Annotated in this window: 113 protein-coding genes and 2 pseudogenes (2 of these 115 only partly in view); 59 read left to right on the top strand and 56 right to left on the bottom strand. The window is 62.0% G+C overall.

Annotated elements, in window-relative coordinates:
- The 8 genes from A6U98_RS27385 to A6U98_RS27350 all read left to right on the top strand — a co-directional run.
- Positions 1 to 231: the final stretch of a putative monovalent cation/H+ antiporter subunit A gene (locus A6U98_RS27385; protein ID WP_064654095.1), read on the top strand. The gene continues 2,127 nt to the left of window position 1, outside the view; the window shows 231 of its 2,358 coding nt (coding positions 2,128-2,358); the start codon falls outside the window, past its left edge; its stop codon occupies positions 229 to 231.
- 4 nt (positions 232 to 235) lie between these two features.
- Positions 236 to 655, top strand: a complete 420-nt coding sequence (locus A6U98_RS27380; RefSeq protein ID WP_018446250.1) for a Na(+)/H(+) antiporter subunit B — start codon at positions 236 to 238, stop codon at positions 653 to 655.
- Positions 655 to 1,032 (top strand): Na+/H+ antiporter subunit C, encoded by a 378-nt coding sequence (locus A6U98_RS27375; RefSeq protein WP_032994420.1) that lies wholly within the window; start codon positions 655 to 657, stop codon positions 1,030 to 1,032. The genes A6U98_RS27380 and A6U98_RS27375 overlap by 1 nt, the downstream gene beginning before the upstream one ends.
- A gap of 67 nt (positions 1,033 to 1,099) precedes the next feature.
- The gene (locus A6U98_RS27370; RefSeq protein WP_064654094.1) at positions 1,100 to 2,668 is read left to right on the top strand and encodes a Na+/H+ antiporter subunit D; all 1,569 of its coding nucleotides are present in this window, start codon (positions 1,100 to 1,102) and stop codon (positions 2,666 to 2,668) included.
- Positions 2,665 to 3,138 carry a Na+/H+ antiporter subunit E gene (locus A6U98_RS27365; RefSeq protein WP_064654093.1) on the top strand — a complete coding sequence of 158 codons (474 nt, stop codon included), beginning with the start codon at positions 2,665 to 2,667 and terminating at the stop codon, positions 3,136 to 3,138. The genes A6U98_RS27370 and A6U98_RS27365 overlap by 4 nt, the downstream gene beginning before the upstream one ends.
- Positions 3,135 to 3,488: a cation:proton antiporter gene (locus A6U98_RS27360; protein WP_028741539.1), complete on the top strand. Its 354-nt coding sequence runs from the start codon at positions 3,135 to 3,137 to the stop codon at positions 3,486 to 3,488. The genes A6U98_RS27365 and A6U98_RS27360 overlap by 4 nt, the downstream gene beginning before the upstream one ends.
- Entirely contained in the window at positions 3,485 to 3,817 is a 333-nt protein-coding gene (mnhG, locus tag A6U98_RS27355) for a monovalent cation/H(+) antiporter subunit G (RefSeq protein ID WP_064654092.1), read from the top strand. The genes A6U98_RS27360 and mnhG overlap by 4 nt, the downstream gene beginning before the upstream one ends.
- Positions 3,818 to 4,257: 440 nt before the next feature.
- Positions 4,258 to 4,689: a MucR family transcriptional regulator gene (locus A6U98_RS27350; protein ID WP_003557810.1), complete on the top strand. Its 432-nt coding sequence runs from the start codon at positions 4,258 to 4,260 to the stop codon at positions 4,687 to 4,689.
- 403 nt (positions 4,690 to 5,092) lie between these two features.
- Here the strand turns inward: A6U98_RS27350 and A6U98_RS27345 are convergent, their stop codons facing one another.
- Both A6U98_RS27345 and A6U98_RS27340 read right to left on the bottom strand, forming a co-directional pair.
- Positions 5,093 to 5,515 carry a SufE family protein gene (locus A6U98_RS27345; protein WP_064654091.1) on the bottom strand — a complete coding sequence of 141 codons (423 nt, stop codon included), beginning with the start codon at positions 5,513 to 5,515 and terminating at the stop codon, positions 5,093 to 5,095.
- A gap of 425 nt (positions 5,516 to 5,940) precedes the next feature.
- Positions 5,941 to 6,435 carry a DUF5330 domain-containing protein gene (locus A6U98_RS27340; protein ID WP_064654090.1) on the bottom strand — a complete coding sequence of 165 codons (495 nt, stop codon included), beginning with the start codon at positions 6,433 to 6,435 and terminating at the stop codon, positions 5,941 to 5,943.
- 413 nt (positions 6,436 to 6,848) lie between these two features.
- Between A6U98_RS27340 and A6U98_RS27335 the strand changes: the two genes are divergently transcribed.
- The 5 genes from A6U98_RS27335 to A6U98_RS27315 all read left to right on the top strand — a co-directional run bounded on the left by A6U98_RS27335 (position 6,849) and on the right by A6U98_RS27315 (position 11,289).
- The gene (locus tag A6U98_RS27335; RefSeq protein ID WP_210320646.1) at positions 6,849 to 8,429 is read left to right on the top strand and encodes a HAMP domain-containing sensor histidine kinase; all 1,581 of its coding nucleotides are present in this window, start codon (positions 6,849 to 6,851) and stop codon (positions 8,427 to 8,429) included.
- A complete protein-coding gene (locus tag A6U98_RS27330) occupies positions 8,401 to 9,354 on the top strand; it encodes a peptidoglycan-binding domain-containing protein (RefSeq protein ID WP_064654088.1) in 954 nt (317 codons plus the stop codon). The genes A6U98_RS27335 and A6U98_RS27330 overlap by 29 nt, the downstream gene beginning before the upstream one ends.
- A gap of 392 nt (positions 9,355 to 9,746) precedes the next feature.
- Positions 9,747 to 10,097: a hypothetical protein gene (locus A6U98_RS27325; protein ID WP_064654087.1), complete on the top strand. Its 351-nt coding sequence runs from the start codon at positions 9,747 to 9,749 to the stop codon at positions 10,095 to 10,097.
- 171 nt (positions 10,098 to 10,268) lie between these two features.
- The gene (locus tag A6U98_RS27320) at positions 10,269 to 11,036 is read left to right on the top strand and encodes a Crp/Fnr family transcriptional regulator (protein WP_064654086.1); all 768 of its coding nucleotides are present in this window, start codon (positions 10,269 to 10,271) and stop codon (positions 11,034 to 11,036) included.
- Positions 11,037 to 11,082: 46 nt separating this feature from the next.
- Positions 11,083 to 11,289 (top strand): hypothetical protein, encoded by a 207-nt coding sequence (locus A6U98_RS27315; protein ID WP_029875294.1) that lies wholly within the window; start codon positions 11,083 to 11,085, stop codon positions 11,287 to 11,289.
- Between the two features lie 37 nt (positions 11,290 to 11,326).
- Here the strand turns inward: A6U98_RS27315 and A6U98_RS27310 are convergent, their stop codons facing one another.
- Positions 11,327 to 11,506, bottom strand: coding sequence for a hypothetical protein (locus tag A6U98_RS27310; RefSeq protein ID WP_033180556.1), 180 nt, complete (start codon positions 11,504 to 11,506; stop codon positions 11,327 to 11,329).
- Positions 11,507 to 11,817: 311 nt separating this feature from the next.
- Positions 11,818 to 12,855 carry an AraC family transcriptional regulator gene (locus A6U98_RS27305; protein ID WP_064654085.1) on the bottom strand — a complete coding sequence of 346 codons (1,038 nt, stop codon included), beginning with the start codon at positions 12,853 to 12,855 and terminating at the stop codon, positions 11,818 to 11,820.
- A gap of 57 nt (positions 12,856 to 12,912) precedes the next feature.
- On the opposite strand from A6U98_RS27305, the gene A6U98_RS27300 reads away from it, so the two are divergent.
- From A6U98_RS27300 to A6U98_RS27290, 3 genes are all read left to right on the top strand, one after another.
- On the top strand, positions 12,913 to 13,887 hold the full coding sequence (locus tag A6U98_RS27300; protein ID WP_064654084.1) for an oxidoreductase: 975 nt from the start codon (positions 12,913 to 12,915) through the stop codon (positions 13,885 to 13,887).
- A 134-nt stretch (positions 13,888 to 14,021) separates the two neighbouring features.
- Positions 14,022 to 15,470 carry a methyl-accepting chemotaxis protein gene (locus A6U98_RS27295; RefSeq protein WP_064654083.1) on the top strand — a complete coding sequence of 483 codons (1,449 nt, stop codon included), beginning with the start codon at positions 14,022 to 14,024 and terminating at the stop codon, positions 15,468 to 15,470.
- Positions 15,471 to 15,531: 61 nt separating this feature from the next.
- Positions 15,532 to 15,873: a DUF1491 family protein gene (locus A6U98_RS27290; protein WP_064654082.1), complete on the top strand. Its 342-nt coding sequence runs from the start codon at positions 15,532 to 15,534 to the stop codon at positions 15,871 to 15,873.
- 88 nt (positions 15,874 to 15,961) lie between these two features.
- On the opposite strand, the gene A6U98_RS27285 is transcribed toward A6U98_RS27290, so the two are convergent.
- Together A6U98_RS27285 and A6U98_RS27280 are read right to left on the bottom strand one after the other, a co-directional pair.
- The gene (locus A6U98_RS27285; protein WP_064654081.1) at positions 15,962 to 17,011 is read right to left on the bottom strand and encodes a DUF2336 domain-containing protein; all 1,050 of its coding nucleotides are present in this window, start codon (positions 17,009 to 17,011) and stop codon (positions 15,962 to 15,964) included.
- Positions 17,012 to 17,259: 248 nt separating this feature from the next.
- Complete coding sequence (locus tag A6U98_RS27280) at positions 17,260 to 17,466, bottom strand: hypothetical protein (RefSeq protein WP_020049194.1); 207 nt, start codon at positions 17,464 to 17,466, stop codon at positions 17,260 to 17,262.
- 541 nt (positions 17,467 to 18,007) lie between these two features.
- Here A6U98_RS27280 and A6U98_RS37335 point away from each other — a divergent pair.
- On the top strand, positions 18,008 to 18,175 hold the full coding sequence (locus A6U98_RS37335) for a hypothetical protein (RefSeq protein WP_003546657.1): 168 nt from the start codon (positions 18,008 to 18,010) through the stop codon (positions 18,173 to 18,175).
- Between the two features lie 13 nt (positions 18,176 to 18,188).
- Here A6U98_RS37335 and A6U98_RS27275 read toward each other — a convergent pair whose 3' ends face one another.
- The 3 genes from A6U98_RS27275 to A6U98_RS27265 all read right to left on the bottom strand — a co-directional run bounded on the left by A6U98_RS27275 (position 18,189) and on the right by A6U98_RS27265 (position 21,706).
- Positions 18,189 to 18,737 carry a hypothetical protein gene (locus A6U98_RS27275; protein WP_064654080.1) on the bottom strand — a complete coding sequence of 183 codons (549 nt, stop codon included), beginning with the start codon at positions 18,735 to 18,737 and terminating at the stop codon, positions 18,189 to 18,191.
- A complete protein-coding gene (locus A6U98_RS27270) occupies positions 18,730 to 19,317 on the bottom strand; it encodes a DUF1214 domain-containing protein (RefSeq protein WP_064654079.1) in 588 nt (195 codons plus the stop codon). The genes A6U98_RS27275 and A6U98_RS27270 overlap by 8 nt, the downstream gene beginning before the upstream one ends.
- Positions 19,318 to 19,519: 202 nt before the next feature.
- Positions 19,520 to 21,706, bottom strand: coding sequence for a PBP1A family penicillin-binding protein (locus tag A6U98_RS27265; protein ID WP_064654078.1), 2,187 nt, complete (start codon positions 21,704 to 21,706; stop codon positions 19,520 to 19,522).
- A gap of 204 nt (positions 21,707 to 21,910) precedes the next feature.
- Here A6U98_RS27265 and A6U98_RS27260 point away from each other — a divergent pair, with 204 nt between their 5' ends.
- Complete coding sequence (locus A6U98_RS27260) at positions 21,911 to 22,387, top strand: YcgN family cysteine cluster protein (RefSeq protein WP_064654077.1); 477 nt, start codon at positions 21,911 to 21,913, stop codon at positions 22,385 to 22,387.
- 45 nt (positions 22,388 to 22,432) lie between these two features.
- Positions 22,433 to 23,132, top strand: a pseudogene (locus A6U98_RS36355) (transposase); the annotation flags it as partial.
- 64 nt (positions 23,133 to 23,196) lie between these two features.
- Here the strand turns inward: A6U98_RS36355 and A6U98_RS27245 are convergent.
- The 3 genes and pseudogenes from A6U98_RS27245 to A6U98_RS27235 form a co-directional block, all read right to left on the bottom strand.
- The gene (locus A6U98_RS27245; RefSeq protein ID WP_064654074.1) at positions 23,197 to 25,158 is read right to left on the bottom strand and encodes an elongation factor G; all 1,962 of its coding nucleotides are present in this window, start codon (positions 25,156 to 25,158) and stop codon (positions 23,197 to 23,199) included.
- Between the two features lie 90 nt (positions 25,159 to 25,248).
- A pseudogene (locus A6U98_RS27240) lies at positions 25,249 to 25,404 on the bottom strand (IS701 family transposase); the annotation flags it as partial.
- Positions 25,405 to 25,465: 61 nt separating this feature from the next.
- Entirely contained in the window at positions 25,466 to 26,026 is a 561-nt protein-coding gene (locus A6U98_RS27235) for a TetR family transcriptional regulator (protein ID WP_064654073.1), read from the bottom strand.
- A gap of 121 nt (positions 26,027 to 26,147) precedes the next feature.
- Here A6U98_RS27235 and A6U98_RS27230 point away from each other — a divergent pair, with 121 nt between their 5' ends.
- Positions 26,148 to 27,062: an SDR family oxidoreductase gene (locus A6U98_RS27230; protein WP_064654072.1), complete on the top strand. Its 915-nt coding sequence runs from the start codon at positions 26,148 to 26,150 to the stop codon at positions 27,060 to 27,062.
- A 178-nt stretch (positions 27,063 to 27,240) separates the two neighbouring features.
- Here the strand turns inward: A6U98_RS27230 and A6U98_RS27225 are convergent, their stop codons facing one another.
- From A6U98_RS27225 to A6U98_RS27210, 5 genes are all read right to left on the bottom strand, one after another.
- A complete protein-coding gene (locus A6U98_RS27225) occupies positions 27,241 to 28,293 on the bottom strand; it encodes a fatty acid desaturase (RefSeq protein WP_082933996.1) in 1,053 nt (350 codons plus the stop codon).
- 287 nt (positions 28,294 to 28,580) lie between these two features.
- Positions 28,581 to 28,724: a hypothetical protein gene (locus A6U98_RS37330; protein ID WP_003557866.1), complete on the bottom strand. Its 144-nt coding sequence runs from the start codon at positions 28,722 to 28,724 to the stop codon at positions 28,581 to 28,583.
- Between the two features lie 476 nt (positions 28,725 to 29,200).
- Positions 29,201 to 29,536 carry a hypothetical protein gene (locus A6U98_RS38155; protein WP_064654070.1) on the bottom strand — a complete coding sequence of 112 codons (336 nt, stop codon included), beginning with the start codon at positions 29,534 to 29,536 and terminating at the stop codon, positions 29,201 to 29,203.
- A gap of 55 nt (positions 29,537 to 29,591) precedes the next feature.
- Positions 29,592 to 29,969, bottom strand: a complete 378-nt coding sequence (locus A6U98_RS27215; protein WP_184501169.1) for a hypothetical protein — start codon at positions 29,967 to 29,969, stop codon at positions 29,592 to 29,594.
- A gap of 94 nt (positions 29,970 to 30,063) precedes the next feature.
- The gene (locus A6U98_RS27210) at positions 30,064 to 31,464 is read right to left on the bottom strand and encodes an MFS transporter (RefSeq protein ID WP_064654068.1); all 1,401 of its coding nucleotides are present in this window, start codon (positions 31,462 to 31,464) and stop codon (positions 30,064 to 30,066) included.
- Positions 31,465 to 31,587: 123 nt separating this feature from the next.
- Between A6U98_RS27210 and A6U98_RS27205 the strand changes: the two genes are divergently transcribed.
- Positions 31,588 to 32,550, top strand: a complete 963-nt coding sequence (locus A6U98_RS27205; RefSeq protein ID WP_064654170.1) for a LysR family transcriptional regulator — start codon at positions 31,588 to 31,590, stop codon at positions 32,548 to 32,550.
- A gap of 7 nt (positions 32,551 to 32,557) precedes the next feature.
- On the opposite strand, the gene A6U98_RS27200 is transcribed toward A6U98_RS27205, so the two are convergent.
- From A6U98_RS27200 to A6U98_RS27175, 6 genes are all read right to left on the bottom strand, one after another.
- Positions 32,558 to 32,938: a VOC family protein gene (locus A6U98_RS27200; protein ID WP_064654067.1), complete on the bottom strand. Its 381-nt coding sequence runs from the start codon at positions 32,936 to 32,938 to the stop codon at positions 32,558 to 32,560.
- 184 nt (positions 32,939 to 33,122) lie between these two features.
- A complete protein-coding gene (locus tag A6U98_RS27195; protein ID WP_064654066.1) occupies positions 33,123 to 33,965 on the bottom strand; it encodes a transglutaminase family protein in 843 nt (280 codons plus the stop codon).
- A gap of 27 nt (positions 33,966 to 33,992) precedes the next feature.
- Positions 33,993 to 34,268, bottom strand: a complete 276-nt coding sequence (locus tag A6U98_RS27190) for a DUF1488 domain-containing protein (RefSeq protein ID WP_064654065.1) — start codon at positions 34,266 to 34,268, stop codon at positions 33,993 to 33,995.
- Positions 34,259 to 34,555 carry a hypothetical protein gene (locus A6U98_RS37845; RefSeq protein WP_064654064.1) on the bottom strand — a complete coding sequence of 99 codons (297 nt, stop codon included), beginning with the start codon at positions 34,553 to 34,555 and terminating at the stop codon, positions 34,259 to 34,261. The genes A6U98_RS27190 and A6U98_RS37845 overlap by 10 nt, the downstream gene beginning before the upstream one ends.
- Positions 34,552 to 34,887 carry a hypothetical protein gene (locus A6U98_RS27180; protein ID WP_064654063.1) on the bottom strand — a complete coding sequence of 112 codons (336 nt, stop codon included), beginning with the start codon at positions 34,885 to 34,887 and terminating at the stop codon, positions 34,552 to 34,554. Before A6U98_RS27180 ends, A6U98_RS37845 begins: the two co-directional genes overlap by 4 nt.
- Entirely contained in the window at positions 34,884 to 35,147 is a 264-nt protein-coding gene (locus tag A6U98_RS27175; protein ID WP_064654062.1) for a hypothetical protein, read from the bottom strand. The genes A6U98_RS27180 and A6U98_RS27175 overlap by 4 nt, the downstream gene beginning before the upstream one ends.
- A 512-nt stretch (positions 35,148 to 35,659) precedes the next feature.
- On the opposite strand from A6U98_RS27175, the gene A6U98_RS27170 reads away from it, so the two are divergent.
- The 4 genes from A6U98_RS27170 (at position 35,660) to A6U98_RS37325 (ending at position 38,357) form a co-directional block, all read left to right on the top strand.
- Positions 35,660 to 35,977 (top strand): co-chaperone GroES, encoded by a 318-nt coding sequence (locus A6U98_RS27170; protein WP_064654061.1) that lies wholly within the window; start codon positions 35,660 to 35,662, stop codon positions 35,975 to 35,977.
- Between the two features lie 49 nt (positions 35,978 to 36,026).
- Positions 36,027 to 37,661 carry a chaperonin GroEL gene (gene groL / locus A6U98_RS27165; protein ID WP_064654060.1) on the top strand — a complete coding sequence of 545 codons (1,635 nt, stop codon included), beginning with the start codon at positions 36,027 to 36,029 and terminating at the stop codon, positions 37,659 to 37,661.
- 66 nt (positions 37,662 to 37,727) lie between these two features.
- A complete protein-coding gene (locus A6U98_RS27160) occupies positions 37,728 to 38,120 on the top strand; it encodes a hypothetical protein (RefSeq protein WP_027685388.1) in 393 nt (130 codons plus the stop codon).
- 66 nt (positions 38,121 to 38,186) lie between these two features.
- The gene (locus tag A6U98_RS37325) at positions 38,187 to 38,357 is read left to right on the top strand and encodes a hypothetical protein (RefSeq protein ID WP_164986467.1); all 171 of its coding nucleotides are present in this window, start codon (positions 38,187 to 38,189) and stop codon (positions 38,355 to 38,357) included.
- Between the two features lie 98 nt (positions 38,358 to 38,455).
- Here the strand turns inward: A6U98_RS37325 and A6U98_RS27155 are convergent, their stop codons facing one another.
- The 3 genes from A6U98_RS27155 to A6U98_RS27145 are packed head-to-tail and all read right to left on the bottom strand — an operon-like array spanning position 38,456 to position 41,510.
- Positions 38,456 to 39,622: a Gfo/Idh/MocA family oxidoreductase gene (locus tag A6U98_RS27155; protein ID WP_064654059.1), complete on the bottom strand. Its 1,167-nt coding sequence runs from the start codon at positions 39,620 to 39,622 to the stop codon at positions 38,456 to 38,458.
- Between the two features lie 7 nt (positions 39,623 to 39,629).
- Positions 39,630 to 40,553: a TIM barrel protein gene (locus A6U98_RS27150; protein ID WP_064654058.1), complete on the bottom strand. Its 924-nt coding sequence runs from the start codon at positions 40,551 to 40,553 to the stop codon at positions 39,630 to 39,632.
- A gap of 42 nt (positions 40,554 to 40,595) precedes the next feature.
- Positions 40,596 to 41,510, bottom strand: coding sequence for a sugar phosphate isomerase/epimerase (locus A6U98_RS27145; protein WP_047619719.1), 915 nt, complete (start codon positions 41,508 to 41,510; stop codon positions 40,596 to 40,598).
- 208 nt (positions 41,511 to 41,718) lie between these two features.
- Between A6U98_RS27145 and A6U98_RS27140 the strand changes: the two genes are divergently transcribed.
- On the top strand, positions 41,719 to 42,720 hold the full coding sequence (locus tag A6U98_RS27140; protein ID WP_064654057.1) for a LacI family DNA-binding transcriptional regulator: 1,002 nt from the start codon (positions 41,719 to 41,721) through the stop codon (positions 42,718 to 42,720).
- Positions 42,721 to 42,790: 70 nt separating this feature from the next.
- On the opposite strand, the gene A6U98_RS27135 is transcribed toward A6U98_RS27140, so the two are convergent.
- Positions 42,791 to 43,696, bottom strand: a complete 906-nt coding sequence (locus tag A6U98_RS27135) for a S1C family serine protease (protein ID WP_027685383.1) — start codon at positions 43,694 to 43,696, stop codon at positions 42,791 to 42,793.
- A gap of 156 nt (positions 43,697 to 43,852) precedes the next feature.
- On the bottom strand, positions 43,853 to 44,797 hold the full coding sequence (locus A6U98_RS27130; RefSeq protein WP_064654056.1) for an AraC family transcriptional regulator: 945 nt from the start codon (positions 44,795 to 44,797) through the stop codon (positions 43,853 to 43,855).
- Between the two features lie 124 nt (positions 44,798 to 44,921).
- On the opposite strand from A6U98_RS27130, the gene A6U98_RS27125 reads away from it, so the two are divergent.
- The 3 genes from A6U98_RS27125 (at position 44,922) to A6U98_RS27115 (ending at position 48,360) form a co-directional block, all read left to right on the top strand.
- Positions 44,922 to 45,881 (top strand): SDR family NAD(P)-dependent oxidoreductase, encoded by a 960-nt coding sequence (locus tag A6U98_RS27125; protein ID WP_064654055.1) that lies wholly within the window; start codon positions 44,922 to 44,924, stop codon positions 45,879 to 45,881.
- A 377-nt stretch (positions 45,882 to 46,258) separates the two neighbouring features.
- Positions 46,259 to 47,662, top strand: coding sequence for a PLP-dependent aminotransferase family protein (locus tag A6U98_RS27120; RefSeq protein WP_064654169.1), 1,404 nt, complete (start codon positions 46,259 to 46,261; stop codon positions 47,660 to 47,662).
- Positions 47,663 to 47,991: 329 nt separating this feature from the next.
- Positions 47,992 to 48,360, top strand: a complete 369-nt coding sequence (locus A6U98_RS27115) for a DUF983 domain-containing protein (RefSeq protein ID WP_027665144.1) — start codon at positions 47,992 to 47,994, stop codon at positions 48,358 to 48,360.
- 3 nt (positions 48,361 to 48,363) lie between these two features.
- Here the strand turns inward: A6U98_RS27115 and A6U98_RS27110 are convergent, their stop codons facing one another.
- Entirely contained in the window at positions 48,364 to 49,257 is an 894-nt protein-coding gene (locus A6U98_RS27110) for a LysR family transcriptional regulator (protein WP_064654054.1), read from the bottom strand.
- Between the two features lie 136 nt (positions 49,258 to 49,393).
- Between A6U98_RS27110 and A6U98_RS27105 the strand changes: the two genes are divergently transcribed.
- The 4 genes from A6U98_RS27105 (at position 49,394) to A6U98_RS27090 (ending at position 52,172) form a co-directional block, all read left to right on the top strand.
- Positions 49,394 to 50,005 carry a glutathione S-transferase family protein gene (locus A6U98_RS27105; RefSeq protein WP_064654053.1) on the top strand — a complete coding sequence of 204 codons (612 nt, stop codon included), beginning with the start codon at positions 49,394 to 49,396 and terminating at the stop codon, positions 50,003 to 50,005.
- Positions 50,006 to 50,065: 60 nt separating this feature from the next.
- Complete coding sequence (locus tag A6U98_RS27100; protein WP_064654052.1) at positions 50,066 to 51,019, top strand: pyridoxamine 5'-phosphate oxidase family protein; 954 nt, start codon at positions 50,066 to 50,068, stop codon at positions 51,017 to 51,019.
- Positions 51,020 to 51,127: 108 nt separating this feature from the next.
- Positions 51,128 to 51,589, top strand: a complete 462-nt coding sequence (locus A6U98_RS27095; protein WP_064654051.1) for a nuclear transport factor 2 family protein — start codon at positions 51,128 to 51,130, stop codon at positions 51,587 to 51,589.
- A 22-nt stretch (positions 51,590 to 51,611) separates the two neighbouring features.
- A complete protein-coding gene (locus A6U98_RS27090; protein WP_064654050.1) occupies positions 51,612 to 52,172 on the top strand; it encodes a TetR/AcrR family transcriptional regulator in 561 nt (186 codons plus the stop codon).
- A 143-nt stretch (positions 52,173 to 52,315) separates the two neighbouring features.
- Here the strand turns inward: A6U98_RS27090 and A6U98_RS38070 are convergent, their stop codons facing one another.
- Positions 52,316 to 52,447, bottom strand: coding sequence for a hypothetical protein (locus A6U98_RS38070; protein ID WP_280818219.1), 132 nt, complete (start codon positions 52,445 to 52,447; stop codon positions 52,316 to 52,318).
- A 156-nt stretch (positions 52,448 to 52,603) separates the two neighbouring features.
- On the opposite strand from A6U98_RS38070, the gene A6U98_RS27085 reads away from it, so the two are divergent.
- Both A6U98_RS27085 and A6U98_RS27080 read left to right on the top strand, forming a co-directional pair.
- Complete coding sequence (locus A6U98_RS27085) at positions 52,604 to 53,308, top strand: chitinase (protein WP_027685374.1); 705 nt, start codon at positions 52,604 to 52,606, stop codon at positions 53,306 to 53,308.
- A gap of 50 nt (positions 53,309 to 53,358) precedes the next feature.
- A complete protein-coding gene (locus tag A6U98_RS27080; protein ID WP_027685373.1) occupies positions 53,359 to 53,664 on the top strand; it encodes a Dabb family protein in 306 nt (101 codons plus the stop codon).
- Between the two features lie 240 nt (positions 53,665 to 53,904).
- Here the strand turns inward: A6U98_RS27080 and A6U98_RS27070 are convergent, their stop codons facing one another.
- Positions 53,905 to 55,131 carry an MFS transporter gene (locus A6U98_RS27070; protein WP_156667900.1) on the bottom strand — a complete coding sequence of 409 codons (1,227 nt, stop codon included), beginning with the start codon at positions 55,129 to 55,131 and terminating at the stop codon, positions 53,905 to 53,907.
- Positions 55,132 to 55,503: 372 nt separating this feature from the next.
- Between A6U98_RS27070 and A6U98_RS27065 the strand changes: the two genes are divergently transcribed.
- From A6U98_RS27065 to A6U98_RS27005, 13 genes are all read left to right on the top strand, one after another.
- Positions 55,504 to 55,752 (top strand): hypothetical protein, encoded by a 249-nt coding sequence (locus A6U98_RS27065; protein WP_003557930.1) that lies wholly within the window; start codon positions 55,504 to 55,506, stop codon positions 55,750 to 55,752.
- A 56-nt stretch (positions 55,753 to 55,808) separates the two neighbouring features.
- Positions 55,809 to 56,480: a response regulator transcription factor gene (locus A6U98_RS27060; protein WP_003546765.1), complete on the top strand. Its 672-nt coding sequence runs from the start codon at positions 55,809 to 55,811 to the stop codon at positions 56,478 to 56,480.
- On the top strand, positions 56,470 to 57,873 hold the full coding sequence (locus A6U98_RS27055; protein WP_064654047.1) for a HAMP domain-containing sensor histidine kinase: 1,404 nt from the start codon (positions 56,470 to 56,472) through the stop codon (positions 57,871 to 57,873). The genes A6U98_RS27060 and A6U98_RS27055 overlap by 11 nt, the downstream gene beginning before the upstream one ends.
- A gap of 118 nt (positions 57,874 to 57,991) precedes the next feature.
- Entirely contained in the window at positions 57,992 to 58,420 is a 429-nt protein-coding gene (locus A6U98_RS27050; protein WP_064654046.1) for a hypothetical protein, read from the top strand.
- A 152-nt stretch (positions 58,421 to 58,572) separates the two neighbouring features.
- A complete protein-coding gene (ccmI, locus tag A6U98_RS27045) occupies positions 58,573 to 59,760 on the top strand; it encodes a c-type cytochrome biogenesis protein CcmI (RefSeq protein ID WP_064654045.1) in 1,188 nt (395 codons plus the stop codon).
- The gene (gene ccmE, locus A6U98_RS27040) at positions 59,757 to 60,254 is read left to right on the top strand and encodes a cytochrome c maturation protein CcmE (RefSeq protein WP_064654044.1); all 498 of its coding nucleotides are present in this window, start codon (positions 59,757 to 59,759) and stop codon (positions 60,252 to 60,254) included. Before ccmI ends, ccmE begins: the two co-directional genes overlap by 4 nt.
- The gene (locus A6U98_RS27035; RefSeq protein WP_064654043.1) at positions 60,251 to 62,239 is read left to right on the top strand and encodes a heme lyase CcmF/NrfE family subunit; all 1,989 of its coding nucleotides are present in this window, start codon (positions 60,251 to 60,253) and stop codon (positions 62,237 to 62,239) included. The genes ccmE and A6U98_RS27035 overlap by 4 nt, the downstream gene beginning before the upstream one ends.
- The gene (locus tag A6U98_RS27030) at positions 62,236 to 62,691 is read left to right on the top strand and encodes a cytochrome c-type biogenesis protein (protein WP_064654042.1); all 456 of its coding nucleotides are present in this window, start codon (positions 62,236 to 62,238) and stop codon (positions 62,689 to 62,691) included. The genes A6U98_RS27035 and A6U98_RS27030 overlap by 4 nt, the downstream gene beginning before the upstream one ends.
- A gap of 201 nt (positions 62,692 to 62,892) precedes the next feature.
- Entirely contained in the window at positions 62,893 to 64,488 is a 1,596-nt protein-coding gene (locus tag A6U98_RS27025) for a Do family serine endopeptidase (RefSeq protein ID WP_064654041.1), read from the top strand.
- A gap of 75 nt (positions 64,489 to 64,563) precedes the next feature.
- Positions 64,564 to 65,310: a response regulator transcription factor gene (locus A6U98_RS27020; protein ID WP_003546781.1), complete on the top strand. Its 747-nt coding sequence runs from the start codon at positions 64,564 to 64,566 to the stop codon at positions 65,308 to 65,310.
- On the top strand, positions 65,307 to 66,719 hold the full coding sequence (locus tag A6U98_RS27015; RefSeq protein WP_064654040.1) for a HAMP domain-containing sensor histidine kinase: 1,413 nt from the start codon (positions 65,307 to 65,309) through the stop codon (positions 66,717 to 66,719). Before A6U98_RS27020 ends, A6U98_RS27015 begins: the two co-directional genes overlap by 4 nt.
- Before the next feature lie 189 nt (positions 66,720 to 66,908).
- Positions 66,909 to 69,866, top strand: coding sequence for a bifunctional [glutamine synthetase] adenylyltransferase/[glutamine synthetase]-adenylyl-L-tyrosine phosphorylase (locus tag A6U98_RS27010; RefSeq protein WP_064654039.1), 2,958 nt, complete (start codon positions 66,909 to 66,911; stop codon positions 69,864 to 69,866).
- 100 nt (positions 69,867 to 69,966) lie between these two features.
- Complete coding sequence (locus A6U98_RS27005; RefSeq protein WP_064654038.1) at positions 69,967 to 70,617, top strand: glutathione S-transferase family protein; 651 nt, start codon at positions 69,967 to 69,969, stop codon at positions 70,615 to 70,617.
- Between the two features lie 23 nt (positions 70,618 to 70,640).
- Here the strand turns inward: A6U98_RS27005 and A6U98_RS27000 are convergent, their stop codons facing one another.
- The 3 genes from A6U98_RS27000 to A6U98_RS38065 form a co-directional block, all read right to left on the bottom strand.
- Positions 70,641 to 72,950, bottom strand: a complete 2,310-nt coding sequence (locus A6U98_RS27000) for an ATP-binding protein (RefSeq protein ID WP_064654037.1) — start codon at positions 72,948 to 72,950, stop codon at positions 70,641 to 70,643.
- Positions 72,951 to 73,142: 192 nt separating this feature from the next.
- A complete protein-coding gene (gene pepN, locus A6U98_RS26995) occupies positions 73,143 to 75,791 on the bottom strand; it encodes an aminopeptidase N (RefSeq protein WP_064654036.1) in 2,649 nt (882 codons plus the stop codon).
- A gap of 188 nt (positions 75,792 to 75,979) precedes the next feature.
- The gene (locus A6U98_RS38065) at positions 75,980 to 77,086 is read right to left on the bottom strand and encodes a methyl-accepting chemotaxis protein (RefSeq protein WP_064654035.1); all 1,107 of its coding nucleotides are present in this window, start codon (positions 77,084 to 77,086) and stop codon (positions 75,980 to 75,982) included.
- A gap of 345 nt (positions 77,087 to 77,431) precedes the next feature.
- Here A6U98_RS38065 and A6U98_RS26985 point away from each other — a divergent pair, with 345 nt between their 5' ends.
- Together A6U98_RS26985 and A6U98_RS26980 are read left to right on the top strand one after the other, a co-directional pair.
- Positions 77,432 to 78,370 carry a DMT family transporter gene (locus tag A6U98_RS26985; protein ID WP_064654034.1) on the top strand — a complete coding sequence of 313 codons (939 nt, stop codon included), beginning with the start codon at positions 77,432 to 77,434 and terminating at the stop codon, positions 78,368 to 78,370.
- 245 nt (positions 78,371 to 78,615) lie between these two features.
- Positions 78,616 to 79,503, top strand: coding sequence for a hypothetical protein (locus A6U98_RS26980; protein WP_064654033.1), 888 nt, complete (start codon positions 78,616 to 78,618; stop codon positions 79,501 to 79,503).
- Here A6U98_RS26980 and A6U98_RS37320 read toward each other — a convergent pair whose 3' ends face one another.
- From A6U98_RS37320 to A6U98_RS26955, 6 genes are all read right to left on the bottom strand, one after another.
- The gene (locus A6U98_RS37320) at positions 79,504 to 79,662 is read right to left on the bottom strand and encodes a hypothetical protein (RefSeq protein ID WP_184501200.1); all 159 of its coding nucleotides are present in this window, start codon (positions 79,660 to 79,662) and stop codon (positions 79,504 to 79,506) included. It lies immediately after the preceding gene.
- A gap of 43 nt (positions 79,663 to 79,705) precedes the next feature.
- Positions 79,706 to 79,897 (bottom strand): hypothetical protein, encoded by a 192-nt coding sequence (locus A6U98_RS26975; RefSeq protein ID WP_003546802.1) that lies wholly within the window; start codon positions 79,895 to 79,897, stop codon positions 79,706 to 79,708.
- A gap of 131 nt (positions 79,898 to 80,028) precedes the next feature.
- A complete protein-coding gene (locus tag A6U98_RS26970) occupies positions 80,029 to 80,931 on the bottom strand; it encodes a uracil-DNA glycosylase (protein ID WP_064654032.1) in 903 nt (300 codons plus the stop codon).
- A gap of 68 nt (positions 80,932 to 80,999) precedes the next feature.
- The gene (locus A6U98_RS26965) at positions 81,000 to 82,292 is read right to left on the bottom strand and encodes an Hsp70 family protein (RefSeq protein ID WP_064654031.1); all 1,293 of its coding nucleotides are present in this window, start codon (positions 82,290 to 82,292) and stop codon (positions 81,000 to 81,002) included.
- A gap of 220 nt (positions 82,293 to 82,512) precedes the next feature.
- Positions 82,513 to 85,629, bottom strand: a complete 3,117-nt coding sequence (locus A6U98_RS26960; protein ID WP_064654030.1) for an efflux RND transporter permease subunit — start codon at positions 85,627 to 85,629, stop codon at positions 82,513 to 82,515.
- Positions 85,626 to 86,948: an efflux RND transporter periplasmic adaptor subunit gene (locus tag A6U98_RS26955; protein WP_064654029.1), complete on the bottom strand. Its 1,323-nt coding sequence runs from the start codon at positions 86,946 to 86,948 to the stop codon at positions 85,626 to 85,628. The genes A6U98_RS26960 and A6U98_RS26955 overlap by 4 nt, the downstream gene beginning before the upstream one ends.
- Before the next feature lie 289 nt (positions 86,949 to 87,237).
- Between A6U98_RS26955 and A6U98_RS26950 the strand changes: the two genes are divergently transcribed.
- The gene (locus tag A6U98_RS26950) at positions 87,238 to 88,116 is read left to right on the top strand and encodes an aminoglycoside phosphotransferase family protein (protein ID WP_064654168.1); all 879 of its coding nucleotides are present in this window, start codon (positions 87,238 to 87,240) and stop codon (positions 88,114 to 88,116) included.
- 9 nt (positions 88,117 to 88,125) lie between these two features.
- Here A6U98_RS26950 and A6U98_RS26945 read toward each other — a convergent pair whose 3' ends face one another.
- Positions 88,126 to 88,914: an SDR family oxidoreductase gene (locus A6U98_RS26945; protein WP_064654028.1), complete on the bottom strand. Its 789-nt coding sequence runs from the start codon at positions 88,912 to 88,914 to the stop codon at positions 88,126 to 88,128.
- A 252-nt stretch (positions 88,915 to 89,166) separates the two neighbouring features.
- On the opposite strand from A6U98_RS26945, the gene A6U98_RS26940 reads away from it, so the two are divergent.
- Together A6U98_RS26940 and A6U98_RS26935 are read left to right on the top strand one after the other, a co-directional pair.
- Positions 89,167 to 90,831 (top strand): electron transfer flavoprotein-ubiquinone oxidoreductase, encoded by a 1,665-nt coding sequence (locus tag A6U98_RS26940; RefSeq protein ID WP_064654027.1) that lies wholly within the window; start codon positions 89,167 to 89,169, stop codon positions 90,829 to 90,831.
- A gap of 135 nt (positions 90,832 to 90,966) precedes the next feature.
- Positions 90,967 to 91,581, top strand: a complete 615-nt coding sequence (locus tag A6U98_RS26935; RefSeq protein WP_064654026.1) for a L,D-transpeptidase — start codon at positions 90,967 to 90,969, stop codon at positions 91,579 to 91,581.
- 82 nt (positions 91,582 to 91,663) lie between these two features.
- On the opposite strand, the gene A6U98_RS26930 is transcribed toward A6U98_RS26935, so the two are convergent.
- Complete coding sequence (locus A6U98_RS26930) at positions 91,664 to 92,569, bottom strand: DMT family transporter (RefSeq protein ID WP_064654025.1); 906 nt, start codon at positions 92,567 to 92,569, stop codon at positions 91,664 to 91,666.
- A 97-nt stretch (positions 92,570 to 92,666) separates the two neighbouring features.
- Between A6U98_RS26930 and A6U98_RS26925 the strand changes: the two genes are divergently transcribed.
- On the top strand, positions 92,667 to 93,188 hold the full coding sequence (locus A6U98_RS26925; protein WP_197496446.1) for an Lrp/AsnC family transcriptional regulator: 522 nt from the start codon (positions 92,667 to 92,669) through the stop codon (positions 93,186 to 93,188).
- A gap of 24 nt (positions 93,189 to 93,212) precedes the next feature.
- Here A6U98_RS26925 and mgtE read toward each other — a convergent pair whose 3' ends face one another.
- Positions 93,213 to 94,586 carry a magnesium transporter gene (mgtE, locus tag A6U98_RS26920; RefSeq protein ID WP_064654024.1) on the bottom strand — a complete coding sequence of 458 codons (1,374 nt, stop codon included), beginning with the start codon at positions 94,584 to 94,586 and terminating at the stop codon, positions 93,213 to 93,215.
- Between the two features lie 309 nt (positions 94,587 to 94,895).
- Entirely contained in the window at positions 94,896 to 95,909 is a 1,014-nt protein-coding gene (locus tag A6U98_RS26915) for a zinc-binding alcohol dehydrogenase family protein (RefSeq protein WP_064654023.1), read from the bottom strand.
- A 103-nt stretch (positions 95,910 to 96,012) separates the two neighbouring features.
- On the opposite strand from A6U98_RS26915, the gene A6U98_RS26910 reads away from it, so the two are divergent.
- Positions 96,013 to 96,417: a helix-turn-helix domain-containing protein gene (locus tag A6U98_RS26910; RefSeq protein ID WP_064654022.1), complete on the top strand. Its 405-nt coding sequence runs from the start codon at positions 96,013 to 96,015 to the stop codon at positions 96,415 to 96,417.
- On the opposite strand, the gene A6U98_RS26905 is transcribed toward A6U98_RS26910, so the two are convergent.
- A complete protein-coding gene (locus A6U98_RS26905) occupies positions 96,376 to 97,602 on the bottom strand; it encodes an MFS transporter (protein ID WP_064654021.1) in 1,227 nt (408 codons plus the stop codon). The two genes, A6U98_RS26910 and A6U98_RS26905, sit on opposite strands and share 42 nt — an antisense overlap.
- Positions 97,603 to 97,901: 299 nt before the next feature.
- Here A6U98_RS26905 and A6U98_RS26900 point away from each other — a divergent pair, with 299 nt between their 5' ends.
- The gene (locus tag A6U98_RS26900) at positions 97,902 to 98,846 is read left to right on the top strand and encodes a diacylglycerol kinase family protein (RefSeq protein ID WP_064654020.1); all 945 of its coding nucleotides are present in this window, start codon (positions 97,902 to 97,904) and stop codon (positions 98,844 to 98,846) included.
- Positions 98,847 to 98,879: 33 nt separating this feature from the next.
- Here A6U98_RS26900 and A6U98_RS26895 read toward each other — a convergent pair whose 3' ends face one another.
- Entirely contained in the window at positions 98,880 to 100,232 is a 1,353-nt protein-coding gene (locus A6U98_RS26895) for a glutamine synthetase family protein (protein ID WP_064654019.1), read from the bottom strand.
- 82 nt (positions 100,233 to 100,314) lie between these two features.
- Here A6U98_RS26895 and A6U98_RS26890 point away from each other — a divergent pair, with 82 nt between their 5' ends.
- Complete coding sequence (locus A6U98_RS26890; RefSeq protein WP_064654018.1) at positions 100,315 to 101,682, top strand: aspartate aminotransferase family protein; 1,368 nt, start codon at positions 100,315 to 100,317, stop codon at positions 101,680 to 101,682.
- Between the two features lie 70 nt (positions 101,683 to 101,752).
- Here A6U98_RS26890 and A6U98_RS36340 read toward each other — a convergent pair whose 3' ends face one another.
- The 6 genes from A6U98_RS36340 to A6U98_RS26865 form a co-directional block, all read right to left on the bottom strand.
- Positions 101,753 to 102,034, bottom strand: coding sequence for a type II toxin-antitoxin system RelE/ParE family toxin (locus A6U98_RS36340; RefSeq protein WP_280950271.1), 282 nt, complete (start codon positions 102,032 to 102,034; stop codon positions 101,753 to 101,755).
- A gap of 25 nt (positions 102,035 to 102,059) precedes the next feature.
- Positions 102,060 to 102,311, bottom strand: coding sequence for a type II toxin-antitoxin system ParD family antitoxin (locus A6U98_RS26885; protein WP_003546845.1), 252 nt, complete (start codon positions 102,309 to 102,311; stop codon positions 102,060 to 102,062).
- A 178-nt stretch (positions 102,312 to 102,489) separates the two neighbouring features.
- A complete protein-coding gene (locus A6U98_RS26880) occupies positions 102,490 to 103,974 on the bottom strand; it encodes a glycosyltransferase family 39 protein (RefSeq protein WP_064654017.1) in 1,485 nt (494 codons plus the stop codon).
- 1 nt (position 103,975) lies between these two features.
- Positions 103,976 to 105,475 carry a glycosyltransferase family 39 protein gene (locus tag A6U98_RS26875; RefSeq protein ID WP_064654016.1) on the bottom strand — a complete coding sequence of 500 codons (1,500 nt, stop codon included), beginning with the start codon at positions 105,473 to 105,475 and terminating at the stop codon, positions 103,976 to 103,978.
- A 12-nt stretch (positions 105,476 to 105,487) separates the two neighbouring features.
- The gene (locus tag A6U98_RS26870) at positions 105,488 to 106,504 is read right to left on the bottom strand and encodes a glycosyltransferase family 2 protein (protein WP_064654015.1); all 1,017 of its coding nucleotides are present in this window, start codon (positions 106,502 to 106,504) and stop codon (positions 105,488 to 105,490) included.
- A 137-nt stretch (positions 106,505 to 106,641) separates the two neighbouring features.
- Entirely contained in the window at positions 106,642 to 108,135 is a 1,494-nt protein-coding gene (locus A6U98_RS26865; protein WP_064654014.1) for a glycosyltransferase family 39 protein, read from the bottom strand.
- 175 nt (positions 108,136 to 108,310) lie between these two features.
- Here A6U98_RS26865 and A6U98_RS26860 point away from each other — a divergent pair, with 175 nt between their 5' ends.
- A complete protein-coding gene (locus tag A6U98_RS26860) occupies positions 108,311 to 109,273 on the top strand; it encodes a lysylphosphatidylglycerol synthase domain-containing protein (protein ID WP_064654013.1) in 963 nt (320 codons plus the stop codon).
- Here A6U98_RS26860 and A6U98_RS26855 read toward each other — a convergent pair.
- The 4 genes from A6U98_RS26855 to A6U98_RS26840 are packed head-to-tail and all read right to left on the bottom strand — an operon-like array spanning position 109,241 to position 111,580.
- On the bottom strand, positions 109,241 to 110,482 hold the full coding sequence (locus A6U98_RS26855) for an RNA polymerase sigma factor (protein ID WP_064654012.1): 1,242 nt from the start codon (positions 110,480 to 110,482) through the stop codon (positions 109,241 to 109,243). The two genes, A6U98_RS26860 and A6U98_RS26855, sit on opposite strands and share 33 nt — an antisense overlap.
- Before the next feature lie 9 nt (positions 110,483 to 110,491).
- Complete coding sequence (locus A6U98_RS26850) at positions 110,492 to 110,851, bottom strand: YciI family protein (RefSeq protein ID WP_064654011.1); 360 nt, start codon at positions 110,849 to 110,851, stop codon at positions 110,492 to 110,494.
- A 2-nt stretch (positions 110,852 to 110,853) separates the two neighbouring features.
- Positions 110,854 to 111,213 carry a YciI family protein gene (locus tag A6U98_RS26845; protein ID WP_064654010.1) on the bottom strand — a complete coding sequence of 120 codons (360 nt, stop codon included), beginning with the start codon at positions 111,211 to 111,213 and terminating at the stop codon, positions 110,854 to 110,856.
- Positions 111,214 to 111,223: 10 nt separating this feature from the next.
- A complete protein-coding gene (locus A6U98_RS26840; protein ID WP_064654009.1) occupies positions 111,224 to 111,580 on the bottom strand; it encodes a YciI family protein in 357 nt (118 codons plus the stop codon).
- 155 nt (positions 111,581 to 111,735) lie between these two features.
- Here A6U98_RS26840 and A6U98_RS26835 point away from each other — a divergent pair, with 155 nt between their 5' ends.
- Positions 111,736 to 111,803, top strand: partial view of a hypothetical protein gene (locus A6U98_RS26835; RefSeq protein ID WP_171376500.1) — the beginning only. It continues 148 nt past the right edge of the window; 68 of the gene's 216 nt are visible here — the first part of the coding sequence; it begins with the start codon at positions 111,736 to 111,738; its stop codon lies beyond the right edge, outside the window.

Below are 111,803 nucleotides of genomic sequence, written 5' to 3'. Positions count from 1 at the left end.
ACGCAGGCGCCGTTCAACGACGCGCTGACGGCCTTCTTCAACACCTATTCCAAATCGATCGCCCACGGCGCCAATGTCGTCAACGTCATCATCGTCGATTTCCGCGGCACCGACACGCTTGGCGAAATCGCCGTCGTCGCGGTCACTGGCCTTGCCATCCTGGCGCTGATCCGCATCCGCGCCGGCAGCGAGCGCAAGCTTGCCGCCAATGATCCCGCGGCGGAGGGCTGATCGCGTGAACACCCTCATCTTCCGCACCGTCGCCCCGTTCCTCACCGCACTGATGCTGCTCTTTTCCGTCTTCGTGCTGCTGCGTGGCCATAACGAGCCGGGCGGCGGCTTCATCGGCGGGCTGATCGCTGCCTCGGGATTGGCGATCTACGGTATTGCCCGCGGCGTTGGCGCCGTTCGCCGGGCGCTGTTTTTCCATCCGCTGTCGATCGCCGGCTTCGGCCTGCTCCTATCCACCGCAGCCGGTCTTCTCTCCATCCTGTTTGCCGTTCCCTTCATGACCGGCCTCTGGATCTATCCGACGCTTTTCGGCGCCGAGGTGCCGCTGTCGAGCGTCATGCTCTTCGATGTCGGCGTCTATCTCGTCGTGCTCGGCGCCATCACCTCGATCGCACTGGCGCTTGAGGAAAAGGAGGTGGAATGATGGAGCCGCTTCTGGCGATCCTCGTCGGCCTGTTCTTCGCCGCCGCCATCTATCTGATGCTGTCGAAATTCTCGATCCGCATCATGCTCGGCATCGCCATCCTCGGTAACGCCGTCAATCTCCTGCTCTTTACCGGCGGCCGGCTGACGCGCGAGGTGCCGCCGATCATCCCGGCGGGTCTCGACAGCCTGCCCGCGGGCACGGCCAACCCGCTGCCGCAGGCGCTCATCCTGACGGCGATCGTCATCTCCTTCTCCTTCCTCGCCTTCCTGCTGGTGTTGACCTACCGCGCCTATCAGGACCTCGGCACCGACAACACCAGCGACATGCGCGCCGCCGAGCCCGACGACCGGCCGCTGCCGCCATTGGGGTATTGAGGCGGATGTTGGTGCGGATGCTCAACCCACGGCAGGCCCTCTCTCGCGGTAGAAGAGGCGCCATCTGATGGCCGCCCCCACCTCCACAATCGATCTCTCTGCCGCCCTGATCGCCGCCCCGGTGCCCATCGGTCATTGGCTTGCCATCCTGCCGGTCGCCCATTGCATTACACTGGGTGCCGTCCTGCTGATGCTGCGCGGCTATCCCCGCCTGCAGGCCTGGCTTGCCATCCCTGGCCTTGCGGCACTGGCGCTGATCGATGCGGCGCTGCTCGCCAAGGTCGCGGCCGAGGGGCCGCTGACCATGGTCATGGGCCGCTGGCTGCCGCCTTTCGGCATCGCCTTCACCGTCGATCTCTTCGGTGCGTTGATGGCCTTCACCGCAGCCCTCGCCGCGCTCGCCGGTGGCATCTATGCGCTGGCCGATATTGGCGAAAGCGGCCGACGTTACGGTTTCTTCCCACTGCTGATGCTGCTGATGGCCGGCGTCACCGGCGCCTTTCTCACCGGTGATATCTTCAATCTCTATGTCTGGTTCGAGGTGCTGCTGATCTCCTCATTCGGGCTGATCATCCTCGGTTCCGAACGTGAGCAGATCGACGGCGCGCTGAAATATGCGGTGCTCAATCTGATCGCCACGACCCTCTTCCTGGTCGGCGTCGGCATTCTCTATGCCGCCTTCGGCACGCTTAACATGGCCGATATCGCGGCCCGGGCGAGGGATTTGCGCGGCACGGCGCCGCTGATGACGCTGGCAAGCCTCCTCCTGCTCGCCTTCGGCATGAAGGCGGCGGCCTTCCCGGTCAATTTCTGGCTGCCCGCCGCCTACCACACGCCGCGCATCGTGGTCTCGGCGCTGTTTGCCGGCCTGCTGACCAAGGTCGGCATTTACGCGTTGATCCGGGTGATGGTCATGCTGCTGCCGCTGGAGCGCCAGGAGTTGAGCCTGGTGATCGCGCTTGCCGCCGCCGCGACCATTGTCGTCGGCGCTCTCGGCGCGCTTGCCGAAAACGATATTCGCAGGCTGTTCGGCTATGTCGTCATATCGGGCATCGGCAACATGCTGGCGGGCGTCGCACTCGGCGACCTTGGCGGCATCAGCGGCGCGGTCTTCTATGCGCTCCATTCCATGGTGCTGATGACGGCGCTTTATCTTGCCGCCGGCGAGATCGCCCGGCGCGGCGGTGGCTTTTCGCTATCGGCCCTCGGCGGGCTCTACAGGCAAAGCGCCGGCTTCACCGCGCTCTCCCTCGTGCTCTTCCTTGCCGCCTGCGGCCTGCCGCCCTTTTCCGGCTTCTGGCCGAAAGTCATTCTCGTCAAGGCATCGCTCGATCTCGGCGCCTGGTGGCTGGCGGCCTCGATCCTCCTCGGCGGTTTTCTGACGACGATCGCCTTCGGTCGTCTCTTCCTGCTCGCCTATTGGCGCCCAGCGCCGATGACCCTGACGCTGCTAGCCCCGAGGCCGCCCGGTGCCAGGTGGCGCACGGGCCTGCCGCTCGCGGCACTGACAGCGCTGGTCGTCGGCTTCGGGATCTTGCCGGAACAACTGCTGGCGCTGTCGCAATCGGCCGCGGCCGGCCTGGCCGATCCAGAGGCCTATCTTCATTCGGTCTTCCCGGAAGGGGGCGCGCCGTGATCTTCTTCCTCTTCAACCTGTTGCTTGCCATTGCCTGGGTCGCCGTTACCGGCAGCGCCTCGCTGCACAATCTCGTCCTCGGATTGCTGCTCGGGACCCTGGCGCTGGTCATCATCCGCGAATCCTTCGGCGGCAAGGGACATATCCCCCGCGTCCTCCCGGTGCTCTCGCTCGCCGCTCTGTTCCTGAAGGAGTTGTCGCTGTCGGCCTGGAAGGTCACGGTCACCGTCCTCTCGCCCGACATGAAGCTGAAGCCCGGCATCTTCGCCTTCCCGCTAACGGTGACGAGCGACTTCGAAATCACTTTGCTCGCAAACCTCATCACGCTGACTCCAGGCACGCTTTCGGTCGACGTCTCCACAGATCGCCGCACGCTCTATGTCCACGCGCTCGATTGTTCCGATCCCGAGACGACCAAGGGTGATATCGCCAACGGTTTCGAACGCAAGATCATGGAGGCCTTCCGGTGATCACACCTGCCGCCATCGTCGCGGTCGCATCCTCGGCCGCACTCGTCATCCTCGGCCTGGCGCTGATTCTGACCGTCTGGCGCGTCGTCGCCGGCCCGACATTGCCGGACCGGATCCTTGCCCTCGACATGCTGACCGGCATCGCCATCGGCTTCATCGCCGTCATCGCGGTCAAGACCGGCTTCTCGCTCTATATCGATATCGCAATCTCGCTCGGCCTCGTCGGTTTCCTGGCGACTGTCGCCTTCGCCCGATTCGTGCTGTCGCGCGGCAACATCAAATCGAAGCCGCCCGCCGCTGCGGCAAATGGCAACACGCAAAAGCGCCGAGCAGGGGGGAAGAAGCGATGATCGATTATATCGTGGCTGCCATCACCGCCCTGCTGCTGATCGTCGGTGCGCTTTTTGCTCTTGCAGCGGCGATTGGCCTGGTCAGGCTGCCCGATCTCTACACCCGTATGCACTCCGCCTCGAAGGCGGGGACTGTCGGCTCCGGCCTATTGCTCCTTGCCGCCGGGCTCTATTCGCAAGATCCGGCGATTCTCGCCCGTGCCATCGCCGGCTTTATCTTTTTCCTGCTGACGGCGCCGGTGTCTGCCCACCTGCTTGCCAGAGCTGCCCATCGTTCGGGATATGATCTCGGTGCACTCTCTGTCCGTGACGATATCAGGGATCGTTGAGCCTATGCTGTTCAGCGACTTTACCAGATTTATGCAAAACTTATGCACAGGAAGCTGTGAGTAAAGCTTGCCGAACAGGCCCTCAATTCTTCATCTGTCATTTTTTCTCAAGAAAAACGACAAATAATAATTGGCCTTTCGACCAAACGATGGTATTTGAAAATGCAAGTAGAGTTCTGATTGTGAATTGCAATCGTACTGCTTCCAAGTCCCTCAGTTTTGATTTTTAATGTCTAAACTGAGGCCATCGCCTGGGGCATGACGTAGTGGTTTCCAGTCAGGCAGTATAAGAACAGGTCACGCTCTTCGGAATCTAGGGGTGGATTTCGCGTTTTTCGAAACAGAAGGTCGCTTCCTGTGCTTTTGCTGTTCGCTTCTACGAGGCGGGTCTTTGGCGTGTCAGTCAAAGACCGTTTGAGCATGCTAACAGGAGAAAGAATATGACGGATATAGCGACCGGCAATGCGCCGGAGCTGCTTGTGGAACTGACAGCCGACATCGTCGCGGCCTATGTCAGCAACCATGTTGTACCGGTCAGCGACCTGGCCAATCTGATTTCCGATGTGCATTCGGCACTGAGCAACACGTCCGTACCGCAGCCCGCTGCGGCGATCGTCGAAAAGCAGAAGCCTGCAGTTTCTGTCCGCAAGTCCGTACAGGACGAGCAGATCACGTGTTTGGAATGCGGCGGCAACTTCAAGTCCCTCAAGCGTCACCTGATGACGCATCACAGCCTCTCGCCGGAAGAATACCGCGAGAAGTGGGATCTGCCGACCGATTACCCGATGGTAGCGCCCGCTTATGCCGAAGCGCGTTCGCGCCTGGCAAAGGAAATGGGCCTGGGTCAGCGCCGCAAGCGCGGCCGCGGCTGAGCTTTTTCGAAAGCATCGACGACAAAAAGCCGGGTCTTGTGCCCGGCTTTTTTGTGTGCCTTTTCAAGGCGAGGAAAATAATCTCGCTGGAGCCATTCCAGGCAAAGCGCGAAACGGTTTTCTCAGGCAAAGCGCGAGGCGGTTTTGCCGGGAATCGGGTAAAACGAAAGGTTGGAGCTGTTCTGCGCTTCAATCAAAAGCTGAATCGCGCTAGTATACAAGCCTTCGCAGCTGATTCGGTCGGTCGCTAAGATAGTGTCGGCGACCCTGTCTTATGCTTTGCTGACAGGCTTAGAATGTATTCCTATACTATCAGCAAGTGTTAATGTATTCGATGTGCGAAGGCAGGCGCTGGCCGAATGGATCGGCTGTGGCTCTGAAAGCCAATCGCCCATCGTCACGCTCAAGCCGCGGCGCGAACTCTTGCCTCTTCGCGGATCCTGTTCACCATCGAGCGCAGTCCGTTCGAGCGCTGCGAGGACAGGTTCTCCACCAGGCCGATCTTCGAGAATATCTCGAAGGCATCGAGTCTGGCGATCTCCGATGCCGTCTTGCCGGAATAGGTGGCAAGCACGATGGCGACGAGGCCGCGCACGATATGGGCGTCGGAATCACCCTCGAAGCTCATGACCGGATTGTCGGGATCGCCTGTCGTATGGGTCACCAGCCACACCTGGCTGGCGCAGCCCATCACCTTGTTCTCGGAGGTGCGCTTCTCCTCGGCGAGGTCCGGCAACGCCTTGCCGAGTTCGATGACATAGCGGTAGCGGTCTTCCCAATCGTCCAGGAAAGCAAAGTCGTCGATGATCTGGTCGAGGGATGCCATGGAGAAGCCTTTCACTATCGAAGCAGTTCCAGCAAAAGTGCGCAGCGGTTTTGCGTCCGGAATGCGTCAGGAAATGCTCTAAGACTGCATATAGGTGAAAGATCGGCAGATTTGAACCGCTAAAGCAATTCCAGGAAAAGTGTGAAGCGGTTTTCCGTCCGGAATTGCGAAAACAAAAGACCGGAGCAGTTCCAGGAAAAGTGTGAAGCGGTTTTCCCAGGCAAAGCGCGAAGCGGTTTTGCCGGGATTTGCGTAAACTGAGATAGAAAAAACGCCGTGAGGGATGGGCTTCCTCACGGCGCAGCAACATGCTGAATTAAACAGGGCAGGCACGTCAGGCATGGGGCATCTCCGCGTCATGCGGACCACCGATGCAAGCTATAAAACCGAAAGGTACTGCGGACGAATGCCCGCGAAAAATTTCGTCAGATCGCCGGCTTCGGCGTCGGCAGCGGAATTGCGCCTGTTACCACCGTCTCGGCTGCGGCATCATCTTCGACCGGCGGACGGTAAGGCATCGGCTGGTTGAGCGCAGCCTTGGCCTCGCGCACCTTTTCCTGGATAGCAGGCGGGGTGAGGGAAGGCATGTTGAGCGCCACCGGCATCTGCGGTTCGGCCAGCCTTGCGGTCGCCGGCGCCTCATCCGTGAACTGGCTGTCGAGAAGTTCGTAGGCAACGCGGGCGCCTTCACGGGCCCGGTAGCCGAGTGCGGTGAGGGTCTCGCTGCCCTTGGCGCAGACTTCGGGCTTCTCCGAGCACATGCCGGTCAAATAGTCATAGGCGCCGCTTGCCGCCGTGAACGCGTCGGACAGTTGCAAGTGCGGGCCGTTGGCGAGCTTGTCGGAACTCTCCGTGCTGAAGACGGAAAGAAGCACGAGCACGAGGCCAAACCAGAAGGATCCTTTGATCAGAAACCACATTGTCGTTGCCCATCCTGTTTTCCCCGTCCGGTTCTTGTCGCCGAATCAGGCCGGTTGTCCGGTGTGTTTTCACCCTACCGCCAAGTTGCGAATGCCGCTTTTCGAAACTCACGCGCATTTGCGGCAAATTTAGTTCAAATTTTATCGAACGGCATTTGAACCGCATTTTAGTCGAATGCGAGCGATCGCCGTTAAGCATCAGGGCAGCACCTGCTTGCAATTGCAGGACTTTTGCCGGCTCGCCTTGCCACAGGAGTTAACGCAATGCTGAAATATGAGGAAAATCCGTCGCTTACCCCCTATTAACCACAAAAGGCAAAGAGCCTCCCAGATGCTTCAAAACGGGAATTTCGGCCGTTTCAGGCTGTGAACAGCGCTTTTGCCTTATCCTTTCTTTAAGTCGCCAAGGCCTATTGTCCGGATCGATCGACAGCCTTTCGGGCGGGTATTGCGTGCGTGTATTGAGTAACATTGGCGGCTGGATGACGGCCCTCGTAGACCGGGCAGCGACAAGCTGGCTCTCCCGGACGGGCGGTGGTGAAGCCGTGCGCCAACGCGAGCTCGCGATCTTGCGCCGCCTCGTGCTGCTCTCGTCGGCTGCTCTCGTTGCCGCTCCGATCGGCCTTTCGGCGGTCACCAGTCCTGCCGTGGCGCTGCCGGCAGGTGTCGCCATGGTCTGCGCCGCCTTTCTCTTTTCCGCCGTCGGCAGCATCGCGCTCGCCCGTCAGGGCTCGGCAGCCGGTATCGCCACGCAGTCGGCCGAGGATTTCTTCCTTGCCGCCACCCCGGGCCTCGTCTTCTTCCTCGACCCGCACGGCAGTGTGGCGACCGTCGGCGGCCGCGACCGGCGCGATTTCCTCGCCTGGATGCGCGATCCCAAGGGCAGGGGCTTCCTTGAGCAGGTGCATGTCTCCGACCGCATCCTTTTCCTGCAGGCGCTTGATGACCTGCGCCGGGGCGAGGACGCTCAGAGCGTCGATCTGCGCATCGACCGGCCCTCGGTCTCGCGCGATCAGCGCCAGTTCGCCTATCTGAGAATGGACATGACGGCCCGACGCGATGCCGACGGCGAACTTGCCGCCATCATTGCCCAGCTGCGCGATGTCTCCGTCGAGCAGCAGTTGCGTGACGAAGCCCAGAACCGCGCGGCGGATGCCGAATCGGCAAATGACGCCAAATCGCGTTTCCTCGCCGCCGTCAGCCATGAGCTGCGCACGCCGTTGAACGCCATTCTCGGCTTTTCCGATATCCTGATCGGCGAATATTTCGGCAAGTTCGAAAACGACCGCCAGCGCGAATATGTCGGCCTGGTTCGCGAATCCGGTGCGCATCTGCTGTCCGTCGTCAACACCATGCTCGACATGAGCAAGATCGAAGCCGGCCGCTACGAGCTGATCCTCGAAGCCTTCGATATATCAAGCTCCGTTAAATCCTGCGAATCGATGCTGGCCTTGCAGGCCAAGACCAAGGGTCTCACCCTGACGAGCCGTATTCAGCGCGATCTCGGCGAGGTCGTCGCCGATCAGCGCGCCATCCAGCAGATCCTCATCAACCTCGTCGGCAATGCCATAAAATTCACCGAGGCCGGCGGCGTCGTCTCGGTCGATGCGGCAGCGCGCGACGGCATCCTCAAGCTGACGGTCAGCGATACCGGCATCGGCATCCCGGCCGACAAGCTGGCATTGCTCGGCCAGCCTTTCGTCCAGATCCAGAATGACTATACCCGCCAGTTCGAAGGCTCCGGCCTCGGTCTGTCCCTGGTCAAGGGGCTGGTGGCGCTGCATGGCGGGTATTTCGCCATCGCCAGCCAGCCGGGCGAAGGCACGATCATCACCATCGAGATCGCGGTGGACGGCTCGGGTGCTCAGCACGCCGAAGACGCCGGCCATGGCGCGACTGTCGAGTTTCCGCCGCGGCTGAAGGGCGCGGTCAACACAGGCGCAGAATTGGAAGAGGGGCGTTTCGATGGCCGCGCGCAAGCGAAAATCGCCTAAGGGAAAAAGGGGACGGCAGCAGCCGGGCCTTCTGATGTCAGGTGCTGCCGCCCTCGGCGGGCTCGGCCTGCAGGGCGCCTCCGTGCTCGGCGGGGTCGGCCTGCAGGGCGCCTCGGTGCTCGGCGGCGTCATCGGCCGCAATCCGTCGGTCGCCGGCGGCACGATTACCTTCGCCGTCATCTTCTCCTTCGTCGCCGCCAATGCGCTCTGGTATCAGCCGGGCCTGCATCCGCATCCGATCTTCCGCACCCGCGATCTGCAATCTCCGACCGTACTCGGCGCCCGCCGGCCGGCCGAGGAGCAACAGGGTGACGTCACCACCTTCCGGATCGAGCGGCCGCAGGATACCGCCACCACCAACGCGACACCGGCGCCTGCCGCACCCGGCCAGCAACCGAGCCAGCTCGTCATGGACATCCAGCAGCAGCTGGTCCGCCGCGGCCTCTACAACGGCATACCCGACGGCATCATTGGCCCCCGCACCAGTGCGGCCATCCTCTTCTTCGAAGAGACCGTCGGCATGACCCAGACCGGCGATCCGACGCCGGAGGTCCTGGCGGCGCTGAAGACCGATGCATCAGGCCCCTCGACCGTGCCCGCCGAAAAGCCGCCCGAGGACGTCAGCTCGAAGGCGGCGGCGGAAGACCCGGTGGCAGCGGCGATCCGCAGCGCCGAGAAGACCGTCAAAACGGTTCCATCGGCGGCAAAGCAGGTTCCATCAAGCCAAATCACCAATGTCGACCTGGTGTTGAAGATCCAGAAGGGTCTTTCCAACTTGGCCTATGCCAATGTCGGCGTCGACGGCGTCGCCGGCGAGCAAACCCGCGCGGCCATCCGCCATTTTCAGAAGCACTACAACCTGCCAGAAGACGGCGAGCCGAACCAGGCGGTGCTGAAGAAACTCAAGGAAATCGGCGCGATCTAGTGCATGTCGCCCAAAAGTGCGCGGCGGTTTTGGGCCAACGACATGCATAAAACAAAGATCTAACGCGCGTCGCATGAATCCGGTCGAACGCGCCCCGCACAACGGTGCCAGGTCAGTCATGGCAAGGCTTTCCTGCGCCGGGATCCCCGTCGCGACTGCCGCGCCGGCTGCCCAAGCGCGCAAAGAGTCAATACACGCGGAACTATCATTGCAACGGCCCGTTGTGCCCCTCAGAATGTGCAAGCTGTGCCAATCTGGCGCGATGGCGTGAAGAATAGAGGGATTTTCCCGGCTTCTTCCTATGGCCAACGAAAAATCAGACGAGCTTCTTCCCATCCGGTTTGCAACTCACCGACTTCCCGACCATATCAAAAATGCGAGAGGAAATAGTGATGAAACGTCGACCGGTCTCGTCAAGCCGAGTGCAACGTGAGCGCAGGGAGGAATTTGACGACGGGCCGCGGCTTGGCCTCGGCAACAGACAAAACAAGGCCATCAGATTTCTCGACCAATATTATCCTGAACCGCAGCCGACTTCCGTGATCCCGGGGGTATCGGATATCACCATGGAGGAGCTGATAGCGCGAGACGTTGTCGCCGAGGTTCAAGCTCCCGATGGGAAAGAACGTGTTTTCATTCTCGCTGCGCGCGGGGAAGATGAAGTTCGCCGACTCAAACTTCAGGAGACATCGCTCCGAAACGGCATCGGCAAACGACGACCAGTCGCCGCATCACAAGCGTAACCAGTGTGGGCCAAATCCTCTTACCAAAACAACGTCTAGGTGCGACTCTGTACGATTTCGTACAAAAGTTGTTGCGCAATGCAGCTTTTAAGCGCAACCTTATATATGACGTCAGCCACGTAAGGGCGCTGACGTTTGGAAGATCGTCGTGCTTTCGCCCCAGAGAGCACGATGACCAACCAAAATATAAGCACGTTCAAGAACCATTTGTTGTGTGCCCTTACCCCTGAAGATCGGCGCCTGCTTGCCCCCAGTCTGGAGAGAATGCAGCTCAACCTTCGTCAGTCGCTCGAAAAGGCGCATCAGCCGATCAACTTCGTCTATTTTTTCGAGGCGGGTCTTGGATCGGTGGTGGCAAGCAAAGAGGGCGGTTCAACCGTCGAGGTCGGCCTGTTCGGCCGGGATGGCATGACCGGCACGTCGCTGGTCCAGGGCGATACAGAAAGCCCGTTCGACTGCTTCGTCCAGATGGGCGGCTCGGCGCTTCGTATTTCTGCCGACAATCTTCACGAAGCGATGTCTCAGAGCGCCGCGTTAACAGAACTTTTGATGCACTATGCCCGTACGCTCGGTATCCAGACCACCTACACCGCCCTTGCAAACGGTCAGATCAAACTGGAAGAGCGGCTGGCGCGATGGATTCTCATGGTTCACGACCGCGTCAATGGCGACAGCTTCTATGTGACCCATGAATTTCTTGCGATGATGCTTGGCGTGCGTAGGCCCGGTGTAACAGTGGCCCTGCAAATTCTCGAAGCGAAGCACTTCATCAAATCGCAACGCGGGGAAATTCTCGTGCAGGATCGCACTGGGCTGATGCACCTCTGCCAAGGCACCTATGGCCCGGCTGAGATAGAATACGAACGGCTGATCGGCATTCCTCTTGGTAAATCGAAACCGGTTCCGAATGATGCCACGCCGTTGATACGGCCTGCCTGATCGACAACTGAACGCATTTGACGTCGGCAACCCTTAAGGATGATGCGTGACCTCATTTTACAATCACCATGTCGACGAGACCGCTTCGACAGTGCTCCTGATTGCCTTCCAGGAGGCCTGCGCCCGGCATGACATCTCGCCCGATAGCGAAGACGGTTCGGATCTCTTAACCGTTCTTTTGTATGCCTTTCAAAAGGGGACGACGACCAAAGATGCGCTGGTCGGCCTCGCGTTAAATCTCATTGGCAAATGAAAGGGAAAATCCCGCCCGTCTCGTTCCGGTCGGTAGATCACCTTTTGAGACGATGCGCGGCGCGGTCGGAGGCATCTCGATCAGATCGGTGCAGATTGAGAATCCGGATCGCGTCCATTCTGGCGATGGCGTGTTTCTGCACAAAATAGTCAAGTTCATAGGCATCGGACACTTTTTTCCGATCTTGTGCGGGTTTGATCACCGTGACAGTCATCATTTCTTCCTCCTATACCAAATCAGTTGATTCAACTTATCAGGGTCGTGACTCGACGGGTGGAATGGTACGGAATGAGACAATGTTATTGGGGGGCTACGGTTCAACTTCCGCCGTCAGGCGTTGACCCTGAGCGCATCTTCGCTGGTCAACATTCCAGCCAATGCGCCGCATGTCTTCAAAAATACGTCCGGAAAAGCGCTACACAGGCGACGGCCATCTTTAATCCACTTCATCACGGAATGCGGGCGACCGCATTGAGAGCATGATGCTGCTGACCCGATCGGGCCTAAAATCATGCGCATCTCGCGCCGCTACGATGCCGCCTTCAACAGCCTGTAATGCGTCGTCATCGCCTGCCCCTCGACATCCACCACCTCTTCGATCGGACCGGCCTCGCGGGCCATCGCCACGCGATAGCGCCTGGGCGCCATACCCGTCATCCGCTTGAAGGCGTTGCTGAAGGCGCTTTCGGATGTGTAACCGAGCGAAAGCGCCAGTGCTGAAACCGGCATGCTGCCCTCCCGCAGCTCGCGTTCGGCAAGGCGCATGCGCCAGCCGATCAGATAGGTGAGCGGCGCCACCCCCGCCACGGTCTTGAACCGCAGCGCAAAGCTCGTGCGCGACATGCCGGCCGCCTTTGCCAGTTCGCCAAGCTGCCAGGACCGGCCGGGATCGCCATGCATCAGCCGCAGCGCCGGCGCAATGCGATCGTCGCCGAAGGCGCGGAGCCAACCGACCGTCAATGGCGCCGAGCTCATGATGTGCGCCCTCAGCACCTGCACGAACATCAACTGCGCAAGCTGGGTCGAGGCGAGCAGGGCGCCTGGCCGCTTTGCCGCCATCTCCCGCACCAGCTGGTCGAGCAGCCAGCGCAGCACGCCGGCTTCGGCAAGGGCGGCGCGCACATGAATGATCGGCGGCAATACGTCGGACAGCAGCTCCATGCCCTGCGGCCCGAGCGCGATGTGGCCGCCGAGATAATGGAAATCCTCGCCAACGCCGTGGCGTGCCATGCCGTCGACCTTCTCCTTGAAGGCGCCGACCGCGTCAGTGGGCGTAACGGCAAGGTCGCTCGCCAAGACGAACGAATGCCGGCCGTTCAGAAGCGCAACGTCGCCTGCCTCGAGCAGAATGGGTTCACTGCCATTGTCGAGGCAAAGCCAGCAGCGCCCTTTGGCGACCGCGCTGATCTTGATCCGGTTCGGCCGGGGAAAGCGCAGCGCCCAGGCGCCTCCGGCGATCAGCCCGCCCGACACAAGGCAGCGCGCATCGAGCAGATTGAGCATTTCGGAGAGCGGGTCACTGATCATTTTTGAACGATGCAGCAGGAAATCGGGATTTGCAAGCATTCAGAATCCCGTTTTCCGGGCGTACATAAGGCCGTGACGCAACAACGGAGGCATGCCATGTCCACCCCACAAGCTCCCATCGGTTCCGGCTTCGGTGCGGCCTCAACCGCCGCCGACGTCATTGCCGGGCACAATCTTTCAGGCAAGCTCGCGATCGTCACTGGCGGTTATTCCGGTCTTGGCCTGGAGACGGCTCGTGTGCTCGCCGAAGCCGGCGCCAGGGTTGTCGTCCCCGCCCGCAATCTCGGAAAAGCCGAGGCGGCCGTGGAAGGCATTCCCGGCCTTGCGGTGGAAAAGCTCGACCTGATGGACCCCGGCTCGATCGACGACTTCGCCGACCGCTTCCTCGAAAGCGGCGAGCCCCTGCATCTGCTCATCAACAATGCCGCGGTGATGGCGAACCCTTTGACGCGTGATGCCCGCGGTTACGAATCGCAGTTTTCCACCAATCATCTCGGCCATTTCCAGCTCACTGCCCGTCTCTGGCCGGCGCTGGTAAAGGCCGAGGGCGCGCGCGTTGTCGCCGTCTCCTCGCGCGGTCACGTCTTCTCCGGCGTCGATTTCGACGATCCGAATTTCGAGAACCGCGAATACGCCCCCTATCTCGCCTATGGCCAGTCGAAGACGGCAAATGCTCTCTTTGCGATCTCGCTGGACGCTTTGGGTGCGAAGCATGGTGTCCGAGCCTTCTCACTGCATCCCGGCGGTATCGTCACCACCAATCTGGTCCGCCATCAGTCGAGCGACTTCCTCAAGGCGAGCGGTTATGTCGACGAGGATGGCAAGCCGGTCATCGATCCGGAAAACAACAAGAAGACGATTGAGCAGGGGGCTTCGACCATCGTCTGGTGCGCCGTCAGCGAGAAGCTCGAGGGTCTCGGTGGCGTCTATTGCGAGAACTGCGATATCGCCACCGCCGTCCCCGGCGATTCGACCGAGATGCTCGGTATCCGTCCTTGGGCAACCGATCCGGAATTTGCCGAACGCCTCTGGCAGTTGAGTGAGCGACTGACGGGCTTCATCGCCAGCTGATGGTCGCCACACGGCCGGCCCACAGTCACGGAGTCCGCTTTCCCTACAACCTAAGTCTAAGGTGCTGTCGCTGTTTGCAACTTATTAACCATGTTGCCTGAAGCTTTTCTGATTGGGGCGGGGGAGCGTCGGTCATGCATGCGCTGAAGGCGATAGACGATCTGGCCGGAGAACCGGCGGTCAAAGCGGGGGGGCCAGATCCCGAGGCGCTGCGCCACATCCTGCTACGTCTTGCCGAAGAAGCCTCCACGCTCGGCATCGACCTCGTCGATATCGCCGGCGCCATCCAGGACATGGCGGGAATGTCGGCCCGGCATGCCTCCGCCTTCGATCAGGTCACCCGCACCGCGCTGTCGATTGCCGAGACCAACCGCTCGGTCGCCGTGTCGTTGCGCGAGACCGACCGCACGGCGGCCGAGGCCCGTCACATGCTGAAGGAATCGGCCGATCGCCTGACCGGCTCCGTCGCCGAGATCGGCCACATGGTCCAGTCCTCCAACGAGATCGGCGCTGAGATCGCCGGCTTCTCCAAGTCGCTTGCCGATGTCGACAATATCGCCGAGGAGATCAGCACCATCGCCCGCCAGACCAACCTGCTGGCGCTGAACGCCGCGATCGAGGCGGCGCGCGCCGGCGATGCCGGCAAGGGTTTTGCGGTCGTCGCCGCCGAGGTCCGGGCGCTTTCGCTGCAGACCTCGAAGGCGACCGGCTCCATCCAGCAGACGCTGGACGAACTGCGCGTGAAGATCGACCGGCTGTCGGCCGTCGGCAGTGATGCGCGAGACAGTGCCGCCGGCGTGCGCGACAAGTCGGAGGCGATGCGCGGCGCCTTCGAAAGCATGGAACATGTCATCACCCGCATCCTCGACAGTTCGACCGTCATGGCCAACACCACCGAGGCGGTCGACCAGCAATGCGCCGGCTTCGTCGAGAAACTCGGCGAGATGTCGGCCGAGGTCGCCGGCTCGAATGTCAGGCTTCAGCAGGCGGCAAAACGCGTCGACAGCGTCGTCGGCCTCTCGGAAACCCTGATCCAGCTGACGGCGAGCGCCGGCGTCAAGACCGCCGACAGCCGTTGGATCGAGGAAGCGCAGTCGGTGGCAAGACAGATTTCCGGCGCCTTCGAGCGCGCCGTCGCGGAAGGGCAGATCGGGCTCGATGCTCTTTTCGACCGACGGTATCGGCCAATACCAGGCTCCGATCCGGCACAGATGATGGCAGCCTTCACCGAACTCACCGACCGCCTGCTGCCGCCGATCCAGGAACCCGTCACAACCTTGGACGAGCGCATCGCCTTCTGCGCGGCGATCGACGAGAACGGTTATCTGCCGACTCACAACCGGAAATTCTCGCAAGCCCAGCGGCCTGGCGACACCGTCTGGAACACCGCCAACTGCCGCAACCGCCGCATCTTTGCTGATCGCGTCGGTCTTGCCGCCGGCCGCAGCACCGCACCCTTCCTCGTCCAGACCTACAGGCGCGACATGGGCGGCGGCAATTTCGTGATGATGAAGGATATCTCCGCTCCGATCACAGTCCGTGGACGGCATTGGGGCGGATTGCGGCTGGCAATCAAGGTCTGACCCCGGGGTCAAACTCTGACCCCGCATTGCCGCCGCCCACAGGCCGGTCTATACCGCCCCAATGAGATTACGCGCCGACATCTTCGTTTCAGCCCTCCTGCGCCGCGTCTTTGCCAGCGGCGATTTCGCCGCCGTCGAGAAGAAGGGTGCGGAGGAAGCGGGTGCGGTCTTCATCCGCCAGCACTTCCGCGACGGCCTGGAAACGCTCTATGCGCCGGCGCCGCAGTCCGCCTTCGACGAAGGCCAGGCCGGCGACCGCCTGTTCGAGATCCGCCTGTCGCGCAGCGATCCTGAAGCAGTGCGCGCGATGCTGGAGCGCGAACGCAAATTCGACCCCGATCTCTGGATCGTCGAGCTGGAGGCGGAGGAACTGGGGGACATGATCCCGCTTGCGAAGGGCTGAGAGCCAAGGCGCTCATCAGCCCAGCGTCATTTCGAAGCGATGAGGGAATCTGAGGATCGCGACGCGCTTTCGTCAGTCAACCCACAGCTCAGCGAGACCGCCGCCCCATGACGCGCATGTCGCGCTGCGGCGGCGCCTGACGGATGAAGCGATAGTCGGGTGTTGCCGCCGGCGCGGGCCTATCGGTCGCTTCCGGCTTATAGGTGTAGCGATCGGCACGCCGCCAGGCTTCGACGCGTTCGTGGCATTCTTCCGGATCGAGCGCATCGAGCACCATCCAGCCGCGCGTGACGTTGTGCTGCTGTTCGGCAAGGTGCGGATAGAGCCTTTCGAGCACGAAGACGGCATCGAGAAAACCCATGCCGAGGCTGGTCAGCGTCGTGGCGAGCTGCTGGCCGGAAAGATCGAGCATGATGCGCTCGGCAAGCCAGCGGCTGGCGGAAAGCGCATCGGCAAGTGCGGTTGCGAAATGCGTTGCCTCGCGTGAGCGGGCGAAGCGCACCAGCAGCGCCTCCTGAATGTCGGTGAGCGTGTGCAGACCGAGCCTGTCCCCGTCGGCACGGCCGAGATGACCGGCAAGCCCGAGGATGCGCTCGCGCAATACCTCTTCATTGGCAACCCGCTGTTCCTCCAGCGCATCTGCCTCGTTGGTCTCGGCCGGCGCCGGTGAAAGCGGGACCGCCGGCGATTCCATGATCGGCGCTGATGCGGCTCCCGGCCGCGGCTGGCTCTGGCGCAGCGCCACCAGCGCATCGATGACCTTCGGCGAGAGTGAATCGCGGCTGACGATCGCCTTGACATGCGCTGCACCCTGCATGCGCGCGATGGTGATCAGCGTATCGTCGGCGACTGCTTTTGAGGCGGCAAGAAAAGGCGCCGCGATCTCGATCGGCTGGTTGCCGATGAACAGCGCCACTGCTGCCGGCATGTTGTCGCATTGGGACAGCGCCGCGACCGCTTGGCGCTTGGCCTCGTCGGAGGACGCCTGGAACAGCGGCATGAAAAGTTCGGCAAATTGGCGCAGTTCGGACCGTGTCGGATGAGACAGGTTCTCGAAACTGCTGACAGTCGCCATTAACACCACGTCCTTTTTCCTGACGGCCAAGGGGCCTTCTAGGTCTCGAAACCGGTCACGCACACAAACACCCCGAAAACGCAGAACAAGGGGACCAAGGCCGATATGCGCTGGCGGAACGCATGTCAGGCTATACGGTTATGAACAAATCCTACACCGGTACGGTTAATGCATGCTGAAGATTTTATTAAAATGCAACAGAAATATACACGCAATACGTGTTGCGGCATGGTTGGCCGGCAACATAAAAATGCGCGGTTTGGAAGGCGTGCTGCGAAGATTGCGTATCGCTGCCGCGATGGTGGGAAAACTCAGGCGATCCTGTGATCGCGCAGCGCGTGCAGGAGCTTTTCGCGGCTGTCGTAACCGGCCTGATAAAGGTCGAGGGCTGCGGATGCCGCGAATTGCGCGTCGACGCTCTTGATGTCGATGCGCCGTTCTGAGCACCAGGCATCAAGCGCACTGCGCAACACATCGAGATCTTCAGGCGAGAAAGATGAATTCACCAGCAAAGACATCGCTTGCCCTCCGCATTCCGGCCAGGACGTGGAAAATCCCCGATCGATCGGAGCCCGGAAACGTGTGACCGACATGATTGAACATACGCGCATCTGAGCACCTCGCAATTAAATATTTTCATGATGTATTTTTACAACATGGCCCCTTTCGCAGCCGGCGGATTCCAGCGCCGACGCCAACTACATGAATTGTCTCTAATTTTATCGATTGATCTCCAGCCGGCCGTTTGCGCGGGCGGCGTGAAACCAAATCAACTCTTCGAGCGTTAAAGGGGAAGTGACATGAACTGTGTTTGGCATCGGCCGAATATTAGTAAACTGTTAACTGTCATCTGTCTCAATTCGGATAGGAACGACGCGATTTGAGTATTTGGATCGTTGAAACTCCGCATCACGGTATTTCAATCAGGTGCCGTGGGAAAGGCGCGAATGCCCTCGGTCCGGTCATTCCGGTACTGCAGGACGCGCCGGCCCGCACATTGGCGGGCAGGGTGAAATCCATCGCAAGTTCATCCGTCTCGGGCAGTGCATGGAGACGAGAATGGCAATAGTAGTCGCATTGGCGGATCGGCGCCCGCGGGCGCCGCGTCGCCCGGACAAAGAGCCCCGCGAAGCCAAGATTCTTTGGTTCACCGGCGTCCGCTACGAGCGGTTGGCCGAGAGCCCGAAACATCGTCCGGCGCCCGCGCCGCGCGTCAACAAGAAGTAACCGCTCTTCAACCTCAGCGAGCGGCGAATTGCTCGCAGCCGGCTTCCGTCAGGAAGTTGCGCGCAGCCTCATCGAAGCTCGCCTGCGGCGCCAGCGTCCGCAGCACGGCATAGCCGTCCGGCCGTGCCATTTCCACCAGGATCGCCTGCTGCAGCTCCGGCGGCAAGTTCTTGCGCAGGTCGGTCAGCTGGATCGGACTGCCGGCCAGCACATCGAGCGCGCCGCCGACCGATGTCCTGTCGTTCATGCTGAAGACCTCGTTGGAGGCGCTGTCATAGATCGCGATCGACCAGAAGGGCACATTGCCCTTGGCGGTGAAATGTACCGGCGCATCCTCGACGTCGAAGGAGCAGACGGCGGTGCGTAGGAAGGGGTCGCCATTGGCAAGGCCAGCCTCGTCATACTGGTCGCCGAGCAGGTAGAAATTGTTGAGGTCGCCCTCTGCCTCCACGCGGGTCGCCGCATCCTTGCCGGTGAAATGCGGCAGCGACAGGATGATGACGAGATGCAGCAGCGCTGCGCCGAAAAGACCGGTCAGGACGGCGAAGAATATCCTAAGCATTGCCGCATCCGGTCTTGGTGAGCTTCGGCATGGCGAGGTCGATCACGCCGGAACTGCCGGCTGTCGGTGTGTCGAACAGCGTCAGCACCAGCCGGAAGGTGCCGGCCTCTGGCAAGGCCAGCCAGTTGCCCGGCTGTGCGACGGCTGAGATCTCGACCGAGAAACTGCTGTCTTGCTGGCGCAGCACCGTCCAGGAATTGATCGCTGAGGGATGGCCGGTCTTCACCGCCGCCGGATTGCCGCCATTGTCGGCGGTAAAAAGGGTCCACAGCCGGGCAGGCGGCGTCTGCCCGCTGATGCGGTAGCGGCAGCCGGCATTCAGCCGCGCGCCTTCGTCGTCGACGCTCGCCGTGAAGGTCAAGCCCTCGGCGCTGCCATAGAGCAGCTTGCCGGCGCGCGCCCGGTGCGACTTCGCATAAGGATCGGCCTCGACCGTCTGTAGCGCTGGAAAGGCCTCCCAGGCGCCGAGCTTGATCGCTCCAAAACCCTGTGTCGCGTCCAGCGCATAAAGCGAAATCATGATCCCGCCGCCAAAGGCGACGATCAGCGTGATCGCGATAAAGAGGGGGAATCGAAACACGTCATGACCTTGGAAACCATATCGGATGAAAGGGTTACCACTGATTCTGGCAGGGTGGAATGCCGGGCAGTGACATGGGCGCCGATTGATCCCCGGTTATGTCTATGCGGCAAAGCCGCCTGCCAACTGCGGCAATACGACCTTTCACCCAGAGGTGCCGGCAGGCGGAGGAGGGGCAGCTGCCGGCAATCTCCTGGGCCGGCTACTCCGCGCTCGCCACCTTCGCCGGCGCGAGCGGGGCGGCATCCTTCAGCTTTTCGCCGAGCTTCTTGAGGATGTCAGTCGATTGAACCGAGAGCATGCGCGGCCGGATGAGCTGCGGCAATCCGTCTTGCGGCTTGGCGGCGGCGGTCTTGGCGAGGTCCTTTTCCGAGGGCAGGGGATTTTCGACGCCGGGGATGGCGCGCAGCGTCACGCCCTGATGGGCGTAGTCCATGGCGCGCTTGAAGGTCATCGCCGGCAGCGAACCGCCGGTCATCTCGTTGGTCGAGGTGTAGTCGTCATTGCCGAACCAGACGGCGCAGGTGTAGTTGCCGGTGAAGCCGACGAACCAGGCGTCGCGATAGGCCTGGGTTGTGCCGGTCTTGCCGGCCGTCAGGATGCCATTGTCGAGTGCCGCCTTGCGCGCCGTGCCGACATAGGGAACGCGCGACAGCATCTGGTTCATATAGGCGTCGGCCTGTTCGGAGAGCACACGCTTCGCCGCCGGCTCGTCGCGGTCGAAATCGTAGAGCACGTCGCCGTCGTAATCGAGGATCTGGGTGATGCCGTGGCGGCGCGACTGGTAGCCGCCGGCCGGGAAGGTGGCATAGGCGGTCGCCTGGTCGAGCACCGTCACCTCGGAGGTGCCGATCGGGATGGTGACGTCGTCGCGAATCGGGGTTTCGACGCCGAGGTTTTTCGCCATCGCCCGGATCGGCTGAATACCGAGTTTTTCCTTGGCGAGCCGCACCGGCACGGTGTTGATCGACTGGGCGATCGCGGTCTCGAGCGTGATGCGGCCGGCATAGCGGTTTGCGTAATTGTGCGGGCTCCAGTTGCCCCAGTAGATCGGCGCATCGACGATCGTCGTCTGCGGCGTCATCCCGCTCTCCATCGCCACCGCATAAGTGTAGACCTTGAAGGACGAGCCTGGCTGGCGCAGCGCCCTGCTGGCGCGGTTGAACTGGCTCTCGCCGTAATCCCGGCCGCCGACCATGGCGCGCACGGCGCCGCCGTTTTCGATCATCACCATCGCGCCCTGCTTGGCGTGATAGGCTTCGCCATATTCGCGCAGCGACGTCTCGACCGAATCCTCTGCCGCCTGCTGGATCCCCATGTCGATCGTCGTGCGCACGATCAGCGAATGCTGGTGGAAGCGCGCCGAAAGCCGCTGCACCTCGTCGAAAGCCCAGTCGAGGAAGAAATCGGGCGATTCCACCTCGTTGCGGTCGACGACGGTGGCCGGGTTACGCCGGGCTGCGATCACCTGGCCCTCCGTCATCAACCCGCTTTGGACGAGATTGGTCAGCACTTCGTTGGCGCGGGCACGCGCCGCCGGCAGGTTGACGTGTGGCGCATATTTCGCCGGCGCCTTGAACAGGCCGGCAAGCATGGCGGATTCGGCAAGGTTCACATCGGTGATGTTCTTGCCGAAATAGAATTGCGCCGCTGCGGCTGCGCCAAAAGTGCCACCGCCCATATAGGCGCGGTCGAGATAGGTGGAGAGGATTTCCTTCTTGGAAAGGTTCGCCTCGAGCCAAAGCGCCAGGAACGCCTCGGTGACCTTGCGGTCGATCGAGCGTTCGTTCGACAGGAACAGGTTCTTGGCGAGCTGCTGCGTCAGCGTCGAGCCGCCCTGGACGACTTCGCCGGCGCGCGCATTCTCACTCATGGCGCGGAAGAGGCCGATGAAATCGATGCCGAAATGGTCGAAGAAGCGCCGGTCCTCGGTGGCGATCACCGATTTGATCAGCGAATCCGGCAACTCGTCGATCGGCACGGAATTCTGGTGGATGACGCCGCGATGGCCGATGACGTTGCCGTAGCGGTCAGTGAAGGTGACGGCGAAATCGCCGCGGTTGCGCCAGTCCTCCTTGGTCGCCTCGAAGGCGGGCTGGGCCAGCAGCAGCATCAGCACGGAGCCGGCCGCTCCGAGCGTCAGTCCTTCGCCGGCAAGTTCGAAGACCATGCGCTTCCAGCCGCGCACCCGGAAGCGGCGGAAGAAAATGGTGATGTCTTCCCAGATCTCGGCGGCGCGGAAGCCGGCGTTCCAGACGGTCGAATCGATCCAGGAATCGATGCGCAGCAGAATGTGACGGCTCTTCGCCGGCCGCTTTTCCGCCGCCTCGTTCGCCGCTTTTCCGGGCCTTTTTTCTGGCCCATTTCCTGGGTTGTCCGGATCCTGCACGTCCTGTATTCCCGCCTGATCGCGCTTCGGTCATATCCGACGAAAGCGCGAGGCCCGCATATGGCCGCAAAGCTCCCCGATACCGGGAGAGAATTCTCCGAGTATCAGGAGTATACTGAAGGATTGATTGATTTTGCGGCTGATAACAAGAGAGATGCATCGGGGTCACGCGAATTTGCGGGTCGCTGTTGCAAGAAACGAACGATGAACGATCTGCCCTTCTGGAAGAGCAAGACGCTTGCCGAAATGACCGTCACCGAGTGGGAAAGCCTTTGCGACGGCTGCGGCCTCTGTTGTCTCAACAAGATCGAGGAATGGGATAGCGGCGATATCTATTTCACCTCGGTCAGCTGCAAGCTGCTCGACGGCGAAAGCTGTCGCTGCTCCAGCTATGAGAACCGCTGGGATTTCGTGCCGGACTGTGTGCAACTGACCAAGGAGAACGTGCCCGATATCGCCTGGCTGCCGCCCACCTGCGGCTACCGGCTGGTCAATGAAGGCCGCGACCTCTACTGGTGGCACCCGCTCGTCTCCGGCGACCCGGAGACCGTCCACGCCGCAGGCATTTCCGCGCGAGGCCGCGCAATCAACGAAAATGAGATCGATCTCGACGATCTCGAGGATTACGTCGTCGACTGGCCGCTGACCGTGGGCGAGGAGAAGGACGACGAGGACGCCTAACATTACAGCTGCATATGGGTGGAATGTCTGACTCCATGGGTTTCCATGATCCGGAGGTCATGGATGACAGGCGTATCGATTGAGGCGACGCTGGAGCTTTGGGCGTCTTCGTTGCGTGATGCGAAAGCGCGAATGCGGCCGCTGTTCACACTGGAGCGGGTAGCGAATTCAGCAAGCCAATTCCTGGACGATTCGCTGGGAGAAGAGTGGCGCAAGACGGGTTGGATGCGGGGCAAGGCATCCTGTGGTGTCGGCCCGCAATATACAGGTTCGGCGGGCAAGATCACCACTTGCCAGATCGGCGTGTTCGCATCGTATGTCTCCCCCATGGTCATGCCTTCATCGATCGGGCACTCTATCTGCCGAAGGCCTGGACGGAGGACCGGAACCGGGTGCCAGAGCTCATGTGCCGGACACTGTCAGCTTTTTGACCAAGCCGGCACTGGCGCTTGCCATGATCGAGCGGGCAATCGCTTCGGATGTGCTATTTTCCTGGGTGGCTGCCGACAGTGTCTGTGGCGTGGGCGATATCGAAATGGCGCTCAAACGAGCCGCAAGGGCTATTGTGCTGGGCGTGAACGCCAATCATCTCTTTCGCTCATGGGACAAACCGCTGGCCGTTGCCCGGACCGCGAAGGACATCGCCGAAGAGCCTGACGATGCCTGGCGACGCCTGTCGGCAGGCGAGGGGACCAAGGGCGCGCGACGGCATGATTGGGTCTATCTCGAATTGGCCGACTTCGATCACGGTTAACTGCCAAACGACATGAGCCCCATTCTGCTAACGAGTATGACGTGGCGCGAACGTTTCAGTGTGCGAGGCCTGGTTCCTCGTGTGCTCTCACGATGGCGTCCGCTTCCTTGCCGTATAGCTCCTCGAAGTGATCGAAGGTCTTGGAAAAGTAACCAATGCCCTGCGTCGCCGAGCGCAGCGCCCGCGCCAGATCGTCAAGTGCGCCGCCCGGAATGAGTGCCCGGAAGATGTCCCATCCCTTAGCGGTTTCATCCCGGTCGAAGCCGAGAACCTGACCCTTGAGAGCGGAGACGATCTGGACGAGGCTGCCGGAGTAGATCGACGGAATGTGAATTTCGCTGCGGAAGACCGGTTGCATTAAAACGGCCGACCCTTCGGAAAGCGCCTGTCGCACTCCCATTTTCGACGCAGTCCGGAAGGCGTGTTCCGAACTGTCGACGGCATGGTGCTGACCATCGTACAGCGTTACGCCGACATCGATGACCTTAAAGCCAAGCGGCCCTTTCTCCATCGCTTCGCGCGCGCCTGCTTCGATAGCAGGGATGTAGTTGCGCGGAACGACGCCACCCTTGACGGTTTCGCTAAAGGTGAAACCCCGGCCGCGCTCATTGGGGCGAATGCTCAGCTTCACATCCGCGAACTGTCCGGCACCGCCGGTCTGTTTGCGGTGACGGTAATGAACCTCAGATGGTTTCGCAATTGTCTCGCGGTAGATCGGGCTGGGTGTCCGATCGGTTACGTCGATGTGAAACACGTCGGACAGGGTTCTGCAGAGATCGCGCAGATGCACCGGCCCCTGGGCGCAGACGAGCTGGGCGCCGGTGCTTTCCTCCTTCAAGACCGTTAGGCCGCGATCCGTCTCGGAAAGCTTTGCCAGCGTTTCGGAGAGCTTGTTTTCATCGCGCTCGCTGCCTGGGATTAGGATCCTTTCAAGCATCGGCGTGGGTGGCTCCGTCCATTCAGGCGGGGCGACCACCGCGTCTGATGTCAACAGCGAAGGGACGGGCAAGTGGTCGGACTTGACCGTCGCAAACACATCCCCCGACGCAGGCACAACCGCCGAATTGGACCGCCCGTTTGTGAGATGCTGTACGGCGCCGAGGCTGGAGCCGCCCAGTGATGCGCCCTGCCGCAGTCCCTCGCCAAGCGCGCGCACGAGCACTGTCTTACCGACATTCTGGCGATGATAGGCATGGAAGCTCACGGCGGTCAGCTTGTTTTCATCGACATTGCCCGCACGCGCCAGGCGCTGTCGAAGAACCCCCACCGGCGGCGCCTCGTGGCGCAGTGCCTTCATCAGCCTCATCATGCCGTTGCCGTGACTTGCGGCACCGATCAGGACGGGAATAATCCTGTTTTCCCTGAGAACCCGCGATGAAATGGCATAGAGCGCGTCGCTGGGCGGCTCGCGATCTTCGATCAATTCCTCGAGAAGCCAGTCATCGAATTCAGACAGGTGTTCCAGGAGCTCGCTGCGCGCTTCGTGCTCGCGCTCGGCGGCGCTTTCGGGGATTGCGATCAGCGCCGAAGTCTGGCCTTCCCGGTAGCGCCACGCCCGTTCCGAAATCAGATCGCAACTGCCTATGATCCTGTCCCCCTCGCGGATCGGGATCTGGCGAAGCAAAAACGTGTGGTTGGCGTAGTCTTGAAGCGCGGCGATCACGTCCCTCAGCCGCCCTCTCGGTTCGTCCATTCGGTTGACGAAGAGGATGCACGGCGTCCCCGAGGCTTCGACTATCCGCAGATAGGGCGCGGCGAGCACAGCCTCCTCGGGTGCCGATGAAACGCACAGGATGCAGGCGTCGCTGGCAAGAAGCGCGTGCTGTGCATGCGCTAACGCTTCGTTGGGTCCTGGCGCATCCAGCGCACACCACGCCTCGTTTCCAAAGGTGAATTCTGCAAGCTTCAATCCATATGGGGAGCTGGATTTTCTCGGCGCCCCCTCCAGGGAGCCGAGCTTTTCCACGACTGTTGATTTTCCGGTCTGCGAGGGTCCAAGCACGGTAAAGCAGCGCATCGGCATTCCTCCAACTGCCATAAACACAATTTTCAGCCATCATTAGGATGCCCTGAACCGCGGCAAGGCGCCAGAGGTGTTCGCGCTCTTTCCCAGCAAACCGTCCAGGAGTTGGCTCGCTGAATTCGCTACCCGCTCCTGCGTGAACAGCGGCCGCATTCGCGCTTTCACGTCACGCAACGAAGAAGCCCAAAGCTCCAGCGTCGCCTCAATCGATACGCCTGTCATCCATGACCTCCGGATCATGGAAACCCATGGAGTCAGATATTCCAACCATATGCAGCTGTAATTCTAGTCTAAGCGGGGATCAGGGCTTCACTGCTGTCAGGAAGCGCTTCAGTTCCGCCTCCACATAGGCGGCCACCGGCCCCTCGGCGCCAAAACCCCACCAGATGAGCGAACCCTGCCATAGCGACAGCATCAGCCCGGCGATCGTCTCCGGCGCCTTCGCCGAGCCGAAACATCGAGCGATCGCCGCCGTCAGCGCCGTTCCCCAGGCCGCTCCTCGGGCGCGCAACACCGGATCGCGGAAGTCTTCGCGAAGCACCAGCAGTCCCTCGCCATAGGCGGCGGCATTGTCGCCGTAATCCTGCGACAGGCCGACGAGCAGCGTGATGGCGCCTTCCGGGGTTTTCGGCACGGTCTCGGCAAGCCGCGCCGTTTCCGCATCCAGCCTGTCCCAGGCATAAAGCAGCGCGGCGCGCAGCATCGCCGCTTTCGTGGCAAAACGCTGCACCAGCGTCGAGCCGGAAAGTCCGCTGGCTTTCGCCACCGCCGCAAAGGTCGCCGCATCCGGCCCCTCGGCGTGGACCAGCGCCAGCACCATGGCGAGAAGCTGTTCATCGGACAGTGTGCGGCGGCGCGGCATGAAATTCCTCTTGCATCTATCTCGTATATAAACGATCATTCGTTTATATACAAGGAGAGTCGGCTGAGCCGAGCGCTTTTCATTACGGCATGAAGGCCGTTCTAGCGTGGAGGATGGAGAAGTGACAGCGAACTTGCGGGAGAAAGTGGCCTTGGTGGCGGGTGCTACGCGCGGCGCCGGCCGAGGCATCGCGGTGGAACTCGGCGCCGCCGGCGCCACCGTCTACGTGACCGGGCGCACGACGCGCGCCCAGCAATCCGAGTATGCCCGACCGGAGACGATCGAGGAGACGGCCGAGCTGGTGACATCAGCCGGCGGCAAGGGCATTGCCGTGCAGGTGGATCATCTCGTCGAGGAACAGGTCGAGGCGCTGGTCGCCCGCATCCGCGGCGAGGCCGGCAGGCTGGATATTCTCGTCAACGACATATGGGGCTGCGAGAAACTGTTCGAATGGGACAAGGCCGTCTGGGAGCATTCGCTGGACAAGGGCCTGCGTATGCTGCGGCTCGGCATCGAGACCCATCTGATTACCGCCCATTACGCCCTGCCGTTGATGATCGAGCGGCCCGGCGGGCTGCTGGTGGAGATGACCGACGGCACGGCCGAATACAATGCCACCCATTACCGGCTGTCACCCTTTTACGACCTCGTCAAAACAGGTGTCACCCGCATGGCCTGGGCGCATGCGCAAGATTTGGCGAAACACGGTGCCACCGCCGTTTCGATCACGCCCGGTTGGCTGCGCTCCGAAATGATGCTGGAGGCTTACGGTGTTCGCGAGGAGAACTGGCGCGAGGCGACGAAGGTGCAGCCGCATTTCGCCATTTCCGAAACGCCGCATTTCGTCGGCCGCGCCGTTGCGGCCATCGCCGCCGATCCCGACCGCGCCCGCTGGAACGGACAATCGCTGTCGAGCGGCGCGATCGCCAAGACCTATGGCTTCGACGATATCGACGGTTCGCGGCCGGATTGCTGGCGCTACATGGTGGAAGTGCAGGAGCCCGGCAGACCGGCGGATGTGACGGGTTATCGCTAAAACATGTCGCGCAAAAGTGTGAAGCGGTTTTGTGACAATGACATGCGTAAAAACAAAGGCCTAAAGCACGACAAGCGAATCTGAAAGATCGCGACGCGCTTTAGAACAGCATGATTTTAGGCCGGATCGGCCTAAAATCTAAATTTGAGCATGATGTCGTCTGAACCGCTCAAGCCCGTTACCGGGCGGCGGCGAGGCGCGCAGCGTCGCGAAACGAGACCAGCCGCTTCGTCTGTTCGTCCCACAGTACCAGCTTGACGCAACGCAGGCTTTCCATGAGCGTGATGCGGCCCATATCGGCAAGCTCAGGATGGTCTCGCAGCACCTCCGGCAGCCGGTAGTAGGGCACCCGGCTCGACAGATGATGCACGTGGTGGATGCCGATATTGCCGGTGATCCAGCGCAGCACCGGCGGCAGGTCGTAATGCGAGGCGCCGTGAAGGGCCGCATGCTGGAACTGCCAGTCCGGCTTCTTCGACCAATGTGTTTCCTCGAATTGATGCTGCACGTAGAACAACCAGACGCCGGCAGCACCTGCCAGAAGCACGGTCGGCAGATGCACCAGTAAGAAGGGGACGATCCCGACCGCCCAGATCAGCAACGCGGCGACCAGTGCGATGGCAAGATTGGTCGCCATGGTCGAGACCCAGGGCAGGGCGCCGGAGCGCATCATGCCGAAAGGCAGGCGCTGTTTGAAGAGGAACAGCCACGCCGGGCCGATCCCGAACATCACGATCGGGTGCCGGTAGAGACGGTAGCCAAGGCGGCCCCAGCGCGACAATGCGTTGTATTCGGCGATTGTCAGCGTTTCGATGTCGCCAACGCCGCGTTCGTCCAGGTTTCCAGCCGAGGCGTGGTGTTCCGCATGCGCCCGGCGCCAATAGTCGTAGGGCGTCAGCGTCAGGATGCCGATCGTGCGTCCAACCCAATCGTCGACGCGGCGATGGGCGAAAAACGAGCCGTGGCCGCAATCATGCTGGATCATGAACAGTCGGAGCAGGAAGGCGGCGGCGGGAAGGACGAGGATCAGGCCGGGCCAGAAGCTGTAATGAACGGCTGCCCAGGCGGCAGCCCAGAACAGCGCGAAAGGGACGACGGTGACGGCAAGCTCGAAAGCGCTGCGTCCGGTTCGTGGCTGGCGATATCCGGCAAGGATTTTCAACCAGCGCTTTTCAGCGAAAAGCTCGGCATTCTCCCGGGATCGCTCCGGGTTTTCGTCAGGCTCGCCCAAAGGGGCCACTTGGATTTCCTCGCACTCGCTGCGGCGCGCAGATTCGATCACAGAGTGACGCCGTGAAAAGCCACGATAGCCGAAAGGCCGAGTGCGATCACTACGGCCGAACGAATGAGGAAGAGCGGATAGTCGTAGTGGTACATTGTAAGAAGAGTGGTCATGGTTGCAGCGTTTCCTGTTTTTCTAAAGACATGTCAATGGGACGCCGGCGCGTCCGTGAGGACGCGCTATCACTTGCGCTGTTACGGGCAGCGAGGGCGAGAGCGGCGGCTCGATAAGAGGTTCTATTTCTTTGGAGCACTGCCCTGCGGGGCGGTTTTGGTCGCCGTCTTCATCTGGTTGGCGAATGTGCTTTCCACCTTCGCTTCCTGCTTGTCCTTCTTCGGCTTCCGGACCTCGCGATTGCTTCTTACTTGTCCTTTTGCCATCGATAAAATCTCCCTTTAGATCGAAATTGAAAGCCGCAGCCTGCGTGGTATTCGCCCCGTTTGTCGGTCGCGATCGGAGGTCGCGGGATCGGCATGAGGGCAGCCCGACAACACCGGGCCGCAGGGATGGAATGAAAATGATGCCTGCTGAAACCGCATCGCAGTCTGGAGGCGGATGACCGGAGAGGTCACCGAAAGCCAAACCCGACGTTGAGACGGGACGTCACCATGCTTTCGCGATCGGGAAAATGGCGGGGCCGGAAATCCGGTCACCGCAGATGCCGCATCGGCCAAATCAGCGAGCCCTCCTTATAGAGTAAAATTGAGGTGCCATTAAGGCCGCCGCCGCAGGAAAGCCATATTTCCACAGGGCATAACGCATGCCGTGTAAAACTATGCAGCGGTTTTGCGATGACGATATGCTTAAAAACAAAGACCGAAAGCGCGAGAAGCTAATCTGAAAAATTGCGACCGCCTTAGTCATTCACGGGAAACAGGCGGATCAGCTTCGTTCTTTGCAGCTCTGCCAGGCCTGACGTCGACATGATGCCGCGGGCCAGACAGAGTTCTATGTCCCGTGCGATATCGAGCGGCACCAGCATGCCGCCGGCCTTGAGCAGGCGGTCTGTCATCGACAGAAGCAAGTCCACTTTCGCCTGACAGCCATCGATTTCCAGGAGCGCCACCCGGCGCTCCCTGTCGATGTCTGCAAGATCTCTAGCTTGCTGTCGTTGGTGGTAAGCCCCGAATTGCACCCATCCGAAATAACCGGCCGCTGCGACGCAGATACAAAGCAAAAGGGTTTTTCGCACAATATTCCTTCGGAGCCGGCGGCTCGATTGCCGCTAGCCGGCGGCTCGATTGCCGCTAGCCGGCGGCGCGTCTCTCGCGGGGCAATCCCTGTATCGCATATCGGTTAAAGACGGGGGTTACCGGCTTCGGGGGCGTCTTCAGCTTGCCGAAATGGTGTTCGAGCGCTTGTGAGAGCATGGCCGGCGAGGTGACGCCCTCTTCGAACAGCCTGATCAACAGTATGGCCGCGACGTTGAAGACACGTTCGTTGCCGATCAGGATTTTGGCGTCGTAGCCGGCGTCGTCGAGCACACCCTGCAGCATGTCGAGATCCGACGAAGTCAGATGCGGCTTTTCGAAAGTGGAAGACATCGGTCCTCCTTTCATCGGGGCAAGGGTATAAAAACCCTCAGTCGGCAGCGCCCTTACACTGGCTGCCGAAGTTGCGACCATGCGCCTTTCACCCAGGCAACGCAACGGGATTCTTTGCGGCTATCGCTTCGGTTCACGAGCAGCCCGCACCGGTCAGGGTGCGGGCCGATGATGGTCATTCCGCCGCCTGATAGCTGGGTCTCCGGGCGGCCGATGTCCGCGGACCGGCGGCTGCAAGCAAGGTAATCGCCACCGCAAGCAGCGCCACGAAGGCGATGCCGGCGACATAGGGATCCCAGCCGAAATGCGGTGCGGCGCCGAAGACTGCCGAGGCCGCCGCAAGCACGATGCCGCCGCCGATCTGGAAGGAGGCGAAGAGCAGCCCGGAGGCGAGCCCCGCCTTGTCATCCTCCACATCGGAAAGGGCCGCAACCTGCACCGAGGGGTAGGTCAGGGCGTAGCCGAGGCCGAGCGGGATCTGCGAGAACAGCACGAGCAGGATCGGATCGACATGTCCGAGTGCTGTCACCCAGAAGATATAGCTGAACGCCTGCAGGCCGACACCCGCCGCCATCAGCCCGGTGGCGCCGCGATTTTGCGCGAGCGTCGCGAAACGTGGCGCCAGGAACATCACGAATACGCCGCCAAGCGCAAAGCAGAAGCCGGTGGTGAAGGCCGACCAGCCGAGGACGTTTTGATAATAGAGCGTCGCCAGGAACTGGAAGCCGACATAGGCGCCCTGGAAGAGGGCGGCAATGGCATTGGCATGCCGGAGCTTGGCCCGGCGGAACATGCCGAGCGGCACCATTGGATCGGCATGCCGTGCCTCGACCACGAGGAAGAGCAGGATCAGCGCCAGCGATGCGACGAGCGAACCCCAGGTCGCAAAAGCCTGCCAGCCGGCGGCCGCAGCATTGGTGATGCCGAAGACGAAGAGCAGCAGCCCAGGGGTGATCGTCAGCGCGCCGGCCCAGTCGAAGGCCGGCCGCGGTCCCGTCCTTTTCGGGTCGGCGGGCAGCACCAGTGGCGCAACGAAAAGCGTCAGGATGGCGACGGGCGCGCCCATGACCAGTGTCGCCCGCCAGCTGATAATCGTCGCAGCACCACCGAGCACCATGCCGAGCACGAAGCCGGCGGCGCCGGTGGAGGAGAAGACGCCGAGCGCCCTTGCCCGTGCCGTTCCCTCGCCGAAGACGGAGAGCAGCAGCGCAAGGGCGGCAGGCGCGGTGAAGGCGGCGGCAATGCCCTTGACCAATCGGGCGGCAATCAGCGTCGGCCCGCTGTCGACGAAGCCGCCGGCGATGCTGGCGGCGGCAAAGATCGCCAGCGACCAGAGGAAGACGCGGCGATGGCCGAAGACATCGGCGACCCGGCCGCCGAGCAGCAGGAAGCCGCCATAACCGAGCACATAGGCGCTGACGGCCCATTGCAGCGATGTCGCCTCCATGCCGAGTTCGGCCTGGATGGCAGGCAAGGCAACGCCAATGGTGGAGACGTCCATGGCGTCGAGGAAATTGGCGGCGCAGAGCAGCAGCAATGCCAGCCCCGCTCCGCTTCGCGATTTGGAAAGAGTCATCGAAATCGTTCCTTCTTTGCTGCCGCCTCATCGGGGGAGGTTGCCGGGCGGCAGGGAACGAGAAAATGTACAGCTTTCATTCCTATTGCAAATTGATAGTAGCCATGCCAGGTATTACTGATGATGATGAATGATGCCACGCTTCGGAAGATCGACCTCAATCTCTTGCTGGCCTTTTCGGTGCTGATGCAGGAGCGCAATGTCAGTCGCGCCGCCGAGCGCCTGCTGCTCGGCCAGCCGGGCCTTTCGGCCGCTTTGCGACGCCTGCGCGAGGCGCTGGACGACGAATTGTTCGTGCGTGTCGGGCGCGGCCTGCAGCCGACGCCGCGCGCCCTTTCCATCGCTCCGGCGATCGAGGATGCGCTGTCGGGCATCGAGCGCGCCATCCGCCCGCAGGCCGAATTCGATCCGGCAAGCTGGCAGGGCGAGTTCCGCATCGGCATGTGCGACAATCTCGAATCGGCCTTCTTCGGCCCGCTTGCCGCCCGTCTTCTCCAGCTTTCACCCGGCGCCAGGCTGATCGGTATCGCCTCTGACAAGCGCGATGCCGCACGCCGGCTGGATGAAGGCGTCTTCGATTTCAGCGTCGCGATGCATGACGAACCCGCCTCCTGGCACATTCGCGCGCCGCTGTTCGACCAAGTTTCGATCTGCATCTACGATGAAGCTCAGCTCGGGCTGAAGGCGCCGTTGAGCCTCAAGGATTTCGCCAATGTCGCGCATGTCACCGTCTCGTTCGAAGGCAACACCTCGACCGGTATCGACATGGCGCTGAACCGCACCGGCGATGTGAGACAGGTGGTGGCGACCGTCCCGCGCTTTTCCGCTCTGCCGATGGTGCTGAAGGCGATGCCCGCCATTGCCACCGTGCCGGAATCGATCGGTCGCTGCATGGCGCAGTTACATGGGCTGATGCTTTGCGAGCCGCCGCTTTCGCTGCCGTCCGATCCCGTGACGATGCTTTATCGCCGAGTCGACCAGACGGACGGCCGGGCGCGCTGGTTCCGTCGCCTGTTCATCGATGTAGCCAATAAGGCGCTCGATGCTTCCGGCTGCTGCGTATCCATTCCGAGAGCCGCTGCCTGACGGTCCGTTATAGCTCGCCTTTGTGGAAATAAGCTTCGAGGCGATAGCCGTCCGGGTCGATGATGAAGGCAGTATAATAGAAGCGCCCGTAATCCGGTCGGATACCCGGTTCACCATTATCCGTGCCGCCGGATGCGACGGCCGCCGCGTGAAAGGCATCGACCGCGGCCTCGTTCGGCGCGACGAAGCAGAAATGCAGCCCGGATCGCATGTCGGCAACAACAGGCTGTTCAACCTGCATCACCCAGAGCCCGACCGTTTCCGGGCCGTAGCCGATCGTGGTGCCGGAATTGGAGAGGCGCTCATATCCGAGCGGCGCCAGCGCCGCATCGTAGAAACGGCGGGCTCTTTCGAGGTCTTTCACGCCGATGGAAATATGATCGAACATGGACTGCGAAACTCCCTATCTTCCGCTAATGACTGCCCACACCCAAGATGGCTCGGCGCCGACATCTTTCAACCGCGTTCTAAAGCATGTTGTGCAAAACTATGTGGGACAGGCCGTTCTACGACAGATGCCGCCTGCGGCAAAGCCTGAGGCTGGACATTGCCGCATCCGCCCAGGTCTCGTTCTAAACAGCGCCCTCGGCGACGCTTTGCATCTGCTGCAGCTCCGTCACCTCATAGGTCCAGACTCGAAATGCCTTCAGCACATGCGGTCCAAAGGAATTGATGAGCGGTATGTCGGCGGCGTCGCGCCCGCGTGCGACGATGATACGACCGATCCGCGGCGTGTTGTTGCGCGGATCGAATGCATGCCATGCGCCGTCAAGGAAGACCTCGATCCAGGCGCTGAAGTCCATCGGATCGACGACGGGAATACCGATGTCGCCGAGATGGCCATTGATATATCGGGCAGGAATGTTGAGGCAACGGCATAGCGCCACCGCGAGATGCGCAAAGTCGCGACAGACACCGACGCGTTCGTGAAACGCCTCGAAGGCTGTCCGCGTCGATCGCGCCTGCATGTAGTCGAATTGGATATGGCCGTGAACGAAGTCGCAGATCGCCTGAACGCGGCCCCAGCCGGGTGAGACGGTGCCGAACATATCCCAGGCAATTTGACTGAGGCGATCCGTCTCGCAATAGCGGCTGCCCATCAGGTAGACGAGGCAATCATCCGGCAACTCCGAAACGGGGAGTTCTCTGGCGCTTGGCAGCGACCTCTCCGGTTTGCCGTCGTCTTCGATCGTCGCATCGCCCCATATGGTCAGGTCGCCCGCCGGGGCAACCAGCCGAAGACAGCGGTTGCCGAAGAGGTCGCGATAAGTCGAAGTGGGAACATCGGGCGTGGTGAATACCGTTTCCGGAACTCTGATGTCGGCCGCACGATCCTCATGCACCGACAACAGACATACCAATGCGGTCGGCTGTGGGCAGGTCAGCGTGATTTCATAGCCGTAACGGATCAACATGGAGCGTTCTCGCGCGTCCGGATCCGTCTAGCGGAAATCCGCCGCAGTTAGAGTGTAAAAGGCGCGGCGGCGGTAGGAATAGGCTTTGTGTGCCACGTCCTGAATGGAGTTGCGCAGGGCGTCGAAAGACAAAAGCCACCGCGTTTCCGAAGGCTCGGTTCTCTGCAATGCGGCGTCGGATTTCGCCAGCGCGCCAACCTCGATGAAGAACAGCACCTGGAACATGCCGTCATGACCAACGAAGCGCACAGCATTTCTCGCCGCATCGAAACTACGGCTTTGGTTCAGGAAGGCTAGCGCCATGGTTGGACCGGCGGGCTCTTGCGAGCACTCCGAGCGGTGGCCGACAGCCTGAGCCATTCCTTCCGATATCCTATGTTGAGGAGATTGAAGGACATCATGTCTTCCCCGGCTTCCGCATGGTCCGCGTGCACGGGAACGCTTGCAGAAACACGATAGACGGTCCACGAACGGGCGGGTTCGATCCGGCGGTCGTGTTCGATCTCCATCGAGTAGCGGCCGGGCGCTTCCCATGTGTGGACGGCAAAGGCATTCCGTCTTCGTTCGGCTTCGTCTTCATGGCTGTTCACGATGTCAACCTTTCGTCATTCGGGCCGTGGCCTTGGCCAAACGTCCTCTCGATCAGTGTTGCGCCGCTGCCGGCGGGCGATAGGTTTACCAGTTCCAGGCTATCCTCCGTCGCGACCCGTTCATGACGTTCATCGTCACTGCGGATGCGGTATTGCAGCACATTTCCTCTGAGAGGCAGCGTGGCGGTAATGCGGTATGTGTCGGGGAGCTTTGAAGGAACGACTAGGAATCCGTCCTTCACCCGGACGGTCTGCCCCACCTTGAAGATATGTGTTGCTGCCTCGCGCCGGGCTGAGCGTCCATTGCGTTGCGGGATGCGCGTAGCGGTCATGACGGTTTTTGGTCCTTTTCGAGCACGGTTTCGAGATCTGACAGGTGGATAGGCATCATCTGCTGCGTCGAACTCTGCGCGGCTATCGCCGGCAGGTGGATGAAGGCGCCGACCCGTCGCCAGGCAAGCCTGGAAACGCCATCGATCAATTCCTCGTCATAATCGACGCGGTATTCTCCGGCTGGCTGCGCCCCGTCGAAACCGGGCAGGCGGAATGGGGATGAAAAGCGAACGACGGTTTGTGTGGTGCGACTTGTCACGGCTGAGGCCTCCGCAGGAATACACCGATGTGTTTCCTGTATCGTTGAGATCCGAACCGGACGAACTCGAGGCTGCCGGTACATCCGCGGTCAGCGCCAAGATCATTCCGGATCGGAACAGTCGAACTCAACGCCGGAACGACGTCATGGATCGCTGTCGAAAATTCAGTGGTGATGGCGGGTCGTAGGTCTCTGACACCGCGAAGCCAAGTCGGCCAAATCGACGAGGCCTATCATTGCGCCTCGATTGAGTTTAAATCAAGATAAATTCTGATTTATCTATGAAAAACGCCAAATTAACTCTTCGTTCATGTAAATAAAATTGGACGCGACGGCGCAAAAAATTCTATTCAGTTCCTGATTATTACAAAATATTCGGTCGGATTGATTTCCTGAATATCTCAAAAAAATTCCTGCGTGAATAATATTTCTTGGCACTCCTATCAATCGAGTGCCACGAGTGCTATTTATGAGTTGCAGCCGCCCTATGCGCCGGCAGCAGAAAGACCTCTATGAAATTCCGTTCACTTCACGACCGCGTCGTCATTCGACGTGCGGAAGGCGATGTCAAATCCAAGGGCGGGATCATCATTCCAGACACCGCCAAGGAGAAGCCGCAGCAAGGCGAAGTGGTCGCAGTCGGCCCGGGCCTGCGCGACAAAAGCGGCAATCTGGTCCCGCTTGATGTCAAGGTCGGTGATCTCATTCTGTTTGGAAAATGGTCGGGGACAGAGGTCACGATCGATGGCGAAACCCTTCTGATCATGAAGGAGACCGACATCATGGGCATCGTCGAAAAGACCCAAGCGGCTGCCGACAAAGCCGCCTGAGCGTCGAATTTGTGACCAGCATCTCAAGACCGAACTGGGAAGAAATATCATGTCTGCCAAGGAAATCAGGTTCTCCACCGACGCGCGCGACCGCCTGCTGCGCGGCGTCGAATTGCTCAACAACGCCGTCAAGGTGACGCTTGGTCCGAAGGGTCGCAACGTCGTCATCGACAAGGCCTATGGCGCACCGCGCATTACCAAGGACGGCGTTAGCGTCGCCAAGGAGATCGAGCTCGCCGACAAGTTCGAGAACATGGGCGCGCAAATGGTGCGCGAGGTGGCTTCGAAGACCAATGATCTTGCCGGCGACGGCACGACGACGGCAACTGTTCTCGCCGCCTCCATTTTCCGCGAAGGCGCAAAGCTCGTCGCTGCCGGGATGAACCCGATGGATCTGAGGCGCGGCATCGATCTCGGCGTTATCGCCGTCGTCAAGGAAATCAAGGCGCGGGCGATGAAGGTCAAATCGTCAGGCGAAATCGCCCAGGTCGGCACCATTGCCGCCAATGGCGACGCCGCCATTGGCGAGATGATCGCCAAGGCGATGGACAAGGTCGGCAATGAGGGCGTCATAACGGTCGAAGAGGCGCGAACCGCCGAGACCGAACTCGACGTCGTCGAGGGCATGCAGTTCGACCGCGGCTATCTCTCGCCTTATTTCGTCACCAATGCCGAGAAGATGCGCGTGGAACTGGAGGATCCCTATATCCTCGTTCACGAGAAGAAACTCGGCAGCCTGCAGGCGTTGCTGCCGATCCTGGAAGCCGTCGTACAGACCGGCAAGCCGCTGCTCCTCATCTCGGAGGACGTCGAAGGCGAGGCGCTGGCGACGCTTGTCGTCAACAAGCTGCGCGGCGGCCTGAAGGTCGCAGCCGTCAAGGCGCCGGGTTTCGGTGATCGCCGTAAGGCCATGCTGGAAGACATTGCCGTACTCACGGCCGGCCAGATGATTTCCGAGGATCTCGGCATCAAGCTCGACAACGTCACGCTCGATATGCTCGGCCACGCCAAGCGCGTGCTGATCGAGAAGGACAGCACCACGATCATCGACGGCTCCGGCGACAAAGCGGCCATCCAGGCGCGCATCCAGCAGATCAAGGCGCAGATCGAGGAGACCACCTCCGACTACGACAAGGAAAAGCTGCAGGAACGCCTGGCGAAACTTGCCGGCGGCGTCGCGGTCATCCGCGTCGGCGGCGCGACTGAGACGGAAGTCAAGGAAAAGAAGGACCGCATCGACGACGCGCTGAACGCCACCCGTGCGGCGGTCGAAGAGGGCATCGTCCCCGGCGGCGGCGTGGCACTGTTGCGCGCCAAGTCGGCGCTCATGGGCCTGACCGGGGAGAACGCCGACGTGACGGCGGGCATCTCGATCGTGCTCAGGGCGCTCGAAGCCCCGATCCGCCAGATCGCCGACAATGCCGGGTTCGAAGGCTCCATCGTCGTCGGAAAACTTGCCGACAGCAATGATCACAACCAAGGTTTCGACGCCCAGACGGAGACCTATGTCGATATGATCGACGCCGGCATCGTCGATCCCGCCAAGGTCGTGCGTACTGCTCTGCAGGACGCCGGTTCGATTGCGGCGCTGCTGATCACCGCCGAGGTGATGATCGCCGACATTCCCGCAAGAGACTCCGCCCCTGCAGCCGGAAATGGCGGCATGGGCGATATGGGATACTGAGAACAGCCTGAACCGTTCCGGCGTCGCCGGACGGCGCAACCCGATCAATAGACAGGGAGAATTCCAATGTCCGTGCAGAGCAGCAGTAAGACATCGATCACCCAGCGTTTCGACAGTTACCAGCCATCCAAGACGCTTCTCGTCTGGGCCTGCGTCGTCACGGCGATCGCCACGATGATTATCGGCTTCAGCTGGGGAGGTTGGGTAACAGGCGGCACGTCAACCAAAGCGGCAGTCGCCGCCGGCGACGTTGCCCGCGGAGAGCTGGCGTCTGCCATTTGCGTCGAGCGGTTCAATGCGGCGCCGGATGCGAGCGCTAAACTGATCGAGTTCAAGGCGATTACCGAAGGCTACAAGCAGCGGCAGTTCGTCGAGGCCGGCGGTTGGGCGACCATGCCTGGGCAGACCTCACCCGACAGCCGGAGTGTTCAAGCCTGTGCCACCGCGCTTGCCGTCTGACACCGCTTTTCTAGGGCGCTCCGATATGGTGCGGAGCGCATCCACTCTCAAAGCAGGAAATGACCTATGATCCGTTTCGTGAAAAAGAGCGACCCGCAGCCCCCCGCAGAAGACGCCGGCGACAACCGCTTCCAGAAAATCCGCGAGGCAGCTGCCGACGAGCATAAGAAAGCCGCCAACGACAGCACGCGTCGCCGCCCGCCGCAAGCAACGGAAGATGACGACCCGCTTATCTGAGTGTGGACTGATGTCCTTGAACATGCCTCCAGCGCGGCGGTGTAACGCCGGCATAGGGCGCGATTTGAGGACAGGGCCACACCGCGGCTCTTGAAGACCTAGCGATAATCCAGCCAGACCCCGCCGGCATCGGCGGACCGCACGCAGTTTTCCACCCAGCGGACCCCTTCCAGTCCGGCATCGACATCGGGAAAGACCAGCTCTTCGATCCCCGCAGGAGCGAGGCCGCGCTCTCTGTTGATGGCAAAGCCGAAGCGGCGATAGAGGTTCGCCCAGGCTTCGAAGAGACCTTCCGGATGGCCGCCGCCGATCCTGTCGTCGATCCTGGCCTCGGGATAGAGATAGTCCATGCCGCGCTCGAGAATGCGGGCCGGTTCGCCCTGTATCTCGTAAGATAGCTGGTTCGGCCGCTCGTCCCACCATTCGATGCTGGCCTTCGAGCCGACGATGCGGATCTTCTGGCCGTGCATGGAGCCGGCATTGACGGCGCTCGACCAGATGGTGGCGATTGCGCCATTATCATATTCCATCAGGGTCACCGCATTGTCTTCGAGCGGCGCCCGGCTTTTCACGAAGCTCTGACGCGTGCAGAGGAGACGCCTGATCTTCAGGTGCGGCAGGATGACCTTGGCGATATAAAGCGGGTGGGTCCCGACGTCGCCGAGGACATAGCTGGGACCTGCGAATTTCGGATCGACGCGCCACCGCGTCGAGGGGTTCTGCTCCTCCACCGCAGCACTATGGAAGCCATGGGCGAATTGCAGGTTGACGATGCGGATCTCGCCGAGATCGCCATTCCCGACCATGGCGCGCGCTTGCTCGATCATCTGGTGGCCGGCATAGCCATAAGTCACGCCGACGATACGGCCGCGCGCCTCGGAAAGCGCTTTCAGCTCTTCGGCTTCGGCGATCGTGAAGCAGAGTGGCTTTTCGCAGATCACATGCAAATCATGTTCGAGTGCTGCCTTGCAGATCGCGAAATGCGTATTGTTGGGTGTTGCGATCGACACGGCCTCGATGCCGTCGGCTCGCCCGGCCTCAGTGGCAAACATCGTCGCATAGTCCCGGTAGCTCCTGGCTTCGTCGAGCCCGAGATCGACGCCGAAGGCGCGGCCGCGTTCCGGATCGATATCGAAGGCACCCGCGGCAAGGGCAAAGACGTCGTCGCGATGCGCTGCCGAGCGATGAATATAACCGATCTGGCTGCCTCTGCCGCCACCGACCATGCCCCAGCGGATCGGCTTTCTCCTGTCATTCGTCATCATCTTTTCCCTAAAATCCGACCGACCGCAGGTAATCGCGGCTTTGCTTCACATCTTCGAGGCTGCCGGCGACATTCCTCGGATCACGCTCCTGTTCGACGGTGATGAAGCCGTGGTAGCCGATCTCCTCGAGCGTTCGCTTGACGGCGGGATAATCGATGACGCCGCGGCCGATCGGGCACATGACACCCTGTCCGCAGGCCTCGAAGAAGCGGATCTTCTCGCCAAGCACACGGTCGAAGACGCTCTGGTCGATGTCCTTGAAGTGGACGTAGTCGAGCCTGTCGGCATAGCGGTGAAGCATTTCCACGGGATCCATGCCGGCATAATAGCTATGGCCGGTGTCGAGGCAGAAGCCGGCGATCTCCTGCGGAATGTCACCTGCCACCCGCTCGATTTCATCGGCAAATTCGATATAGCCGCCCGCATGCGGGTGGATGACGGCGCGCACGCCATATTTCTGCCGAGCGAGTTCGGCGATCGCCGTGATATTGGCGACCATCCCGGCCCAGGCCTTGTCATCGAGACGCGGCGCACGATCGGAATGGCCGGCAGCATAGTCCCGTTCGTCGTGCCCCCAGTCCATAACCGTGAGATAGGGGGTCCTGAACCGCTGACCTGCCACCTGTTCCGGCTGCGGCAGCCTGGTGATGACGGCGCAGATTTCGTCCGTCTGCCGCAGCAATGTCTCCCGGTTTTCAGGAGAGACGAGATCGTCGAAGATCGTGCCGGCGACGATGAAGAGATTGCGCTCGGTGAGCGCCTTTGCAACAAGCGCATCATCGAGCGGCACGTAGCCGTACGGCCCGAGTTCGAGGCCGCCATAGCCGGCCGCCGCCGCCTCGTCGAAGACGCGTTCCCAGGAGGGAAGGTTTGGATTGTTGACGTCGTCCACGCCCCAGCAGCAGGGGGCTGTCGTAATCGTGATGGTCACGGTTTTATTCCTGATAGTGGGTGCCGGGACGGATGTTGGCGATCAGCCAAGTTTCCCGGGCCAGTATTTGTCGACATATTTTTGAATTTCGGAGCGCATGAAGCGCCCGGAATCGTCGGCACGTTCTTCCCAGCCGAAGACGCAGGCGGTGATGATGCCGTCGAACCCGACCGCGGCGAGCGAGGAGAAGAAGACATCCCAATTGATCTCGCCTTGGTACATATCCATGTGCTGATGGATGGTGACCTTCGCGCCCGGCGGATTGATGATGTAGCGCAGCCCTGACGACGCCTTGTGATTATAGGTATCGGCCACATGCACATGGGCGATCAGCGGGCCGGCATCGCGGATCATCCGCGCCATGTCGTCACCGAAATAGAAGGTATGCGGCGCGCAATAGAGGAATTTGACGTTCTTCGAGCCGATGGTCTTCAGCATGTCGATCGCCGGATGCAGCGTTTCGCACCAATCTTCCGGATGCGGTTCCATGTTGAGCGTGACGCCCTCGCGCTCGAACACCGGAACGAGCTCTTCTATCGAGCGCCACCAGGCAGCCTCGCTGTGTTCGTGGGTATGCATGCCGCCGCAGCAGCTGGCGCGGTGGCTGCGATCCGGCGACGGCCCGCGGCCGAATTCCGAGTTCATCGTATCGCAGCCCATTTCGGCGGCGATCGCGATTGCTTCCTTCCAGTAGCGCACCGCGGCCTGCCGCTCGTCCTCATGCGGGCTCGCCCAGCGATACATCGGCAGGATCGAGGCGAGCTGGACGCCGTGATCCTTCAGGGCCGCCTTGAATTCCGCGATGCGTTCCTTGTGCGCCCGCGGGCGCACCCACCAGGGCAGAAAATCGTCGCGCGGTGAAAGCTCGATATGCTCATAGCCGAGTTCCGCTGCCTTGCGGCAGAGGTCGCGCAGGTTGAGGTGACGGTGCATATGCGGGTCGAGTGCGATCTTCATCTGGCTCCTCCGTCATCCCCCGGCCGCTTCGCGCCGGCGGATGATCCTTGATCTCGGTTGTTTTGGACGTCCGGTGCTCCTCCCGGATTGCGGGCACGATACTGCCGCGGCGCCCCTATGCTCCAATGCTTCCTTGATCAAATTTGATCATTGACGACACAGCGCGCCGATGCTCTGCTCTGTCAGCTTTGGGAGTGAGTGAGCCCTGATGAAGGTGACTTTGAAGGATGTCGCAAGCCAAGCCGGCGTTGGCACAGCGACCGTCGAGCGCGTCCTTAACGGCCGCGGCGGCGTGCGGCCGGAGACGGTGGAGAAAGTCTTCCTGGCGGCAAGACGGCTTGAATACCGGCAAAGCCTGCCGGTCGCCCATCGCGGCCTGATCCGGATAGAGGTCATCCTCGTTCGCCCGGAGACCAGCTTCTATTCGCGTCTGAACCGGGCGTTCGAGCGCATCGCCGCCTCGCTTGACGACAGCATCACCGTTCACCGCACCTTCGTCCGCGAGAACGAGCCGGCGCAATTTGCCCACTACATCGCCAATCCGACGGCGCGCCGGTCGGCGCTGATCGTCGTTGCGCCCGACCATGCCGATGTCGTCACCAGCGTGCGCAAGGCCGCCGGTCTCGGCATTCCCGTCGTTCAGATCATGACCCGTCCAGCCTCGGAACTGCCCTATGTCGGCATCGACAACTATGCCGCCGGACGCACGGCGGCTCACTACATGTCAGGCATGCTGGCGCAGCGCACTGGTTCGTTCGTCGCTCTCTGCCATAGCGGCGCCTATGAGAACCACAAGGAGCGGATTCGCGGCTTCTCCAGCTATCTCTCGGAGAAGGGTTCAAACGACCATCGTTTCATCGAGGTCATGTTCGACCTCGATGACGAGCACAATGCCATGGAGTTGCTGCAAGCGGCACTCCGGCGGGAGCCTGGCATCATCGGCGTCTATAGTGCGGGCGGCGATAACAAGGGTGTTGCGAGCGTGCTCGAGACAAACAAGGCCAGGCGGGCGTTCTGGGTCGGCCACGAATTGACGGGAGAGACGCAGGACTATCTCCGTCGTGGCATCATGTCGATCGTGCTCGACCAGGCGCCGGAGGTGCAGGCGAGGCGATCGATAGACCTTGCCCTGAACAGGCTCGGCCTTATCGAGGTGGAGGTCAGCGCCGAGCCGGTGCGCTTCCTGACGATCACGTCGGAAAATCTCTGAGGCGGGATAAGGATGCCCGGACAATCCGCTCGAATGAGCACCAGCGGCTTTCACGGACGCTGGCGCGACCTTACTGCAGCTGCGGCTTTCTGAGAAAGCTGTTGCGGTCGGCGGACTTGATGCGCAGCCAGGCTTCCCGGCCGTTCCTGAGGACGCGCATCGGGATTTCGGCGCCGGCCGGGCCGCTGCTCCAGAGCTTGCGGTAGAAGTCGGCCAGGCCATCGACCTCTTCGTCGCGGATCTCCGAAATGATATCGCCCTGACGCAGTCCCGCCTGGGCGGCCGGACCGCCTTCGGCCACGCTCATGACCACCACGCCGCCATTGCTCTCGGCGGAGAAGGCGCCGAGCCAGGGCCGCGGCGGCTTGTTGACCTGGCCGCGGTTCAGGAGATCGTCGAGGATCGGCGGCAAAAGGTCGATCGGCACGACCATGTTGATATCCGCAACCTCGTCGCCATGGCTCATCTGCAGGCGAAGCGAACCGATACCGAGAAGCTTGCCGTCCGAACCGATCAGCGCCGCGCCACCCCAGGAGGGATGGGCCGGTGCTGTGAAAATCGCCTCGTCCAGCAGATATTCCCAATAGCCGGCAAATTCCTGCCGGGCGACGATGTTTGCCTCGACGAACTCACCGATCCCATCCGCCAGCACGACAGGGTCGCCGGCCTTGGCCGTCGCCGCGTTGCCGAGATCCACCGCCGGCGCGTTCAAGGGGCCAAGCGCCTGGACCAGGCCGAAACCGCTTTCCTGATCATAGGCAAGCGCATGCGCGGGAACCACCCGCCCGTCATGGGTCGTCAGCCAGACCTCTTCGGCCTCGGTGATGAGATAACCGATGGTCAGCACCAGTCCGTTGTCGCGAATGACCACGCCGCTGCCCTCCCGGACAGTGCCCAGCGTCTCCGCCGTGAAGGCATCTTCCGGAATGGAGGAGCGGACAGCTACGACTGACCGCAAAATCGGATCGATATTCATGCTTTCATCCCGATGGGCGCCGACGCGAAGGGCCGAAAGCCGGCGCATTCTTCCTTGAATAGGTAAGAGAATGGATGGCGGGTGCAAGACCGTATCGGAGGGAATTTCGGCAGGCCAACGCGCGACCTCCCTCCGATGCCCGCACCAGTCAAGGTTTCACTGAGCGCCGAGCCTATCTCGCATGGCACCGGCGGGCGGCTGAGCGCGACCATATTGCCGCGGCGAGCATCCCATCACTCTCTTGAAAGCGGTGCTGAATGCGCTTTCGGATTCATAACCGAGCGACAGGGCGACACCGGCAATTGCTTCGGCCGAGTTTGTCAATCGGTCACCTGCGAGGAGCATGCGCCAGCGCGTCAGATAATCCATCGGCGCAAGCCCGACCTTTTCCTTGAAGTGGAGAGCAAAACTGGACCGTGACATCGAGGCCCTTTCAGCCAGCGACTGCAGCGTCCACCTGCGGCCTGGATCGGCATGCACGGCACCGATAGCCGCACCGATCCGCCGGTCGGTAAGCGCAAAAAGCCAGCCGACGCCGCGCGCATTCGGCGATGCGATATGGAGGCGCAACACCTGCATGAGCATGACATGAGCAAAATGCTCCGCCATCAGAAAGCCACCTGGCTGCTGGTCGCGCAATTCGCGCGTCATCCGATCGAGACACCAGCGCAGCACGGCGGCGTGATCGGAATCCCTCTTCACATGGACGATCGGCGGCAGGATTCCGAGAAGGATGTCCGAATTTCCTCCCGAAAAGGAAAAACGGCTGCCGATCAGGAAGAAATCGCCGCCGCCATTGCAAGTCGCAATGCCGTCGCGGGCGATCGAATAGATCGCTTCGGACGGGATCGCTTCGAGAGCCGGATCGCTGGCGAGACGAAAGGCTCGGCGGCTCGTCAGCAGAAAGCAGTCGCTTTCCTCCAGGCGGACAGCTTCGGGGACGCCATCGACACTCAGCCAGCACGCGCCTGAAATCACCGCGTTGAACTTGATGCCATCCGGGGGCGGAAAATCGATCGCCCAAGCGCCGCCAGCGTCGAGCCCCGCGGAAACATAGCTGCGCGGTTTGAGCAATGCGAGAACATCGGATAACGGGTCCATGTAAAAATCCGGACGATGGCGAAGAGATGTCGGATTTTAGCGCATGGATCGTCTGGAGACCACGCCCTATTCTCGCGACCGTCATCCCGAGCGACGGCAAGGTCGCAGAACAAAGGTAATTATCATGAATGACAAACAAGTCCCCATCGGCTCCGGATTTGGAGCCCACACGACGGCCGACGAGGTTCTGGCCGGTCTCGATCTTTCCGGCAAGTGCGCCATCGTCACCGGCGGCCATTCCGGCCTCGGGCTCGAGACCACGCGCGCTCTGGCGGGCGCCGGCGCCAAGGTGACCATCGGCGCAAGGAACATCGAGGCGGCGCGCATCGCGGTCGCCGGTATCGATGGCGTAGAGATTGATCGGCTCGACCTTTCCGACCTCGAAAGCGTTCGCGTCTTTGCCGAGCGGTTCGTCGCGTCTGGCCGCGGCATCGACACTCTGATCAACAGCGCCGGCATCATGGCCTGCCCGGAAACGCGGATCGGCGACGGATGGGAGGCACAGTTCGCGACCAACCATCTCGGCCATTTCGCCTTGGTCAACCGCCTTTGGCCGGCGATCTCGCCCGGCGCTCGCATCGTTTCGGTTTCCTCCGGTGGCCATCACAACTCGGCCATACGATGGGAGGATGTGCAATTCGAGACCGGTTACGACAAATGGCGGGCCTACGGTCAGTCGAAGACCGCCAACGCACTGTTCGCCGTGCATCTGGACAGGCTCGGGCGCGACACCGGCATCCGCGCCTTCTCGCTGCACCCGGGCAAGATCTTTACCCCCTTGCAGCGCCATCTCGCAAAGGAGGAAATGGTCAGTGCCGGCTGGATCGATGCAGACGGCAAGCCGATTGATCCGACATTCAAGACGCCAGCCCAGGGGGCAGCGACGCAGGTTTGGGCGGCGACCTCGCCGCAACTTGACGGTATGGGAGGCCTCTATTGCGAGGACTGCGATATCGCCATCCGTGCTAAGGATGGAGAACCCGGCGGCATCAGCGATCATGCAGCCAATCCCGAGGAGGCGGCACGCCTGTGGATCTTGTCGGCAAGGCTGACCGGCATCGACGCTTTCGCGGCGTACGCCTGAAGCCATAGTTCGCGGCAACCCTCGTCAAGGCGCGCTGAAGACGCTGCCGATTGTCTTGCCGTCCTCGCGCATCACCCGGACCTTCTCGGGTGAAAGCCCGATCGGCAAGCCGAGCAGATCGTCAGCACGTCATTGGCGCACACGCTGCCGAAATCGGCCTGCGACGGCGCGGTCGCCGTGCCAGATTGTATTTGCGCAGATAGCAGTCAAGTCCGGCGACAATCCGTCATGAAAACGTTTCAAGGCACGCGCAAAAGCTGCGCCATTCCGTCCTGCGTCGTTCGCCGGACTTGGCGCGTGACATTTTTCGTGACAGCGGCATTGTGCAACAATATACGGTCAATCTCATCAGGAATCAGACCGACACGGATCACGACATGAAAGACTGGCATCCCGATCTCAGCCGCAGCAGCAGCCCCCGTTATATGGCGATCGCCGATGTGATCGAAATGGATCTGCGCAGCGGGCATCTGGTGATTGGGGACCGGCTGCCGCCGCAACGCGAACTCGCCAAGCGGCTGAATGTCGATTTCACCACGGTGGCAAGAGGTTATGTCGAGGCGCAGAAGCGCGGGCTTGTCGATTCGCATGTCGGCCGCGGCACCTTCGTCACCGGTGGTGCGGACAAGGAACGCCAGGGCTTCGCGCCCGACGCCGCGCCCGATCCCCGCCGCGCCTCCATCGTCGATTTCTCGATGAACATGCCGCCGGAACCGGATGATCCCGAGCTGATCGCCCGCATGCGCGAGGGCATGTCGGCGGTGACGGCGAACCTCATTCCACTTCTGCGCTACCAGGGTTTCGGCGGCTCCAGCATGGACAAGGAGGCTGCTGCCTCCTGGCTCAGCCGTCGCGGGCTGGTGCCCTCGCAGGAGCGCATCTTCGTCACACCTGGCGCCCATCCGGCCCTGCTGGCGATCTTCGGTCTACTGGCAAAACCGGGCGAGACCGTGCTTTCGGAAATCATCACCTATCCCGGCATGCGCTCGATCGCCGCCCAGCTGCGGCTCAATCTGACCGGCCTGCCGATGGACGAGGACGGTATCCTGCCGGACGCCTTTGCCGAGGCCTGTGAGAGATTGAAGCCGAAGGCGCTCTATCTCAATCCGACGCTGCAGAACCCGACGACGCTGACCATTCCGGCCAGGCGCCGCGAGGAAATCTGCGCCGTTGCCCGCAAATATCACGTGCCGATCGTCGAAGACGATGCCTATGGCTTCATTCCGCAGCACGGCCCGGCGCCGCTCGCGGCGACGGCGCCCGATCTGACCTGGCATATCGGCGGGCTGGCGAAATGCATCGGCGCGGGTCTGCGCCTTGCCTATGTCGTGGCGCCGGACAGCAAGGCCGTGTGGCCCTTCGTCAGCGCCATGCGCGCCAACAATGTCATGGCCTCGCCGCTGACCGTGGCGCTCGCCACCCGCTGGGTCGAGGACGGCACTGCCGATACGATCCTGCGTTTCATCCGTGCCGAGGCCGCCGCCCGCCAGCAAATGGTCGCCGCCATCCTGCCGGACGGCAGCTACCGCGCCGATCCGATCAGCTTCAACATCTGGCTGCCGCTCTCCAATGGCTGGACCCGCTCCACCTTCGGCAGCCATACCCGTTCTTCCGGCATCGGCGTCGTCGCAAGCGATGCCTTCACGGTCGAGGGCACGGCGCCCGAGGCCGTGCGTGTCTGCCTTGGCGGACCGATCACCCGGGAGAAACTGCAGGGCGCACTGGAATTCATGGCCCATGCGCTGGAAGGCCCGCCGGAAATGGCGGCGTCGTTCTTCTGAGGCGGAACCCCGGGCTGAACAGGCAGGGACGAAAGCCGGAGGCGGTTGAGATCAGATCGGTCGCGCCCAGATCTATCCGGGCATGGGCGAAGCGTAACCGTCACGTTGACCACCGCGTTCACGTCTGATTCGCCCTGGCTGCCAGGCCTGGCTGCGCCCCAAATGCCGCTTGATCAATCTGCAGTCAGCTTGCTGCCGGCATGCGCTGAGGAGCTCTGCGGCATTCTGGCGAATTGACTGGTAAGTTCCCTATAATGTAATTATATTGCATGCAGTCATTGTGAATATTGATGGCATCGATGTTTGCGAAGCAAGAAAGCGAGATCGTCATGGACACGGAATATCCCCCACTTCCTCCGATGCAGACCGGCATCAAGGGACGCTGCCCGCGCTGCGGCCAGGGCCATATGTTCAAGGGCTTCCTGACGTTGCAGCCGGAATGCGAGGTCTGCGGTCTCGATTATTCCTTCGCCGATCCGGCTGACGGTCCGGCCTTCTTCGTCATCTGCTTCGCCTGCATCCCGAGCGTGCTGCTCGGCGTCTGGCTGGAGGTGGCCTTTTCGGCGCCGATCTGGGTGCAGCTTCTGGTCACCGGCCCCTTCATGCTCGCCACCTGCATTCCGCCGCTGCGGCCGCTGAAGGGCTGGCTGGTGGCCAGCCAGTATTTTTACAAGGCGGAAGAGGGTAAGCTTGCCTGACGCCTATCTCAGCGTCGCGCGCAGGCGCGGCGTTGCGAAATCGAGCAGCGCCCGCAGTTTCAGGGGCACCAGTCCCTGCGCGGGATAGATCAGATGCACCGGCGCCGGCGGCGGTTCGAAATCTTGGAGCAGCGGCACCAGCAGACCAGCCGTCTCGGCGCGTGCGGCCTGGTAGGAGAGTACGCGCGTGATGCCGAGGCCGGCGACAGCCGCATCGACCGCCGCCTCGGCGGTGTTGACGGCCAGCCGTGAGCGGATCGGTACCGTGAGATCATGTTTGCCCTCGGTGAATGTCCAGTTCAGCATCGAGGCCATGCCCTCGAAAGTGACGCAGTCATGCGCGGTTAGATCGCCTGGATGCCGGGGCAGGGCGTGCCGCTCGAGATAATCCGGGCTGGCATAGACCGTGCGGCGGATCGCGCCGAGCCTTGTGGCGATCAGGTTGCTGTCCGGCAGATTGCCGATCCTGAGCGCCACGTCGATATGATCCTCGACGAGGTTCGACAGCCGGTCGCCAAGCATCAGCCGCAGATTGATATCGGGATAGGCTTTCAGGAAATCCACCACGACAGGCAGGACATGCAGCCGCCCGAAGACGATCGGCGCGGTCATCGTCAGTTCGCCTTTCGGGGCGCTATATTCGCCGGCCGCCGTCCGTTCCGCCTCTTCCACCCGATCGAGAATTTCCCGTGCCGCCTCGACATAGGAGCGACCGGCTTCCGTCAGCGTGATCTTCCGGTTGCTCCGCTGCAGCAGTTGGGCGTTGAGATGTGTTTCCAGTTCCGAAACCTTGCGGCTGACGGTTGCGAGCGGGGATCTGAGATGCCGTGAGGCGGCCGACAGGCTGCCCTGTTCGACAACGGCAAGAAGCACGGTCATGGCGTCGAGTCGGTCCATTCTATCCTTCCATGAATTGGTAACATGCCTTCCAGATTAGCATTCTACTGCAGCCAGGTGGAAGGCAGTAAATTACCGCAGATGGTTCGAAGCGGCCATCGCCAAACCGCGTCGATTAGAAGACCAGGGAACCATCATGAAACTCTATCACCACCCGCTTTCCGGCCATGCCCACCGGGCTCACCTGTTCCTGTCGCTGCTTGGCGTGCCCCATGAACTGGTCGAGGTCGACCTGGCGGCTGGCGCTCACAAGACGCCGGACTTTCTGAAGCTCAATCCCTTTGGACAGGTGCCGGTGCTCGACGACAACGGCACGGTCATCGCCGATTCCTCCGCCATCCTCGTCTATCTCGCGCGCAAATACGGCCGCACCGACTGGCTGCCGGAAGAAGCGGTGGCAGCGGCCCGCATACAGAAATGGCTCTCGGTTGCATCAGGCGAGATCGCCTACGGTCCCTGTGCTGCGCGCCTGGTTACCGTCTTCGGCGCCGATTTTCGCACCGACGAGGTGATCGCCCGGGCGCACCGCATTCTCGCACTGGTCGAGGCGGAACTGGGCGCTCGCCGCTTTCTGCTCGGCGACAATGCGACGATCGCCGACATCGCGCTCTACAGCTACATCGCCAATGCGCCGGAGGGCAATGTCGACACCTCGGCCTATCGGGCGGTGCGCGCCTGGCTTGCTCGTATCGAGGCGCTGCCGGGCTTCGTCGGTTTTCGCAGGACGAAGATCGGTCTTGCCGCATGAAAAGCCGCCGGGACGGACTACCGTCCCGCTTTCCTCAATGATACCCGCAAGGAAATCGAGATGTTGGAGCAGACAGAACAGGATGCGCCGTCACCCTGGCACGAGGGTGAACTCGCCATCCAGCGCAGCGTCGGTGTCGTCGAACGCATGGACGGGCCGGGACGGAATTTCGTCCGCAACGCCATGCCGGAACAGCACCGCGCCTTCTTTCCGATGCTGCCTTTCGTCGTGCTCGGCGCCGTCGATGCCAGGGGTGATGTCTGGGCAACGGTACGGGCTGAACGACCGGGCTTCATGGCCTCGCCTGAGCCGGAGATTCTTGAGGTCGGTCTACCGCGCGACCCGGCCGATCCTGCCGATGCCGGCATGGAGGATGGCGACGCGATCGCCATGCTTGGCATCCAGCTCGAGACCCGGCGGCGTAACCGCCTGAACGGCGTGATCCGCAGGACGGACGCTAAAGGTTTTGACGTTCGCGTCGGCCAGAGCTTCGGCAATTGCCCGCAATATATCCAGCCTCGCTCTGCCGCCTTTGTCCGAGATCCCGATATGTCGACGGCGACGCAGCCGCGTCATTCCGGTCAACTCGACGATCAAGCGCGGCGGATGATTGAGAGCGCCGATACGTTTTTCGTCGCCTCCTATGTCGACCGCGACAATGGCGAGCGGCAGGTGGACGTGTCCCATCGCGGCGGCAATGCCGGCTTCGTGCGTGTCGGCGCCGACGGTGTGCTGACCATTCCCGATTTCGCCGGCAATCGGTTCTTCAACACGCTTGGCAATATCCTCGTCAATTCGAAGGCAGGGCTGGTCTTCGTCGATTTCGAAACCGGCGATATGCTGCAGATGACGGGAAATGCCGAAGTGCTGCTGGATTCGCCCGATATCGCCACCTTTCAGGGCGCAGAACGGCTATGGCGTTTCACGCCGGAAGAGATCGTGCTTCGCCCGGATGCTCTGCCGCTGCGGTGGCGGAAGGAGAGCGTGGATCTGCTGCGCCGTTCGCGCGGGTGAGGGTGCCCCCTTGGCTGCCTCTCGATCCCAGGCGAACGTCGCTTCAAAGCGGCTTGCCAATCATTGTACCAATCGGTACAATGATAACCGTTCAGTACAGGAGTGATCATGTCCAGCCTTGTCCCGCCCTTCACCCTTGAGACCGCCACCCAGAAAGTCCGTCTTGCCGAGGACGGCTGGAACAGCCGTGATCCCGAGCGCGTCTCGCTCGTCTATACGCCAGACAGCCGCTGGCGGAACCGTGCCGAATTCGTCACCGGCCGTGCCGAGATCGTCGCCTTCCTCACCCGCAAATGGGCAAAGGAGCTGGATTACCGGCTGATCAAGGAGATCTGGGCTTTCACCGACAGTCGCATCGCCGTCCGCTTCGGATATGAATGGCATGATGACAGCGGCAACTGGTTCCGCTCCTATGGCAACGAGAACTGGGAATTCGACGCCGCCGGTTTGATGCAGCGCCGCTTCGCCTGCATCAACGACCTGCCGATCCGCGAATCGGAACGCAAGTACCATTGGCCGCTCGGCCGGCGGCCGGACGACCATCCCGGTCTGACCGAACTCGGCCTTTGATCAAGCCAAGGGAAGTTCGCGGGTGAAAACTGTCTACGAACGCGCCGACATCATACCGTTGCTCGCCGAAATCTTCCGCGAACTCGGCTATGAGGGCGCGTCGCTCAGCCGCATCACCGAGCGCACCGGCATCGGCAAGGGCAGCCTCTATCATTTCTTTCCCGGCGGCAAGGAGGAGATGGCGGGCGCAGTGCTCGCCGATGTCGATGCCTGGTTCGAGCATGCGATCTATCGGCCGCTGAGAAAGGACGACGCTCGTGAGGCGATCGCGGCGATGTGGACGAATGTGAACGATTACTTCCACTCCGGCCGCCGCATCTGCCTCGTCGGCGCCTTCGCGCTTGACGAAACCCGCGAACGGTTTTCAGCAGCGATCCGCGACTATTTCATTCGCTGGATCGACGCCTTGCGTTCGGCGCTGATCCGGGCAGGCTGCCCGGAGGAGGAGGCGCAAGCGCTCGCCGAGGAGGGCGTCGCGGGCATTCAAGGTGCGCTGGTGCTGTCGCGCGCGCTGGACGACAGGATGGTTTTCACCCGATCGTTGGACACGCTGGCGAAACGGCTCGATGCTGTGATGCGATAGGGGCGGTGACGTGATGAGGGGCAAACCGCTGGGACGTTTATTGCAGCTGTGAAGGATTCACCCGGCCACGAGTGACTGGCCGGGGCATTGATCGGGCGCTGGGGCGGCGCTCGAGCTTACATTGGTACCGCTTTGCGTCTATTTCAGCGTTGTTGTTGAGGCTGCTGGGCCGGGCGCGTATTTTCCCGTTCAGGGCGAACCTGGCGCCATTCGTTTTCCATCTGGTCGACGACATGCTGGGGAATGGTAGTTTGGGTAGTGGCGGGCGTCTGCATCGGAAGTCTCCTCTTTTCGTGGTAAGGCTTCAGGGCAGAAAGATGCATTGCACAAGACAAAAGGCGTGTAAATCAGTGGTTTAAACACTTTAAACGATTAAATCGAATTTAATCGATTAAGATAGTTTTAACCTTGATATTTGAGGGAAGCGCGGAATGGTTGTCCACATGGACCGGGCATTCTTTTTCGATACGGTACGGCACCAACTCTTCAAAGGAAACCTGACTCAGCCTCAGGTAGTGGGTATCACGGCGATCCTCGACGCCTGGGAAGAACGGTTTGCCGGTGCCGACCGGCGGTGGCTCGCCTATATCCTCGCAACCGCTTACCACGAGACCGCCTACACGATGCAGCCGGTGCGCGAGACGCTGGCGGAAAGCGATGCGCGCGCGGTCGAGATCCTGGAAACGGCCTTTGCCGCAGGTCGGCTCTCCTGGGTGAAGACGCCCTACTGGCGGCCGGACGAGGATGGCTGCAGCTGGCTCGGCCGCGGCCTGGTGCAGCTCACCCATAAGCGGAACTATGAGGCGATGAGCGTGCTGACCGGGATCGACCTCGTTGCCGATCCCGACCGGGCGATGGAGATGGATGCGGCGGTGACGATCCTGATCGAAGGCATGCTGCAGGGAAGTTTTACCGGCCACAAGCTCGCTGATCACCTGAACGCGACGACCGCGGATTGGGTGAATGCGCGCCGCATCGTCAACGGTACCGACCGGGCGGAAAAGCTGGCAAGCTACGCCATGGTCTTCGATGCGGCGATACGTCCCGATGCGGCCCGTGGCATGCTGGCGCGGTTGAAGGCCTGGGGCGCGCGTGTTATCGCCCAGCTGAGATCTGGAGTGCGGCGCGTCCGATAGGATGGGCCAAGGTGCTCCATCATTTTGACAAATCTGACAGGAGCTTCCGCGTGATCCGTCATATCGTCTTCTTCACGGTGCAGGAGCAACATCTGCAGGAGGTGAGGGCCGGGCTTTCTATACTGACCGGCATTCCGCATGCGCGGCTGCTGGAAATCGGTACCAATGTGAAGACCGATCAGCTGGGCACCGAGATCGATCTCGTGGTCTATGGCGAATTCGACGATGAGGCGGCCCTTGCCGCCTATAAGGCGCATCCCGATTATCAGCTCTCGATCGATCGCGTGCGGCCGCTCCGGGAAACGCGCATCGCCGCCGATTACGACAGCCGCACGGCGGTGACGCGGCCGCTCTGAATTGCGCAAGCAGTCCAACTGCCAAGCTGCATTCCGTTGAAATTTCAAATGGATGAATGATCTTCCGGATTCAGATCGCTGCGAAGCTGACTCAACTTCCGAAGTACCGGACTCAACTTTCGAAAAAGCGGCGGCAAGCGATTCTAAAGATTCGTAAAACCGGCTGCTGGTTCCGGGGCAGATTGCCCCAGCGGTTGCGGCGTGGACGGAAAGCCGCTCTCGTCCATGCTTGGATGATAATCAAGAAACTTTAAGAATGGCTGACTCTGATGCACGGGCGCCGCGCACCAGCGCCATCAGCATCAGCACGAAGATGAGCGACAATGCCGCCAGAACGGCGCAGGCCGCCAGCGCCGGGCCGGTGCCAGCGCGGTCGAGGATGGCGGTGAAGATGACCGGGGCGATGGCGTTGGCGAGGTTCTGCGGCAGCGACAGCCGCGCCGATTGCAATCCGAATTCGCGCGGTGAGAACAGCGCCAGCGGCAGCAGCGCGCGGGCGACGGTCATGACGCCGGTGCCGAACCCATAGAACAGGACGAAGGTGACGAGCAGCGGCGTCGACGGGCTGGCAACCAGCATGATAACGAAGCTGATCATCATCAGACTGATGCCCATAGCCGCGCTGAGCATGGGGTTGCCGCGCCGGCCGAGCAGCATGTCGAGGAAACGTGCCGAGATGCCGAGGATGCCGCGTGCCGAGCCGAGCTGTAGCGCAAAGGCCGGCGAGGCGCCGGACTGGCGGAAGATTTCGAGCAGCGATGGCGAGATGCCGAAGGTGACGAAGGTCGAGATCGTCGTCGCCGCGGCGATCAGCAGAAAGGCTCTGCGCTGCTTGGCCTTCGACAGCGGCACCGGAGCGATTTCGGCTGTGCCGCCGTCGACATGTGTTGCGATCGGCTTCGGCAGGGCGAAGAGATGCAGCGGCAGACAGACGAAGAATTGCAGTGCCGCACAGACCAGGAAGGTGAGGCGCCAGCCGACCCCCTCGTTGAGCAGGCTGAGGATCGGCCAGAAGATGGCGCTCGAAAGTCCGGTGAACAGCATCAGGATGGCGATGACGCGTTTGCCGTTTGCGCCTTCGCGTTCGACGACGGCGGTATAGGCCGGTGCCGAGAGGCCAAATGCGCCGCCGATGCCGATGATGATCCAGGCGCTGGCATAGAGCACGAAGCCGTTTGCGGCAGCAAGCAGAAGCAGGCCAAGCGCAAAGGTCAGCGAGGCGGCCGAAAGCACCCAGGCAGCACCATAGCGGCCGAGCCACCGGCCGGTCGCCGGACCGACAATGGCGCTGACCACCATCATGATCGTCAGGCCGGCAAACACCACCTCGTTCGCCAGGCCGAGATCCGGCGCCACGACGCGGCCCATGACCCCGAGCATGTCGAACGTCGTGCCCCAGCCGATCAGCTGGGTAACGGCAAGGACGGTGACCGTCTGCGCCGAGCGGAAGCGGGAGGATTTTGGCATCGGTGCTGAAACGGTCTGAAATGTGGGGCAGCAAGGACATAACAGTTTCAACCGGCCGGTGAAAGCTGCGGGTGGCAGGAAAGAGAAGAGCGCGGCCGATTCGCAGACAAAGACTGTGGTGTCGGTCCCGCCGGCTTCCCGCCTTTACCGGAGGTGATGAAGAATGCGGGATCCCAAAGCCGAGGGTATCGTTTTGGACGCAACGGCGGCCGCCGGAGCTTACTGCAGCGGCTGTTTACAGGCGCTGAAACCAGCGGTCCCGAACAGTCGAGAACAGTTCTAAACACCCTGCATTACAGCGCATTCATTTGCCATTCAGGTCGCGTGAGTACATATTCGGAGCAAGTTGGCATTACCTTGAAAGCATAACACATGGCCTTTCCTCTGAGCGTCGCAGCATTGGCCGCCGGACTGGTGGTATCGGCGCCCTCACCGGACGCCACGAGCACTTTTGTCGTGCGTATCGGAGGCGATTGCAGCGCCGCCGCAGCCCAGGTCGTCGAGCAGACTGGCGGCCAGCTCCTGTCCGTGCAACCGGTGGGCGATACCTGCATCATCACCGTTCTTGTGCAGGGAAATGGCCAGCGTCCACGCAAAGTCACGGTAAAGGTTCCGATGTAGGCGGAATCGGCTTATTCAGGACAATTGATCGATTTGAAGCGGACGAAGGCGGACCGATGCGCATCCTGGTAGTCGAAGACGACGTTAATCTGAACCGGCAGCTGGCCGACACGCTGAAGGAGGCGGGCTATGTCGTCGACCAGGCATTCGACGGCGAGGAAGGCCATTTCCTTGGCGACACCGAACCCTATGATGCCATCATCCTCGATATCGGCCTGCCGGAGATGGACGGGGTTACCGTTCTTGAAAAATGGCGCGGCGCCGGCCGCGGCGTGCCGGTGCTGATTCTCACGGCGCGCGATCGCTGGAGCGACAAGGTCGCCGGCATCGACGCCGGTGCCGACGACTACGTCACCAAGCCCTTCCATGTCGAGGAAGTGCTGGCGCGCATTCGGGCGCTGATCCGGCGTGCGGCCGGGCATTCCTCATCCGAGATCATCTGCGGGCCGGTGCGGCTCGATACCAAATCCTCGAAGGCCACGGTCAACGGCACGACGCTGAAGCTGACCTCGCATGAATATCGCCTGCTTTCCTATCTCATGCATCACATGGGCGAGGTCGTCTCGCGCACGGAACTGGTCGAGCACATGTACGACCAGGATTTCGACCGCGATTCCAACACGATCGAGGTCTTCGTCGGCCGCCTGCGCAAGAAAATGGGAGTCGATCTGATCGAAACGGTGCGCGGTCTCGGTTACCGTATCCAAGCGCCGAAACATGCGAATTAAGTCGCTCACCGCACGTGTGTTGTTGCTGACTACGGTCTGGTCGACGGTGGCGCTGGTGGTGATCGGCCTCTTGATCTCCACCCTCTACCGCAAGAGCGCCGAACGCGGTTTCCAGGATCTGTTGCGGGCGCAGCTCTATAATGTCATCAATTCGGTGGTGATCGGCGATCAGGGGGCGCTCAGCGGCAGCCCGCAGCTCGGCGACCTGCGTTTTGCCCAGCCGAAGACCGGCTGGTACTGGGTGGTCGAGCCGCTTGGTACCTATACCACCGCACCGCTGGTGTCGCCTTCGCTGGGCTCGGCGCTCATTCCGGTTCCCTCCGTCGTCGAAGCGCCCTTCGACAAGAATTACGAGCGCTATTATCAGGTGACGGATGCCTCCGGGAACCGCGTGCAGGTGGCCGAGACCGAAGTGGTGCTCGATACCGACGGGCGTGCGGCGCGCGTCCGCGTCACCGGCAATGTCGATGTCGTCGAAGACGACGTGCGCACCTTTTCCCACAGCCTCTATCTGGCGCTCGCCGGTTTCGGCGTCGGCAGCCTGATCGTCAACGCGCTGGCGATTCTCTACGGCCTGAAGCCGCTCGACAAGGCACGTGCCGCGCTGGAGCGCATCCGCGCCGGCGAGAGCGAGCAGCTGAAGGGCGACTTCCCGCGCGAAATCCTGCCGCTCGCCAACGAGGTGAACGCGCTGATCGACAGCAACCGCCGCATCGTCGAGCGGGCCCGCATGCAGGTCGGCAATCTCGCCCACTCACTGAAGACGCCGATCGCAGTGCTTCTCAACGAGGCGCGCGTGCTGGAAAAATCCCATGGCGAACTGGTGCGCAGCCAGGCGGAAGCGATGCAGGGGCAGGTGCAGTCCTATCTCAATCGGGCGCGCATCGCCGCACAGCGCGAATCCGTGCTCGCCCGCACAGATGCGGAGCCGGCGCTGGAGCGGCTGGTGCGCGTCATGCGCCGGCTGAACGTCGATACCGAATTCGATCTCGTCGTCTCGCCGCCGCATCTGGCTGTTGCCATGGAGCAGCAGGATCTTGAAGAGACCGTCGGCAATCTCCTGGAAAATGCGGCGCGTTTTGCCAAAAGCAGGGTGCGGCTTTCGGCCGTCGAGGCCGGCGAGGATGTGAAGGGGGTGGAGGCGAGCGCGCGCCGCCACTGGGTGGAGCTCGCCGTCGAGGATGACGGGCCGGGCCTGGAGCCGGACCAGATCCGCGAGGCGCTGAAGCGCGGCCGCCGGCTCGACGAAAGCAAACCCGGAACCGGGCTCGGACTTTCGATCGTCACCGAGATTTCGAATGAATACCAGGGACGGCTCGAGCTTTCCCGCGGTGAATGGGGCGGGCTGAAGGCCAAGCTTATCCTGCCCGGCGTCACAAAGGATGTTGCATGAGCAACTGCTTGATGTCACAAAGATACTGGCAAATGTATAGCATGCTTTGCCTTAATGCTGACACGGGGACGCTGCACTTCGATCGGCTGAAATTGACCCCTGATCGTGGTTCGACGCAATGATTTTACGCTCGCAAGGCATGATCGTTTCTGCTCTTCTCGTCGCCGTCGCCGTCGCGCTGTCCGGCTGCACGACGACGAAGAGTGCCGCTTCGCGCGGTATTTTTTCGAGCAAGCCCTCGGCATCGGCCGCCTTCATCACTGCGCTGCAGGGCGGTATCGTCGGCCGCAGCGGCGTGACGCTGACCGACAGCGACAAGCAGCGGGCGCTCGAGGCGGAATATCGGGCGCTGGAAGGGGCGGCCGTCGGCCAGCCGGTGCTCTGGACCGGCAAGGACATCACCGGCAAGGTCGTCGCGGCGGCACCCTATCAGGTCGGCTCGCAGAACTGCCGGCAATATACCCACACACTGACCGTCGACGGCAAGGACACGGTGGCGCGCGGCGCTGCCTGCCGCAATAACGACGGCAGCTGGTCGCCGCTCTGAATTGCGGCCAATAGAGCGCCGCGCGTCCGACAGGGCGCGCTAAGGACGCTCTATCACTTTAAATGGCGCATAATCCTTTCCGAAAATCGATTCCGATTCTCGGGGTTATGCGCTAGCCTCAAATCTTCGTCATTCCGGCTTTGGCAGTTGGAATGAGGGCGCGCTTCACGTATTTGGGCGACATGCTGTTCTGGATTCTCGTTGCCGCTATGACGGCAGCCCTCGCCGTCATCCTGCTCTACCCCCTTCTGCGCGGAGCGAAGGCGGCGGATAATATCCGCGCGGGCGAGGCGGCGGTCTATCGCGACCAGTTGCGCGAACTCGACCGCGATCTTAATGGCGGGCTGATCACGCCGGAGGAGGCCGATTACGCCAGGGCGGAAATCGGCCGGCGGCTGATCGCCGTCTCTGCCGACGAGCCGGCTGAGACGCCGAAACCCGCACGGCATCACCGTTTCACCGAGGCCTTCGTCCTCCTGGTCCTGCCGGTTCTCGGGCTCTGTCTTTATTTGACGACGGGCAGGCCGGACCTGCCCTCGCAGCCGCTGGAAGCGCGGCTGGAAAATCCTGGCAATGACGTGGCGGTGCTGATCACCAAGGCGGAACGGCATCTGGCTCAGAAACCCGATGATGGCAAGGGCTGGGACGTGCTGGCGCCGATCTATTTCCGCACGATGCGTGTGAACGACGCGCAAGTGGCCTACCGCAATGCTATCCGGCTTCTCGGCCCGAGCCCGGTCCGGCTCGATGGCCTCGCCGAGACGCTGATGGCGGTCTCTGACGGCGTGGTGACCGAGGAGGCGCGACAAGTGCTGGAACAATCGCTGACGCTGGAGCCTGACAATCCGCGTGCCCGCTTCTACATCGCCCTCAGCATGGAGCAGGCGGGACGGCCCGATGAGGCGCGCCAGGCCTTTGAGGCGCTTGCAAAACAATCGCCTGATGATGCGCCCTGGCTGCCGCTGGTCAACCAGCATATCGCCACAAACGGCGGCGCGCCGGCAGGCGCCAATCCGGCGACCCCAGGCGGCGGTCCTGTTGCCCCGGGCAATCCCACGCAGCAAGATGTGGCGGCGGCCGAGAACATGAGCGCCGGCGACCGGCAGCAGATGATCCGCGGCATGGTGGAGAGCCTCGACGCCAAGCTCAGCGAGGATCCGAACAATTTCGAGGGATGGATGCGGCTCGTCCGCTCTTACGCCGTATTGAACGACAAGGATCGCGCCGCCGGCGCCCTGAAGCGCGGGCTTGCGGCCTTTCCGCCACCTGGCGAAGAGGGCAGGCAATTGCTGGCGCTTGCCAGAGAACTCGGCATAGCCACGGAGGGAGCGACGCAATGACGCGCAAGCAGAAGCGCCTGGCGGTGATTGCGGGCGGCATGGGCTTCATTCTCGTCGCCGTGCTGTTGGTGATGTTCGCCTTCAGCCAGTCTGTCGCCTATTTCTACATGCCGGCCGATCTCGCCAAGACGCCGGTGGCACCGGAAACCCGCATCCGGCTCGGCGGCCTGGTCGGCGAGGGCAGCGTCGTGCGCGGCACCGGCTCGACGGTGGAATTTGCCGTCACCGACGGCAGCACCAACGCCGTGAAGGTCAAATATACCGGCATCCTTCCCGATCTCTTCCGCGAGGGGCAGGGCGTCGTCACCGAAGGCATGTTTGTCGCTGGAACGAACGTCTTCGTCGCCGACACCGTGCTTGCCAAACATGACGAGACCTATATGCCAAAGGACGTGGCCGACCGGCTGAAATCCCAAGGGCTGTGGAAGGAAGGCCAAGGCCAGGAGAGCCAAGGCCGGGAAGCTCGGAAGCAGGAAGTGAAGGCGACGCCATGATCATCGAGATCGGCCATTACGCGCTGGTGCTGGCGCTGGCAACGGCGCTCATCCTCTCCATCGTACCGGTGATCGGAGCCCGTCGTCACGACCGGGCGATGATGGACGTGGCGACGATCGGCTCGCTGGCGATGTTTGCGCTCGTGGCCTTCTCCTTCGCCGTGCTGACCTATGCCCATGTCGTCTCGGATTTCTCGGTTGAGAACGTCTGGGAGAATTCGCATTCGCTGGTGCCGCTGCTCTATAAATATTCCGGTGTCTGGGGCAATCACGAGGGATCGATGCTGCTCTGGCTGTTGATCCTGACGCTGTTCAGCGCGCTGGTCGCCATCTTCGGCCGCAATCTGCCCGAGACGCTGAAGGCCAACGTATTGGCCGTGCAGGCCTGGATTTCGGTCGCCTTCACCCTGTTCATTCTGTTGACCTCCAATCCCTTCCTCCGTCTCGATCCGGCGCCGGCCGAGGGCCGCGATCTCAACCCGGTCCTTCAGGATGTCGGCCTGGCGATCCACCCGCCGCTGCTCTATCTCGGTTATGTCGGCTTCTCCGTCTGTTTCTCCTTTGCGGTTGCGGCCCTCCTCGAAGGACGCATCGACGCCGCCTGGGCACGCTGGGTGCGGCCCTGGACGCTTGCCGCCTGGACCTTTCTGACGCTTGGCATCGCCATGGGCTCCTACTGGGCCTATTACGAGCTCGGCTGGGGCGGCTGGTGGTTCTGGGACCCGGTGGAAAACGCCTCCTTCATGCCGTGGCTCGCCGGCACCGCACTGCTGCATTCGGCGCTTGTCATGGAAAAGCGCGAGGCGCTGAAGATCTGGACGGTGCTGCTCGCCATCCTTACTTTCTCCTTGTCGCTGATGGGCACCTTCCTTGTGCGCTCCGGCGTGCTGACCTCGGTGCACGCCTTTGCCAGCGATCCCTCCCGCGGCGTCTTCATTCTCTGCATCCTGCTGATCTTCATCGGCGGCGCGCTGTCGCTCTTTGCCTTCCGCGCGCCGAAGCTGTCGGCAGGCGGGCTGTTTGCGCCGATTTCGCGCGAGGGCGCGCTCGTCGTCAACAATCTGATCCTGACGGTCGCCTGTGGCACGGTGCTCACAGGCACGCTCTATCCGCTGCTGCTGGAAACGCTGACCGGCGACAAGATTTCCGTCGGAGCGCCCTTCTTCAACCTGACCTTCGGCCTGCTGATGGCGCCGCTGGTCGTCATCGTGCCCTTCGGGCCGATGCTTGCCTGGAAGCGCGGCGATCTGCTTGGCGCCCTGCAGCGGCTCTATGTCGTCGCAGGTCTGGCCTTCCTTGCCGCGGTGGCCTTCTTCTATATCGAACATGGCGGGCCGGTGCTTTCAGTGCTCGGCCTCGCTGCCGGGCTGTTCCTGGTTCTCGGTGCTGTCGCCGATCTCTGGTACCGCGCCGGCATCGGCAAGGTCGCGGGCAGCCTCGCCTGGCGCCGGCTGTCCGGCCTGCCGCGTTCGGCCTTCGGTACCGCACTTGCCCATGCCGGGCTCGGCGTCACCGTGCTCGGCATCGTCGCGGTGACGACGTTCGAGAGCGAGCATGTCATCGAGATGAAGCCGGGGCAGGTGACCGAGGCCGGCGGTTACAGCCTGCATTTCGACGGCATGCAGCCGGGGACCGGGCCGAACTATACCGAGGACCGCGGCCACTTCACCGTCCGGCGCGCCGGTCTCGCGGTTGCCGATACCTGGTCGGCCAAGCGCCTTTACACTGCCCGCCAGATGCCGACGACGGAGGCGGGCATCCTGACTTTCGGGCTCAGCCAGCTCTATGTCTCTTTGGGCGACGCCACCAAGGACGGCGGCATCGTGGTGCGCATCTGGTGGAAGCCGTTCATTCTCTGCATCTGGGGCGGAGCGGTGTTCATGGCCTTCGGCGGCCTCGTCTCGCTCAGCGACCGGCGCCTGCGTGTCGGCGCCCCGCGCCGCAAGGCGAAGCCGGCAGCTCCCGCAATGGAGCCGGCGGAATGATGCGGCGTCTGCTCCTGGCTGTCGTTTTGCTGCTGATGGCGGCCCCCGCCTTTGCCGTCAACCCGGACGAGGTGCTGGCCGATCCGGCGCTCGAGGCGCGGGCCCGCACCCTTTCGGCGGAACTGCGCTGCATGGTCTGCCAGAACCAGTCGATCGACGATTCCAACGCCGATCTCGCCAAGGACCTGCGGCTGCTGGTGCGCGAGCGCATCACCGATGGCGACAGCGACGAGGCGGTGCTGAACTATATCGTCTCGCGCTACGGCGAGTTCGTGCTCTTGAAGCCGCGTGTCAGCATGAAGACGGTGCTGCTCTGGGGCGCACCGGTACTACTGGTGCTCGCCGGCGGGCTGTCGCTGCTGGTCTTTGCGCGCAAGAGGGCGGGCAAGCCGACCGGCAGCAAGCTGACGGCAGACGAGCAGGCGCGGCTGAGCGAGCTTCTGAAAAAATAATCGAGCGGGCTGAGCCGGCAGACGGCATTTCTGACTGCCAGAGAAGCCAGCGGCGCGTTCTGCCGAAAGCAAACATTGCAAACATTACCAACTTTTCATTGGCCGGACAGTTCGCAGTAAGGTGCGGCGTCCTATATCTTTACTCATCGACTGATCCGGCATCGCCGGCTCTGAGAACTAAGAACAAGAGAAGGTGCTCCAATGCTCAAGAATTTCAACGGACGTCCGTCCCTCGCCACCGTGCTCAAGGCTTCTACCGTCGCCGGTATCGCAGCCGCTGTGCTCGCAACCGGCGTTCCGCTCGAAATCACCCGGTCTTATGCCGAAGCTGTCAAGGTTCAGGCGCCCGCCGTTCCGAGCTTCGCCAATGTCGTCGACGCCGTTTCACCGGCTGTCGTTTCCGTCCGGGTCGAAAATCGCGTCAATCCTGTCTCCGACAACAACAATGACGGCTTCTCCTTCGATTTCAACGGCCGCGGCTTCGACGACCTTCCCGACGATCATCCGCTGAAGAGGTTCTTCAAGCAGTTCGGCCAGGATCCGAATGATCAGCAGGGCCATTCCAGGCGCTTCGGCCAGAACGGACCGAATGGTGGCCCGAATGGTCCGGGCGGCAAGGGTCGCCTCCGCCCCGTCGCCCAGGGCTCCGGCTTCTTCATCTCCGAGGACGGCTATATCGTCACCAACAATCACGTCGTTTCCGATGGCCAGGCCTTCGTCGCGGTCATGAATGACGGCACCGAACTCGATGCCAAGCTGATCGGCAAGGATCCGCGCACCGACCTCGCCGTGCTGAAGGTCGACGGCAAGGGCAAGAAGTTCACCTACGTCAACTGGGCCGACGACAACAACGTCCGCGTCGGCGATTGGGTCGTTGCCGTCGGCAACCCCTTCGGCCTCGGCGGCACGGTCACGGCCGGCATTGTCTCGGCCCGCGGCCGCGATATCGGCTCCGGTCCTTATGACGATTACCTGCAGGTGGATGCCGCCGTGAACCGCGGCAACTCTGGCGGTCCGACCTTCAACCTCAGCGGCGAAGTCGTCGGCATCAACACCGCGATCTTCTCGCCATCGGGCGGCAGCGTCGGTATCGCCTTCGCCATTCCCGCCTCGACCGCCAAGGATGTCGTCGCCGATCTGATGAAGGACGGCCAGGTCTCGCGCGGCTGGCTGGGTGTCCAGATCCAGCCGGTGACCAAGGATATCGCCGAATCCATCGGTCTTTCCGAGCCGAGCGGCGCCCTTGTCGTCGCCCCGCAGGCCGGATCGCCGGGTGACAAGGCCGGCATGAAGGCCGGCGACGTCGTCACCGCGCTGAACGGTGAGACGATCAAGGATGCGCGTGATCTCAGCCGCCGCATCGGCGCGATGCAGCCGGGCAGCAAGGTCGAGCTTTCGGTCTGGCGCGCCGGCAAGGCCCAGCCTCTCACCGTCGAACTCGGCACGCTGCCGATCGACCAGAAGGATGCGTCCGCCGATGACAACAACCAGCCGCAGCAGCCTGAGGCACCGGCTTCCGAAAAGGCGCTTGCCGATCTCGGCCTGACGGTCGGCCCGTCTGACGACGGCAAGGGCCTGGCGATTACAGAGATCGATCCGAACTCCGACGCCGCCGACAAGGGCATCAAGGAAGGCGAGAAGATCACCTCGGTCAACAACCAGGAGGTCTCCAGCGCCGACGATATCGTCAAGGTGCTGAACCAGGCGAAGAAGGACGGGCGCACCCGCGCGCTCTTCCAGATCCAGTCCAATGAAGGAAGTCGCTTCGTGGCGCTTCCGATCAACGGCCAGGGCTGATCCTTGAGAAAACGAGAGCCGCGCGGACGAAATTCCGCGCGGCTCTATTCTTCTGACCTTTGAAGGATGATCGCCATGAGCGCCGCCCCGCAGGAAGATGCTTTGAGCCTTGCCGAAACGCAGCCGGCGGGTAATGTCGGCCGCATGAAGATTCTCATCATCGAAGATGATCTCGAAGCCGCGGTCTACCTCACGAAAGCCTTTCGCGAGGCGGGCATCGTCGCCGATCACGCCAGCGACGGCGAGAGCGGCCTGTTCATGGGGTCGGAAAATACCTACGACGTCATCGTCATCGACCGCATGCTGCCGCGCCGGGACGGGCTTTCCGTCATCAGCGAGTTGCGCCGCAAGGCGATCCACACGCCGGTCCTCATCCTCTCGGCGCTCGGCCAGGTCGATGACCGCGTGACCGGTCTTCGTGCCGGCGGCGACGACTACCTGCCGAAGCCCTATGCCTTCAGCGAGTTGCTGGCGCGCGTCGAGGTGCTCGGCCGCCGCAAAGGTACGCCGGATCAGGACGTCGTCTACCGCGTCGGCGATCTCGAACTCGATCGGCTCTCCCATGAGGTGCGCCGCGGCGGCAAGGAGATCCCGCTTCAGCCGCGCGAATTCCGCCTGCTGGAATATCTGATGAAGAATGCCGGCCAGGTGGTGACCCGCACCATGCTGCTCGAAAACGTCTGGGACTATCACTTCGACCCGCAGACCAACGTCATCGACGTCCATGTCTCGCGCTTGCGCTCGAAGATCGAGAAGGACTACAGCCAGCCGCTCCTGAAGACCATTCGCGGCGCGGGGTACATGATCAAGGATGAGGGATGAGCCGTTTCAAGGTTCTCTTCAAGTCCACCGCAGTCCGCCTTTCGGCACTCTACATCCTGCTTTTCGCCATCTGCGCCGCGACGCTCGTCTTCTATGTGACGGCGATGTCGGAGCGGCTGCTGACGGGCCAGATCCGCGACGCCGTCAGGCAGGAGGTGGAGCAGGTGCAACGCGCCTATGACACCGGCGGCATGAACCTTCTGCTGCGCACGATGGAGCGGCGTGCCCGCCAGCCGGGCGCCAATCTCTACATCATCGCCGGTCCTTCGGGCGATATTCTCGCCGGCAACGTCGCCTCGGTGCAGCCGGGTGTCTTCGAGGAGATCGGCTGGACCTCCGCGCCCTTCGGCTACCAGCGTTATACTGACGGCGGGGGTGTCGAGCGCCGCCACAAGGCAATCGCCAATATTTTCGTGCTCGACAATGGCCTCAGAATCCTGATCGGCCGCGACCTCGGCGACCCCGAGCGTTTCCGTCTGCTGGTGCGCCAGGCGCTGATGGTGGCCTTGGCGATCATGGGGCTTGGCGCCATCATCATCTGGTTCGGCATCGGCCGCAACGCGCTGAAACGCATCGACCGCATGTCGGATGCCAGCAAGAAGATCATGGCCGGCGACCTGTCGCAGCGCCTGCCGGTGGGCGGATCCGGCGATGAATTCGACCGCTTGTCGATGTCGTTGAATACAATGCTGGAGCGCATCGAGAAGCTGAACGAGGGCCTGCGGCAGGTCTCCGACAACATCGCCCACGATCTCAAGACGCCGTTGACGCGGTTGCGCAACAAGGCGGCCGATGCGCTCGATATCGCCGATGGCGAGACACGGCGCACCGCGCTCGAAGGCATCATTTCCGAATCCGACCAACTGATCCGCACCTTCAACGCGCTGTTGATGATCTCCCGCGTCGAGGCCGGATCGGTCGCCGCCGAGATGTCGCCGGTGGAGCTTTCGGCCATCGTCTCCGATAGCGCCGAGCTTTACGAACCGGCGGCGGAGGAGGCGGGGCTTGGCTTGAGCTCCAGCATCGAACCCGATGTCGAAGTGCAGGGCAATCGCGAGCTGATCGGCCAGGCGATCTTCAACCTGCTCGACAATGCCATCAAATATTCTTCCGATACGGAAGGGGCGGGCAAGGTAACGCTGAAGCTCGCCCGCCGCCCGGATGGCATCTGCCTTTCGGTTGCCGACCATGGGCCGGGCGTTCCGGCCGACAGGCGCGACGACGTGGTGAAGCGCTTCGTCCGCCTCGATGAAAGCCGGTCGAAGCCGGGAACGGGGCTCGGGCTTTCGCTGGTGGAAGCGGTGATGGAGCTGCACAATGGCCGGTTGGAGCTCTCCGATACCGATCCCGACAAGCCCGAACAGCGCGGATTGACCGTCAGCATGATCTTCCCGGCCAAGGCTGCCTGATTGCCGAGACCGATGATCGGCTGAATCGCGTATTGGCGGTTTTCCACCAAGACCCTAGTTTAATGCCGGTTGAAGGAGGCGTTCCCGCGATTCTGCGGAACCGTTTCCTTCGGTGCAGCAATTCAAAGTGTTACAGCGTCCTTTGCGGCTCTCGAAAAGACGCGCGGCGCTGTAAAGCAGGGAGAGCGCATGCTGACGAAATCGACGCATGGTCTGAAGGATGTCGCCGAAGGGCTGCTGCGTCCGCTGAACCAGACGGAGTTGAAGCTGGCGCTGGCCGACCTTCAGGAGGCCGGCAGACACGAGCCGTCGGTGGCTGCGATGCTGAAGACGGAAGGCCCGCTTCGCGATTTCATTGCGGCCGTGCTGACGCTGTCGCCCTATCTGCGCGAAATCGTCAATCTCGATCCCGCCATCCTCGCCGGCGCCATCACTGAACCGCTGGAGCCACAGATCGAGGCGTTGGTCGCCGAGGCGCGGGGCTGCTGGCGACGGGACGGTGAGGGGGCGGCGCCTGCGGAATCCGTGGTGATGAGCAGGTTGCGCATCATCAAGCGCAAGGTGGCCTTCCTCGTTGCACTCGCCGATCTCGCGCGCATCTTCGACGGGCGGGCGACGACCGCCTGGCTGAGCGAGCTTGCCGAAGCTTCGGTTGCCGCCGCGATCGACCATCTGCTGCTTTCGGCGCATGAGGGTGGAAAGCTCAGGCTGCGGGATCTGGCTGCACCGAGCGACGGCTCCGGGCTGATCGTCCTCGGCATGGGCAAACTCGGCGCATCGGAACTCAACTATTCCTCCGATATCGACCTCGTCGTCGTCTTCGACGAACACGCCGGCATCGTGCCTGACCCCGATGACGCGATCGAGGTCTTCCCGAGAATGATGCGACGGCTGGTGCGCATCCTGCAGGAGCGGACAGCAGACGGCTACGTCTTCCGTACCGATCTCAGACTGCGCCCCGATCCCGGCTCGACACCGCTGGCGATCCCGGTCGATGCGGCGATGATCTATTACGAGGGCAGGGGCCAGAACTGGGAGCGGGCGGCCTTCATCAAGGCGCGCGCCGTTGCCGGCGACTTGACCGCGGGCGGCGAGTTCCTGCGCGGGCTCGCCCCTTTCGTCTTCCGCAAATATCTCGATTACGCGGCGATTGCCGATATCCATTCGATCAAGCGGCAGATCCATGCGCATAAGGGCCACGGCGCCATTGCGGTCAAGGGTCATAACGTCAAGCTCGGCCGCGGCGGCATTCGCGAGATCGAATTCTTCGTCCAGACGCAGCAACTGATCGCCGGCGGTCGCATGCCGGCATTGCGCGGTCGTGCGACGGAGGAGACGCTCGGTGAACTCACCAAGGCGAAATGGATCGACGCGGAGACCCGCGACGAACTGACCGAGGCCTACTGGTTCCTGCGCGATGTCGAGCATCGCATCCAGATGGTGCGCGACGAGCAGACCCACCTGCTACCGGAGACCGATGCCGACTTGAAGCGCATCGCCTTCATGATGGGCTTTTCCGACACGCCGAGCTTCTCCGAACGGCTGGTCGGCGTGCTGAAGACGGTCGAGCGGCGTTATGCCCACCTCTTCGAGCAGGAGAGCAAGCTCTCGACCGACACCGGCAACCTCGTCTTCACCGGCCAGGGCGACGATCCGGATACGCTGGAGACGCTGAAGAAGCTCGGCTTCACCAGACCGTCCGACATTTCCCGCATCATCCGCACCTGGCACTACGGCCGCTACCGGGCGACGCAATCGGTCGAGGCGCGCGAAAGGCTGACGGAACTGGCGCCACAGCTCCTGCAGGTCTTCGGCGAAAGCAAGCGCGCCGACGAGGCGCTGCTGCGTTTCGACAGCTTCATCTCCGGCCTTCCCTCCGGCATCCAGCTGTTCTCGCTGCTCGGCAGCAACCCGGCGCTGCTGTCGCTGATCGTCAACATCATGTCCTCGGCACCCCGGCTTGCCGAGGTGATCGCCGCCAAGCCGCATGTCTTCGACGGCATGCTCGATCCCGGCCTGATGGCCGAGCTGCCGACGCGTGATTATCTCGGCGAACGGCTGAAGGGCTCGCTTGCCCAGGCCCGCCACTATGAAGAGGTGCTCGACCGGCTGCGCATCTTTGCCGCCGAGCAGCGCTTCCTGATCGGCATCCGCCTGCTCACCGGTGCGATCAACGGCGTGATGGCCGCACGCGCCTTCACCCATCTCGCCGACCTCGTCATTGCGGCAGCACTTGATGCCGTGGTGAGCGAGATGCGGGCAGCACACGGCGATTATCCCGGCGGGCGCATCGCGGTCGCCGGCATGGGCAAGCTCGGCAGTTTCGAGCTGACGGCCGGTTCCGACATCGATCTGATCCTGCTCTATGATTATGACGACACGGCCGCCGAATCCGACGGGCCGAAGCCGCTCGACGCGACCCGTTACTTCACCCGCATCACCCAGAGGCTGATGGCCGCCTTGTCGGCGCCGACCGCCGAAGGCGTGCTTTATGAGGTCGACATGCGGCTGCGCCCATCCGGCAACAAAGGGCCGGTCGCCACCCGCATCAATGCCTTCGGCAAGTACCAGCGCGAAGAGGCATGGACCTGGGAACATATGGCGCTCAGCCGTGCCCGGCTGATCTGCGGCAATGAGAGCCTGATCGCCGAGGCGGAACGTATCGTCCGCGAGGTGTTGTCGGCCGATCGCGATATTGCCAAGGTGGCGCATGATGTCGCCGAGATGCGCGAACTGATCGACAAGGAAAAGCCGCCCTCCGGCCCGTGGGACCTGAAGCTCATTCCCGGCGGCGTCATCGATCTCGAATTCATCGCCCAGTATCTCGCGCTGATCGCACCGACCCGGGGCGTCGGCATTGCCGTCAATGGGGTGAGCACCGGCGAGGCCTTGAAACTGCTTGGCGACCGGCTGATGGCGACGTCCGATCTCGATATATGTCTCGAGGCCTTCGCGCTTTATACCGGCCTTTCGCAACTGATCCGCCTCTCCATCGACGGCCTGTTTGATCCGAAAGAAGCGCCGGCCGGTCTTATCGAACTCGTCTGCCGCGCCGGCGATTGCCCTGACATCAAGACGCTGGAAGCGGAGGTGAAGCGGCTGTCGAAAGCGGTTCGGAAAACATTCCTGAATGTCGTGAAAGCCTGATCTCACACCAGATGGAACGACCGTGGGGATTATCTCGAGCATGGCCTGTCGGATTCTCGTTTAGCCAGTCGTCTTCAGGACAAAGCTATGGAGAACACCAATGACGATTACCATTACCGCCTTTGAACGGTCGCCCGATCGCGGCAGGGGTCTGGCACGTGACATGCGCGTTCGCTGGGCGCTCGAAGAAGTGGGCCAGCCTTACGACGTTCGTCTTGTTTCGTTCAAGACGATGAGAGAACCCGCGCATCTGGCACTGCAGCCTTTTGGGCAGATCCCGACATATGAAGACGGCGATCTCGCTTTATTCGAGTCCGGCGCCATCGTCTTCCATATCGGCGAGCGCCATGCGGGCCTGCTGCCGGACGATGCGAATGCCCGGGCGCGCGCGATCGCATGGATGTTTGCCGCGCTCAACACCGTGGAACCGCCGATCTTCGACCGCGCTCTCGTCATGATCCTCGAGCGCGACAAGCCTTGGTACGACCAGCGCCTTTCTGCCCTCGAAGACAGCATCCGGAAACGGCTGATCGACCTCTCCCGTCGTCTTGGCGATGCCGACTGGCTCGATGGTGCGTTCAGCGCCGGTGACCTGCTGATGGTGTCGGTGCTGCTCAGGTTGAAGGGATCTGCTATACTGGAGGAATATCCGAACCTCTCCGCCTATGTCGCCCGCGGCGAAGCGCGGCCGGCATACAAGCGTGCTTTCGCCGCTCAGCTGACGGTTTTCACCGCCGCATCGGCCGGCTGAAAAAGGCGGGCTCTGACCTTAACTTAAATATCGTCGGGAATCCGCAGCGAGATCACGGTGCCGACCGCTTCGCGTGAGCGGATCTTCATGCGGCCGCCATGCAGCGAGGTCAGCGAGCGGGAGATGGCGAGGCCGAGGCCGGAGCCGCCCTTGCTCTTGGCATACTGGCTCTGCACCTGCTCGAAGGGCTGGCCGATCTTCGACAGCGCCGAGCGTGGAATGCCGATGCCGGTGTCGGCGATGGTGACGACGACGGCGCCATCGACGCGGCGGGTGCGCACCGCGATGCGGCCGCCATTGTCGGTGAACTTCACCGCATTGGAGAGCAGGTTGAGCAGCACCTGTTTCATCGCCCGGCGGTCGGCCATCAGCGTCAGGCCGGAGCAGATGCGCTGTTCGATGACGATGTTCTTTTCCGCCGCGGGCATGGCGGTGAAGCGCAGGCTTTCCTCGATCAGCGGCACAAGATCGATGCGCTCGCAATGCAGCCTGACATGGCCCGCTTCGATCTTCGACATATCGAGAATGTCGTTGATGACGTTGAGCAGATGTTTGCCGCTGTCATGGATATCGCGGGCATATTCGTCGTATTTCAGCGAGCCGAGCGGCCCGAACATCTGGTTCTGCAGGATTTCCGAAAAGCCGAGGATGGCGTTGAGCGGCGTGCGCAGCTCATGCGACATGTTGGCGAGGAATTCCGATTTCGCCTTGTTGGCGGCCTCGGCGCGTTCCTTCTCCGCCTGGTAGTTGGAGTTGGCCGTCGAAAGCTCAGATTTCTGGATCTCCAGCGTCTGGCGCGAGGCGGACAGATCGCCGATCGTCGCCATCAGCCGGCGCTCGGATTCGCGCAGCCGCTCTTGATGGCGTTTCATCAGCGTGATGTCGGTTCCGACCGAAACCCTGCCGCCGTCCCGGGTGCGCCGCTCGTTGATCTGCAGCCAGCGCTCGTCGGCAAGCTGCACCTCCGTCGTACGCGAATAGCCGGAGCCGTCGGCATCGGAAATCCGCCGTTCGATGACAGGACGGGCGGCGGCGGCATTGACGGTTGAGCGCTCGGTGCCGGGTACGAGCACGCTGTCCGGCAAGCCATAGGCCTGCTGGAAATGCGTGTTGCACATGACGAGCCGATCGTTCTTATCCCAGAGCACGAAGGCTTCCGAGGTGCATTCGATGGCGTCGGCCAGCCGCTGGTCTGCTTCTGCGTAGCGCTGGGCGAGCCGATGCTGTTCGGTCACGTCCATGGCGATGCCGATCAGGTGCATACGGCCGGAATTGCTGCGGATCACCTGGGCACGCGCCCGCATCCAGACATAGTGGCCGCCGGCATGGCGCATGCGGAAGATCTGATCGACCTGGCCGGAAGCGCCCTTGCCGATGGCGCGCGCGATCTCGTAGAGCCCGCCGTCATCGGGATGCATCAGTCGGGCGGCTTCGCCGAAACCCATCGTCTTGTCGGAGCCCGGCAGACCGAGCATGTCGTACATCGAGCGCGACCAGAAGAATTCGCGGTTCTCGAAATCGAAATCCCAGAGGCCGCAGCGGCCGCGCGACAGCGCCGTCTCGACGCGCAGGTTCGATTCCAGGAAGATGTCGTCAGCGTCGCGGGCGCGCTTTACCTGCGTGTAATAGGCATAGAGGATGACCAGCAGGATGGAGGAGATGCCGGCAAACAGCGTGACATTAAGCGCCAGTTCCTCGCGCCAGAGCCGGCCGATCTCGTCGAGCGACGTGGCGGCGACGATATAACCGCCGGCATTGCCCATCAGCGTGATCTCGGCATAGTGCGGCACGCCGCCGATCGTCGTTTCGATGACGCCGGCGCGATCACCGAAGCGCCGGATCGCCGAGACCTCGGGGAAGAAATCACCGACATTGCTGCCAACATGCGAAAGCCCGGCGGTGGTGGCGGCAAAAACCTTGCCGCTTGCCTGCACGAGCAGCACGAAAGCGCCGCTGTCCAGCCGGTCCTGCGGCAGGTATTTGGCCAGGCGGGCCTGCGCCCCGGTGATGTCGCCGCTGTCGAAGATGTCGGCCGCATCGGCAAACACCGCAGAGGCGGTCGCCGCCGAAAGTGCGGTGGCATGGCGCGCCGAGGCCTCCAGACGCCCATATTCGCTCATCATGCCGAAGAAATGCGAGGCGGCGACGACGGAGAGGAAGGCGACGATCAGCGCCGGGATGGCTCGCTTCAAGACCAGCTCGGCCTTCGGCAGATAACGGAGAAGTGGTTCCGATGTCGCATGGCCGGAAAGGCTGTCGCGCCAGGCATTCAGCCCGTCAAAATCGACACGCAGCCGTCCTCCGGCCACGGTTGCCCGCCGCACGTCCATCATCTCTTCGCCTTGTCCCTCGTGTGATTCGCGCGCCGCTCGCTCGAACCTGACCTAGAGAATCATGGGTGATTCGCCTTGTCCAGAGGCAAAGGTAAAAATCCGTTAACTATTTATAATTTGGTGTTTTTCAGCCGATTCGAATCACGGCTGCAAACGACCGTCGCGCTTTTCGCGACGGCCGAATGAAGCAAATCACCCCTTGAGCGTACGCTCGACGATATCGCGCACGTCGGTCGAAAGATCGGCGGCCCGCTCGATCTCGATCAGCGCCGAGCGGGCGTGATCGGCACGCACGGATTCGAGCGAACGCCAGGAGCGCATCGAGGTGAGGATGCGGGCGGCAAGCTGCGGGTTGCGCGCGTCGATATCGAGAATCTGATCCGCGAGGAAGCGATAGCCTTCGCCGTCGGCACGGCCGAATCCGGTCGGGTTAGCAAAGGCGAAGGTGCCGACCAGCGACCGCATCCGGTTCGGATTGGTGCGCTTGAAGAGCGGATCGTCCATCAGGGCGCGGACCCGTCCCAGGGCTTCGGCGCCCGGAATGCCGGCCTGGATCGCGAACCATTTGTCGATGACGAGTGCATTTTCCGCGAAGCGGTCACGGAAGGTGGCGAGCGCTCCGCTCGTCTCCGCGCTGTCGGGAAATCGATGGGCGAGGATCGTCAGCGCATGGCTGAGATCGGTCATATTGTTGGCCGCATCGAAGGCGGCCTTGGCGCGCGCCGGCGTCTGTTCGGCATGCGAGAGGTAGGTGAGGGCGGTATTGCGCAGCGCCCGCAAGCCGGCGCTTTTCGCATCCGGGCTGAAATCGCCTGATGTCGTCATCGCGGCGTAGAGGCCGGCAAAGACATCCTTTCCGGCATCGGCGATCTGTTTCAGGACCGCCTGCCGGCCGGCATGGATCGCATCGGGATCGTTGTTGCCGCCGAGTTCCCGGGCGATATCGGATTCGCTCGGCAGAGCCAGCGCCTGGGCGCGGAAGGCGGGCTCGAGGCTCTCGTCGGCGGCGGCGGCAATCAGTGTCTCGACGAAGGTCGCCTCGCAGAGCACAGGCTTGCCCTCGCGGGCGTCGCGTGCCGCTTTCAGCAGGTTCGGCAGCGCCAGATCGGTCAATGCCTGCCAGCGGGCGAAATGATCGGTCTCATGGCGGGCGAGACGGGCAAGATCGGCCGGGCTCTGATCGAAATGCAGGTTGATCGGCGCCGAGAAGCTGCGGTTGATCGAAACGACCGGCCGCGAGCCAACGCCATGGAACACGGCCGTCTGCGTGCGGCCTGTGAGATGCAGCACCTCGCCGGCATATTCCGCGCCGTCGACCGAGGTCGGCTCGATCTTACCGCCGTTTTCGCCAAACAGCGCGAGGCTGAGCGGAATATGCATCGGCTCCTTGCTCGGCTGGCCGGGCGTTGCCGGGATCATCTGTTCGAGCGACAGGGTGAAGCTGCCGGCCGCCGCATCATAGCTGCCCGATGCGGTGACGAGCGGCGTGCCGGCCTGATGGTACCAGAGTGAAAATTGCGTGAGGTCGCGCCCGCTTGCATCCTCGAAGCATTTGACGAAATCCTCGATCGTCACGGCCTCACCGTCATGGCGGTCGAAATAGAGGTCCATGCCTTTCTTGAAGCCGTCCTTGCCGAGCAGCGTCGCGATCATGCGCGTGACTTCGCTGCCCTTTTCGTAGACGGTCGTCGTGTAGAAATTATTGATCTCACGATATGTCGTCGGCCGCACCGGATGGGCGAGCGGGCCGCCGTCCTCCGGGAACTGCTCCGATTTCAGGTGGCGCACTTCGGCGATGCGCTTGACGGCGCGCGAGCGCTGGTCGGAAGAGAATTCGTGGTCGCGATAGACCGTCAGGCCTTCCTTGAGGCACAGCTGGAACCAGTCGCGGCAGGTGATGCGGTTGCCGGTCCAGTTGTGGAAATATTCATGCGCGATGATCGTCTCGATATTGGCATAGTCGGCATCGGTGGCGATCTCTGGATCCGCAAGGACGTATTTGTCGTTGAAGACGTTGAGGCCCTTGTTCTCCATCGCGCCCATGTTGAAGTCGGAGACGGCGACGATCATGAAGATATCGAGATCGTATTCGCGGCCGAACCTCTCTTCGTCCCACTTCATCGAGCGTTTCAGCGCGTCCATGGCATAGGCCGCGCGCGGCTCCTTGCCGTGCTCGACATAGATCTTCAGCACCACCTCACGGCCGGACATGGTCGTAAACGTGTCTTCGACGACGCCGAGATCGCCGGCGACGAGCGCGAAGAGATAGCTCGGCTTCGGATGCGGATCGAACCAGGCGGCGAAATGCTTACCGGGGCCGTAGCCGGCGCCGCCGAGGAAGTTGCCATTCGACAAAAGCAGCGGGTTGGCGTCCTTGTCGGCGATGATGTTGACCGTGAACGGCGCAAGCACGTCGGGCCGGTCGGGGAAATAGGTGATGCGGCGGAAACCCTCCGCCTCGCACTGCGTGCAGTAGATGCCGCCGGTCCGATAAAGGCCCATCAGCTTGGTGTTGGCCTCAGGATTGATGACGGTGGTGATCGTCAGTTCGAAGGGCGCGCTCTCCGGCAGGTCGCGCACCGTCAGGCTTTCCGGTGTTGCGTCGTAACGCGAAGGGTCCAGTTCCACTTGGTCGAACAGCAGCCCCGACAGCGTCAGTTCGTCGCCGTCGAGAACGATCGGCGTTGTCGGATCGGCGCCCGGGCGACGATGAAAGATCAGACGCGCCTCGACCTTTGTCTCCGTCGGGTCGAGTTCGAAGGTCAGGTCCACACGTTCCAGCACGAAGTCGGTGGGACGGTAATCTGCCAGATGAATGACCTGGCCGGTATCTGTTCGCATGGTGTTTCCTGAAGACCGTTATTTGATAACCGCGGAATACAGAGGCGGGCGCACTCTGCCATAAATTTTGCCGGGGATGATTACATTAAAGTCTGAACTAAACTTAAAGCAAATTGCCCGCGAACGCCAAGTTCACGGGCAAAATATCTTATCGGCAACGGATGACCACGGCCGCGAGGAGGAGGGCGCTACTTCAGATTGAGCGCGGCCTTGATCGTCGCGTCGTTTTCCGTCTGCTGCACGACGACGCCGTACCAGCCGAGCCCGTCGTAATCCTCGTAGCCGAGAGTGCGCGCGAAGGCGACGATCGAGCCGTTATTGTCGTAGTAGCTGCCTTTCGCCTGGCCGGACGGGTTGGCGAGCGCGAAATGCGAAAAGAGCAAGGCGGGATTGGTGGTGGCGATGACCCGGCTCTTGCCGTCGAGCAGCATGACCGTCGTTTTTTCCGCCAGCTGTGGCGGCAGGTTGGCCTCCTTCTCGACGATCGCCTGGCCCTGGTTCTGCCAGTCGAAATAGACGCCGAGCGTGCCGATCAGCCGTCCGTCGAGCTTGCCCTCTTCGCGGATGCCTGTGGCGTAGACGAGCGCATGCCTGGCGTCGTGCAGCGGGCTCGCTTTGACATCGTCGACGATATACGCGTCGCCGGAGGAGCAGGCCGATGCAGCCCGGAACCACGGATCGCCGGCAAGGCTCGTGCCGACGATCTTGCGCTGGAACTTGGGATTGGCGGATGCGATCACCTTGCCCGAGAGATCGGTCATGACGAGATCGAGATAGACGGTGTAGAAGCGGTTGATGGCGCCGAGACGCTCCGCCGCAAAGGCGACGGTTTCCCGGCTCGGGTTCTGCAGCGCCTGCCAAAGCGCCGGGTCCGTAGCCCACCAGCGCACATCGGCCGTGCGTTCGAAAAGGTTGCGGACGATGAGCTGCACCAGTGTCTGCGCCAGATCGGTGAGGCGAACGCCCTCCATCTCCTCGACCAGCGAATCCGCCATGGCGCGGCTGAGGCCGATCCGGCCAAGCACGTTGCTCTCGAACCTGCCGGTAATGTCGGTCGCGATCTGCGCCAGCCGCTGCACCTCGTTGGCAACAACGGCGAAGCCCTTTCCGGTCTCGCCGGCTCTGGCTGCCTCGATCAGCGCATTGATCGCCAGCAGCTTGATCTGCTTGACGATATGGGTGTTGTCGGCGCTGAAGCGCTCTAGGTCGGTGCTGATGCCGTCGGTGACGACGCGCATGGACCGCGGTGTCGCATTCTGCGACTGGGCAATGGTTTCGGCGCTAAGCGGCTTCATCAAATGGATCCTGGAAGGAGCGGGCAATTGTTTGTGTGGTGAAGAAAATTTCGAGATCAGCGATAAAAAACGATGCTTGCCTATGGTTTTCAATTGGTTAACGGCTAGCACCGCGAAATGAACATTTTCGGGGTGAATGGCTCAAAACGCGAAATTTCAGAGCGGTGGCGCATAAGCAGCACGGTTGGGCCTGCCGCTGGCGGCGTTTTTGTGATTCTCTCGTGTCGCTTGCGGTTTTTTCGCCAATCGGTTTTTTCTTTCGCTACGATGCAAGACGTCACTCGCTGCGTTCCCGAGTCGAACGCGTTCCCCCATTTCGCTTGAGCAGTATTAAGAGCCAGGATCATGCACTCGGTTCTCAGAAACCCGATGAGAGGCATTGCGCTGAAAGTCTCGTCGGTCGTGGTCTTCCTGGCCATGCAGACCTTCATCAAGCTGGCCGGCTCAGACATCCCGCCGGGTCAGGTCACCTTCTGCAGGTCGTTCTTCGCGCTTTTCCCGATCATGGCCTATCTGGCCTATAACAGGCAGTTGCGCGCCGCCTTCTACACCGCCAATCCAATCGGTCACCTGAAACGCGGCACGATCGGCATCTTGTCGATGGCTTTCGGTTTCTACGGCCTGCTGCATCTGCCGCTGCCGGAGGCGATCGCGCTCGGCTACGCGTTGCCGCTCGTCGCCGTCGTCTTCGCTGCCGTTTTTCTCGGCGAGACCGTGCGCATCTATCGCTGGAGCGCCGTCCTGGTCGGCATCGTCGGCGTCGCCATCGTTTCCTGGCCGAAACTCACGCTGTTTCGCGACGGCGGCATGGAAGCAGAACAGGCCGTCGGCGCGCTCTGCGTGCTGCTCTCGGCCGTTCTCGGCGGCGTGGCGATGATCCAGGTGCGCCGCCTCGTCGAGGAAGAGAAGACGGCAACGATCGTGCTCTATTTCTCGATCACCGCCTCGGTCTTCTCGCTGGCTTCACTTCCCTTCGGCTGGCTCATCCTGGCATGGCCGACGGCGCTCTATCTGATCGCCGCCGGTTTTTGCGGCGGCGTCGCGCAGATCCTGCTGACGGAAAGTTACCGCTATGCCGACGTCTCCACCATCGCGCCGTTCGAATATACCTCGATCCTGCTCGGCGGCATTGTCGCCTATTTCGTCTTCGGCGACGTGCCGAGCGTGACCATGCTGATCGGCACCGTCATCGTCGTCGCCGCCGGCATCTTCATCATCTATCGCGAGCATCAGCTGGGCATCGAGCAGAGAGAGGCGCGCAAGGCCACGACGCCGCAAGCCTGACGCCTGCAAGCGCATGTTTATCAAGGTTTTAACGCAGTGATTGCGGCGACTTGAAACTTGCGCTCAAAGAGTGAAAAGAATGGTGAATTCTTGGGATACCGCCAGCCGGTGGAATATGATTGTTGAACATGAGAGAGTATCATTTATTCCAAGCTGTGCATGTCTGAATGGCCGTTGATGCCGGAGGAGCTCTCGGTGTCGTTGCTCCGAACGCTGGCCGGCGAGCGGGGGTGGAGAAAAGCATAATGGCATTCACAGCGGAGCAATTGGTGGGGAACTCTTCCTTTCTGATGAGCATTCGCTTTTTGGCTGGGCAGATGCGCGGCATGTTCGATGCCGGTCCGCGGCTGGCGCGACTGCTCGCCTCGCATCAACGCTGGCTTCTGACCCAGACTGCCTATGCCCTCCATCTGGAATATGATCCGCGCGACCCGACGTCGGGTTTCACCGCCGTTCGGCTGACCGGGCGCATCACCGCGCACAAGGTGGCGAGCCGCAACACCGTGCTCGCCTTCATCGAAGAACTTTATACCTACCGCTTCATTTCCCACACGCCCGGCGACGAGCGGCGGCGGCCACGTCATTTCGAACCGGCCGACGTCAGCCATCAGGGAATGTTTGCCTGGCTTTTCTCCAATCTCGGCGCGCTCGACCTGCTCGACGGCGGTCAAAGGGCAGCCTTTTTCCAGGCAAATCCATCACTGATGCGGCTCATTCAGCCGCGCATTGCCCGCCATTGCCTCGAAGATGCCGCCTGGCGCGAGCCGCCGGAGCAGGTGGCGCTGTTCCTCTGGACGGAAGCCGGCGGCCTCGTCGTCGACAACTTCATCGCCCGGATGGATATTGCCCGGATGGATATGGAAAGCAGCGAGCCGGGGAGGCTGTCCGTCGGCCGTGTCGAAACCCGCGCGCTCGCTGCCGATTTCATGATGTCGCGCACGCATCTGCAGCGGCTGCTGGCAAAAGCGGCGCAACGCGGCTGCGTCGGCTGGCAGGACGAGCCGCGCAAGACGCACCTTTGGATATCGCGGGATTTCGTCGAGGAATATTGCGCCTGGCAGGCGGTCAAGTTCGCCTATGTCGACGAAGCCTTCGAATGGGCGAAAGCCCAGATGGAGGAAATGGTCGTTTGATCAGAGAACGATCGCCGCTGTACCTGCGCCATTGCACGTGGCGACATCCGCTGGCTTGACCGAGAGCTCGCGCTCATATTCCCGCGCGGCGCAGACCGCGACGCGGATGTGCTCGAAGGTTTCGATGTTGCGCAGAAGCGATATCAGGATCGTCGACATGTTGGTACTCTTGACACGAAAGGGCAGGCGCAAGGCCTGCCGCTCAATATTGCTGGAAGTCCGAAAAAATGGCGTTCGGGCGCGCCGTACGGCTGTTGATGCCGGTGCCGCGGGCAATCATCTGTTCGTTCGTGGCAAAGCCGAAACGGCTGTAGCCTTGAGTGGAACGAACCTGGTCGCCGGCGAGGCGAAGGGTTTCAAACCCGCTATGGATAGGACGAAAACGCTTGTTCATGGCCTTGGTTCCTGTGATTCCTCCCAAGACACAGCTGATATTGCGATGCAGCATAGATTCCGCAATGCATCACGGCGGGATGCAGCCATGCGAAAAACGCATAGATTGATTCACAAATTATTCAACTTTGGCTAATTTCTAAGCAAAGAGAGGGACTTAAGCTTCGCCTGAAAAGCCAGTAGGTCATTCCAGGCCAGCCGCTTGTTTACAGGCGCGGTTAACAGATCCTGCGGATGCAGGCTGGCTATGGCAGGAATGACACAGTCCGCAGCGGCAATCTCCTTCCAACGGCCGCGCAACCCGTGAATCGTATCGTTTTCGCCGAAGAAGAAGCGCGCCGAAAAATTGCCGAGCAACAGGATCGCCTTCGGTTCGGCAAGCGCGATCTGCCGCTCGATGAAGGGGCGGCAGATGTCCATTTCCGCCGCCGACGGCGCACGATTGCCAGGTGGCCGCCAGGGGATGACCTGCGTCAGCAGAATGGCTGAACGCGTCAGCCCGATCGCCGCCAGCATCTTGTCGAACAGCTGGCCGGATTTTCCGGAAAAAGGCCTGCCCTCACGATCGTCTTCGGCACTCGGCGCCGAGCCGATCACCATGATCCCGCTTTCGGCATCGCCACTGGCAAAGATGGTCGAACGGGCACTGTGCTTGAGGTTGCAGCCGTTGAAGGATTCGATGGCGGTCTTGAGCTCACTGAGCGATCGCGCGGTTTCGGCGACGAAGCGCGCCTGCTGCACCGCCTCGCCATCCGGGATTGCCGGTTGCGGGCCGGACGCTGCGCGTTCGGCAGGCGCTGGGCGTGATGCTGCATTCGGGCGCACCTGTGCCTGACCTGGGGCAGGGCGCTCCCCAGCGGCGGGACGTTGCTGCTGCGCCTGTGCCGCCGCCGGGCGGCGGGCGGCCTTCATCGCTTCGAACTCGGCGAAGCGGTCGATCGCCTCTTCCTCCAGCAGCCATTCCACGCCGGCATCGGCATGGAAATGCAGAAGCGCCGCAAGCTCGGCTGGGGAGAGGTCGTTGGCGGAGATCATGCGGCAAGCTTAGCGGAGTGACAGGGGCATTGAAAGGGCGGGCGGCCGATTGCCCACCCTTGCCGGCTCTATTGCACAGTCCATTGCGCGATGTCGTCGCGTTCGCCGATCAGCGCCAGGCCATGGGCGATCGACAACAGCTCGCCGCCGCTTTCGATCCGGTCGCGCTCGAAGCGCTCTGTAAAGATGCGGCGCACCGCCGGCACGAAGGAGGTGCCGCCGGTCAAGAACACCTTGTCGATCTCCGACGGTTTCGTCTCGGTCTTGTCGAGCACGTCGTCGAGCGCGCCTTCGATGCGGGCGAGATCATCGGCGATCCAGCCTTCGAAGTCGCTTCGCTTGATGCTGCGATGTCCGCTGCGGCCAAGCGGCGCGAAATCGAAAGGCGCTTCCTCCGAGGCCGAGAGCGCCATCTTCGTCGCCGACACCGCCTGATAGAGCGGGTAGCCCTCGTCATGATCGATCAGGTCAATGAAGATTTCGAGCTTTTCCGGTTCCAGGCTGGTGCGCACTAGCTTCTTCAGATCCTCGAATTCGCGCGTCGTCTTGAAGATCGACAGCTGGTTCCAGCGGCCGAAGCTGGAATAGTAGTTGGACGGCACTTCGAGGATCTTGTCGAAGCTTTTGAAATGGCTGCCCTTGCCGATCAGCGGCGCGACGATGTTGTCGATCATCCTGTAGTCGAAATGGTCGCCGGCGACGCCGACGCCGGAATGGCCGATCGGCGTCGCGGTCAGCTTGCCGGCGACGGTCTCGAAGCGGATCAGTGAATAGTCGGTGGTACCGCCGCCGAAATCGGCGACCAGCACGGTTGCATCCTGCTTCAGGTTCTGCGCGAAGTAGAAGGCGGCAGCGACCGGTTCGTAGACATAGTGGATCTCGGGAAAGCCGAAGCGCGACAGCGCCTCATTGTAGCGTTCGGTCGCCAGCGCCGGATCGGGGCTGGCGCCGGCGAAATGCACCGGCCGGCCGGTGACGATGCGGCTGACATCCGAAGGCCAGTGGTCGCCGGCATAGTTGCGCAGGCGCCGCACGAAGATCTCCATCAGATCCTCGAAATTATGCCGCTTGGCGAAGATCAGCGTGCCCTGGAACAGCGCGCTCGCCGCAAACGTCTTGATCGACTGCAGAAAGCGACATTCGCCGGGATTGTCGATGAACTGGCGGATCGCCGCATGGCCGGCTTCGACCTTCAGCGCCGAAGCGCCGAGCTGCGCATCCTTCATGAAGGAAAGCGCCGTGCGCATGCTGTCTGTCGTACCCTCCGTGCTCGTGAACGCCATCGAGCGCGTCGCCCCGCCATCCGCCATGGCGAGAACCGTATTCGTCGTGCCGAAGTCGAAACCCAGCGCCTGAGCCATGCCCGCACCTCTTGATGCCGATTGTTATTGGAGACGGAGCATCGCTCCGCGAAAGGGCGTAAGGACGCCCCGGATTCAGGAGGGCGGGTGATGCCACAGAGGCGTGACACATTCAAGAGGAGCGGAAGTTGATGTGATCGCGGGCGCACTTCTTCTCCCGGTTGGAAGAAGAAGTGCGCCGCAAGGGTCAATTGGCAATGCCGAACTCAGAGGGCCGTCATCACTCGGCGGCCATTGCCCTTGCCTCTTGCAGCTGCGGCTCCTCGACCTTCTTGTGGCCGATCAGGCGGCCGAGGAAGTTTCCGAAGCGGTCCATCTCGACGAAGATGACCGGGGTGATGAAGAGCGTCAGCATCTGCGAGACGATCAGGCCGCCGACGACGGCGATGCCGAGCGGCTGGCGCAGTTCCGAGCTTGCGCCAGTGCCGAGCGCGATCGGCAGGGCGCCGAGCAGGGCGCAGAAGGTTGTCATCATGATCGGCCGGAAGCGCCGCACGCAGGCCTCGTGGATCGCCACCGTCGCCTTTTCGCCGGTCGTGCGCATGGTCTCCACCGCCACGTCGATCATCATGATCGCGTTCTTCTTGACGATGCCGATCAGCATCAAGAGGCCGATCAGGGCGATGATCGACAGGTCGAAACCCATGATATCAAGCGCCAGCAGCGCACCGAAGGCCGCGGCCGGCAGGCCGGAGAGGATGGTGAGCGGGTGGATGAAGCTCTCGTAGAGCACGCCGAGCACGACATAGATGGTCAGCACCGCCGCCAGGATGAGGTATGGCGTATTGCCCTGCGACTGCTCGAAAATCTCAGCCGTACCGCCATAGGAGGTGAAGACGTCGGCCGGCATGCTGAGCTCCGTCTTGATCTGATCGATCCTCGCCGTCGCGTCGCTGAGCGAGACGCCTTCCGGCAGGTTGAAGGAAACGGTGGTCGAGACGAGCTGGCCCGTCTGGTTGATGGTCACAGGGCCGACTGTGCGCTCGACATGTGCGAAGTTCGAAAGCGGCACCAGGCTGCCATTGGCCGATGCGACACGGATTTCCGAGAGCTTCTGGTCGTCCCACGGCTTGCTCGTGTCATATTCGACGATGACGTCATAGCTGTCGCCGGTCGACTGGATTTCCGCGGCGGCAAACCCGCTGAAGGATTCCTGCAGCGTCGTGCGCAGCGTGTCGTTGTCGATCCCGTAAGCGGCTGCCCGCTCGGTATCGATGACGATATTGGCCTGCAAGGCGTTATTCTGGGCGTCCGATGTTACGTCGGTGAACAGGCGATCCTTGCGCATCGCTGCCTGGATCTTGCCGGACCAGAGGTTGGTCTGGTCGACGTTCAGCGCCTGCACGACCAACTGATACTGGCTGGCGGTCTGGCGGCCGCCGAAGCGCAGGCTCTGGTTCGGCGTCACGAAGGCTTGAAGGCCCGGGATTTTGTTGATCGCCGTGCGGAGCTCACGCAGCGTTTGGTCAAGCGGCGCACGCTGCTTCTTGTCCTTGAGTTCGACGAACATCGAGCCGTTGTTCTGCGGCTTGTTGGGGTTGCCTCCGATCGTCGACATGACGTGGTTGACCGCGGGGTTCGCCTTGACGACGGCTGCCGCCTCCTGCTGCAGCGCCGCCATCGCCGAATAGGAAATGTCCTGCCGGGCCTGCGTGCTGATCGTCAGGCGGCCGATATCCTCCTGTGGGAAGAAGCTCGTCGGCAACGTCATGAAGAAATAGATCGTCAGCGCGACCGAGGCGAGGAAAACCCCGAGGATCGCAGGGCGGTGACCAAGGCACCAGCCGACCGCCCGGTCGTAGCCGCGCAGCGTCCGTTCGAAGCCGGCATCGAAGATGCGGATGATGAGCGGCGGGCGGCTCTGGTGGTTGGACAGACGCGAGGCGAGCATCGGCGTCACGGTCAGCGAGACGATTGCCGAGGAGATGATCGCAATCGCAACCACCATGCCGAATTCGTTGAACACGCGGCCGACAACCCCGCCCATCAGCAGGATCGGGATGAAGACCGCGATCAACGAAACCGACATGGAAATGATGGTGTAGCTGACTTCGCCCGCACCCTTGATCGCCGCTTCCCGCACCGGCATGCCTTCCTCGACATGGCGCAGAATGTTCTCGAGCATGACGATGGCGTCATCCACCACGAGCCCCACCGCGAGCGTTAGCCCGAGCAGCGAGATGTTGTCGATACTGTAGCCCAGCACATACATCATGCCGAAGGTCGAGATCAGCGACAGCGGAACGGCGAGCCCGGGAATGATCGTCGCAGTCGCATGGCCGGTGAAGAGGTAGATGACAAGAACGACGAGGCCGATCGTCAGGAGCAGCGTGAACTTCACGTCGGAGATGGCATCGCGAATCGGTTTTGCGGCATCGTTCATGACGACCGTGTTGACCGAGGACGGGATCTCGGCGTGAAGCTGCGGCAGCTTGGCGTTGATCGCGTCGACGACATCGACCGTATTGGCATCAGGCTGGCGCTGGATGGCAAGGATGATGCCGCGCTGGCCGTCATACCAGCTGCCGGTATACTGGTTCTCGACACTGTCCTGCACATCGGCAATATCGCCAAGGTGGATCGGCGCGCCGTTCGGATTGGCAATGACGAGCGAACGGAATTGTTCGGCGTTGGTGCGCTGCGTGTTCGCCGTGATGGTCATGCTCTGCGAATTGTTCTGCAGCGTGCCGACCGGCTGCTGGGCGTTGGCGGCAGCAAGCGCCTTGTTGACGGTGTCGATGCCGATGCCGCGGGTCAAAAGCTTGTTGGGATCGACCTCGACGCGCACGGCATAGGTCTGCGCACCGAAGACGCTGACCTGGGCCACGCCGGGAAGCGTCGAAAGTGACGGCGAGATGATGTTCTCGGCGATGTCGTCCAGCTTGCTGCGCGGCATGGTGTTGCTCTGTATCGAGAGCAGCATGACAGGCGCATCGGCCGGGTTCGTCTTGCGATAACTCGGCGGCGTCGTCAGATTGTCGGGCAGTTGCCGGGTGGCATGCGAGATCGCCGCCTGAACGTCGGCCGCGGCCGCGTCGATATCGCGATTGAGATCGAACTGCAGCACGATGCTGGTGCTGCCGAGTGAGCTCGAAGCGCTGATTTCGGTGATCCCGGGAATGGTCTCGAACTGCTTGATCAGCGGCGTCGAAACCGAGGTCGCCATCGTCTGCGGCGAGGCGCCGCTCAACTGCGCCGAAACGTTGATGGTGGGAAAGTCGACCTGCGGCAGGGCCGCGACGGGTACGAGCTGATAACCGGCAAGACCGGCCAGAATGACGCCGATTGCAAGCAGCGTCGTGGCGACGGGGCGCTGGATACAGAAATTCGGGATCATTGCTGAGCTCCCACCGCGATCGTCTCGGAGGGCTGCTGTCGCCGAGGCTCTTCGGCGGAGGCGACATCAAGCGCCTTTTCATCGAACTGCTCGTTGATCGCCTGCTGGTCGCTGAGCTGGCCCTGGCCCTCGACGACGACGTGATCGCCTGCCTGAAGACCCGATTCTATGGCGGTGAAGCCGCCATTTGCGCGGGCAACGGTGACGGCCGTCAGATGCGATTTGCCGTCCTTGGCGACGAAGGCGAAGAAACCCTCCGGGCCGGGGCTGACGGCAACCGTCGGCACCACCACCTGCTGTTCGTCATTGTTGAAATGCACGACGATGTTGATCGACTGGCCGGGCCAGAGCGCGCCGGAGGCATTCTCGAATTTCGCCTTGGCGAGGATCGTGCCCGAGGCGGTGTCGACCGTGTTGTCGTAGAAGCTGATCTCGCCCTTTCGGACTTGCCCCTTGGTGGAGCTGGGAGCGGTGCTGACCTCGACTGGGCCGCTTGCCAAAGCGCTCTTCAGCTCCCGCAGGTAGCGTTCCTGAAGGTGAAATTTGACATAGATCGGATCGTATTTCGCGATGGTGACGATTGCCGAGCCAGCACTGAGGAAAGCGCCCTTGCTGATGGCGATATCGCCGAGCCGGCCGTCGAAGGGAGCGCGGATATCGGTGTTCTCGAGCAAGATCTGATCGGAGGCAAGCGACGCCTTGTCGGCGTCAACAGTGGCTGCAGCGGTATCGCGGGCGGCGACCGCCTGGTCGAGGCTCTGCTGGGTGCCGGCCTTCTGGTTGAAGAGGTCCTGCGCGCGCGTCAATGCGGTCGCGGCTTCCGAAAGGGTTGCCGCGTCGCGCACGATCATCGCATTGTCCTTGTCGACGGTGGCCTTGGCCGTCCGGTCGTCCAGCTTGGCGATCAGGTCGCCGGCTTTCACGGTCGCCCCATCCTGCGCATCGATGCTGACGATCAGGCCCTGTTCCTGTGCGGCAATCGTCGTATTGTCATCGGCATCGGCCCAGCCGGTCGCCGTCACGTCCATCGGCAGCGTCGTTTTCACGGCTGCGACTGTTTTGACGACTGTTGGACCGCCGCCGCCGCGTCTGCGCCCGCCGCCCTGATGTTGCCCCCCATCCTGATTGGCGGCCTGACCCTGATTGGTTTGCGCCTGATCGGCCTGTGCCTGCTGCCCGCCACCATTGCCGCCGGCCGGCTGCTTGATGAACTGCGAGAGGTAGGGAATGCGGGAGGCATAAGGGATCTGATTCCCGAATTGCCACACGCCGATGGCGGCAATTGCGATAACGCTGACGGTGATCCAAAATTTCTTCATGGGCGAGAACCGGTCTTGAGCAAGGTTGCAAATTTTATGCTCTGATTGAGCTGCTTATATTGCGGCGCAAAAAAGACATAATTTCCGGTGCGCGATCACTAAGTGGTTATAACGGCTTAAAATTTTGTAATGAATATTCCGTAATATTCAAACTATACTAATATAGAGCGAGTGTAGTCCGATGCCGTCCGACGGCGGAGGCGAAGGCGGTTCGCCAGGCGATTATGCCGGCCCGTATGCCGTCCATTGCGCGGCAAGAACACGGAAAAACGAGACAAGGCAGGTCGCCATGACTGAGTTGGACGCCAGCGAATTTCGTTCTCTCATAACAAGCGTGTTTCCTGAACTCACGGCCTCCGTCTTCAGGCTGGCGGCGAAGGGCTGGGATTCGCTTGCCGTCGACGTCGATGACACGTTGATCTTCAAGTTTCCCCGCCATTCAAGTGCGGAAAGAGCGCTTGTGAAGGAAGCTGCCTTGCTCGACGTCGTTCGGCCGTCGCTGTCGATGGCGGTTCCCGACATGCGCATTCACGACGGCCCGCCGATCTTCTCCAGCCATGCCAAGCTCGACGGCGAACATCTCATTGCCGAAGATTACGATGCGCTTGGCGAAGGCGATCGTCAGCGCCTCGCGGAAGATCTCGCCCGTTTTTACGCCGAGTTGCATGTGCTTGATGCCGATCGCATACGGTCGGCCGGTGCCGGTGCGATCCAGCCATGGCAATCGCCCGAGACGGTGCGAATAAAGGCTTTGCCGCTGCTGCCGCCTGACATCAGGAGTTTTGCGCAGGCCATTATTTCCGATTTCGAAACCTTGCCGCCCGATCCCTACGGCAACATCTACGGCTTCTTCGACGGTCATGGCTGGAACATGGCCTTCGACCATGCGCAAAGGAGGCTGAACGGCATCTTTGATTTCGCCGATTCCGGCTTTGGCCCGCTGCACCAGGAATTCATCTACTCGAATTTCATCTCGCCCGATCTGACCGCACGCATCATATCCGCCTATGAAATGCTGACCGGACGCAGGCTCGACCGGCGCCGCATTGCGATCCTGACCGGCTTCCATCGTCTTTCCGAGCTCGCCGAACTTGCGGACGATCCGACTAACGTCGAACAGATGATCCGAAGTGTGGCGACATGGGCGGCGGCAGCCCGCGTCGGCTGAGAGGGAATGTCAGACGGATCGTGCCGCGCCGCCGTCGCAGCGGATGAGCGAGCCGGTGATGTAGCTTGCCGGCTGGCTGCACAGGAAGGCAGCCGTCGCGGCGAATTCCTCGACCCTGCCGTAGCGGCCGACTGGAATGCGCGCTTCCTTGTCGGTGCGGATCTCCTCGATGCTCTTGCCGGTCCGCTTTGCCGCAGCCCCGTCGAGATCGTCGAGCCGCGCCGTCAGGATGCTGCCGGGCAAGAGCAGGTTGGTGGTGACGCCGAAGCCTGCCACTTCGGAGGCAAGCGTCTTGCTCCAGCCGGCAAGGGCCGGGCGCAGCGTATTCGACAGCGCCAGATTGGCAATCGGTTCGATCACGCCGGATGAGGCAACCGTGAGGATGCGGCCCCAGCCCTGCGCCTTCATGCCGGGCAGCAGCGCATTGGTGAGCGTGATCACGCGCGCGACCATGGAGAGGAAATAGCTTTCGAGCTTTTCGCCCGTCATGTCCTCCGTCGTGCCGGGCGTCGGTCCGCCGGTATTGTTGACGAGGATATCGAGCCCGCCGAACTTCTCCTTCACCGCCGTCGTCGTCATTTCGACGAAGCGTTCGTCCCCGAGATCGGCCCAGATCCAGTCGGCCCGGCCTTTGCCTTCGCCATTGATCGCCTGGCAATTGGCCTCCAGCTGTTCGCCACTGCGCCCGCAGAGCAGCACGTTTGCGCCCTCCCGCGCCAGCGCCACGGCGATGCCGAGGCCGAGGCCGCGCGAAGAGGCGAGGACGAGTGCCCGTTTGCCCTTGATGCCGAGATCCATGATTGTCCTCCGATAGCTTTGATCGATGTATAAGGCGCAAGCGGCGGAAAAGGAAAGGCCATGTGACCGGTTCGAAAGCGTTTGATAATTGACGTTGACGTAAACGTTATGTAATTCTGCCGCACGAGGCGTCATCATTGTGCGAATTGGAAGATTGGCTGTCGTATCCCGGCTCGACAATGCTTTCTCGTTTTGACAAGAAAGTGCCATGACGGGGATGACGGCCGCGTGCCGCCAAGCGGAGACGAGTGAATGACCGAGACGACTGAGCTGCCCGAACGCGAGAGCATGGAATTCGACGTTGTGATCGTCGGCGCCGGTCCGGCCGGTCTTGCAGCGGCGATCCGGTTGAAGCAGGTCAATCCGGAACTCTCCGTTGTCGTGCTGGAGAAGGGCGCGGAAGTTGGCGCCCATATCCTCTCTGGCGCCGTCGTCGACCCGATCGGCATCGACCGGCTGCTGCCGGATTGGCGTAAAGAGGCCGACCACCCGTTCAAGACCGAGGTCAGCGCCGATCACTTCCTGCTGCTCGGTCCGGCCGGCTCTGTTCGCCTGCCGAATGTGCTGATGCCGCCGCTGATGAACAATCACGGCAACTACATCGTCTCGCTTGGGCTCGTCTGTCGCTGGCTGGCGACCAAGGCCGAAGAACTCGGCGTCGAGATCTATCCGGGTTTTGCCGCCACCGAAGTGCTCTACAATGACGAGGGTGCGGTCATCGGGGTCGCCACCGGCGACATGGGCATCGAGAAGAACGGCGAGCCCGGGCCGAACTATACCCGCGGCATGGAACTGCTCGGCAAATATGTACTGATCGGCGAGGGCGTGCGTGGCTCGCTCGCCAAGCAGCTGATTGCCAAGTTCGATCTGCAAAAAGACCGTGAACCGCAAAAATTCGGCATCGGTATCAAGGAACTCTGGCAGGTCAAGCCCGAGAACCACAGGCCGGGCCTGGTACAGCACTCCTTCGGCTGGCCGCTCGGCATGAAGACCGGCGGCGGCTCCTTCCTCTATCACCTGGAAGACAATCTGGTGGCAGTCGGTTTCGTCGTCCACCTCAATTACAAGAACCCCTATCTCTATCCCTTCGAGGAATTCCAGCGCTTCAAGACCCATCCGGCGATCCGCACCACCTTCGAGGGCGGCAAGCGGCTCTCCTATGGGGCGCGTGCCATCACCGAGGGCGGCTACCAGTCGGTGCCGAAGCTTTCCTTCCCCGGCGGGGCGCTGATCGGCTGTTCGGCCGGTCTCGTCAACGTGCCGCGCATCAAGGGCAGCCACAATGCGGTGCTGTCGGGCATGCTGGCGGCCGAGAAGATCGCCGCCGCGATTACCGCCGGCCGCAGTCATGACGAAGTGACCGAGATCGAGAATGAATGGCGCAAGGGCGACATCGGCCGCGATTTGAAGCGGGTGCGCAACGTCAAGCCGCTGTGGTCGAAGTTCGGCACGGCGCTTGGTGTGGCGCTCGGCGGCTTCGACATGTGGACCAACACGCTGTTCGGCTTTTCCGTCTTCGGCACGCTGAAACATGGCAAGACCGATGCTGAGAGCCTGGAGCCGGCGTCGCAGCACAAGCCGATCGCCTATCCGAAACCCGATGGCGTCTTGACCTTCGACCGGCTGTCCTCGGTGTTCCTGTCGAACACCAATCATGAGGAGGACCAGCCGGTGCATCTGCAGGTCAAGGACATGGCGCTGCAGAAATCGTCCGAGCATGACATCTATGCCGGCCCGTCGACGCGCTACTGTCCGGCCGGCGTCTATGAATGGGTGGAAAAGGACGGCAAGGACGTCTTCGTCATCAACGCCCAGAACTGCGTGCACTGCAAGACCTGCGACATCAAGGATCCCAACCAGAACATCAACTGGGTGCCGCCGCAGGGCGGTGAGGGGCCCGTCTATCCGAATATGTGAGGCGGATTATCCCCACCGCGACAATTCTTGCGTGCTGACGCCTTCGTGATCGCCTTCTGCCGGAGGCTGTTAGCCGTTCGTTAACCATAATTTCCTTAGCTTGCGACATCAAGTTGACGCACTAAGGACACATTCATGACGATCTCCCGCCGGGGCTTTCTGATCGCTCTGCCGCTTTTCGTGGCCGGCTGCTCTTCGACCGGTCTGAACAGCCAGACCAATTATGCAGCACTTCCGGACGAAAAATTCCCGCTGAAGCAGGTGCCGATCGACAAGATCAAGCCGGAGCTCCGCCGCCAGGAAGTGACCTACGAAACCACCCATGCTGCCGGCACCGTGATCGTCGATACACCCGCGCGCCGCGCCTATTACGTCCTCGGCGGCGGCAGGGCGATGCGTTATGGCGTCGGTGTCGGCCGCGAGGGGCTGGCCTTTGCCGGTAACGCCTATATCGGCCGCAAGGCCGAGTGGCCCAGCTGGACACCCACCGAAAACATGCAGCGCCGTGAAGAGCGCTATCGCAAGCTTGCCGGCGGCATGCCCGGCGGCCCGAACAACCCGCTCGGTGCGCGGGCCATGTACCTCTTCCGCGGCGGCAACGACACGCATTTTCGCATTCATGGCACCAACCAGCCGCAATCGATCGGTCTCGCCATGTCGAGCGGCTGTGTCCGCATGATGAACCACGACGTGATCGACCTCTATAGCCGCGTCGAAGTCGGCGCCAGGGTTGTTGTCATTCAGGCTTAAGCTATAGAGAGACGGCATTTCTCATGAAAAAGCCGCCGTAGCGATTGCTGCCGGCGGCTTTCGAAGTGTCGGCCCTAGCTGGTTAGCGGCGCGGTGCAGCAATACCGGTCGAAAGCGCCACGCCGATGCCGGTGATCACGGCGGCGCTGATTTCCGTCATGCCGATCGCTTCGCCAAGCAGGAAGCCGCCGCCAAGCGTTGCGAGCACCGGCGTCAGCGCCGTGAAAGCGGCGGCCTGAGTTCCGCCAAGTGTTCTGACGGCGGTGCCGTAGGCGACCACGGCGACGAGGCCGGAAAGAACGCCCTGGCTCAGCACCTGCAGGCCGATCTCCTGAAGTGAGGCCTGTGGCAGCGAGATCCCGAAGGTGAGGGCCAGCGCGCCCATGATCAGGAAGGACCAGACGGCGATCAGGGCGCTCGCCTGCACAGCGGTCAGGCCTGAGCGGCGGAAGGCATGCGTATAGCTTGCCCAGAGAACGGCGCCGGCCGGCAGCAGAACGAAGCTTGTCCATGGCAGCGAAGCGTCCGCAAGGCTGCGCGTGAGCAAGATCAGCACGCCCCCAACGATTGCGATAAGTCCTGCGATGCGGGTGCCGTCAGGCCTCTCGCGAAACAGCGCAATCCCGATCAGCGCCGCGGCAAGCGGCATGGAGCCGCCGAGCAAAATCCCTGAGGAGGCGGCCGGCGTCGAGTGGATTGCCAGCGTCGTCAGCAGGAAGAAGACGGCGCCAGAACCGGACACCATGATCGCCAGCAGATGAAGCGGCAGGCCCTTCGGCAGCAGCCCCGTCTTCAGCCAGACGGGTGCAAGCACCAGCGCCGGAATTCCGAAGCGGATCAGCCCGATGTCGATCGAGCCGAGCGGCGTTGCGGCGCTGTGGCGGGTGACCAGAAACCATGTCGCCCAGATCAGCACGGTAATAGTGCCGCCGGCATAACCCAGTAGCTGCGACGGCGACTTGTCGTTTGTAAATGCAATGGTGGTCATCGTCTTAATCCTTTCCTCCGTCCGGAGCCTGTCCGGTTGAGGAAAAGATTAGCGCCAGTGGCCAGGGCATGTCCTTGCTATCTATGGCTATAAAATCATGCTATGCGCAATCTTCTGCCAATTGGTGCCAACAAAGATCGCGGAAATGCCAAATCTCGATAAATTCGATATCGCCATACTGAAGTGCCTACAGGAGGATGCGCGGGCTACCAATGTCGAGATTGCCGAGAAAGTGAACCTTTCGCCGTCGCCCTGTCTGCGCCGCATCCGCAATCTCGAACGGTCCGGGATCATCCGCGGTTACACGGCGGATATCGACCGCAAGGAGGTCGGTCTCGGCCTCACCGTCTTCGTCGAATTCAAGGTGGTCCAGCATAGCCGCGAAAATTCCGAGGCGCAGCAGAAGGCGCTGCTCGCCATCCCCGAGATCGTCTCCTGCTTCCTGATCTCAGGTACGGCCGATTTCCTCGCCGAAGTGGTGGTGGAGGATCTCGCCGCCTACGAAAGGCTTCTGACCGAAACGCTGTTGACCCTGCCGAATGTCAGCGACATCCGCTCGAACTTCGCCATCCGCAGCATCAAGACGCATGGGCCGTTGAAGCTGCCCGAGGGGAAATGATTCCCCTCGGGGCTTGCTTGCGAGTTAGAGCAGCGTCCCGCTGAGGATGAGCAGCGCCACCGAGAAGTAGATGACGAGCCCGGTGACATCGACCAGCGTGGCGACGAAGGGGGCCGAGGCGCTGGCCGGATCGAGCCGGAGCTTCTGCAGCAAGAAGGGCAGCATCGAGCCGCAGATCGAACCGAAGGTGACGATCCCGATCAGGGCGGCAAACACCGTGACGGCGACCATCTGCCAGTGCGGGCCGTAATCGTAGAGCCCGGCCGACTGCCAGAAGACGATGCGGATGAAGCCCACCAGGCCGAGGATCGCGCCGAGCACGATGCCCGTCGGCAGTTCGCGCAAAAGCACCTTCCACCAGTCCGAAAGCTTCAGCTCGCCGAGCGCCAGCGCCCGGATGATCAGCGACGTTGCCTGCGAACCGGAATTGCCGCCCGAGCTCATGATCAGCGGGATGAACAGCGTCAGCACCACGGCTTTTTCCAGCTCGCCTTCGAAATGCTGCATGGCGCTTGCCGTCAGCATCTCGCCGAGGAACAGGGCTGCGAGCCAGCCGGCGCGCTTGCGGATCATGCCGGCGAAGCTGATCTTCATGTAGGGCTGGCCGAGCGCCTCCATGCCGCCGAACCTCTGGGTGGCTTCCGTCGTGTCCGATATCATCGTATCGATCACGTCGTCGACGGTGACGATGCCGAGTATCTGCCCATGTTCGTCGATGACGGGCAGGGCGAGCAGGTCGTGCTTGCGGATCAGCCGGGCGACATCCTCCTGCTTCATCAGCGGATCGGCCGAAACCGGCGCGCCCTTCTGTGCCACGGAGAGGATCGAAGCGTCCGGCTCGCCGGTGATCAGGCGACGCAGCGTCACCACATGCAGCAGCGCATGGCTGACCTCGTCCAGCACATAGATGGCGTAGACGGTCTCGCGCGAGCGTTCGACCTGACGCACATGGTCGAGTGTGCGGGCGACGGTCCAGCTGTCAGGCACGCTGACGAACTCCGTCGTCATGATGCCGCCCGCCGTGCGCGGCGGATAGCCCATCAGGTGCTGGATCGCGATGCGCACCGGTTCGTCGAGGCTGGAGAACAGCCGGGCGCGGGTTTCGCCGTCGAGTTCAAGCAGCACGTCGGCGACGCGGTCGTTCGACATGCCGTGCAGCAGCCGGGCGGCGTCCTCGGCGCTTATCAGCGCAAGGATCTGTGCGGCATTGCGAAGCTCCGGCCGGTCGAGAATGTTGACCGCATAGTCCAGCGGCATGCCGCAGAGAACACGTCCGGCGTCCTGGACGCTCAGCGCGTTCAATGATTCAACGCGTTCGGCGATCGTTGCGCCGCGGCTGTTGTTGATGAAGGCACGGGCGGCATGGCCTGCCCGAAGAGGGAAGCGATTGATATTCATTTGAGGCTCGCCTTTCCGTCGATCCGCCGTAGCGTCCGATCGGGCGAGCCGACAGGAGTCGGTCAGCGCACGAGGGCCGCGTACGGCAAAGGCAATCGACTGCTACTGTCGCTTGGCATCGTTATGATGGCTCCGTTGAAATCCGTGGCTGACGAGTGTCGTCCACGTGAATGCTAGGTGGTCCCGAACGCCGAAAAAGTCAAGCGGGGTAAATGCTTAACGCCAGAATGTCGCACCCTGCGATGCGGCATTCCGGGCGGGTATGGCCAGGCGGGTATGGTTTGCAGACCTCGCTGGCCCGAAGCGGTCTCAGAATCCGGCAAGCACCGCCTTGCCCTTCATTCTGCCGCTTTCGACCATGGCATGCGCCGTCTTGAGGTTCGCCGCATTGATCGGCCCGACGATCTCCGAAAGCGTCGTGCGGATCTTTCCGTCGTCGACGAGCTCGGAAATCTTGTTCAGCAGCTTGTGCTGCTCGATCATGTCAGGGGTGCCGTAGAGCGGGCGGGTGAACATCAGCTCCCAATGAACGGAGACGGCCTTGCGCTTGAAGGGTACGATATCGAGCGTCTTAGGATCGTCGATCAGCGCGAAGCGGCCCTGCGGCGCAATCGCTTCGACGATGTCGCCGATATGACTGTCGGTATTGGTGGTCGAGAATATGAATCCCGGCGCGCCGATGCCGAGCGCTGCCACCTGCGGCGCGATCGGTTTGGAATGGTCGACGACGTGATGCGCGCCGAGTTCCTTCACCCAGTCCTGCGTTTCCGGCCGCGAGGCCGTGGCGATCACCGTCAGGTCGGTCAGTGCCCGGGCGATCTGAATGGCGATCGAGCCGACCCCGCCGGCGCCGCCGATGATCAGGATGGATCGTGCCGCTCCCGAAACCGCGTCCTGCACCTTCAGCCGGTCGAACAGCGCTTCGTAGGCCGTGATCGAGGTCAGCGGCAGGGCGGCCGCGGCCGCGAAATCGAGGCTCTTCGGTTTGGCGCCGACGATGCGCTCGTCGACGAGATGGAATTCGGCATTGCTGCCCGGGCGGCTGATGACGCCGGAGTAGAACACCTCGTCGCCGGGCTTGAACAGGGTGACATCGGCGCCGATGGCCTTGACGACGCCGGCGGCGTCCCAGCCGAGCACCTTGAGCTCGTCCGCGGGTGGTGCGGAATGGGCGCGCACCTTCACGTCGACGGGATTGACCGAAACCGCTTTGATTTCGACAAGCAGATCGTGGCCCCCAGCCTCCGGCATCGGCAGTTCGACATCGATCAGCGAGGTTTCGGCGGAGATCGGTTGGGGCGTTTTATAGGCGACGGCGCGCATGGGAAACTCCTGTGTTCGTTGCACGGAAGCTAGATGCGCACTATGTTCTGACAACACAAGAATGCACAAATTCTGTACGTAGTACCCAAAAGGATACTGTAAAATGTCATTGCCGCGCGCCAAGCTCGTCAAGAACTTCCCCGGCTGCCCGGTCGAAGCGACGCTGACTTACCTCGACGGGAAGTGGAAGGGCGTGATCCTCTTTCATCTGATGGAGGGAACCCTGCGCTTCAACGAATTGCGGCGCAAGCTGCCGGCCGTGACCCAGCGCATGCTGACCAAGCAGCTGCGTGAACTGGAAGAGTCCGGCCTGGTATCACGCACCGTCTATCCGGTCGTGCCGCCGAGGGTCGAATATGCAATGACGCCGCTCGGCATGACGCTGAAGCCTGTCATCCTGGCGTTGGCCGCATGGGGTGACGATTATGTCTTCTGCAGCCCGGAAGGCCGCGAGCTGCGCTTGGCCTCAGACGGCCTGCGCGCTCCGGTCGCGGCGCTCGAGGCGTAGCGAGGCTGCAAAGACGAAGAGGCCGAGAAAGGACAGCGCCGCGCCGACATAACCGGTCGCCGCAAAACCGTAACCGCCGGCGATAACCAGGCCGCCGAGCCAGGCGCCGATCGCATTGGCGATGTTGAAGGCGGAATGGTTGGAAGCGGCCGCAAGCGTCTGCGCGTCGGCGGCGACATCCATCAGCCGCGTCTGCAGCGCCGGGCCGGCGGCAAAGCCGCAGCCGACGAGGAAGACGGAGAGGCCGAGCAAATAGGGATTGGCGGCGGTCAGCGAGAAGGTGGTCAGGACGACGATATTATAAATGAGCGACCCGCCGATCGTGCCGAGCAGCGATTTGTCGGCGAGCCACGAGCCGATGAAATTGCCTGCATTCATGCCGACGCCGAAGAGGACCAGCATGATCGGGACCGCCGTTTCCGGCAGCATCGCCACCTCAGTCGTCGTCGAGGCGATATAGCTGAACATTGCGAACATGCCGCCGTAACCGACGGCGGCGATGCCGAGCGTCAGCCACACCTGCGGCCGGCGGAAGGCGCCGAGTTCGCGAAGGAAGCCCGCTTCCGCGGAAACCCTGTCCTTCGGAACGTAGAACCAGATCAGCGCCACCGTCAGCAGGCCGAGCACGCCGACCGAGAAAAACGCCACCTGCCAGTCGAGCGACTGGCCGAAGAAGGTCGTCAACGGCGTGCCGAGAAGTGTCGCAACGGTCAGGCCGAGCATGACGCGGCCGACGGCGCGGGCTCGGCGATGCGCCGGCACCATCGAGGCGGCGACAAGGGCCGCGACGCCGAAATAAGCGCCATGCGGCAGGCCGCTGACGAAGCGCAGCAGCGTGAAGCTTTCGAAGGTCGGCGCCATGGCGCTTGATATGTTGCCGGCGGCAAAGATCAGCATCAGGGTCAAAAGCAGCGTGCGGCGCGCCATCTTCGCGGCGAGCACGGCAATGACGGGTGCGCCGACGACGACGCCGAGCGCATAGGCGCTGATGACGTAACCGGCTTGCGGCGTCGTGACCGAGAAGGTCTCGGCGACATTGGGCAGCAATCCCATGATCGCGAATTCGCCGGTGCCGATGCCGAAGCCGCCGCAGGCGAGCGCCAGCTGAACCAGCGCCACGGTCATTGCCGACGGCAGCGCTTCATCCTGGCTATCAACTGAAATATTGGCGGCAATCTCACTCACGAGAGCTCCTCGAGGCGGTTTCTGCTTGGCAATGGCCCTGCCACAGGCGTGGCCGCAAGCCGATCGGTGGAAATGGCGGGAGGTGGAGACGATGTTTCCGATAGACCATCTATCCGTGAGCTCGCGGCTGCCGTCGAGTGCATTTTTTGCAGTGCAGCGTCCTGCTATGTGCATACGTCTATTGCAATTTTTGCATTTCTGCCGTTTGTCAGGAAAGAAGGCTGCGCTTGAAATCGCCGATATCGCAACCATCTCAGGGGCAAGGCAGGAGCATTTCCGCGCCAGGGACGGGAGCTCTTATGAAGCTTGTAGGCTTTTTCAATCGCGACGGCGGGACCTTCAAGACCACCGACATGCTGGCCTATGAAAAAAGGGCGGAGGCAGCTTTCCGCGAAGCGGGGCACGATTTCGACGCCATCGTCTTCTCAGGAAAGGAAATCGTTCCCGCCATGGAGAGGGCGGCCAAGCGCGACGATATCGACGGTATCGTCGCCGGCGGCGGCGACGGCACGATTTCGGCGGCGGCATCGATTGCCTGGAAAAACGGAATTGCGCTCGGCGTCGTGCCCGCCGGCACGATGAACCTTTTTGCCCGCTCGCTGCGTGTGCCGCTCGACATCTGGCAGGCGCTCGATGTGCTTGCCTCCGGTGAGGTCGACAATGTCGATATCGCCAGTGCCAACGGCCGGCCCTTCATCCACCAGTTTTCCGCCGGCCTGCATGCCCGCATGGTGCGCTACCGCAACGCCTACAGCTATCGGTCCCGGCTGGGCAAGATCCGGGCGAGCACGAAGGCGGCTTTGGGCGTCATCTTCAACCCGCCGGAATTCGAGGTCGAGTTCGAGGCGATTGGCATGCGCGAGCGCCGCAGGGTGTCGGCGATATCAGTCTCCAACAATCCCTTCGGCGAGAACGCGCTGCTCTACGCCGATAATTTGAGAAGCGGCGAACTCGGCTTCTACACGGCAAATCCGCTGAAACCCCTCGGTGTCGCCCGTCTCGCCATCGACATGCTGCGCGGCAAGGTCCGCGAGAATGCCGATGTCATGGTGATGCATCCGGCCGAAGTGCACCTGCATTTCCCGAAACTGCGCTACAAGGCCAATTGCGTCATGGACGGCGAGCTGCTGCCGCTCGAACGCGACGTCTCGATCCGGCTACATCCGGGCGAGTTGAAGGTTCTCGTCAAGCAGGGTCTCGCCGCTCAGGTGAATGCAGACGAACGCCGCGAGCCTGCTGCGTAAGTCGGCGCTGCGTAAGTCGCCCGCTGCGTAATTTCAGAGCCGCGGCAGATAGGTGCGGTAATCGAAATCCGAGACGGTGCGCAGATGCGCAAGGGCTTCCTTGCGCTTGGTGTCGCCATAAAGCGCCTGGTAACGCGCGCCGAAGATGTCGGCGATGAACGGCGAGGTGCGGAAGATCTCCACGGCGCTGAGGAAATCATGCGTCAGTCGCGCCGTATTCACAGGTATGTGCGAGGGCGTCGTCTCTTCGCCGGGGTCGAGTTCGCCATCGAGACCGGTGAGCATGCCGCCGAGGATCGCTGCCAGCAGCAGATAGGGATTGGCATCGGCGCCGGCGACGCGATGTTCGATGCGTGCGGCCGGCCCATCCTTGTCGGGGATGCGGATCGCCGTGCCGCGGTGGCCGCTGCCCCAGGTCAGATCGACAGGCGCAAACGAGCCCGGCTGGAAGCGGCGGTAGGAATTGGCGAAGGGGGCGAAGATCAGCTGCGCCTCGCGCATGGTGTTGAGCAGGCCTGCTGTCACCGATTTGAGCAGCTTCGGCTCGCCGCCCTTGGCATCGAGGATGTTGCGGCCTTGGCCGTCGATGATGCTCGCATGCACATGCAGTCCGGAGCCGGCATGTTCGGAATAGGGCTTGGCCATACAGGTCGATTTCAGCCCGTGCCGGCGCGCCGCCTGCTCGGCGATGCGCTTGAGATAGAGGCAATCGTCGGCGGCTGCCAGCGCATCCGCGCGGTGCAGCAGGTTTACCTCGAATTGGCCCGGACCGAACTCCGCCGTCGTCGCATCCGCCGGCAGGTCCTGCGCCTTCGCATAGGCCCTCAGCGTCTGCAAATAGCCATCGAGCGCGTCGACGGCGCTCATGTCGTAGAGCTGGAAACCGTTCGGTTCGCCGCGATAGGTGAGGCTTCCGGGCGGGCAGGGGCGTCCGGTTTCGCGCCAGTCTCCCGACGTCACGTAGAATTCCAGCTCGGTCGCGACGACAGGCGTCAGCCCACGCGCCGCATAGCGCTCGACCACCGAGGCGAGGATGGCGCGTGGATCCATGAAGCTCGGGCTGCCGTCAAATTCGTGCATGGTGGCGAGCACCTGCATCGAGCCTTCGGGCGCCCAGGGCATCGGCGCCAGGCTGCGCCGGTCGGGGATGACTTTGCCGTCGGGGTCGCCGATCGTCAGCGACAGGCCGGTGATATCGTCATTATCGTCACCCCAGATGTCGAGCGATTGCGTCGAGGTCGGCAGGCGGATGTCGCCGGCCCAGACCTTGTCTTCGGTGCCGGGCGGAAGCTGCTTGCCGCGCAGGTCGCCGTTCATGCCGACGATCAGGATCTCGAAACGAGGGTCGCCGCTATCGGTCTTGCCGTCCATCCTGTCGCTCGCCATGACCTTGAAAATCCTCCGGGACAAGGCCAAGCTCCTATCCCATCGACATCAGCCTTTCAATCCGCGAGGGTCTTTACCAATCATGCCCGATACTTACCCGCCCTCGAACCTTGCGGCGATCGACGCCGCGCACCACCTGCACCCCTTCGCCGACATGAAGAAGCTGAATGCCGAAGGTGCGCGCATCATCCAGCGCGGCGAGGGCGTGCACATCTTCGACAATCACGGCAGGAAATATCTCGACGGCTTCGCCGGCCTCTGGTGCGTCAATATCGGCTATGGCCGCCGGGAGATCACGGACGCCGTTGCCAGGCAGATGAACGAGCTGCCCTATTACAACACTTTCTTCGGCACGACCTCGGTACCGACGACCCTGCTCGCGCAGAAGGTCACCGCGCATGCCGGCGAGCGGTTCAACCACGTCTTCTTCACCGGTTCCGGCTCGGAGGCGAACGACACCTGGTTCCGCATGGCCCGCGTCTACTGGAGTGCGGTCGGCAAGCCGTCGAAGAAGATCGTGATAGCAAGGAAGAACGGTTATCACGGTTCGACGGTTGCCGGCGCCAGCCTCGGCGGCATGAAATACATGCATGAGCAGGGCGACCTCCCGATCCCAGGCATCGTCCATATCGGCCAGCCCTACTGGTACGGCGAGGGCGGCGATCTCTCGCCCGCCGAATTCGGTCTCAAGGTTGCCCGCGAGCTCGAAGCCAAGATCGACGAACTCGGCGAGGAGAACGTCGCCGCTTTCGTCGCCGAGCCGGTGCAGGGGGCTGCCGGCGTCATCATCCCGCCCGAGACCTACTGGCCGGAGATCGACCGCATCTGCAAGGCGCGCAATATCCTGCTGGTGACCGACGAGGTGATCTGCGGTTTCGGCCGTCTGGGCGCCTGGTTCGGCCACCAGTATTTCGGCGTCGAGCCCGATCTGGCGCCGATCGCCAAGGGGCTTTCCTCCGGTTATCTGCCAATCGGCGGCGTGCTCGTCAGCGACCGCATCGCCGATGTGCTGATCAACGAGGTCGGCGATTTCAATCACGGCTTCACCTATTCCGGCCATCCGGTCTGCGCTGCCGCAGCACTCGAAAACCTGCGCATCATCGAGGAGGAAAAGCTGGTCGAGCGGGTGCGCGACGATATCGGTCCCTATTTCGGTCGAGCCTGGAAGGCGCTTTCGGAACATGACCTTGTCGGCGAGGCGGATAGCATCGGCCTGATGGGCGGACTGCAGCTTGCCGCCGAGAAGAGCACGCGCACCCGTTATGCCAAGCCCGATCAGGTCGGTGCGCTGGTGCGCAACCACGCGCTGGCGAACGGTCTGGTACTGCGCGCCACCGGCGACCGCATGCTCGCCTCGCCGCCGCTCGTCATCAGCCACGCCGAGGTGGACGAGATGGCAAAGGTTACCAGGCTGGCGCTGGATTTGGCCTGGAAAGAGCTGAGATCCTGATTGCGCTCAGCCATGCTCGCTAAACCAGCCACAGGCGAAGCCGCTATCTGCCTAGCGAAAGCCTTCGGGCCTAAAGCTCAAAATCCTGCGGTTTGATATCTTCGGCGCCGTGTTTCACCCGTAGGACCACGATGCGGTCGCGATAGGAGCGGTAATAGATGCAGCGGTTCCGATAGGGCAGGCCGCGCAGGCCTTCCGCAATGTGGTCGCGGGGAGATCCGGTGAAGTCCACTTCGGCGATCCAGGCGATCTTCGCGGTCAGATCGGCCAGGAACTCCTGCGCGTAGTGGGGGCTGCTCTCGGCGATATAGCGGCGAATATTCCGCAGATCCTCAATGGCGGATGGAGCGATAATCAGGCGTTTCGGTTTGATGGCCCTAGCTTTCGTTCATGACGTCTTTGAGGAGATCCGCGCCGGTAGCGTATTCCTTGCCGAGGCCGGCTTCGATCTCGGCGTCCGCCGCCTGAATGTCCTTACGCAGCACCTGCATTTTCAGCTCGTGGTCGGCGAGCATACGGATGCCTGCCCGCACGGCCTCGGTTTCGGTGCCGAACCGGCCATTGCGGACAAGATCCGATAGAATCCCGTCATAGGTATCGCCAAGGGAAAAGGTTTTTGCCCGTGCCATGTAAATTTACTCCCTGCTCACACCATATGACAAATACAATACTTTTACAATATTCGAGTATGCTAGATATGGCCAACGAGCCGATGGCTCAGCGCCTCCGAGCACAGTGAATGAGATAGCGAGGATCACGAAACTGGCGTTGGATGCCGCCTGGGAGGAGCTGAAATCGTGATTGCGCTCAGCCCGGCTGGTTGACCCAGGCATAGCCGAAACGATAGCTGTCGTCGCCGCGCCGATAGAAATAGGGTGCGTCGACTACCGACGCCTCGGGTGCAGGCGCGCCGAGATTGACCTGCAGCCATTCAGCCATATCAGGCGGCAGCGCTTCGCTTCCGTCCTTGGGGAGGAGCCACACCAGGAGAAGCGGTCGCCGACCTGCAAGATCCGGGTGGAAGCCGGGATAATCCACGGAGAGGACCGGCACGCCGGGAATATCCTGCCTGAGATTGCCGGCGAGCAGGCTGTCGCCGGCGAGGATCGCCGCCGGTTCGGCCTGTTTGCGCAAGAGTTCCAGCATCGTGGCGTAAGGCCTGTTCAGCCGCTCGTAATGACCGGTAAAGCGCGCAGTCGCAACGCTGCCGTAAAGGGCCGCCGGCACGCCCATCACGATGACGGCGACACCAAGCATGAAACGCCGGAAGGCCCTTCCGGTTTCCACGCCTGCGGCCTCGATTTTCAGGCAGAAATAGAGCGGCAGGATGAAGAGCATCGGCACCAGCCAGCGATCCTTGATGCCGGCAGCACCCCCGAAGACGATCAGAAGCAGAATGCCGGCCAAGAAGACGAGCATCATCCGCTCGAGAAGCCGCGTCCATTCCGAGCCGGAGCCGAGCGCCGGACGAAGGCTCTTGCCGAAGACGATCATGAATACCGCCACGGTCAACCCGGCAAAGCTGATGGTGGCGAGGGCGAGCGAGCTTATGCCCATGGACACCTGCTTGAGATAGCTCGCTTCGCCGCTCGCGGTCATCTTCTCCAGGGTGCGTGCGGTGGCGAAATCGAGATTGTCCTGCAGCCAGAAGAGATGCGGCAGGATGATGACGAATGCTACCGCCGCCGTCAGCATCAGCCGCCAGTCGAAGATCCGCGGCCGCAGGCGCGCATCGGCCAGCGCTGCAATCAGGGCTGCCGCCGGCAGGATCGCGAAATTATATTTGGCAAGCAGACCGAAACCGATGCCGATGCCTGCGATCAGATAGGAGGCAAGGCTTGGCTGCTTCAGGCTACGGATGAAGCCGTAGAAGAAGATGCTGGCCGAGAAGAACACCGCGACCGTATGCGTCAGGTCGCGCTGCATCTCGAAAGCCATCTGCGGGATGGTCAGCAGCCCGAGCGTGGCGATCGCCACCAGCGCCTTGTCGCGCAAGATAAGCCGCGCGGTCAGACCGTAGAGCACGTAGGAGCTGAACAGCAGCAGGTTCTTCACCACCGAGAGGGCGGTTAGCGAGACGCCGGCAAACTGGAAAACGGTGTATTGCAGCCAGTTGTAGAAGGGCGGCTGCGGACCGTAGCCGGCGGCAAGCCATTGCGAGCGGAAGACCTGTTCGGCCTCGTCGAGATCGAGCGAATGCGAGGTTGCAAGCCGCACGCCGACCTGAAGCGTGAAATAGGCCGCCAGCAGCACGAAGATCCAACTGATGTCGCGACGGTTGCTTTCGGTCATTCTATCTGGCCCCCGGCTGAACCCAGGCGTAACCGAGCGCGAAATTGTCGCCCTGACGGCCGAAATAATAAGGAAGCGACAGCGAGCCGATCTCCTGCAACGCGATATCAGCCGCCGTCAGCGCCGAGGAAAACCGCTCCGGCATCACCGCATCGGCAGCCGTCGCCGTCTTCTTGCCGCGCCAGACGATCAGCACCGGCCCCTTGGCCTCGGCATAGGCCGGAATGCCCGGTGCCGGGAAATCCGGCATCACCACCGGCACATCGGGAAATTGCAGCCGCATGTTTCCGCCGATATAGGTGTCGGAAGCAATCACCAGCGCCGGTTGCGCCTGTCGCGTCATCTCTCGCGAAAAACCCGCCATCGGCACATTCGGCCGGCTGTAGGTACCGATCAACCCGGCGCCGACGACGCGGAAGCCGAGGGCGATCAGCACACAGGCCATCAGCACCGGCAGCACCGGCCGGAAGCGGCGCAGCCCGGCGGAAAGGTCGAGCCCGGCGGCCTGCATTTTCGCCAGGAAATAGATCGGCAGCACCAGCAGGAACGGGTCGAGCCAGCGCTCGCGAACCGTCGTCGAGCCGGTGAACAGCACGATCAGAACGATGCCGGCGAGACTTGCGAGCATCATCCGCTCCATCATCCCTGTCCAGCGGTTGCCGGCCGAAAGCGCTCGGACAAAATCCCGCCGGAAGGCGGCGGCGAAGATCACGACTGGCAGCGCCGCAAAGGCGATGATGGCAACGAGAAAGGCGACAAGGCCTTTGCCGATCCGCACGGCGCCGGCCGGTTCGCTGCCGGCGGCCATCTTGACCAGAGTGTCGGAGGAGGCGAATGCGAGATTGCCCTGCAGCCAGATCGCGTGCGGCAGGACGATGACGAGCGCAACAGTGATCGCCGCCAGCATGCGCCAGTCGAGCGCCCTGCGCCGCCATTCGGCATCGGGCAGGATGGCGATCAAGGCGACGACGGGCATCAGCGCGAAATTATACTTCGAGATCAGCCCGATGCCGGTCGCAAGCCCGAGCAGCAGGTAGCTCGCCATATCCGGTCGGTCGAGCGTGCGGAAGAAGCCGTAGAGAAACAGCGAGCTGGCAAAGAGCAGCGCCGTCGTGTGTGTCAGATCCTGCTGGGCCATGTAGGAGACCTGGGGCAGGGTGATCAGCGCCAGCATGCCGACGGCGGCAAGCGCCTCGTCCTTCAGCGCGCGTCGCCCGGCAAGGCCATAGAAGAGATAGGACAGGAACAGCAGGATGTTCTTCGGAACGATCAGCGCGCCGATCGACATGCCAGTCACCGAAACGACGGCATATTGCATCCAGTTGTAGAAGGGAGGCTGCGGGCCGTAGCCGGCCAGCAGATATTGCGAGAAGAAGGATTGCTCGGCCTCATCGAGCTCCAACGAATGCGGAAGCGCGACGCGCAGCGCGATGTTGAGCACGAAATAGGCTGCAAGCAGCAGGCCCGCGGTTTTGATCGTCCTCGTCGCGCGCTCCAGCATCGTGCTGTCGGCTTAGGCTTGGCTTTGATCGTCGAAGATCTGCCGCACGATATAGTTCGGAGAGGCGTCGTCGCGGTAATAGGTGCGCGCAATCATTTCCGCCAGGATGCCGGTGGTGATCATCTGCACCGACGACAGCAGAAGTACCACGCCGACCATCAGCATCGGGCGCGTGCCGATGTCGTTGCCCAGGATGAACTTGTCGAAGCCGAGATAGAGCAGGATCAGCATGGCGAGCGCGCCGAGGCCCAGGCCGAGCGAACCGAAGAAATGCCCCGGCCGCGCCTTGTAGCGCATGAAGAACATTACCGACAGCAGGTCGAGGATGACGCGGAAGGTGCGAGAAATGCCGTATTTCGAAACGCCGTGCTCGCGGGCATGGTGGGTGACGGCCATCTCGCCGATGCGCGAGCTCGGGACGACACCGGCGACCCAGGCGGGGATGAAGCGGTGCATCTCGCCCATCAGCTTCACCTGCTTGATGATCGAGGCACGGTAGATCTTCAGGCTGCAGCCGTAATCATGCAGCTTGACGCCGGTAATGCGGCCGATCAGGTAGTTGGCGCACCAGGAGGGGATCTTGCGCAGGAAGAGGCCGTCCTTGCGGTTCTTGCGCCAGCCGACCAAGAGATCGAGTTCACGCCGTTCCAGCTCGGCGACCATCGAAGGAATGTCCTTCGGGTCGTTCTGCAGGTCGCCGTCCATCGTCGCGATCAGGCGGCCCTGGGCCGTGTCGATGCCGGCCTGCATGGCGGCTGTCTGGCCGAAGTTTCGCTGCAACTCGACGATCCTGAGCGCCAACCCCTCGCGTCCGACGTACTTGCGGGCGTTGACGAGCGTCGCATCCGTGCTGCCGTCGTCGACGAGGATCAGCTCCCAGCGATGGGGGTAGCTAACCATCGCAGCCACGACACGCTCGACAAGCGGGCCGACGCTTTGCTCTTCGTTGAAAATGGGCACGACCAGCGACAGTTCGAGCGATTGTACCGGATCATTCGTACCGCGAATGGGCTCTACCGTTGTCTGCAACTTTCATCTCCAAAAGGCCGGACGGCCGAGCAATCTTTAATGCTGCCGCCGCACTTGCGGAAGGCTACTACATGAAGTGTCCGCCGGTTGCCAGCGGGCAATGCCGGTTTCCCGCAATCGGCTGATCTGCCTGGGCGTTATTTCGCGCCGCCTTCCACCCAGGAGTAACCAATGGAGAAGCTGCGTTTGCCGTCACCGAAGAGATAGGGCAGCGTCAGCGTCTTCAACTCTTGCAGATGAATGCCCGATCTCACGAGGTCATTGGCGAAACCGGGGGAAATTGTCGGATCATCTGCGGTCTCGCCGCGCCAGATAACCAGCACCGGTCCCTTCGCGTCCGCATATTCGGGAACTCCGGGACCGGGGAAGAACGGGATCACGACGGGAACATCGGGAAACTCCAGCCGCATGTTGCCGGCCACGAACTTGGTTCCCGCCACGATGAGAACCGGCTTGCGGGTCGCGGTCAATTCAGCCACGTAGCCGGAAAAGGGTACGTTCGTTCTCGTGTAAGTGCCGATATATTGAATGCCGACGATCCGGAAGAGAAGGATCGACAGGATGACGACCATGAAGACCGGCACTACGGGCCGGAAGCGCGCAAGACCGGCGGAAAGATCGAGGTCTGCGGTTTCCAGTTTCAGGAACAGATAGATCAGCAGGACGAGCAGGCATGGGTCGAGCCAGCGCTCGTGGATATCGCTCGCGCCGGCGAAGAGGACCACGCCGACGAAGGCGAGCAGGCTGATGACCATCATCCGCTCGATCACCCGGATCATCGGGCTGGAAGAGGAGAGCGCGCGAAAGAAGTCGCGCCGGAAGGCGGCCGCGATGAGAACGATCGGCAATGCGACGAAGCCGAGGACGGCGATAACGAGAGACAGCAGTCCTTGCCCGATGCGGGGAAGGCCGGCGGGGGCCAGGTGTTCGGCGGTCATCCGCTCCAGCGTCGGCGCAGACGCGCTGGCGAGATTGTCAGGCAGCCAGAGCGCATGCGGCAGCACGATAAGAATGGCAAGGACGGCGGCCGGCAGCAAACGCCAGTCGATCAGACGGCTGCGCCATTCCCGCTCCGGCAGCACGGCAATGAGGGCGGCAAATGGCAGGATGGCGAAATTATACTTCGAGATGAGCCCGATGCCGGTGGCGACGCCGATGAGGAGATAGCTCCCGATCGTCGGCTGGCGCAGCGTGCGGAAAAAACCGAAGAGGAAGAGCGAGGTCGCAAACAGCAGGGCAACCGTATGGGTCAGTTCGCGCTGCGCCATCAGGCCGACCTGCGGCAGGGTAATCAGGCTCAACATGGCGACGGCTGCAAGCGAACGGCTCTTCAGCACCTCGCGGGCAGCAAGCCCGTAGAAGAGATAGCAGCCGAAGAGAATGATGTTCTTGGGCACCGAGAGCACCCACATCGATATGCCGGTCACCGAAACGATGGCATATTGTATCCAGTTGTAGAAGGGCGGCTGCGGACCATAGCCGGCAAGCAGATATTGCGAGTAGAAGGACTGCTCCGCCTCATCGAGATCGAGCGTATGCGGCAAGGCGATGCGAAGCGCGATGTTCAGCAGGAAATAGGCTGCCAGAAAAATGCTTGCGCTCGTAATGCTTCTGGTAATCCGCTCCAACATCGATCTCCACGTCAAGCCGGCAAGGCGCCATCACGGCCGATCGGATCGTCGGCGTGGAAGCATGGTCGCCACCGCCGCCATCAACTCCGTCGTTGTGCGCAACCTTCATTTCTCCTAAAAGGCCTGGCGACGGAACCGCTGCCTATGCCGAAGCCAAGCGAGGAATGCCTACTACATGAAGAGTTCGATCGTTGAAAGCCGGCAATCCTGGTTTATGCGCAATCGCATGACCGTTCTGACGGTCGTCATCGTCGCAGCCTACGGCCTCTTCATCCAATGGTTCTGGGGTTGGCCTGTTATCATCAGGCAGTGGGCCGATGTCGGCGCGGGGCCGGTGATCGGTGCGCTGGTGCTGTTGACGAGCACCTATTTCCTGCGCACCTGGCGCATCTATGATTACTTTCCGAAGGAAACGGCTGGCCGGTTCGCGGTCCTTTTCCGCGTCACGCAAATCCACAATCTGCTGAACATCATGCTGCCCTTCCGCGCCGGCGAGACCAGCTTTCCGCTGCTGATGCGCACCGAATTCGGCATTCCGCTGACGCGCGGAACCTCGGCGCTTTTCGTCATGCGGCTGCTCGACCTGCACGCGCTTCTGGCCGCCGCCGGCATCGGCTTTGCCGTCGCTTCAACCGATGCGGCTGTTGCCTGGTCGCTCTGGACTGTCTTCCTGCTGCTGCCGGTCGCGGCCTTCGCCGCCCGCAAGCCGCTGCTGCGGCTAGCCGCCAGTCTGTTGCCGAACAAGGCGCAGAAATTCGTTGCCGAGATCGAAAACGGCTTGCCGCTCGATGGTGTCGCCTTTGCGCGCGCCTGGGCGATGACCATCGTCAACTGGCTGGTGAAGGTGATGGTGCTCGCATGGGCGCTCGGCCTGATGGGCGTGCTGCCGATGGCGGCAAGCTTCGGCGGCGCGCTCGGCGGCGAGCTCTCCTCCGTGCTGCCGATGCATGCGCCAGGCGGCGTCGGCACTTATCCGGCCGGCATCACCGCCGGCGCCATCGCCTTGGGCGCCTCGAGCGAGCGGCTGGCCCTTGCCGCGCTGGCGCAGGCGAGCGTCAATGCCCACCTGCTGATCATCGTCTCGGCGCTGACCGGAACCGCCATCTCACTGCCGCTCGGACGTCGCGGCAAGCTCTGAAATCCGTCTTCTCAGAAACACCTGCTCCGGCTCTTGCCGGCAGAGCGACAGCGCCGTTTGATAGGCGGCGATCGCCTCTTGCCTCCGATCGAGACGGCGCAGGAAATCGGCGCGCGCCGAATGGGCGAGGTGATAGGCCTGCAGCTCCCGGCGTCCCAGAATGGCATCGATCAGTTCCAGCCCCTTCGCCGGCCCTTCCGCCATCGCAATCGCCACGGCGCGGTTGAGCTCGACGATCGGCGAGGGCTGCGCCGCCAGAAGCAGATCGTAATAAAAGGCGATCCGTCGCCAATCGGTCTCTTCGGAAGCCGGCGCTCTGGCGTGTTCGGCGGCGATCGCCGCCTGCAGCGTATAGGTGCCGATCTCTCCGGCTTTCATCGCGGCGGCGAGCAGCGCCAGGCCTTCCGTAATCTTCGCATGATCCCAGAGCGAGCGGTCCTGATCGGCAAGCAGCACCAGCGATCCCTGCTCTCCGCTGCGGGCGGTGCGGCGGGAATCCTGCAGCAGCATCAGTGCCAGCAGACCCGACACGTCGGGATGCGGCAGCAGCGCCAGAAGCAGCCGCGCCAGACGGATCGCCTCCGCGGTCAGATCGGCGCGGACCACATCCTCGCCTGAAGAGGCCGAATAGCCCTCGTTGAAGACGAGGTAGATGACGTGCAGCACCCGGTCGAGCCGCGGCTGCAGCGCCTCGCGGCCCGGCACCTCGTAGGGGATATTCGCCGCCCGGATCCTGCCTTTGGCGCGCACGATCCGCTGGGCCACCGTCGGCGCCGGAATGAGGAAGGCATGGGCGATCTCTTCGGTGGTCAGCCCGCAGATTTCCCTGAGTGCCATCGCCATCTGCGCATCGGCCGGGATGAGCGGATGGCAGCAGGTGAAGATCAGCCGCAGCATGTCGTCCTCGATCGGTTCCATGTCGCCGATCTCCGTTGCATCGGGCGTGTAAAGGCTGTCTTCGATGTGATGCTGCGAAGCATCGAAGCGCGCCCGCCGCCGCATCGTGTCGATCGCCTTGAAGCGCCCCGTCGAAACGAGCCAGGCGACTGGATTACTGGGAGTGCCGTCCGTCGGCCATGTCCGGGCGGCCGCGGCAAAGGCGTCGTGAAGCGCCTCCTCCGCCCGGTCGAAATCGCCGAGAAGGCGGATCAGCGTCGCCAGCACCCGGCGCGACTGCGTTCGGTAGATTTCTTCGATGACGCTTTCCAATGGGGCACCTCAATCCGGCAGGGTCAGCATCCGCACGGGCCTCAGTTCTACCGCGCCGAAACGCGCCGACGGGATCCGCCCGGCAATTTCCCTGGCTTTCACCACATCCGGCGCCTCGATGACGTAGAAGCCGGCCAGATGCTCCTTCGTCTCGACATAGGGGCCGTCGGTGGCAGACAGCCTATTGTCTCGAACCCGCAGCACGGTCGCCTTATCGGGTATCTCAAGCGCATCGGCATGGATCATGATGCCGTCGCGGCGCAGCTCCTCATCGAAGGCGAAATGCGCTTTGACGAGTTCATCGGTTTCATCAGGCGTCAGCGTCCCGTCCGTGTCGGCGCTGTTATAAATCAGGCAGATATAGCGCATGGCTATTTCCCATCCTGGATGGAGTAAGTCGGGCGCACTTCGATCGAGCAATATTTGAGGATCGGAAAACTCGACACGATCGTCTTCGCCTCCTCGATATTCTCGGCTTCGATCAGCAAAAAACCGCCGAGGTGCTCTTTGATTTCGGCAAATGGGCCATCGGTCGAAAAGGCTTCACCATTGCGCAGGCGGACCGTGATCGCCGTTGACGGTTCATGCAAGGCGAGCGCCACCAGCAGATGACCGCTCTCGCGCCAGCGATTGTCGCTGGTGATGCACTCCTGTGTGAGCGCATCCCATTCGGTCTGAGGGACCAGCTTGCTTTTTTCCGTGTCGAACCAGATCTGGCATAGAAATTTCATTGGTCTCTCCTCATTTAGTTCCGAATTCGTGGATCGGCCGAACCTCGATCGCGCCGAGTTTGGCGAGCGGGATGCCTGATGCAATACGGATCGCTTCGTTGAGATCCTTTGCCTCGATCAGGATGAAACCGCCGAGCGCCTCCTTCGTCTCGGCGAAGGGACCGTCGGTCACCGCCATCTCGCCATTGCGGACTCGGACAGTCACTGCCGATTTCGGCGGTTGCAACGCCTGGGCGACGATCATATGGCCGCTGTCGACGAGGTCCTTGTCGTAGTCGAGGGAATTTGTGTCGAGCTCGGCCTTCTCCTCTTGCGTCATGGAGTCGAGCGTCGCGCCGTCGAACCAGACCTGACAGAGATATTTCATCGCAGACAGCCTTCCTTGCCGTGTTCCAATACCCTTGGACGAACGATCTTCGCGCATTTCGACAGCGGCGGGAAAAATCTTTTGTGCCCGCCCGTGTCGAAATCGCGAGGCAGCGCTCGACAAAGCTTCGTCGAAAGCTGTCGAGGAGATTAGCAATGAGTATTTTTGAAATCGCTGTGGCAAGCCAGATATGGGCGCGCCGCCATGAAAAGCGTGAGCTGGA

It is taken from the genome of Rhizobium sp. WYCCWR10014, assembly GCF_001657485.1.
GTDB lineage: Bacteria > Pseudomonadota > Alphaproteobacteria > Rhizobiales > Rhizobiaceae > Rhizobium.
The sequence above is the reverse complement of the archived record's forward strand: the minus strand, read 5'-3'. Positions and strand labels throughout refer to the sequence as shown.

Coding starts and splice junctions, on each gene's coding strand:
- A6U98_RS27375 (WP_032994420.1), top strand. CDS start 655: ATGGAGCCGCTTCTGGCGATCCTCGTCGGCCTGTTCTTCGCCGCCGCC.
- A6U98_RS27370 (WP_064654094.1), top strand. CDS start 1,100: ATGGCCGCCCCCACCTCCACAATCGATCTCTCTGCCGCCCTGATCGCC.
- mnhG (WP_064654092.1), top strand. CDS start 3,485: ATGATCGATTATATCGTGGCTGCCATCACCGCCCTGCTGCTGATCGTC.
- A6U98_RS27350 (WP_003557810.1), top strand. CDS start 4,258: ATGACGGATATAGCGACCGGCAATGCGCCGGAGCTGCTTGTGGAACTG.
- A6U98_RS27345 (WP_064654091.1), bottom strand. CDS start 5,515: ATGGCATCCCTCGACCAGATCATCGACGACTTTGCTTTCCTGGACGAT.
- A6U98_RS27340 (WP_064654090.1), bottom strand. CDS start 6,435: ATGTGGTTTCTGATCAAAGGATCCTTCTGGTTTGGCCTCGTGCTCGTG.
- A6U98_RS27330 (WP_064654088.1), top strand. CDS start 8,401: ATGGCCGCGCGCAAGCGAAAATCGCCTAAGGGAAAAAGGGGACGGCAG.
- A6U98_RS27325 (WP_064654087.1), top strand. CDS start 9,747: ATGAAACGTCGACCGGTCTCGTCAAGCCGAGTGCAACGTGAGCGCAGG.
- A6U98_RS27320 (WP_064654086.1), top strand. CDS start 10,269: ATGACCAACCAAAATATAAGCACGTTCAAGAACCATTTGTTGTGTGCC.
- A6U98_RS27310 (WP_033180556.1), bottom strand. CDS start 11,506: ATGATGACTGTCACGGTGATCAAACCCGCACAAGATCGGAAAAAAGTG.
- A6U98_RS27305 (WP_064654085.1), bottom strand. CDS start 12,855: ATGCTTGCAAATCCCGATTTCCTGCTGCATCGTTCAAAAATGATCAGT.
- A6U98_RS27300 (WP_064654084.1), top strand. CDS start 12,913: ATGTCCACCCCACAAGCTCCCATCGGTTCCGGCTTCGGTGCGGCCTCA.
- A6U98_RS27295 (WP_064654083.1), top strand. CDS start 14,022: ATGCATGCGCTGAAGGCGATAGACGATCTGGCCGGAGAACCGGCGGTC.
- A6U98_RS27290 (WP_064654082.1), top strand. CDS start 15,532: ATGAGATTACGCGCCGACATCTTCGTTTCAGCCCTCCTGCGCCGCGTC.
- A6U98_RS27280 (WP_020049194.1), bottom strand. CDS start 17,466: ATGTCTTTGCTGGTGAATTCATCTTTCTCGCCTGAAGATCTCGATGTG.
- A6U98_RS37335 (WP_003546657.1), top strand. CDS start 18,008: ATGGCAATAGTAGTCGCATTGGCGGATCGGCGCCCGCGGGCGCCGCGT.
- A6U98_RS27275 (WP_064654080.1), bottom strand. CDS start 18,737: ATGCTTAGGATATTCTTCGCCGTCCTGACCGGTCTTTTCGGCGCAGCG.
- A6U98_RS27260 (WP_064654077.1), top strand. CDS start 21,911: ATGAACGATCTGCCCTTCTGGAAGAGCAAGACGCTTGCCGAAATGACC.
- A6U98_RS27245 (WP_064654074.1), bottom strand. CDS start 25,158: ATGCGCTGCTTTACCGTGCTTGGACCCTCGCAGACCGGAAAATCAACA.
- A6U98_RS27235 (WP_064654073.1), bottom strand. CDS start 26,026: ATGCCGCGCCGCCGCACACTGTCCGATGAACAGCTTCTCGCCATGGTG.
- A6U98_RS37330 (WP_003557866.1), bottom strand. CDS start 28,724: ATGGCAAAAGGACAAGTAAGAAGCAATCGCGAGGTCCGGAAGCCGAAG.
- A6U98_RS27215 (WP_184501169.1), bottom strand. CDS start 29,969: ATGGTCGCAACTTCGGCAGCCAGTGTAAGGGCGCTGCCGACTGAGGGT.
- A6U98_RS27210 (WP_064654068.1), bottom strand. CDS start 31,464: ATGACTCTTTCCAAATCGCGAAGCGGAGCGGGGCTGGCATTGCTGCTG.
- A6U98_RS27205 (WP_064654170.1), top strand. CDS start 31,588: ATGATGAATGATGCCACGCTTCGGAAGATCGACCTCAATCTCTTGCTG.
- A6U98_RS27200 (WP_064654067.1), bottom strand. CDS start 32,938: ATGTTCGATCATATTTCCATCGGCGTGAAAGACCTCGAAAGAGCCCGC.
- A6U98_RS27195 (WP_064654066.1), bottom strand. CDS start 33,965: ATGTTGATCCGTTACGGCTATGAAATCACGCTGACCTGCCCACAGCCG.
- A6U98_RS27190 (WP_064654065.1), bottom strand. CDS start 34,268: ATGGCGCTAGCCTTCCTGAACCAAAGCCGTAGTTTCGATGCGGCGAGA.
- A6U98_RS27180 (WP_064654063.1), bottom strand. CDS start 34,887: ATGACCGCTACGCGCATCCCGCAACGCAATGGACGCTCAGCCCGGCGC.
- A6U98_RS27170 (WP_064654061.1), top strand. CDS start 35,660: ATGAAATTCCGTTCACTTCACGACCGCGTCGTCATTCGACGTGCGGAA.
- groL (WP_064654060.1), top strand. CDS start 36,027: ATGTCTGCCAAGGAAATCAGGTTCTCCACCGACGCGCGCGACCGCCTG.
- A6U98_RS27160 (WP_027685388.1), top strand. CDS start 37,728: ATGTCCGTGCAGAGCAGCAGTAAGACATCGATCACCCAGCGTTTCGAC.
- A6U98_RS37325 (WP_164986467.1), top strand. CDS start 38,187: ATGATCCGTTTCGTGAAAAAGAGCGACCCGCAGCCCCCCGCAGAAGAC.
- A6U98_RS27155 (WP_064654059.1), bottom strand. CDS start 39,622: ATGATGACGAATGACAGGAGAAAGCCGATCCGCTGGGGCATGGTCGGT.
- A6U98_RS27145 (WP_047619719.1), bottom strand. CDS start 41,510: ATGAAGATCGCACTCGACCCGCATATGCACCGTCACCTCAACCTGCGC.
- A6U98_RS27140 (WP_064654057.1), top strand. CDS start 41,719: ATGAAGGTGACTTTGAAGGATGTCGCAAGCCAAGCCGGCGTTGGCACA.
- A6U98_RS27135 (WP_027685383.1), bottom strand. CDS start 43,696: ATGAATATCGATCCGATTTTGCGGTCAGTCGTAGCTGTCCGCTCCTCC.
- A6U98_RS27130 (WP_064654056.1), bottom strand. CDS start 44,797: ATGGACCCGTTATCCGATGTTCTCGCATTGCTCAAACCGCGCAGCTAT.
- A6U98_RS27125 (WP_064654055.1), top strand. CDS start 44,922: ATGAATGACAAACAAGTCCCCATCGGCTCCGGATTTGGAGCCCACACG.
- A6U98_RS27120 (WP_064654169.1), top strand. CDS start 46,259: ATGAAAGACTGGCATCCCGATCTCAGCCGCAGCAGCAGCCCCCGTTAT.
- A6U98_RS27115 (WP_027665144.1), top strand. CDS start 47,992: ATGGACACGGAATATCCCCCACTTCCTCCGATGCAGACCGGCATCAAG.
- A6U98_RS27110 (WP_064654054.1), bottom strand. CDS start 49,257: ATGGACCGACTCGACGCCATGACCGTGCTTCTTGCCGTTGTCGAACAG.
- A6U98_RS27105 (WP_064654053.1), top strand. CDS start 49,394: ATGAAACTCTATCACCACCCGCTTTCCGGCCATGCCCACCGGGCTCAC.
- A6U98_RS27100 (WP_064654052.1), top strand. CDS start 50,066: ATGTTGGAGCAGACAGAACAGGATGCGCCGTCACCCTGGCACGAGGGT.
- A6U98_RS27095 (WP_064654051.1), top strand. CDS start 51,128: ATGTCCAGCCTTGTCCCGCCCTTCACCCTTGAGACCGCCACCCAGAAA.
- A6U98_RS38070 (WP_280818219.1), bottom strand. CDS start 52,447: ATGCAGACGCCCGCCACTACCCAAACTACCATTCCCCAGCATGTCGTC.
- A6U98_RS27085 (WP_027685374.1), top strand. CDS start 52,604: ATGGTTGTCCACATGGACCGGGCATTCTTTTTCGATACGGTACGGCAC.
- A6U98_RS27070 (WP_156667900.1), bottom strand. CDS start 55,131: ATGCCAAAATCCTCCCGCTTCCGCTCGGCGCAGACGGTCACCGTCCTT.
- A6U98_RS27065 (WP_003557930.1), top strand. CDS start 55,504: ATGGCCTTTCCTCTGAGCGTCGCAGCATTGGCCGCCGGACTGGTGGTA.
- A6U98_RS27060 (WP_003546765.1), top strand. CDS start 55,809: ATGCGCATCCTGGTAGTCGAAGACGACGTTAATCTGAACCGGCAGCTG.
- A6U98_RS27055 (WP_064654047.1), top strand. CDS start 56,470: ATGCGAATTAAGTCGCTCACCGCACGTGTGTTGTTGCTGACTACGGTC.
- A6U98_RS27050 (WP_064654046.1), top strand. CDS start 57,992: ATGATTTTACGCTCGCAAGGCATGATCGTTTCTGCTCTTCTCGTCGCC.
- ccmI (WP_064654045.1), top strand. CDS start 58,573: ATGAGGGCGCGCTTCACGTATTTGGGCGACATGCTGTTCTGGATTCTC.
- ccmE (WP_064654044.1), top strand. CDS start 59,757: ATGACGCGCAAGCAGAAGCGCCTGGCGGTGATTGCGGGCGGCATGGGC.
- A6U98_RS27035 (WP_064654043.1), top strand. CDS start 60,251: ATGATCATCGAGATCGGCCATTACGCGCTGGTGCTGGCGCTGGCAACG.
- A6U98_RS27030 (WP_064654042.1), top strand. CDS start 62,236: ATGATGCGGCGTCTGCTCCTGGCTGTCGTTTTGCTGCTGATGGCGGCC.
- A6U98_RS27025 (WP_064654041.1), top strand. CDS start 62,893: ATGCTCAAGAATTTCAACGGACGTCCGTCCCTCGCCACCGTGCTCAAG.
- A6U98_RS27020 (WP_003546781.1), top strand. CDS start 64,564: ATGAGCGCCGCCCCGCAGGAAGATGCTTTGAGCCTTGCCGAAACGCAG.
- A6U98_RS27015 (WP_064654040.1), top strand. CDS start 65,307: ATGAGCCGTTTCAAGGTTCTCTTCAAGTCCACCGCAGTCCGCCTTTCG.
- A6U98_RS27010 (WP_064654039.1), top strand. CDS start 66,909: ATGCTGACGAAATCGACGCATGGTCTGAAGGATGTCGCCGAAGGGCTG.
- A6U98_RS27005 (WP_064654038.1), top strand. CDS start 69,967: ATGACGATTACCATTACCGCCTTTGAACGGTCGCCCGATCGCGGCAGG.
- A6U98_RS27000 (WP_064654037.1), bottom strand. CDS start 72,950: ATGATGGACGTGCGGCGGGCAACCGTGGCCGGAGGACGGCTGCGTGTC.
- pepN (WP_064654036.1), bottom strand. CDS start 75,791: ATGCGAACAGATACCGGCCAGGTCATTCATCTGGCAGATTACCGTCCC.
- A6U98_RS38065 (WP_064654035.1), bottom strand. CDS start 77,086: ATGAAGCCGCTTAGCGCCGAAACCATTGCCCAGTCGCAGAATGCGACA.
- A6U98_RS26985 (WP_064654034.1), top strand. CDS start 77,432: ATGCACTCGGTTCTCAGAAACCCGATGAGAGGCATTGCGCTGAAAGTC.
- A6U98_RS26980 (WP_064654033.1), top strand. CDS start 78,616: ATGGCATTCACAGCGGAGCAATTGGTGGGGAACTCTTCCTTTCTGATG.
- A6U98_RS37320 (WP_184501200.1), bottom strand. CDS start 79,662: ATGTCGACGATCCTGATATCGCTTCTGCGCAACATCGAAACCTTCGAG.
- A6U98_RS26975 (WP_003546802.1), bottom strand. CDS start 79,897: ATGAACAAGCGTTTTCGTCCTATCCATAGCGGGTTTGAAACCCTTCGC.
- A6U98_RS26970 (WP_064654032.1), bottom strand. CDS start 80,931: ATGATCTCCGCCAACGACCTCTCCCCAGCCGAGCTTGCGGCGCTTCTG.
- A6U98_RS26965 (WP_064654031.1), bottom strand. CDS start 82,292: ATGGCTCAGGCGCTGGGTTTCGACTTCGGCACGACGAATACGGTTCTC.
- A6U98_RS26960 (WP_064654030.1), bottom strand. CDS start 85,629: ATGATCCCGAATTTCTGTATCCAGCGCCCCGTCGCCACGACGCTGCTT.
- A6U98_RS26955 (WP_064654029.1), bottom strand. CDS start 86,948: ATGAAGAAATTTTGGATCACCGTCAGCGTTATCGCAATTGCCGCCATC.
- A6U98_RS26950 (WP_064654168.1), top strand. CDS start 87,238: ATGACTGAGTTGGACGCCAGCGAATTTCGTTCTCTCATAACAAGCGTG.
- A6U98_RS26945 (WP_064654028.1), bottom strand. CDS start 88,914: ATGGATCTCGGCATCAAGGGCAAACGGGCACTCGTCCTCGCCTCTTCG.
- A6U98_RS26940 (WP_064654027.1), top strand. CDS start 89,167: ATGACCGAGACGACTGAGCTGCCCGAACGCGAGAGCATGGAATTCGAC.
- A6U98_RS26935 (WP_064654026.1), top strand. CDS start 90,967: ATGACGATCTCCCGCCGGGGCTTTCTGATCGCTCTGCCGCTTTTCGTG.
- A6U98_RS26930 (WP_064654025.1), bottom strand. CDS start 92,569: ATGACCACCATTGCATTTACAAACGACAAGTCGCCGTCGCAGCTACTG.
- A6U98_RS26925 (WP_197496446.1), top strand. CDS start 92,667: ATGCTATGCGCAATCTTCTGCCAATTGGTGCCAACAAAGATCGCGGAA.
- mgtE (WP_064654024.1), bottom strand. CDS start 94,586: ATGAATATCAATCGCTTCCCTCTTCGGGCAGGCCATGCCGCCCGTGCC.
- A6U98_RS26915 (WP_064654023.1), bottom strand. CDS start 95,909: ATGCGCGCCGTCGCCTATAAAACGCCCCAACCGATCTCCGCCGAAACC.
- A6U98_RS26910 (WP_064654022.1), top strand. CDS start 96,013: ATGTCATTGCCGCGCGCCAAGCTCGTCAAGAACTTCCCCGGCTGCCCG.
- A6U98_RS26900 (WP_064654020.1), top strand. CDS start 97,902: ATGAAGCTTGTAGGCTTTTTCAATCGCGACGGCGGGACCTTCAAGACC.
- A6U98_RS26895 (WP_064654019.1), bottom strand. CDS start 100,232: ATGGCGAGCGACAGGATGGACGGCAAGACCGATAGCGGCGACCCTCGT.
- A6U98_RS26890 (WP_064654018.1), top strand. CDS start 100,315: ATGCCCGATACTTACCCGCCCTCGAACCTTGCGGCGATCGACGCCGCG.
- A6U98_RS26885 (WP_003546845.1), bottom strand. CDS start 102,311: ATGGCACGGGCAAAAACCTTTTCCCTTGGCGATACCTATGACGGGATT.
- A6U98_RS26880 (WP_064654017.1), bottom strand. CDS start 103,974: ATGACCGAAAGCAACCGTCGCGACATCAGTTGGATCTTCGTGCTGCTG.
- A6U98_RS26875 (WP_064654016.1), bottom strand. CDS start 105,475: ATGCTGGAGCGCGCGACGAGGACGATCAAAACCGCGGGCCTGCTGCTT.
- A6U98_RS26865 (WP_064654014.1), bottom strand. CDS start 108,135: ATGTTGGAGCGGATTACCAGAAGCATTACGAGCGCAAGCATTTTTCTG.
- A6U98_RS26860 (WP_064654013.1), top strand. CDS start 108,311: ATGAAGAGTTCGATCGTTGAAAGCCGGCAATCCTGGTTTATGCGCAAT.
- A6U98_RS26850 (WP_064654011.1), bottom strand. CDS start 110,851: ATGCGCTATATCTGCCTGATTTATAACAGCGCCGACACGGACGGGACG.
- A6U98_RS26845 (WP_064654010.1), bottom strand. CDS start 111,213: ATGAAATTTCTATGCCAGATCTGGTTCGACACGGAAAAAAGCAAGCTG.
- A6U98_RS26840 (WP_064654009.1), bottom strand. CDS start 111,580: ATGAAATATCTCTGTCAGGTCTGGTTCGACGGCGCGACGCTCGACTCC.